We start from the raw sequence: 107,374 nt of genomic DNA, 5'->3' as shown, positions 1-107,374 counted from the left end.
ACCAACTGAGCTACGCCCACCATATCGCGCTACTTGTGCCAATGCTGCCTAATGGCGCACCCGGCAGGACTCGAACCTGCGACCATCCGCTTAGAAGGCGGATGCTCTATCCAGCTGAGCTACGGGCGCCTTGTTAGCTGTAACCTTGGAGGACTACAAACTAAGTGCTTTCCAGTCTTGCAGAATCGTAATTCTGCTCAACCTTCTTAACCAGTGCTAGGCTGTGCCCGACAAGTGCGACGAATAGTATAGAGCCCCCTGAAGGTCGTCAAATCCTTTTTAAAAAAAATTCATTTAATTAAAGGAGTTAGGGGAATTTGCAGACCAAGCGCCTTTGCCCTCACCGCCTGACATGCGAGAATGCGTTCTCTTTTTTTCCCCTCTCGATGGTTAATCACGCGCAATGACTGCACAACTAATCGACGGCAAATCGATCGCCGCCAGCCTGCGCCAGCAGATCGCCCAACGTGTCACCGAGCGTCGCCAGCAAGGCCTGCGCACGCCCGGCCTTGCGGTGATCCTGGTCGGCAGCGATCCTGCCTCTCAGGTTTATGTCTCGCACAAGCGTAAAGACTGTGAAGAGGTCGGCTTTCTATCCCAAGCTTATGACCTGCCTTCCGAAACCACTCAAGAAGCGCTGACCGAACTGATCGATCGCCTGAACGACGATCCTGCAATCGACGGCGTTCTGCTTCAGCTTCCGCTTCCAGAGCACCTGGACGCCTCCAAGCTGCTGGAGCGCATTCGTCCGGACAAAGACGTCGACGGTTTCCATCCTTATAACGTCGGTCGTCTGGCCCAGCGCATTCCACTGCTGCGCCCATGCACTCCCAAAGGCATCATGACCCTGCTGGAAAGCACCGGGGCCGATCTCTACGGGATGAATGCCGTGGTCGTCGGTGCTTCCAACATTGTTGGCCGCCCGATGGCAATGGAATTGCTGCTGGCCGGTTGCACCGTGACAGTCACCCACCGCTTTACCAAAGACCTGGCCGGTCATGTCGGCCGCGCGGACCTGGTCGTCGTCGCCGCCGGCAAGCCAGGCCTGGTCAAGGGCGAATGGATCAAGGAAGGCGCGATCGTGATCGATGTCGGCATCAACCGTCAGGACGACGGCAAGCTGGTCGGTGACGTGATCTACGAAACCGCCCTGCCCCGCGCCGGCTGGATCACTCCGGTACCGGGTGGCGTTGGCCCGATGACCCGTGCATGCCTGCTGGAAAACACCCTGTACGCCGCTGAAACCCTGCACAGCTGAGTTTCACCGCAGTCGCTGACAGCCAGTCAAAGAACCCCGCCCTTGGCGGGGTTTTTTTTGCCTGCGAAACAAGCGCGACCACCCGACGGAAAATGACTTTTTTTTCATGTTTCTCAGGACTTTCACCTGTTACTTGAACAACCATCGACAGTTATTCAGCCATACTCCAGAATGTCGCGCTTTTTACGAAATAGCCCGTTACAAAACGGCTTATCAACACTTTACGAGTCCGCCAGCGTGAAAATCCGTCTTTCCATCCTGAGCCTATTTTTTGCAGTTACAGGGGTTTTCCTCACGCCAATCGCCAGTGCTGACGAGACCACCGCAGCGCCGCGAGAGACGAAGACACTCAAGCTCGCTTCCGGCAGTTCCTTACTGCTGGACATACAGACCAACAAAGTCATCTATGCCAGCAACCCTGACGTGGTGGTGCCGATCGCTTCCGTCAGTAAGTTGATGACTGGCCTGGTCGTGGTTGAATCCCGGCAGAACATGGACGAATACATCGACGTCAACATCAGCGACACACCGGAAATGAAAGGCGTGTTCTCCCGGGTCAAGCTCCGCAGCGAACTGCCGCGCCGGGAAATGCTGCTGATTGCCCTGATGTCTTCGGAAAACCGCGCCGCCGCGACTCTGGCGCACCACTATCCGGGCGGCTATGCCGCGTTCATTGCTGCAATGAACGCCAAGGCCCGGGCACTGGGCATGACCAACACGCATTTCGTCGAGCCGACTGGTCTTTCCCCGCGCAACGTGTCGACCGCTCGCGACCTGAGCAAGCTGTTGATCGCCGCGCACAAATACCCGTTGCTGACAGAGCTGACCACGACCAAGGAAAAAACCGTCTCGTTCCGCAAACCCAACTACAGCCTGGGCTTTCGCAACACAGACCATTTGGTCCGCAAGCCGGACTGGGACATTCAACTGACGAAAACCGGTTTCACCAACGAAGCCGGTCACTGCCTGGTGCTGGTGACCCGGATGAGTAACCGTCCGGTTGCCCTGGTGCTCCTGGACGCTTATGGCAAATACACACACTTTGCCGATGCCGCCCGCATCCGCAATTGGGTCGAAACGGGCAAGAGCGCCAATGTGGCTTCTGCAGCCCTGCAGTACAAATCGGACAAGAACCTCAAACAGCGCCAGAGCGGCGTGATTGAAGCCTCGAAGTAACGGAACAGAAACGCACAAAGCCCCGATCGATCGGTAGCTGTTCACTTAAGGACGAACACTGTATCTGTGGCGAGGGAGCTTGCTCCCGCTGGGCTGCGAAGCGACCCCAAAGGCGGGACTGCTGCGCAGTCAACGGGAGCAAGCTCCCTCGCCACAGCAAGCTCCCTCGCCACAGGTTGCTTATTGTTCGCTCTATCTTTTAAGTGAATAGCATTACGATCGATCGGGGCTTTTTTTTCGCCCGTCATTCAGTCGTTGGACCTAGGGTTTCAGATTACCCAGTGGATCGTAAGGTTTTGCCGGGGCCTTGGGGTTGTCGCCCGGCTTCACGTCCCTCGGCGCCTTGGCCGGTCCGACGGGATCAACCTGAGGATCGGAAAGGTCCGGGGAATCCGGGTCGAACCCCAGTTCATCACCGGAAGAATGTTCAGATGAATGCGGGCCGACGGGCGTGGTGGGATGAGCCATGGGCGCCTCCTGATCTCGACCCGAAAGTTGCGGGCCGTTGTAGATCAGAGGCTGGCGACGGGCGATGGTGCCCGTCGGGTGACCAACGGACTTACTGCGCGGCCAAGGCCTTTTTAGCCTTGGCCGCCGCTTGCTCCTGACCGGCCTGAGCCAGATCGTTGGCGGCCTTCAGCCAACGCTGCTGATCGACCTGGGCCGGGATCTGCGTCGGCTTCTGGATCAGCACGGCCCAACCACCGGCGTCCTTGAACGCCGACTCGAAGGAGCTGAAGCTCATCAGTTCGCGGCGATTCATCCCGGCGCGCAGCAGGACCGTCTGCTTCTGACGGTTGTAGCCGGCAAGAATGGCGTAACGCGGTTCGGCCCACATGGCCGAGCCTTCAGTGAAGCGCACCATCACCGGATAACCGGCGGCGACTTGCGTCAACAAGGCCGGAAGGTTGCTGTCGACGGGGTAAACGACCATCCCGTACTCGCGAGCCAGGTTCTGCATGTTTTGTTGCAACTGGGCTTCGCCCCCCGGCAAATGCAAGGGCTTGTCGAGCAAACCCGGGGTGATCACGATGCCCTGCTGGGACAGCATGCTGGCCAGCACCTGCGGCCCGCTTTGATAGGCATCGCCCCGATAGAATCGGCCGCTGAGTTCGACACGCTCCGGCAAACGCTTGATCTCGGGCGCAACACTCCCGGCACAGCCCGCCAGGCTTGCCGCGCAACCGGCTATCAGCAAGGCCGACAAAATTCGAGAAAATACCCGCACCATCATCTCTCTCTTGTTCAGGTTCAGACGCCAGGCAATCCCATTCCCGGCTTGGTTGTCGATCATAGGTCGCCACGCCGCTACGGTATAGCTCTAAACGGTAGTCGAGTGCATTCGATAGAGCGAACTGGTTGGTGACAGGCGACTTTCGGTCAATAGCCTGAAATGCAGCAACGGCTAGACTGTTCTCTGAAGCGACAGCAGCAAAGCGTGTGCGCCCGCAACGGGGCAAAGAGGAGGCACAGATGAGCCTGGCAATGATCATTGTGATGTTGATTTCCGGTTGGCTGGCGGTAGCCGGCGCCATGCTGTGGGGCGTGCTGCGCATTACCCGCCGCCACCATCACCCTGTTCAGCCAGCACCTGCGCCGAAAACGGACAAGACGCCGAGCCAGCACGCCAACGCTCACTGACAAAGACTTTCAGCCGAAACCAACAAAAACGGCCGCCTGCACTCCTTGGAGTTCAGGCGGCCGTTTGTTTCAGCGTCGGTTAAGCTTCAGCGGCAATCCGCTTCTGCCTGGCCCGGCGGGACATCATGTTCAACGCCTCGATCGAAGCCGAGAATGCCATGGCCGCATAGACGTAGCCTTTCGGTACATGGGCGCCGAAGCCTTCGGCGATCAGCGTCATACCGATCATGATCAGGAAGCCCAGCGCCAACATCACCACCGTCGGGTTGTCGTTGATGAATTTGGCCAGCGGATCAGCCGCAAACAACATCACCAGCACCGATACCACCACCGCGATGATCATGATCGGCAAGTGCTCGGTCATGCCGACAGCGGTGATGATGCTGTCGATGGAAAATACCATGTCCAGCATCAGGATCTGACCGATCGCCGCGGCAAAGCCCAGGGTCACGGTCGAAGTCTTCGAGGTCGGATCTTCCGGGGCCGGGTCCATGCTGTGATGGATCTCGGTGGTCGCCTTCCACAACAGGAACAGGCCACCGGCGATCAGGATCATGTCTTTCCAGGAGAACGCGTGGCCGAGAATCTCGATCACCGGAGCGGTCAACTGGACGATGAACGCGATGGTGCTCAACAGGCCGAGTCGCAGGATCAGCGCCATGCCGATACCAATGCGTCGCGCCTTCTGCCGGTGCTGCTCGGGCAGTTTGTTGGTCAGGATCGAGATGAAGATCAGGTTATCGATGCCGAGCACGATTTCCATCACCACCAGGGTGGCCAGGGCGACCCAGGCGGTGGGGCTGGCGGCAAGTTGTAAAAGGTAGTCCATGGGTCAGTCCTGACTCGTTGTAATACGGTTTAGATTTCCTGGGAGGAAGATTCGGATTTTTCCGCATCTTTTTCCGGTGATTCTTTTTTGCCGCTCAACCCGCCGGTGGCATCGCTGAGCGCTTGCTCGGCGGCCTTGTGGGTATCGTCAATCGCCTGTTTGGCGCTTTCGGCAGCCTTGCCCATCAGCTGTTGCGCGCTTTTCTCAGCCTGGTCGCAACCGGCCAGTACCAGTAAAGACGTGATCAACAGTGCCGTGGTTTTCAGCTTCATGATGTTTTCCTCGATAGAACAAACGGACCTGAACGATGGCCCGTTGATAGCGACGCATTCTAGGGAAGCAAACACTTCAGGAAAATTCGTATTTTTGCGGTATATACTTCGATTTTTACGAATCCAGACTTTTTTTATGTAGGAGCTGCCGAAGGCTGCGATCTTTTGACGTGGCCGTTTAAAAAGATCGCAGCCTCGTTTCACTCGACAGCGCCTACAGGGACCACGTACCTATGTTGAATTACCGACAACTGCATTACTTCTGGGTGGTGGCCAAGACCGGCAGCATCGTGCGGGCCTGCGAGCAACTGAACCTCACGCCGCAAACCATCAGCGGGCAGATTTCATTGCTGGAACAGACTTTTGGCATCGAGTTGTTTCGGCGAGTCGGACGGCAGCTTGAACTCACTGAAGCCGGACGCCAGGCACTGCCCTACGCCGAGCAAATGTTTCAGCTGGGCGGCGAACTGGAGCTGATGCTGCGGGCACAACCCAATGAACAGCAGATTCTGTTTCGCGTCGGGGTGGCCGACGTGGTGCCCAAGTCCATCGTCTATCGCCTGATTGCACCGACCATGGAGCTGAGCGAACCGCTGCGCATCACATGCCGCGAAGACAAGCTAGAACGTTTGTTGGCCGACCTGGCGATCCAGCGCCTGGACCTGGTGATTTCCGACAGCCCGATGCCGTCGCACCTGGACATCAAGGGCTACAGCCAGAAACTCGGTGAGTGCGGGATCAGCTTCTTTGCCACCCCTGAGTTGGCGGCACGTTACGGCCACGACTTCCCGCGCAATCTGCACGGCGCGCCGCTGCTGATTCCCGGTCCGGAAACCGTGGTGCGCAGCCGTTTGCAGCGCTGGTTCGCCGAACAACAGATCCAGCCGCAAATTGTCGGCGAGTTCGACGACAGCGCCCTGATGCAGGCCTTCGGCCAATCCGGAAGCGGGATTTTCATCGGCCCGAGCGTGATTGCCGATGAAGTGCAACGCCAATACGGCGTGGAAGTGATCGGCCAGACCGACGCGGTGAGCGAGTCGTTCTATGCCATCTCAGTGGAACGCAAGGTCAGGCACCCCGGCATTGTTGCCATTACCGAAGGTGCCCGACGCGAGCTGTTTACCGCGTTTTAAAGCCTTCAGGCGCAAATTTCCCGGGGCTGGAAGGTCATCAGCGCAATCGCCAGCAGGATCGAGGCGAGGATAAAAGCCGCCGCGGCGAAGCCAAGGCCTTGCAGGCCGACACTGTCGATCACCCGGCCACCGATCATCGCGCCCAGGCCAATACCAAGGTTGGCCCCGGCGATGTTCAGCGACGCGGCGAACGCCGGCGCCTCGGGTGCGGCTTTCATCAGGCGCACATGGCTGACCAGGAACAACGCGGCCTGGGTCACGCCCCAGATGCCCATCGCCGCCGCCAGACCGACCGGCGAATGGATGTTCGGCACCAGCGCCACCAGGCCGGCAATCATGAACGCGCAGAACATCATCGACGCCATCAGCGGATGACGATCCACCGCCCGGCCGCCCAGGGAGTTGCCGATCAGCCCGACCGCGCCGAAGCCCATCAGGCACCAGCCGACCACGGTGCCGTTGAAGCCGGCCAGACGCTCGAGGATGTCGGCCAAATAGGTATAGGCCGTGAACATGCCGCTGAACACAATCACCGACAGCAACACATGACCGAGCATCAGCGGGCTGCGCAGGATCTTGAACTGCGAAATGAAACTCACCTGATGCTGGTGCAAGTTGGTCCTCGGCAGGTAGATAAACAGCAGCAACGCCTTGGCAAAGGCGATGACCGCCAGAATGGCAAAGGCACTGCGCCAGCCGAACGCGTCGGAAATCAGCGTGCCCACCGGAATGCCGAATACCGTGGCGCAAACAATACCGAAGCCGATCTTGGCGATGGCGCGACCGGCGTAATCCGGCCCGACGATGTCCACCGCCGTCTCGCTGGCCAGCGCCCAGAACACCGGCAGCCCCAGCGCCGGGATCAACCGGGCGAACGCCATCACCCAGATGTTCGGCGCCAGCGCCGCCAGCGTGTTGGCCAGGCCGAACAGGATCAGCACCGAGATGAACAGCTTGCGCCGCTCGAAGCGGGCGAAGTACGCCGTGAGGAACGGGCCGAACGCGGCGACGGTGAAGGCGAACAGAGTCACCAGCAACCCGGCTTGCGGGATGCTGACGTCAAGGTCGCGGGCGATGGCCGGCAACAGGCCGACGATGATGAACTCCGTGGTCAGCACCGTGAAACCGGCGGCAGACAACAGAAGAATGGGCAACAACCGCATGCACAACTCCAAAAAACGACGACACCAGCGATAGCCCGAAGGCCCACTGGCAGACATGAAAATGAGGATGGCGAATCTTATCAGAGTGTTTTCGATCAGGGTTGCACGAACCTGCCGATCTCGTTGATTACCCGAGTGGCGGATCGTCACAGGTCTGAAGGATCGGGACGACGCTGTGATAAAGTCCGCGCCCTGAAAAAAGTACACCCTGTGGTTAATGCCGATCGGTTAGCCGAAACACTGAACCCGTGGCGAGGGAGCTTGCTCCCGCTGGGCAGCGAAGCGGCCCCAAAAAAATGGGCCTGCTGCGCAGTCCAGCGGGAGCAAGCTCCCTCGCCACAGGAATCAGCGCTGGCATTAGCCCCGTGTTTCCTTCTCGGTTTCCTGCCTGCGGCCTGCCCTGTTTGTTGCCGCAAACCTGCGAAACCATGCATTAATAAAAAATCAGAGATGCTGTTTTATGACTGCTTCATCCCCTTCTCTATTGCACCGCCTTAAACGCTTGAGCCTGGTCACGCAGATCGTGATCGGCCTGATCGCCGGTATTGCCCTGGCCCTGTTTGCCCCCGACGTGGCGAAGTCCACGGCGTTCATCGGCAAAGTGTTTGTCTCGGCACTGAAAGCCGTCGCGCCGATTCTGGTGTTTGTGTTGGTGATGGCATCGATTGCCAACCATAAACACGGTCAGGAAACCCACATCCGGCCGATTCTGTTTTTGTATCTGCTGGGCACTTTCGCCGCCGCCGTGGTCGCGGTGGTTGCCAGCATGATGTTCCCGTCGAGCCTGGTGCTGTCGACCCAGGACGTCGCGGTCACGGCGCCAGGCGGGATTGGCGAAGTGCTGCAAAGTCTGTTGCTGAGCGTGGTCGATAATCCGGTCAGCGCCCTGATGAACGCCAATTTCATCGGCATTCTGGCGTGGGCCATCGGCATGGGTATCGCCATTCGTCATGCCGGCGACACCACCCGCGAAGTGCTGGGCGACTTGTCCAACGGCGTGACGGTGATCGTGCGTCTGGTGATCAACTTCGCCCCGTTGGGCATCTTCGGCCTGGTGGCCTCGACGCTCGCCACTTCCGGCTTCGGCGCCTTGATCGGCTACGCGCACCTGCTGGCCGTGTTGCTCGGCAGCATGTTGTTCGTGGCGCTGGTGATGAACCCGCTCATCGTGTTCTGGAAACTGCGCCGCAACCCGTACCCGCTGGTCCTGACCTGCCTGCGCGAGAGCGGCATCACCGCGTTCTTCACCCGCAGCTCGGCGGCGAACATTCCGGTCAACCTGGAATTGAGCAAGCGTCTGGGCCTGCACGAAGACACCTACTCGGTATCGATCCCGCTGGGCGCGACCATCAACATGGCCGGCGCGGCGATCACCATCACGGTGCTGACCCTGGCGGCGGTGCACACCCTCGGCATCGCCGTGGACATTCCGACCGCGATTCTGCTGAGCGTCGTGGCAGCGATCTGCGCCTGCGGTGCCTCGGGCGTGGCGGGTGGTTCGCTGTTGCTGATCCCGCTGGCGTGCAGCCTGTTCGGCATCCCGAGCGAAATCGCCATGCAGGTGGTGGCGGTCGGTTTCATCATCGGCGTGTTGCAGGACTCGGCAGAAACCGCGCTGAACTCGTCCACCGATGTGCTGTTCACCGCGGCGGCTTGCCTGGGTGAAGAGCAGAAAGCAGCACGATTGGCCTGACCCCACCGCCCCATGTGGGAGCGGGCTTGCTCGCGAAAGCGGTGGGTCAGCCAACATTGATGTAGCTGACACTCCGCCTTCGCGAGCAAGCCCGCTCCCACAGGATTTGTGATGTAGCTGAAAAATGCGCACACATGAAAAAGCCCCCGCAACCTGAGGTTGCGGGGGCTTTTTTGTACCTGGGCGGTTTAGAACGCGCCCATGTAGTCGCGCTTGCCCACTTCCACGCCATTGTGGCGCAGCAGTGCGTAAGTAGTGGTGACGTGGAAGAAGAACTGCGGCAGGCCGTAGCTCAGCAGGTAAGCCTGGCCACTGAAGCGCTTCTCTTTAGGCGTGCCCGGACGGGTCACGATCTCGATGCCTTCCTTGCCGTTGATCTGCTCCGGCTTGATCTCGCCGATGTAAGCCAGAACTTTGCTCAGCAGCGCTTGCAGTTCGGCGAAAGTGGTTTCGGTGTCGTCGTACTTCGGCACTTCAATTTCGGCCAGACGCGAAGAAACGCCCTTGGCGAAATCAACGGCGATCTGCACCTGGCGCACCAGCGGGAACATGTCCGGGAACAGGCGGGCTTGCAGGAACGCGTTAGGGTCGATGTTTTTTTCGGTGGCGTGAGCCTCGGCCTTTTTCAGTACATCACTCAGGGCGTTGAGCATTTGCTGGAAAACAGGCACGGAAGCGTCGTACAGGGAAATGGTCATGGCAGGTCTCGTGTGGTGACGGAGGGAAACGTCGGCCACCTGTAGGAGCGAGCTTGCTCGCGATGGACGTGAACGAAAACGCGTCCTGTCTGGATGAACGCGTTGCGTCTGAGTTCTTCGCGAGCAAGCTCGCTCCTACAGGTGATCGGCTTTGGATCGTGGGCCGATTATAGCCATGCCGCCTTCCCGAGACCGGTCTTTTTCAGCTGCCGTACACTTTGGCCGCCGGAACCGCTTGCGTCAGCAGTTGCGCGACGGCATCACCCATCTCGCCCACCGCCCAGCGGCCTTGGCGATCCAGTTGCGGGCCACGGCGCCAGCCATCGGCAATCGACAACTTGCCGCCCTCGACTTCGAACATCTGCCCGGTCACCCCGGCGGACGCCTCGGAACCCAGCCACACCACCAGCGGCGCGACGTTTTCCGGGGCGAAGTAATCGAAGCCCTCTTCAGGCTTTTTCATGGTGTCGGCGAACACCTGCTCGGTCATCCCGGTCCGCGCGGCCGGCGCCAGGGCGTTGGCGGTGATCCCGTAGCGACGCAGCTCAGCCGCCTGCACCAGCGTCAGCGAAGCAATACCGCCCTTGGCCGCCGCGTAGTTGGACTGGCCAATGGAACCCTGCAATCCGGCGCCGGAACTGGTGTTGATGATCCGCGCATCGACCTTGGCACCGCCCTTGGCCTGCTCACGCCAGTACTTCACGGCGTGGCTGGAAATGCAGAAGTGGCCCTTCAGATGCACGGCCACCACGCTGTCCCAGTCGGATTCGCTGAGGCTGGCGAACATGCGGTCGCGGCAGATGCCGGCGTTGTTGACCACCACGTTCAGGTCGCCGAAGGTTTCGATGGCCTGGCGCACGATCAGACCCGCCGAGTCATAGCGGGTGATGTCGTCGCTGTTGGCCACGGCGCTGCCGCCCTGGCCGAGGATTTCGCCGACCACGGCCAGTGCTGCTTCGCGGTTGATGTCGTTGACCACTACTTTCGCGCCTTCGGTGGCGAAGGCCAGTGCGTAAGCGCGGCCCAGTCCACCACCGGCACCGGTGATGATCACGACGCGGTTTTCACAGATATTCATGTTCTACATCCTTCAAATTCTTCACGGGTCGCCAAAACTCCCTGTAGGAGCTGGCTTGCCAGCGAAAGCGGTGGGTCAAACAACATTGAAGTAGCTGACACTCCGCCTTCGCTAGCAAGCCAGCTCCTACAGGGATCGGTGTGTGTTCCGGGTTACAGGCGTTCAATGATCGTCACGTTGGCTTGCCCACCGCCTTCGCACATGGTCTGCATGCCGAAGCGTCCGCCGCTGCGTTCCAATTCATGGAGCAAGGTGCACATCAAGCGGGTGCCGGTGGCGCCCAGTGGATGGCCGAGGGCAATCGCACCACCGTTGACGTTGGTCTGGTCGTGGGGATAGCCCGTCTCTTTGAGCCAGGCCATGGCCACCGAAGCGAACGCTTCGTTAATCTCCACGCGGTCAATGTCTTCGAGCTTCATGCCGGCACGCTTGAGCGCGTAAGCCGTGGCCGGGATTGGCGCGGTGAGCATCCAGATCGGGTCTTCGGCGCGTACGCTCAGGTGATGGATGCGTGCCCGTGGCGTCAGGCCGTAACGCGTGAGCGCCGCTTCCGAGACGATCAGCATCGCGCTGGCCGCGTCGCAGGTCTGGCTCGACACCGCGGCGGTGACCCGGTCGCAGCCGAACAGGAATTCCAGCTCGGCCATTTTTTCCAGGCTGGTCTGGCGCGGCGTTTCGTCATGCAGCACACCGGCCAGGGGCACGATTTCGCGGTTGAAGCGGCCTTGCTCGATGGCCTGCAAGGCACGTCGATGGGATTCAAGCGAATAGGCTTCAAGTTGCGCCCGGGACAGGTCCCACTTTTCCGCGATCATCTGCGCCGAACGGAACTGCGTCGGTGGTTGCGCGCCGTAGCGCCGCACCCAGCCTTCGGAGCCGCTGAACGGATCGGTGAAACCCAACGGCTCGGCGGCGATCATCGCCGAAGAAATCGGGATCTGGGTCATGGTCTGCACGCCACCGGCAATCACCACATCCTGAGTGCCACTCATCACCGCCTGGGCGGCGAAGTGCACCGCTTGCTGGGACGAACCGCACTGGCGATCGATGGTGGTGCCGGGCACCGATTGCGACAGGCCGGCCGCCAGCCAACTGGTGCGGGCAATGTCCCCGGCCAGCGGGCCGATGGTGTCGACACAGCCGAAGATCACATCGTCGTAATCCTCGTCGGGAATGTCATTGCGCTCGACCAGCGCGCGCAACACATGGGCGCCCAGGTCGGCGGCGTGAATCTGGCTCAGACCACCCTTGCGCCGCCCGGTGGGCGTGCGCAGGGCGTCGACAATATAAGCTTCAGGCATGGTCTACCTCGGTATAAAAATTAAAATCAGGCGCCGATAACCTGTGGGAGCGGGCTTGCTCGCGAATGCGTCAGTTCAGTCGACAAAAATGTTGAATGTGCTGCCGCCTTCGCGAACAAGCCCGCTCCCACAGGGACGTCGTCACCCATACTGACTGGTTAGAAAGTACTGCCCGCACCCAGCGCGGGTTGCCCATCGAACAGCGCCGCACGAATCCGCCCTTTGTGATGGCCGCGATCGCCCCAGACCTTGTCCAGCGCCCAGGCGCGTTTCATGAACAGATGCAAGTCGACCTCCCAGGTGTAACCCATGGCACCGTGAGCCTGGATGGTGTTCTTCGCGGCGAGCATGGCCGCTTCCGCGGTTGCCAGTTTGGCGTGGGACACCAGCACGTCCTGCCCCGGTTGCTGTTCGGCCAGCGCATAAGCGGCGCGGTATAGGGGGCCTTTGGCGAACTCGATCTGCACCGCGACGTTGGCCATCAGATGCTTGACCGCCTGGAACGAACCCACCGGTTTGCCGAACTGCTTGCGCTCGAAGGTGTAGTCCACCGCCAGGTCGACCATGCGTTTGGCCAACCCGAGCAATTGCGCGGCACTGGCAAGGGCGCCACGGTTGCAGGCGGCCGCCCACAAACGCCGACCCTGTTCGCCGCTGGCGACGCAGGTGGCGGGCGTTGGTGTCCACTCGACCTGGAACAACTGACGGCTCGGGTCGACCGATTCGTTGCGGGTCAGGCGCACGGCGTCGCGCTCCAGTGCATGCACTTCATCGCCATGGGCCAGCAACAGCAGATCGGCAACATGGGCATCGCTGACCAGCGGGTTACCCGGCTCGGCAACCGCCAGCCGCGCACTGCCCTCCGCAACCCGCGATAACCAGCATTGCTTGAGCGCTGCGTGTTGCTCATCGAGGGCAGCGAGCAACGGCACGCCGACCAGCATGGTGTCCACCAGCGGTTCGGGCAGACCGGCATAACCGCATTCCTGGGCAATCAGCACGAAGTCCAATTCATTCATGCCCATGCCGTCCTGTGCCTCGGGCACGGTCAGCGCGGTCAAGCCCAGCTCCACCAGTTGCGCCCAGAGTCGCTCGCTGCGCCCGCTGTCGCTCTGCCACAGTTCGCGAATGCGTTCCGGGGTGACTTCGTTGATCAGGAAGCTGCGGACGTTGTCCTGAAACAGCAATTGGTCGCGGCTGAAACTAAAGTCCATGGTCTATTCCTCAGGCACGCGGCATGCCGAGCATGCGTTCGGCAATGATGTTGCGCTGGATCTCGTTGGTGCCGGCGTAGATCGGCCCGGCCTGGGCAAACAGGAAACCTTCCAGCCAATGGCCGACGTCACCGGCAGCCGGGGCTTGCGGCAGCAGCTCGCCACGCAGACCAAGAATGCTCATGGCGGTGTCGTGCATGCGCTGGTCGAGTTCGGACCAGAAAATCTTGTTGGTCGACGACTCCGGCCCGATCTTGCCGCCCTGCACCAGTTGCGAGGCCGTCATGTAGGTGCTCAGGGTGTAGGCCTCGGCATCGAGCCAGGCGCGCATCACCGCCTCACCGATGGCCGGGTCGCGGTCGGCCTGCTCACGGTTGGCCAGGTACAGCTGCACCAGACGCTTGGCGGTTTCCTGGAAACGCGCCGGCGAGCGCAGCAACAAACCGCGCTCGAAACCGGCGGTGGACATCGCCACGTGCCAGCCCATGCCTTCACCACCGAGGGCGTTTTCCACCGGCACCTTGACGTCGTCGAAAAAGATCTCGGCAAAACCCGGCAAGCCGTTGAGCTGCGGAATCGGCCGCACGGTGATGCCCGGTGTATTCAGCGGCAGCAGGATGAAGGTCAGGCCGTGATGGCGCTGGGACTGTGGATCGGTACGGAAAATACCGAACACCCAATCGGCCCACACCGCGCGGGTCGACCAGGTTTTCTGGCCATTGATCACGTAGTGGTCACCCACCCGTTCCGCCTTGGAGCGGATCGCCGCCATGTCGGAACCGGCACCCGGCTCGGACCAGGCCTGGGCCCAGATGTCTTCACCGGTGGCCATGCGCGGCAGAAACCGTGCCTTTTGTTCTTCGCTGCCGTACTCCATCAGGGTCGGGCCGAGCAGGAAGATGCCGTTCTGGTTGACCCGTGCCGGTGCCCCGGAACGATAGTATTCCTCTTCGAAAATCAGCCACTCGATCAGGTCGCAGCCGCGCCCGCCGAGTTCAGTCGGCCAAGTGACCATGCCCCAACGACCTTCGTTGAGTCTGGCTTCCCAGGCGCGGTGCTCGGCAAAGCCTGGTTCGGTGTCGAACGATTGCAGCGGTTCACTCGGTACATTGGCGGCCAGCCAGGTCCGCGCTTCAGCGCGAAAGGCTTGTTGGGCCGGGGTATAGGTCAAGTCCATGAGCGTGCCTTCAGCCGTTGAATCGGGCATCGCGTTTCTCGACGAACGAGTCGCGTGCTTCCTGAGAGTCCAGTGAGCGGTAGGCTTCGAGGGTGAAGCCCTGCTCCCAGCGGTATTTGTCTTCCAGATTGCCGTCTTCGATGCCGGTCAGCGCTTCCTTGGCCAGGCTGATCATGCCCGGGCTCTTGGCGGCGATGGTGCGGGCGATCTGCAGCGCGGCTTCGCGCAAGTCTTCGCGCTTGACCACCCGCTCCACGGCACCCAGGCGGTAAGCTTCGGCGGCGTCGATCGGCTCGCCGGTGAAGTACATGTGGCGGACTTTCTGCACCGGGAACAGCCGCTGCAAATGCGCGCCACCACCCATGGCGCCGCGATCCACTTCCGGCACACCGAAGGTGGCGCACTCGGACGCGACAACGATGTCGGCAGCGCCGCAGATGCCGATGCCGCCGCCCAGCACGAAACCGTGCACGGCGACGATCACCGGTTTCGGATTGCGGTGAATCGCCTTGAAGCTGTCGTAGTTGCCCTTGTTCACCGCGACGATCAGGTTGCCGTCGGCGGCCAGTTCCTTGATATCGACCCCGGCGCAAAAGCCGCGACCTTCGGCCCGGATCACGATCACCCGCACAGCGTTGTTGCGGCCCAGGCCCTCGATCTCGCTGGCGATGTCGGCCCAGCCCTGGTTGTTGAAGGCATTGACCGGTGGCCGGTTGAACACCAGTTCGGCAATGCCGTTTTCGATGCTGACGCTAAATGGTTTCATGGTTTCCTTCCTTCACAATACATGGCCCCTTCACGACACACGGCGGCACAGCTCGCCCAGGCGCGCTTCGGCGTCGCGGACGATCTGTTCAATCAATTGGGCGCAGCTGGGCAAGCTGTCGATGGATGCGGCGATCTGCCCGGCGGGCAATACGCCGGCAGCCGGTTGCCCGTCGACCATGGCTTTCTGGATCACCATCGGCGCGTTGGCGGCCATGATGCTTTGCGCGGCGGTCAGCTCACCGCTGCCGCGCATCTTCAGTGCGCTGGTCAGCAGCTGAGTCAGGCTCATACCCGTGTGGCGGCGATACGCCAAACCACTCTGCAACGCCAGCAACAGGCGCTTGAGACCGCCGCTGTTTTCCAGCTGGTTGAGCAATTCGTTGCGGATCATCCGTTGCGGCATGCCGTCGATGGCGCGGCTGATGATGATCGCCGCCGGGTCCTTGACCGCCAGGTAGCGCGCCAGGGTCGCCTGCGGCACCGGGCTATCGGCGCACATTAAAAAGCGCGTGCCCATGGCGATGCCTTCGGCACCGTAGGCCAGGGCCGACACAAGGCCTTTACCGTCCTTGAAACCGCCGGCCGCCACCACGGGCACCGACACGGCGTTGACCACTTGATCAAGCAGCATCAAGGTCGGCACGGAACCGGTGTGCCCACCGCCCTCGCCGCCCTGTACGGTCACCGCATCGGCGCCCATTTCCACGGCTTTCTGCGCATGCTTGAGCGCGCCGACCGTGGGAATGCACACCACGCCGGCATCTTTCAGGCGGCTGATCATTTGCTTGCCCGGCGAACGGCTGTAGCTGACCGCACGGACTTTGTGGCGCAACACCAGCTCGACGATCTCGCCGGCATTCGCCTGGTACATGTGGAAATTCACCCCGAACGGCTGATCGGTCAGACGCCGGGTTTCGATAATCGCCGCTTCCATCTGTTGCGGTTCGATGGTCGCTCCGGCGAGAAAACCGAAGCCACCGGCATTGCCCGTGGCCGCCACCAGTTTCGGGTCGGCGACCCAGCCCATGGCGGTCTGGATGATCGGGTAGCGGCAACCGAGCAGTTCGGTCAAACGGGTATTCAACGAAATCGCCATGCTCACGCCCCGCCCGACTTGCGTTGCGAACTGGCCATGGCCTTGGCGTCGTAGCCGCCGAGGCGGTCACCGGACACCAGTTCATTGTGGGCATGGGCGAAGTGATGCAGGCCGAACACCATGTCCATGGTCGCGCGCTTGCCCATCAGGTCTTCGGCGTTGTTCACTGCTTGCTTGCTCAATTGCAGACCCAGGCGCGGCATCTGCGCGATGCGCCCGGCGATGTCGAGGGTCTGTTGTTCCAGCTCGTCGCGCGGCACCACCCGATTGAGCATGCCCATCTGATAGGCACGCGGTGCCGGCATGCGCTCGCCGAGGAACAGGAATTCCTTGGCAATGCGCGGATTGAGTTCATGCACGTGGGCGAAATACTCGACCCCGGGAATGCCCATGCGCACCACCGGATCGGCGAAGTAAGCATCCTCGCTGGCGACGATCAGGTCGCAGATCCAGGCCAGCATCAGCCCACCGGCGATGCACGCGCCCTGGACCATGGCGATGGTCGGCTTGGGCATTTCGCGCCAGCGCCGGCACATGCCCAGGTAGACTTCCTGCTCGCGAGCATAGAGAAACTCGCCGCCCGGTTTGTTGGTGTGGTCGTACCAAAGGCTCGCCCGATCGAACGTTTTGTCGACGTCGCGCCCCGGCGTGCCGATGTCATGCCCGGCGGAGAAATGCTTGCCGGCACCGCGCAACACGATGACTTTCACTTCATCGTCATCGCAGGCCCGGCGAAACGCCGCGTCCAGCGCATACGTCATCTGCGAGTTCTGTGCGTTGTGGTACTCGGGGCGGTTCATGGTGACGATTGCCACCGCGCCGCGCACTTCGTACAGGACCACTTCGGCCTCGTTCTTGTCGTTTTGTTCAGCCATCACTTGTCTCCGAAAACGCGGGCGCTCAGCGCTGGCCTGGCGGGTTGTCTTTGAGCTGCAGGGCGCGCAGGTTGTGCGGGTCCAGACGTTGGATCAGCTGCAATTGCTCGACCGTCGGTGCCGTGGTGGTCGGGCAATCGTCCGGCACGTGCAGCTCGAACCCGGTGTTGTCCTGGACCTGCGCCGCCGTCACGCCGGGGTGCAGCGAACGGATGCGCATCTGCCGTTGCGGGCCTTGGAAATCCAGCACGCAGAGGTCGGTGATGATCAGGCGGATGTCGATGTCGTCCAGCCTCCAGCCACGCGCCAGGCGGGCCGGGTTGTAGCCGACCGAGGCGACCATATCGACTTCGCCTTCGACGAATACCCGACGGTTGTGGCTCGGCACGCAAAACGAGTTGGCGTGGCTGATCGAGTTGCCGGGAAAACCGCGCACACCGAGCATCTGCGCCTTGGGTTTGGCGTAGTCGCCGATGCAGGAAATGTTCGCCTGGCCAAAGCGGTCGATCTGGGTCGGGCCGACCAATGCATGGCGCTTGCCGCCCCAGACGTTGTCGAAAATCCGCGAGAAACCCATCCAGCTGTCACGCTTGGGCTCGTAGCCCTTGCGTGCGCCCAAAGGCACCGGTTCGGCGACCATGTAGGCTTCGGAGTCGGTCATCAGCAGTTGCGGGTTGCTGGTCAGCATGGCCAGCGAAGCGGCCAGACGCGGGATCACGCCGATGCCGCTGGCCAACACTTCGCCGTCCTCGCGCCAGGCTTCGGAGGCGGCGCAAATCATCAACTCGGCGAGGCTGTAATCAGTAGTGCTCATCGGAAGGCTTCCTTAGAAAATCGGCAACGGCAGTTCACGGATCGCAGCCAGGCCGCCGACCTTGTCCAGATACTGTTCATGGGTGCAGTCGACGTAGTCGCGCACGTACCCTTCCCAGCCATCGGCCGCCTGCACCGAGGCGTTGTAGGCCTTGAAGTGCGCGACGTCGAAACCGTACAGCGGCGCACAGGACGACGGATGCGCCCCGCCCGGCACGTGGGCCACGGCGGTGGTCAGGTTGCGTTCCCAGAACACTTGATGGGCGTGAGCGCTGTTCTGGTGGAAATACTCGCTGTCGACCAGTTCATCGCAGGTCACGTAGCTGTGGGTCGCGGCCCGCACGAACAGGTCGTCCATGTAATGATCCGGGCCGCTGATCTGGCACACGCCGCGTTTGTCGGCACGGTCGACATGCACCAGCGCCGCGTCGAGTTTGAGCGCCGGCATGGCCACCCAGTCCTTGCCATCGGCGTACGGCGAGGCGATCAACTTGATCTGGCGGTTGTGGCGCAGCACATCGGTGCCCAGGCCCACCGCCGTCGGAATGAACGGCACATTCATCGCCGCCGCCCGCAGACCGAGCAACAGCATGCCTTCGTCGATTTCCATCACTTCCAGCGCCGCCTCCTGACGCGCCTTGCGGAAGTACGGCTCCAGCGGAATGAAATCCAGGGAAACGAAGGCGAACACCAGTTTTTTGATCTTGCCGGCGGCGCAAAGCATGCCGACATCGGCGCCACCGTAGGCGACCACAGTCAGGTCCTTGAGGTCCGAGCGCAGGATTTCGCGCACCAGCGCCATCGGCTTGCGGCGCGGGCCCCAGCCACCGATGCCGATGGTCATGCCGTCACGCAGTTGGCCGACTATTTCGGCGGTGGTCATTTGCTTGTCCATCGTCATGTTCCTCATTGGCGACCGACACTGAAGTCGTGGCCCCAGTGGCTGACCACGGTGCTTTCGAACGGCGTGTGGCGGTCCCAGTCGACCACCAGGCCATCGCAGCCGTATTCCAGGTCAAACCCGGACGGGGTCTTGATATAGAAAGAAATCATCTGGTCGTTGGTGTGCTGGCCGAGGGTGGCCGACAGCTTCACGCCGTTGGCGTGGACGCGGTCCAGGGCGCGGCCGACTTCGTCCAGCGCGTTGACCTCGACCATCATGTGCACGCAGCCGTGGGGCATCGGGCACTCGAAAATCGCCAGCGAGTGGTGCCGGCCGTTGTTGCAGTGCAGGAAGTGGATGCGCTTTTGCGGCTCGGCCGGGTCCGGGGTGAAGCGGACTTTCATCAGGTCCGACAGGCCGAAACCCATCACCTGTTCGTAGAAATCGCGGCAGCGTTCGAAGGCTGGTGCCGGCAATACGACGTGGCCCATGCCCAGGTCGTTGGTGACAAAACCTTTGACGCCCACCGGCGAGACGAAACGGGCGAAGTCCTGCAGCGGTCCCCAGAACAGTTCGTGGCGATTGCCATCCGGGTCGCTGAAGTGCACCAGCTCCTGGACCTTGCGCAGTTCGGCCTCGGCGGCGGTGCCACGGGTCACTTGCACATCGGCCTGTTGCAGCTCGAGGACCGCCTGCTCGAGAGCCGCTTTGCCAGCCACTTCCCAGCCGCAGGCACCGAAGCCGTTGTCGGCATTTTTCTGCACCAGGATGCGGTAGTGACGCTCATCCATCTTCAGGTACAGAAACTCATCGTTGCCGCTGACCATCATGCCCAGCACCTGGCTAGCGTAGTGGCGCCATTGCGCCAGGTCGCTGGATAACAGGGTGACGTAACCCAGACCACGGATATCCATGGATGCACTCCTCGTTTTACTCAGGCGGTGCCACCCTTCGGCGGCTGCCGGGGGAGACTTTATGTAGGGCCTATTCAAACGGGTTCGGCGAGGGCCAACATCGTCCAATGGGACTAGCGGATTTGATGGGGTACACGCATCAAAACTGTGGGAGCGGGCTTGCTCGCGAAGGCGGCGTGTCCGTCAACATAGATGTTGAATGTGCCGGCCTCTTCGCGAGCAAGCCCGCTCCCACAGGGGGGCAGTGGTGTGGCGGGTTTATGTAGGCGGATCGATTTGATCGAGTACACGGTTTGCGGTGATTTCGGCCAGCATTACGCTGTTGGAAATACCCAGCAGGGCATTGCGGTCGCCGCCTTCCAGGTGATCCACCAGTTGATGGACCATCACATCCACCGAGGCCAGCGTTTCCACTAGATACACCATCAGGGTTTCGGTCGTGACTTCGGGGTCGACGGTGAACAAGGTGCTTACGGTACGCGGGGTGGCTTTGATGTCCGCCGCCGATGGGAAGTGGAAGTCGAGGGCGCGCTCGGCGGCTTCGTTGAGTTTTTTTGAATCGGGGCTTTCGTAGGGAGATGTCGGATCGGTGTCCGGAGGATTTGGCGTAGGTTTGATCATAGTGTGGATTCCTGATGTGGGCTGGAACCACTTCTCTACTAAAAGAAGGGGTGGCAGCTGTACGCAGGTTAGTAGACCGGGGAATCCAAGAAGCCGGCGCGCCCAAGGGCGCCCTGCGTACAGCCACCATCAAAATGCAGGCATAAAGCCTGATTAGAAGCGTTGCACGTCTTGGATTAAGCCTCGGGCTACTAAACCCGATCACTGGGAATCAGTGACACGAATCAAGTTACCGATGGCCTCCAAACCGCACAAGCCGGCGGATTCTGGCGTACCTGTAGGCAATGCCGCAAGGTCTTGTAGCTTTCATCAAGTAACACTGACAGCCGTTAAACAGGCGCTGTTCAAAGGCCAAATCGGTGGCACGAGCTTGCGCAATAACCTGTAGGAGCGAGCCTGCTCGCGATGGTCGCCAACGATAACGCTGAAAGCCTGACACCCCGCGGCGTTCTCCGGTTTATCGCGAGCAGGCTCGCTCCTACAAGGGGTATACGGTGTTCAATTTTATTCGGCGGGCATAAAAAAACGGGCCTTGGGGACCCGTTGGAAAGTTGGCCTGACGTCCGTGCCAGGCCTGAAAAACCTGTAGCAGCTGCCGAAGGCGGCGTCCGAGTGCGCAGCGCTCGCAACCTGGCAAACCGAGTCCGTCCAGAAACACCGCTTATTGCCCTTTTCCGGGTGCTGCGCACTCGGACGCAGCCTTCGGCAGCTGCTACAGTTTTGCGCTATCTCCAATCAGCTCTTGCGAAAGTGCGGAATCACCTTCTCGCCAATGTTCTTCAGGGTTTCCAGCTGCGCCCACTGCGGCACGGTGCCCATCTGGCAGATGAACAGGATTTCGTCGGCGCCGGCATCGATCAGGCGCTGCACGTAGCCAATGCAATCCTCGACGGTGCCGTAGGCGTGGTTCGGGTTCATCATCGCCATGGTCGGGTCGGAGAAGTCGACGCTGACTTCTTCGGAGGCGAAGCGCGACTTGATCACGCTCTGGCCGTTGCCATCGACGAAGGTGTCGTCTTTCCACTTCTGCGGATCCGGACGCTCGCCACCGCCGTACCAGTAGCCCAGGGATTCCATGAAGTAACGCTGGCCACGGATACCGATGCGGCGCGCTTCTTCGTTGTCGTCCAGCACGATGGCCGGGCACAGCGCGGCGATGTGCCGGTTTGGACGGAAGCCCACTTGCTTCTTCTCATCGCGGTTGTCGTAGGCCGTGTGATACACCTCGACCTTCTTGGCGATTTCTTCCGGGCCACCGAAGCCCAGCACCAGCGCGCCCATGCCGCGTCCGCCAGCGTTTTTCAGCGACTCGGTGTTGGTGCACGCCAGGTACATCGGCGGGTGCGGGTCCTGATACGGCTTTGGATGGATCGGACGCTTGGGGATCTGCACGAAGTCGCCGTTGTGCTCGATCTCGTCCTGCACGAACATTTTCGGGATCAGGTACATCATCTCGTCGATCTGCGGCTGCAAGGTCGCCAGGTCGTAGCCGAAGGTGCCGGCTTCCTGCTGGGTGCCGCCCTTGCCCACACCAAAGTGCACACGGCCCTTGGACAGCAGATCGAGGGTGGCGATGCGCTCGGCGACTTTCACCGGGTGGTTCATCGCCGGAGGCAGGCAGACCACGCCGTGGCCGATGCCGATGCGCTCGGTTTTACCGGCAACGAAAGCCAGCATGGTTTCCGGCGCGGACATGTGCGAGTAGTTGCTCAGCGCCGTGTGTTCCACGCACCAGAAGGTGTCGAAGCCAAGCTTGTCGGCGAGGACGGCTTGCTCAACGGTGTCCTGGAAAATCTTGCGGTCGCCTTCACGGCTGGAGTCCACCGTCTGGGCTTCGTAAATTAGGGAAAATTTCATGGTTGATCCTTGTGCTTATTTGGATGCGCAGTCGGCGCCGTAGACCTTCGCCTTACCGCCAATGCTCGTGCATCGACGGGGCGCTCGAATCACGCAAACGGACTAGCCCGATTTATAGAAAAGAGCCATGGGTAACGGTCAGAGGAAAAAGTCATTGCTGTCCTGGCCCATGCTCACGCCGCCGAGGTTCCAGGCGTACTTCGCCGGGCTGTTGGCGACGTGGGCGCGACCGGTGTGAATGTCGCGGAAGGCACGGTTGATCGCGTGACTGCGGAAGATCGTCGAAGCACCGCTGTTGAACATCAGGTCGCCAACAGCCTTGGCGCACTTGTCGGCCACCAGCGCCGAGTCGTAACGCATCTTCACCCGCTCGGGCATGCTCAACGGCTCGCCCTTCTGCGCTCGCTCCAGCATCAAAGCGAAATTGCGATGCAACACGGTCTTGCACTCGTCAACGCAAACCATGGCATTGGCCAGGGCCGATTGCGCGGCCGGGTCCTGAACCATTTTGCGACCGTCATTGACTCCTACTCGCGCACGGTTGTGCTCGACAAACTGATCCACCGCACCTTGCAGGGCACCGATGGCCGAGGACGAAACGGCACGCACGAAAATCTGCCCGAATGGCAGGCGGAACAACGGCGCGGTGTTCACCGCATTGCCCGGGCTGTGCTGCATGAAACCGTCGAACGCCCGATGAGTGCGGTACTCCGGCACGAAAGCGTTCTCCACCAGAATGTCGTGGGAGCCGGTGGCTTCCAGGCCCATGACATTCCAGTTGTCGAGAATCTGGTAGTCGCTGCGCGGCACCAGGAACGTCCGATAATCCGGCGCCCCACCCGCCTCTGCCGGCGGCACCAGCGCACCGAGGAACACCCAGTCGCAATGCTTGCTGCCGGAAGAAAAGCCCCAGCGGCCGCTCAACTTGAAACCACCGTCGACCCGCTCGACCTTGCCCACCGGCATGTACGAAGAAGAGATCAGCACACTGGAATCATCACCCCAGACATCCTGCGCGGCGCGATCGTCGAACAGCGCCAGTTGCCAGTTGTGGATCGCCACCACCCCCAGCACCCACGCCGAGGACATGCAGCCTTCGGCGAGGGTCATCTGCACGTCGAAGAAATCCTTGGGCTCCAGTTCATAGCCTTCCCAACGGGACGGTTGCAGGATGCGAAAGAACCCGGCGTCCTGGAAGTCCTTCAGGGTTTCTTCAGGCAACTGCCCGGCTTGCGCGGCGTTCAGGGCACGTTCACGCAGGATCGGCACCAGCTCACGGGCACGTTGGCTCAGACGCTGGCGAATCAGGTCTTGGTTGAGCATTTTTATTGTTCTCCTTTGTTCACCCCATCCGCCGGGGCGCGCGTGCAACGGGGCGGGTGTAGCGCCCCTACACTCGCATTCAAGCAATGCGCAACAGAGCGGACATCCCTCAAACGGACCATGTGGGATTGGGGAATGGGTATCAGGGGGCATCTGAGAAGGATGTGTTGGTTGACAGGCCGCCTTCGCGAGCAAGCCCGCTCCCACAGTGGGTCTCCGGTTTTACTCGGGACTTGTGGCCACTGAAGATCCCTGTGGGAGCGGGCTTGCTCGCGAAGGCTGTGTGTCAGGCGATGATTATTTTGTGGGTGTACATATCCGTTGCTGCGGTAACGGCCGCTTATGGTTCCGCTCTTACAGCGGGTCACTTTGGAAAAGCCCCAAAGTAACCAAAGGGCTCTTGCCCCTGACATTCGGTGCCTCGCTAAGGCTCGGCATGCCCGCGCTCCGGTCCTGCTCCGTGGGCCCGCCGCCATCGGCCATCCATGGCCGGGGGCGGCTAACCCGGCATCCATGCCGGGTTGCCCACTGCGCAGAACCTGCGCTCGGCCTCACGAGGGGGCGTACACCGCAAAAGCAAAGCGAGGCGGCCTACCGGCCGGCCTGGCTCTTTCCTGCGCATTTCCCTGTAGGAGCAGTCGAGTGCAACGAGGCTGCGATCTTTTGGACGTGATACATCCACAAAATTCCAGTCGGCTGTCGGGCCGTCTTCGCGAGCAAGCCCGCTCCCACAATTGGACCGAGTACATTCGGTAGAGCCAGGTCGGCTGGCAGGCCGCCTTCGCTGGCAAGCCAGCTCCTACGAGGAGCAGGAGCAGATCGGCGTACACACACGCTCTTCACCACTCATCAGGCCGAGCGTTAGCTCGCCTGCAGCACTTGATCTTGATCCACCCGCCCCCTCGGCAGGCTGAGTGGAGGCGTTCATCCGGGGGGGGGCGCGTAGCGCCGTTCGACGCAGTCGAACACATCGAGAGGAGGTCGAAGCGAAGCCGACCGGAGGCGATGCCCCCGGATGAATGCCGGAGCGAAGGAACCCCGAGCCTCAGCGAGGGGCCGGACGCAAGGGGCGAGACCTTTGGTTCCTTTGGGGCGTTTGCCAAAGGGACTCGCCGTAAGGGCGAAACCGCCAGCCGCCGTTACCGCAGCAACGGATATGTACACGGTCAACAAGAGCCTGGTCGGCCCAGAGGCCGCCAAGGCCTAGTCCCCTCGGACGATGTTCAAGACAGGAGCCAGAGCAAGAATCCACCGCACTCCCTGCACAACCAAAAGGCCCAGTGCGATGAACGACGTCAATCTCAAAGCCGACATGCTCCAGGCCATGCGCCGCCTGGCCAAGTCAGTCACCATTATCAGCACCAGCAACGGCTCCGAACGCTTCGCCATGGCCGCCACCGCGGTCGACTCCCTGAGCACCGAACCACCATCGCTGCTGATCTGCGTCAACAAGACCGCCTCCCCCCACGCCGCACTGGCGACCGGCGCGGACTTCTGCGTGAACATCCTCGGCGTCGAACAACAAGACCTGGCCCACCTGTGCAGCGGCGCGATCAAGGGCGAAGCACGCTTCGACCGTGGCAACTGGCTCACCAGCCCCGGCGGCATTCCGTACCTGGGTGACGCGCAATCGGCGATCCTCTGCCGCCAGGACGGCCACTTCAGCTACGGCACCCACACCGTGTTCATCGGGCGCATTCTGCAGATCCACACCAGCGACGCCATCACCCCGCTGGTCTACCTCGACGGCAGCTACACCACCACCGCCAAACCCGCACCTTCTCTCGCAGCCGCTGGCTGAGGCCCGAACATGGACAGCCTGAACCGGTTGACGGCGTTGCGAGTGAACAGCGCCGACCAGTTGCCATGGGATGACCGTTGCGACTTGCTGGTGGTCGGTTTCGGTGGAGCCGGCGCCTGTGCTGCGATCGAAGCCGCCAGCCGTGGTCTCGCCGTGTTGGCGCTGGATCGCTTCGAAGGCGGCGGCGCCACGGCGCTGAGCGGTGGCGTGGTGTATGCCGGTGGCGGCACGCCATATCAGCGTCAGGCTGGCTATGAAGACACCAGCGACGCGATGTTCAATTACCTGCGCCAGGAAGTCGGCGAGGCCGTCAGCCCCGAGACGCTACGGGATTTCTGCGAAGGCAGCCGCGAGCAACTGGCCTGGCTGGAGCGACAAGGCGCGGCGTTCGAGGCGAGCGTTCCACCGCACAAAACCTCGTACCCGAGTGACCAGTACTACCTCTATTACTCGGGCAACGAAGCCGTGCCGGCCTATGCCGCCAGCGCCAAACCGGCGCCACGCGGTCATCGCACCAAAGGCCCGGGCATGTCCGGCGCCAGCCTGTTCGCCCCGCTCAAGGCCAGCGCCTTGCGCCACGGCGCACGCTTGCGCAGCCAGTGCGAAGTGCGGCGGCTGGTGCTCGACCTCGACGACAAGGTCATCGGTGTCGAAGCCTGGCAGTTGCCTGCCGGCAGTCGCGCCGCCCGGCAACATGCACGCCTGTCGCGCTGGGCCAGCGCCATTCATATGTACGCCCCGGCCCTGGCCGACTGCTTGCGCGCCCGTCAGCGTCGCATCGAACAGAGCAGCGCCATCCGCCAATTGATTCGCGCCGAACAGGCGGTGTTGTTGAGCAGCGGTGGTTTCATCTTCAATCGCGATCTGGTGCGCCAACACGCGCCGCAGTACCTGGCCGGTCTGCCGCTGGGCGCCACCGGGTGCAACGGCAGCGGCATCGCCCTGGGCCAAAGCGCCGGTGGCAGCGTGGCGCGGATGGACAAGGTCAGCGCCTGGCGTTTCATCAATCCGCCACTGGCCTGGGCCCGTGGGCTGATCGTCAATGCCCGTGGACAACGTTACGCCAACGAAGAAATCTACGGCGCAACCCTCGGCCACGCCATGGTCGAAGAACAGGATGGCCGCGCCATTCTGATTCTCAATCGGGCGCTGGTTCGAGAAGCACTCAGTCAGGTCGGCCCCGGCAAAGTGTGGAATTTCCAGCGCCTGCCGGTACTGCTCAACCTGCTGTTCAACGCCAAGCGCAGCTCCAGCCTGGCCGGGTTGGCCAAACGCTGCAATCTGCCGCCGGAACTGCTGCGCCAGAGTGTCGAACGTTATAGCCGCGCAGCGCGAGGCGAAGTGGCCGACGAGTTCGGTAAGTCCTCGGCAATGCTCGCCAACCTCGACCAGGGTCCGTGGTACGCCCTCGATCTTTCATTCGCCAGCAAACTCTTCCCCTGCCCGGTCATCACCCTCGGCGGGTTGAAAGTCTGCGAGGCCAGCGGTCGGGTGCTGGACCCTGCCGGCCAGCCAATAAACGGCCTGTACAGCGCCGGCCGCAATGCCGTCGGGGTCGCTTCCAACCTGTATGTCTCCGGCCTGTCCCTGGCCGATTGCATCTATTCCGGTCGCCGGGCTGCCGCCCATGTGGCCGACCAATTCGCACTTCAAACCGCACGATCAGGAGAACAACAATGCAACGTGTAGAAGGCAAAGTCTGCATCATCACCGGCGCCGCCAGCGGCATCGGTCGCGAAGACGCCCTGCTGCTGGCCCGCGAAGGCGCCAAAGTGGTACTGACCGACCTCAACGAAGAAGCCGGCCGCCAGGTGGCTGCAGAAATCGGCGCCAACGCCCTGTTCATCCGCCACGACATCGCCAGCGAAAGCGATTGGCAACACGTGGTCAAGACCACCGTGGAACACTTCGGCCGCCTCGACGTACTGGTCAACAACGCCGCGATCCTGGCCCTGGGCAGCATCGAAGACACCACCCTGGAGCTGTGGCAGAAGGTGCAGAAGATCAACGGCGACGGCTACTTCCTCGGCTGCAAATACGCCATCCAGGCCATGAAGGAAAGCGGTGGCGGCTCGATCATCAACATGTCGTCGGTGGCCGCGTTGGGCGCGATGCCGATGTTCTGCGCCTATTCGGCGTCCAAAGGCGCGGTGGCGGCGATGACCCGCTCCATCGCCCTGCACTGCAAGCAACAGGGTTACCGCATCCGTTGCAACAGCGTGCACCCGGATGGCGTGAACACGCCGATGACCCAGGCCCTGGCCGGTGGTCAGCCAATCCCGCAGGAAGCGCTGGACCAGGACCCGATGAACCGTATGGCCGCGCCACGGGACATTGCCAACGTGGTGCTGTTCCTCGCCACCGACGAGTCGCGGTTCGTCAACGGTGCCGAGATCCGCGTCGACAACGCCCAATTGATCAGCGGGCTCTGAGGCCGAGGTGAACATGGGCACGCAACAACAGAACCTGACCCCGGCCGAACACACGACGGCAAGCGTCTCATTGCAAGTGTGCGCGGTGATCGACGAGACCGCTGACGCGCGCTCGCTGGTGCTGGATGTACCGCCAAACCTGCGTGAGCGCTTTCGCTACAAACCGGGCCAGTTCCTGAGTTTTCGCGTGCCCTTCGCCGGCAAACTGTTGACCCGCTGCTATTCCATGGCCAGCTCGCCCCTCGCGGATGCACTGCCCAAGGTCACGGTGAAACGGGTCGACGGCGGCCGGGTGTCGAACTGGATGAACGAAGTGCAGGTCGGCGACTGGCTGGAAGTGTTGCCACCGGCCGGACATTTCTACCTGGACCCGCAGGCGGACACCGAAAAGCCTTTGGTATTGTTCGGTGGCGGTTCGGGCATCACCCCGGTGTTTTCCATTCTCAAGTCGGTGCTGCACAGCAGTCGGCGGCCGATCAAGTTGATCTACGCCAACCGCGATGAAGCCTCGGTGATTTTCAAGGACGAGCTGTGCCGGTTGATCAAGGCGCATCCTGATCAACTGCACGTGGTGCACGTTCTCGATTCGGTGCAGGGTTTCCTGACGGACCATCAAGTCCGTCATTTGCTGCGTGGATCGGCCGGCGGCGACTACTTCATCTGCGGGCCGGGACCGTTCATGGACACCGTGGAGCGCACGCTGCTGGCGCTGGGCGAAGCGGCCGAACGCATTCATGTCGAACGTTTCGTCTCGCCACCGGACCCCGATGAACTGCTGGCCGAAGAAGCCCTCGCCCGCGAGGCAGCGATGGGGTCGCAGTGCGAGGCGCTGATCGTCGAACTCGACGGCCAGCAACACGAAATTGTCTGCCAACCCGGCGACACCTTGCTGCAAAGTTGCAAGGCCGCCGGCCTGGACGTGCCATCGTCCTGCGAAGAAGGTTTTTGCGGCGCGTGCATGTGCGTGGTCAAGGAAGGTGAAGTCCAGTTGGCGCGCAACGATGTGCTGACGCCCAAGGAACTGGCCGACGGCTGGACGCTGGCCTGCCAGAGCCGGCCAACGGGTGCCCGGGTACGTCTGAAATTCCCGGATTGAGGGTACGCTCCTACGGGGGGAATGCGGTCAATTGTGGGAGCGGGCTTGCTCGCGAAGACGGTGTGTCAGACAACGATGATGTCGAGGCTGCCGCCCCCTTCGCGAGCAAGCCCGCTCCCACAGTTGAAATGTGCACGACGGGAGATCTATTGCTTAGTCTCATTGGACGATCACTCAGGCCAAGTCTGCCGTTAGACTCGGCCACAGCATTAGCCCACAACAATAAAGAGGTGCAGTTATGGCTCGTTTGCAGAATAAGGTCGCGGTGGTCACCGGCGGCGCTTCGGGGATCGGTCTGGCCTGCGTGCGCCGTTTCGCTGCCGAAGGCGCGCAAGTGGTCGGGCTGGACATCGGCGGCGCACCGGCGGATTTCCCCGGCCTGTTCATGACCCTGGACGTGCGCGACGAAGCGCAGGTACAGCAGGTCATGCAAGACGTCATCAGCCGCTTCGGGCGCATCGACATTCTGGTCAATGCCGCCGGCGTCGCCGACCAGGGCAGCGTGACCCAGACCACCACCGCCAACTGGCAACGGGTGATGGACATCAACCTGACCGGCAGCATGCTCACCAGCAAGTACGCGCTGGCGTCGATGGTTGAGCAGCACGGTGGTTCGATCATCAACGTCGGTTCGATCTTCGGCCTGCAAGGCTGCGACGGCAACGTGGCCTACAACGTGTCCAAGGGCGGCATCAACCAGCTGACCCGCTCGATGGCCATCGACTACGGCTATGCCAACATTCGTGTCAACGGCCTGTGCCCGGGCCTGATCGAAACGCCGATGACCAGCATGGTCCGTGACAATGATGCGTTCCACGCCTTCTTCGCCTCGCAGCACATGCTCAGCCGCTCCGGGCAACCGGAAGAAGTGGCCAACGTCGCGCTGTTCCTGGCCTCGGACGAAGCGTCCTTTGTCAGCGGCCAGATGATCGCCGTGGACGGTGGTTTCTCCGCCGGTCGCCGTTTCGCCCCGCCCGCCCAGTAATTCGCGATCCGGCCGGGCGCCCTGCCCGGCCTACTCCCTTTTTCGTATTTGTCTTCTAACCGGGGAGGCCCCATGCCGCCTGTCGCCACCGCACTGACCATCGCTCAACTGTTCGCCAACGCTGCCCAGGCCTACGGCGACCGCCCGGCCATCGAGGACGCGGGCCACACGATCAGCTATCGCCAACTCGACCAGTTGCGTCGCCAGGCTGCCCGCGCACTGCTGGCCCTCGATGTACAGGTCGGGGACCGCGTGGCGATCTGGGCGCCCAACGTATGGGAATGGATTGTCGCCGCCGGCGCCCTGCAAAGTGTCGGCGCCGCCCTGGTACCGCTCAATACCCGGATGAAGGGCAGCGAGGCTGGCTACATCCTGCGCGAAAGCGGCACCTGCGTGCTGTTTGCCATCGGCGAATTCCTCGGCGCGGACTACCCCGGCATGCTGGCGTCGGAAGACCTGCCTGAGCTGCGCCACATCGTCAGCGTGCGCGGCGCCAATTCGGGCACCCTGGCCTGGGAGCGGTTTATGGATCTGGGGGCCGACGTGCCGCAACTGGCCCTGCGCACCCGCGAGCAAAGCGTTGGCCCGCAGGCCTTGTCCGACGTGCTGTTCACCTCGGGCACCACCGGCAAACCCAAAGGCGTGATGACCAGCCACGGCCAGAACCTGCGCATCGTGCGCGACTGGAGCGATATCGTCGGATTGCGCGAAAGCGATCGCTACCTGATCGTCAATCCGTTCTTCCATTCCTTCGGCTACAAGGCCGGTTGGCTGGCAGCGCTGATGCGTGGCTGCACCCTCCTGCCGCAGCAAGTGTTCGATGTACAGGCGGTGCTCGAATGCGTGCAACGCGAACGCATCACCGTGTTACCCGGGCCACCGACGCTGTATCAGTCGTTGCTGGCCCATCCGCAACGCAGCGAGTTCGACCTGAGCTCATTGCGGGTAGCCGTAACCGGCGCGGCGGCGATTCCCGTGGAGATGATCCACCGCATGCGCGACGAACTCGGATTCGCCACCATCGTCACCGCGTATGGCCTGACGGAAGTCTGCGGTTTCGCCACGATTTGCCGCTCCGGTGACTCGGCGGAGCTGGTCGCCAACACCAGTGGCCGCGCCATGCCCGGTGTCGAAGTCCGCTGTGTCGGCAGCAATGGTCGCAGCCAACCGGCGAACATTCCCGGAGAAGTGCAGATTCGCGGTTACAACCTGATGCAGGGCTATCTCAACAACCCCGAAGCCAGCCAGGAAATACTCGACGCCGACGGTTGGCTGCACACCGGCGACATCGGCATGCTCGATGAACAGGGTTACCTGCGCATCACCGACCGCCTCAAAGACATGTTCATCACCGGGGGGTTCAATGTGTACCCGGCGGAGATCGAGCAGTGTTTGCTGACCTATCCCGGCGTGGCCCAGGCCGCGGTGATCGGCATTCCCGACGAACGCCTCGGCGAGGTGGCGATGGCATTCCTGCTGCCTGCCCCCGGGATGGAAATCGAGCAAGCCCGATTCCTCGCCTGGTGCCGTGAGCAGATGGCCAACTACAAGGTGCCGCGCCGGGTGCAGGTGCTGCAGAGCATGCCGATCAATGCGGCGGGCAAAGTGACCAAGAATGTGTTGCGCGAGTGGGCGCTGCAGCCAGTCAGCTGAACGCAACCTTGTAGGAGCTGGCTTACCAGCGAAAGGGTCGGCACATTCAACAGTGATATTGACTGAGACACCGCCTTCGCTGGCAAGCCAGCTCCTACAGGGATTTTGTGTTTTATCTGATAACGAGTCAGACCACCCGCGCCGGATGCTGCTGTCGCGGGTCGCCGAGCATGGCGCGGTGCGACGGTGGCTGGCGGCCTCCGGCTTCGCTGATGCCGTAGCCGGGCGCGATTTCGGCGGTGATCAGGGTCTGTCCGGAGAACCCCATCAACTGCGGATCATTGAGCAAGGCATGAATCACCCGCCCGTTGAACTGCGGGGTTTCGGCATGGGCGAGAAATGCCTGGTACTGCTCGCCATGCTGCTCACCGGCAATCTTCGTGCGTTCGGTCAGTTGCGGTCCGAGCCACAGCGACAACGCCGCCACGCCCTGCCCCTCGAAATCGATCGCCATGTCCGCCGCCAGCTTGTCGACACCGGCCTTTTGCGCGCCGTACGCCGGGCCATGCATGTAGCACCCGGCGCCGAATGACGAAGTGAAGCAAATCAGCCCTTGGGCACTTTTCAGCAACAGCGGTGCGGCGTAGTAACTGGCGATATAGGCCGAGCGCAGACCGACGTCGAGAATGCACACCAGCTCCAGCGGTTTGGCCCAGAACGGTCCTGGTTCGATCAACTGGTCATGGATGAACGCGGCATTGTTCACCAGCAAGTCCAGATGCCCGCACTCTTCTTCTACGCGGGCAAACAGCGCCCGAACCTGGGCGTCATCGGCGTGATCACAGACCACCGCGATACCCCGTCCACCGGCTGCGGTGATCGCGGCGGCAGTGTCTTCCAGCGAACCGCGCAAGGCATGCCCGTATAAATTCGATCCGCCCTGCGCCGGGGGGCGGCCAGTGACGTACACGGTCATGCCGGCCGCCCCGAGGGCCAGGGCGATGCCCTGGCCCACTCCGCGACTGGCGCCGGTCACGACAGCGATCTGTTGACGTGGCTGATTCATTCAACGCTCCCGAACAAGGGTTTCGCCGAAGCGGTTTCGCTCTGGCGCTTGATGTGATTGGCCGCCAGGTAACCGAAGGTCATGGCCGGGCCGATGGTCGAACCGGCACCTGGATAAGTGCGGCCCATCATCGAGGCGGCGCTGTTGCCGATGGCATACAGGCCGTTGATCGGTTGCCCATCCTCGTGCAGCACGCGGGCGTGCACGTCGGTCAGCAAACCACCCTTGGTGCCGATGTCGCCGGCGTCGATGCGCACGGCGTAGAACGGCCCCTTGAGCAACGGCGCCAGGCACGGATTGGGTTGCACGTTCGGGTCGCCGTAGTAGCGGTCGAACAGTGATTCGCCCTTGTGGAAATCCTCGTCGACACCCTGCACGGCCATGCCGTTGAAACGCTGCACGGTGCGGACCAGTCCGCCAGCATCGACGTCGATTTTCTCCGCCAGCTCCTCAAGGCTCGCTGCCTTGTGGAAGTAGTCGCGCAGATGCTCGGGCAGTTGCCAATCGCGCTGGGCGTAACCCGGCAGCAAGGCGCCGCACGGGTATTTGCGCCGGAACTCGGCGTCGAACACCATCCAGCACGGCACGCTTGCGGCGCCCTCGCGGTTGTTGGCATACATCGCGTAAACGATATCGGTGTAGGGTGCGGCTTCGTTGACGAAACGCTCCCCCGCCGCGTTGACCATCACGCACCCCGGCAAGGTTCGTTCGACGAACAGCGCGCGCTGTTTTTCTTCGCCCTTGACGTAAGTGGTCGGCGCCCACCAGCTGTGTTCCATCAACGCGGTCCGCGCGCCAATGGCCTGGCCGGCACGGATGCCGTCGCCGGTATTGTTCGGCGGCGTGGCACTCCAGTTCGCCTGGGACGGCTGCGGCAGATACTGCTCGCGCATGGTCTGATTACGCTCGAAACCACCGGCGGCAATGATCACCCCGTAGCGCGCCTTGACGTTGAGCAACTGACCGTTGCGATTGACCCGCGCACCGCCGACCCGGTCGCCGACCAGCAGCAGCTCTTCGAGCGCACAGTTGAGCCACAGGGATTTGCCGCGATCCTGCAACGAACAGCGCAAGGCACCGATCAAGGCATTGCCCAGGGTCAGGTAGCGGTCGCGGCGGGACAAACGTCGACCCTCGCGGTCACGCCAGTAACGCCACATCACCCGCAGGGTCAGGCGCAACCAGCCGGGGCCACGGCACAGCAGCACTTGCGCTTCCTTCATGGTCATCGCCATGCGCCCCATCATCAGGGTGCCGGGGGATGGCGCACGCATGCGCAAGAATTCTTCGCCGAGTTCGGCGGCATCGAACGGTTGCGGGTCCATGGAGCGATAGCCCGGTTTGCCGCCCGCGACTTCCGGGTAGTAATCGGCGTAACGCGGTTGCGCCTCGAAACGCACGCGGGTGTGTTTTTCCAGGTACTCGACCATCTCCCGGCCATGCTCGACATAGGCTTCGATGCGCCCGTCGTCGATCTCGCCATGGGTCACGGCGCGGATGTAGGCAATCGCTTCGGCCGCCGAATCGCTGCCGCCGATGGCGTTGATCCGATGGTTATTGGGGATCCAGATCCCGCCGCCGGACACCGCCGAGGTGCCGCCATACTCGCCACTCTTCTCGATCAGCAGCGCATTCAGGCCCAGGTCATGGGCGCGCAGCGCAGCGGTCATGCCCCCGGCTCCCGAGCCAATCACCAACACATCACAGCACTCGTCCCATTTGATCCCGGCAGCGTTCATGCGATCACCCTTGTTCAGCGCCCATCAGGCAGAAACCGCCACCGCCGGATCTTCGCCCGGTGCAGTCGGTCTCGGGATTGTTCGCCGCGCACGCCGGGTGTTCATCGTCCGATGGGACTAAGGCGAAGACCGCAGCTCCCCTGATCTCCTGATCTCCTGATCTCCTGATCCCCTGTATCCCTGAATCCCTGTAGGAGCTGTCGAGTGAAACGAGGCTGCGATCTTTTAAAAGGCCAGATCAAAAGATCGCAGCCTCGTTTCACTCGACAGCTCCTACAGGGGATCAGGGGATCAGGGGATCAGGGATTCAGGGATTCAGGGATTCAGGGATTCAGAGATTCAGAGATTCAGGGATTCAGAGATTCAGGGATCCGGTGTCGCTGTTCCCGTGCAAATCGCTTAGTCCGCTTGGACGATGTTGCGCGCAAGTCGTGACTCCATAGTCGCCCACAGCACCAATCCCCCCCCTGAAATGCAGGTCGGGCAGGTCTGACCTGGGCCATGAGGACGACATGATAAAAACAATAATCGCCCCACCAACACAGCACCCTCGCGTACAGCTGGCATTGCTGTTGCTGGCTGGCGGATTAAGCGCTCACGTTAACGCCATGAGCTTTCAGCCGAGCGAAGACTTGAGCATCGACTGGGACACCACGCTGACGTACAGCCTCGCCTGGCGGACCGAGTCGCGCGATCACAAACTGACCGCCAATGCCAACGCCAACGACGGTGACAACGCATTCGACAAAGGCAGCCTGATCAATAATCGCAGTGGCTTTCTCACCGAAGCCAACATCAAGTGGCAAGACGACTACGGCGTGTTTGTCCGTGCGACCGGTTTCTACGACAACGTCTACGATCAGGACAACGACAACACCACCGGCACTTCCAACTGCTTCGCCGGCGGCCATTGCAGCCGGCCTGATCGCTTCTCCCAGGACACCATCGACCAGCATCGCAATGAACTGCGCATGCTCGATTACTACGCCTATGGCACCTGGGACGTGAGCGGCCACGCCCTCAACGCGCGCCTGGGTAACCAGGTGGTGAGCTGGGGTGAGAGCCTGTTCTATCCGGGTATTTCCGCGGCCCAGAGCCCGGTGGACGCGACCAAGGCGACCACCCCGGGCGTCGAGGTCAAGGAAATCCTGCTGCCGGTCGGCCAACTGTTCACCCAGTTCGCCTTGACCGAAAGCCTGGGTATCCAGGCGTACTACCAATACAAGTGGGAAAAGACCGAGCTGTTCGGCGTGGGTAGCTACTTCTCCACCACCGACTTCATCGATGAGGGCGGCTTCAACGACGCCTCCGGTTTTGTCACCCGTCTCAAGGACGACAAACCGAGCGACAGCGGCCAGTACGGCCTGGCCTTCACCTACGCCGCCGAGTCATTGAACAACACCGAGTTCGGCATCTACTACTCGCGTTACCACGACAAGACCCCGTCGCTGGACTTTGCCTCGACCCTGGGACGCTACCAGGTGCGCTACTTCGACAACATCGACCTGTTCGGCGCGAGCTTCGCCACCGTGCTGGGCGATGTCAGCTGGGCCGGTGAAGTCAGCTACCGCGACGGCACGCCGGTGATGGTCGATAACGGTTTCTCCAGCCCCGTGCGTGGCAAGACCGTGCAAGCGCAAACGTCGTTGATCTACGTGCTCGGCCCGACCGCCTTCGCCGACAACACCACCCTGACCGGTGAGGTGGTCTACAACACCGTGGTCAGCAACGACAAGTCGCAACCGGTCACCCTGGCGCCGGGCTTCGTGCTGCCGGGTACCGACAGCCTGGTCTATGACCGCGATGCCTGGGGCTACACGGTGCAGGCGAACTTTGACTACAACGACGTGTTCAGCGGCTGGGACATGTCGGTGCCTGTCACTTTCAGCGCCGCCGCTCACGGCGACAGTTCGATGGTCGGCTCGATCAACGCCGGCCAGAACGATAACCGCGCCAGCATCGGCAGCTCGTGGCGCTACCTGGGCAATTTCACCGTCGAGGCCCGCTACAACGCCTACCTCGGCAACGCCAACAACAGCCCGTTGGCCGACCGCGACAACGTCGCGCTCAACTTCAAGTACCGGTTCTGATTCCCCAATCGGAGGAGCACAGCATGTCCAGATTCACCCAAACATTATTGAGCACGGCGCTGACCGTCGGCCTGCTCGGCAGTGGCCTGGCTTACGCCAAGGTCAGCCCCGAAGAAGCCGCCCGCCTGGGCCAGGACCTGACGCCGATGGGTGCCGAAAAAGCCGGCAACGCCGACGGCAGCATTCCGGCCTGGACCGGCAAATGGCGCGGCCTGCCGCCCGGCCTCAAATACGCTGGCCCGGGCACGCCGTACCCGGACCCGTACGCCGCGGAAAAACCGCTGTTCGTGATCGATTCGAAGAACATGGACAAGTACGCCGACAACCTGACCGATGGCCAGAAAGCGTTGCTCAAGCGCTACCCTGATACCTTCAAGATCCCGGTGTACCCGAGCCACCGCGACTTCCGCCTCGATCAGCGCCTGGAAGACCAGATCAAGAAAAACGCCGTCACTGCCGAACTCGACAATGACAACAACGACACCAAGAACGCCTGGGGTGCTTCGCCGTTCCCGATTCCGAAGAACGGCAGCGAGTTGATGTTCAACCATACCTTGCAAGGGCGCGCCAACACCGAAGAAGCCAACTACGGCCAGGCGGTGATCTACTCCAACAAGGAAAAGGTGCTCGAAGAGGTCAACTACAAGATCTTCTCGATCTGGTCGAGCCCGGACAAGACCCTGGATACCGCCAACGGCGTGCTCACCAACTTCCTGATCACCACGCTGGAGCCGGTGCGCAAGAAAGGCGAGATCGTGGTCGGCCACGAGTTCATCAACCCGACCGCTTCGCCGCGCCAGGCCTGGCAGTACAGTCCGGGCCAACGCCGGGTACGTCGCGCACCGACCGTGGGTTACGACTCGCCAACCGGTGCCGGTGGTTTTCGCGTATACGACGAAGACCGTTTGTTCAACGGTGCGCCGGACCGCTACAACTGGATCATCGTCGGCAAAAAAGAGATCTACATTCCGTACCACAACTACAAGATCGACGACCCGAGCGTAACGGCCGACCAGATCCTGGACACCACCGGTCACGTCGATCCGCAGTACATGCGCTATGAGAAACACCGCGTCTGGGTGTTGCAGGCCAACCTCAAGGAAGGTGCCCGCCACGTGTACGCCAAGCGTGTGCTGTACCTGGACGAGGACACTTGGTCGGCAACCATGGCCGACAACTACGACAGCCGTGGCCAGTTGTGGCGCACCAACATGCAGACCTCGATCTACGCCTACGAGATGCAGCGCTACCACGCTCGCCTCGGCATCTACCACGACCTGATCGCCGGGTCCTACCTGGTTGACCGGATGCTGGTCGATCAGAAACCGGCCAAGCTCAACGCCACCGCCTTCACCGAAGACGAATTCACCCCTGGCAACCTGCGCAAACTCGGCACCCGCTAAACCCACAACGCCCCGACCGATTCATTCGGTCGGGGCGTTGTGCTTTTCTAAATTTGTAGATTTCACGGAAGACTGCCCATGAACAAACTCTTCACCGGCATCATCGCCATGGCCAGCGTTGGCCTGTCGATGCAAGCCAACGCCCTGAACATCCTGCTGACCAACGACGATGGCTGCCGCGCACCCGGCATCGATGCGATGTACCGCGCCCTGACCGCTGCCGGGCATAAAGTCACCCTGGTCGGCCCGTTGAACGACAGCAGCGGCATCAGTGCCGCCAGCGTGGTCGTACCCGGCCAGGCCCTGGCGGTGACCGAACTGGCACCGGGCCGGTTTTGCGTCGGGCCACCGGAAGGCTACAACCCGCCCGCCGGCAAGACCTCTGCCATCGGCACGCCGGTGGATGCGGTCAACGTCGGCCTCGACGTGATCCTCAAGGATTCACCGCCAGACCTGGTGGTATCAGGTAGCAACTTTGGCGAAAACGTCGGCCCGCTGACGCAGATGTCCGGCACCTTGAACGCCGCTGTTCGTGCGATGTTCAAAGGCGTCCCGGCAGTGGCGGTGTCCACGGCCATCGACATGGACCTGATCATCCGCGACCAGCAGGCAGGCGTCCGCAAGACCCTCGGCGCCATGGACGACACGGCGCGCTTTGCCGTGAAGGTGATAGAACAGGCGAACCTGGCCGGAACAGAAGCCAGACAGGCCTGCGCCAGGAGCAAACATCAGTGTGATTTGAACGTGCTGGGCCTGCCGGGTGTCAGCGGCCTGAACCTCAACTACCCGCCGCTGAAACCCGATGAGGTCAAGGGCGTGAGCTTTGCCCCGATCGGCAACTGGGACCGGGTGAACTTCACCTCCCAGCGCGGCGCCGACGGCGTGGTCCACGTCAACCTGGCCGCCCCGACGTCACCGACCGAAGCCCAGCAAAAGGCCGATGCCTATCAACTGTGGCAAGGCCATGCAGTGATCACCGTGATCGACGGCAACATGACGGCACCGGAGGCGGTGCAGGATCAGGCGAAGAAAATCTTGCGCGGGATCAAGCCATAATCCAGCGCAAAACCTGTGGGAGCGGGCTTGCTCGCGAAGGGGCCGGCACCTCCAACATCGATGCTGCCTGATACGCCGCCTTCGCGAGCAAGCCCGCTCCCACAAGGGATTGCAGCCAGACGCAAATCCCGGGAACGCCCAATAACCTTGTAGGAGCTGGCTTGCCAGCGAAGAAGCCGGCACATTCAACATTGATGTTGGCTGACAGGCCGCCTTCGCTGGCAAGCCAGCTCCTACAAAGGTATATGGATGCTTCAGAGGGTGGGTTGAAACGGCACAAACTCGGTCACTTCCAGATCGAACCCGGACACAGCCTTGTACGGCACCGGCGAGCTCATCAGGCGCATTTTGCGCACGTTTTGATCACGCAGGATTTGTGCGCCGATGCCCAGGGTCCGTTGCGGAAACTGCGGTGTGCGCTGCTTGCCGCCGCTGCGCTGGCGCAACTGTTCAAGCACGCCGTCGGCGGTTTCCTTCTGCGCCAGCAACACCAGCACACCGCAATCGGCGGCGGCGATGCTCGCCAGTGAACGCTCCAGGGTCCACTGCTGTGACCCGCCTTCGCTTTCACAGCCCAGAACGTCGCGCAACGTCTCGATGCTTTGCACCCGCACCAGCACCGGTTGCGTGCTGTCGATCCGGCCCTTGACCAGTGCCAGGTGCAACGCGCCCTGGTAGGTGTCCTGATAGGTCGTCACCTGGAACTCGCCGTGGCGGGTATGCAACGGATACTCGTCGCCGCGCTCGATCGTGCCTTCATGCAGGATGCGGTAGTGAATCAGGTCGGCAATGGTGCCGATCCGCAAGCCATGACGTTGGGCGAATTCATGCAACTCGGTACCGCGGGCCAGTTCGCCGTCCTCGTTGAGAATCCCTACCAGGGTCGCCGCCGGTTGCCGCCCCGCCAGGCGTGTCAGGTCGCAAGCGGCCTCGACATGTCCAGCCCGCTGCATCACGCCACCGGGCAGAGCCTGCACCGGGAAGATATGCCCCGGTTGCACCAGGTCCGCCGGTTCGCTGGCCGGGTCGACCGCTACCTGGATCGACCGCGCCCGGTCTGCCGCCGAGATGCCGGTGGACACCCCGGTGGCGGCTTCGATCGAGCGGGTAAAACCCACGCCATGTTGCGCCCGGGAGTTGGGCACCATCAGGTCCAGTCCCAAGGCGCGGCAACGCTGTTCGGTCAAGGCCAGGCAAATCAGCCCGCGCGCCTGCACCGCCATGAAGGTGACCGCCTCGGCCCCGGCCTGTTCGGCGGCCATCAGCAACGAGCCTTCGCCGTTGTTTTCGTCGTCGGTGATCACCACCATCTGACCGGCGCCGATGGCTTCGATCAGTTGTGGCACCGTGTTGAATGCCGGGCCGCTCATTTGAGTGCCCCGCGCAGGTCGGCCGCCGCATCGGTCAGGGCCTGTGCCGCCCCTTCGACAAACGGCGCCATGCTGATAAAACCGTGGATCATGCCTTCGCAACGTTGCAACCGCACCGGTACGCCGGCCTCGCGCAAACATTCGGCCAATGCCTCGCCCTCGTCACGCAATGGGTCGAACCCGGCAGTGATCAGGGTGGTCGGCGGCAAGCCCGCCAGGCTCTCGGCGCGCAGTGGCGAGGCCAAAGGATCATCAGCCTGCCCGGCGTCTTGCAGATATTGCTGCCAGAACCAGCGCATCATCCCGGCGGAAAGCAGATAGCTCTCGGCAAAGTCTTCGAAGGACTGAGAGTCGCAACCTGCGTCCGTGACCGGGTAAAACAGGCACTGATAACTGATCTTCGGCCCCTTGCGTTGTACCGCCAGCTGACTGACCGCCAATGCCAGATTGCCCCCGGCACTGTCCCCGGCCACGGCCAGTCGGCTGCCATCGACGCGCAGTTCAGCGGCGTGCTCAACCAGCCAGCAGGTGGCCGCATAACAATCGAGCGGTGCAGCCGGGAACTTGCTTTCCGGCGCCAATCGATAGGCGACCGACACCACCACGGCATCAGCCTGACGGGCCAGCGAACGGCAGAGATTGTCGTGGGTATCGAGATTGCCCATGACAAATCCGCCGCCATGGAAAAACACCAGCAACGGCAGGTTTGACTCTTCCGATGGCCGGTACAGCCGCGCATCCAGCTCGCCATCTGCGCCGGCCACCCGCAGGTCACGCACCTCGCTCATCGGATCGCCGGGAATGGCCGGCAGCAGATTGTCGGAAAACTGCCGATACTGAGCGGCATCGACCTGGCTGAAATCGGGCTCAGGAATGTCGCGAAACTGCTGGAGAACCCCAGCGATCTGCTTATCGAGCGGCATGGGCATCGTCCTCTACGTCAGTCATTTGAAATTGCGGATTGGTCTCGCCCAGGATGCTCTGCAGCCGGCGCTCAAGGGCCGGTTTGAAACCCTTGTGGGGCAGGATCCAGAAACGTTTTTCCGCAACAGCAGCGAACACCTGCGCAGCCAGTTCCGCCGGGGTCATGCCCTGGCGAATGGTGCTGTCGAGCAGTTGACTGAAGTCAGAACCGGCGGTATCCACCACCTGGTTCGAGGCCATGATTTCACTGGCCACCGGCCCCGGGCACAGCACCGAAACCGACACTGGCGCTCCGAGCATGGCAAGTTCGTAATGCAGGGTTTCCGAGAGCGCGACCACCGCCTGCTTGGTCACGTTGTACGGCGCCATCAGCGGACTGCTGACCAGCCCGGCAAGGGACGCGGTGTTGATCACATGGGCTGCCCGACCCTGACTGAGCAGCAGCGGCACGAAACTGCGAATGCCGTTGATCACTCCGCTCAGGTTGACGTCGAGCATGCGCTGCCATTGCGCCTGGGTGATTTCCCAACTGAAGCCGGTCTGCATTACGCCAGCGTTGTTAAACAACAGGTCGACCCCGCCAAAGTGCGCGACCGCTTGATCGCGCAAGTGCTCGACCTGCTTCACATCACCCACATCGGTGACGCAGGCAATCGCTTGCGCACCACCGGCCTTCAATTCGTCGCACAGGGCTTGCAGGCCCGCCGCATCCCGATCCGCCAGCACCAGGCGCATGCCCAGTGTCGCCGCGTGTTCGGCCAGGCCTCGGCCAATACCACTGGCGGCCCCGGTAATCACCGCCACCGGCCCTTGTTCATCACTCATCGCCAACTCCTGCCATGGGTCCAATGGCGCCAGTAGAGCGGGCCTGCCCAATGCAGCCATCGTCCATTCAGACGATGCCCGCTTTTACAGGGCCGGCAGAATCCCTTACATGCGCCAACCCCGTGATCCCTTGGGAGAATAATAAGATGAGTACCCTGCACCGCATCGAAGCCAAACTGCTGGAAGACCGCTACGCCCGTGGCTGGCATTGCCTGGGCCTGGCCGCGCAATACCGCGACGGCAAGGCCCACCGCCTGGAGGTGTTCGGCACCCGTCTGGTGGCGTTCCAGGGTGAAGACGGCGAGCTGCATATTCTGGATGGCTACTGCCCGCACATGGGCGCCGACCTCAGCACCGGTTGTGTCGAAGGCAACTCGATCCGCTGCCCGTTCCACGCCTGGCGCTGGGGCGCCGATGGCGTCTGCGATGACATTCCTTACGCCAAACGCATTCCGCCACGGGCCAAAATCAAGAGCTGGCCGATCATGGAAGAGAACCAGCTGCTGTTCGTCTGGAATGACCCCGAAGGCAACCCGCCGCTGCCGGAACAACGCATCCCGCGCATCGACGCCTGCTACAGCGACGAATGGGCTGCGTGGGAAGTCGCCGAATTGCAGATTGGCACCAACTGCCGCGAACTGATCGACAACATCGCCGACATGGCGCACTTTGGCACCGTGCACGGTGCACCGGTCGATGAGTTCATCAACGTCTTCGAAGGCCACCTGGCGACCCAGATCATGCGTGCCCGCAGCGAGCGTCTGTCCGGTGACAGCGTCTTGAGCACCGAAGCCACCTATTTCGGCCCTGCCTATCAGGTCACCGAAATGAACGGCGCCATGAACGGCCAGCCGATCCATTCGATCCTGCTCAACTGCCACGTGCCGATCGACCTCGACAGCTTCACCCTGCGCTACGGCGTGCTGGTGAAAAAAATCCCGGGGCTCAGCGAAGAGCAGAACCAGGCGATGGCCAAGGCCTACGTGGCACAGGCTCAGGCAGCCTTCTACGAAGACGTGGCCATCTGGCACAGCAAGACCCGTGTCGACAACCCGCTGCTGTGTGACGGCGACGGTCCGGTCTATCAGTTGCGCCGTTGGTACGAGCAGTTCTACACCGACGTCGAGGCGCTGTCGGCGGACGTTGCCGAGCACAAGAAGTTTGTCATGCGCGCCAGCGAACGGGTCTGACGCCAGCGGCCTTTCGCCCGCCCCGGGCCTGAGCGGCAGCCGCCGGTCAGGCCCTGTGCCCGAGCGTTGCAAGGAGTCGATACCGGCGCTTATTCTCGGCCACCGCCAACGCTAATAATAAAAACGGTTTTCCCTATGCAGCAGAGCCTCAGCCTCGATACGTTCAGTGATTTGATCGGCAACCTCTATCAGGGTCCGCTGGAAAACATTCCCTGGGCGACGTTCCTCAATCAGCTCAATGTGCATCTGAACAGCAAGTACGTGACCTTCATCCTGCGTCCGCCCAGCGCCCACGTGGACGGTTTGATGGTCAACACCACCGGCACCTCGACCGAGGCGACCGCGTCGTACAACAAACACTTTTTCAGCCTCGACCCGTTCGTCGACCTGCCCAATCGCCAGGTCGTGACCCTCGCCGAGTTCGTCTCCAATGACGATTGGCAGAACTCCGAGTTCTACAAGAACTTCCTCGAACCGGTGGACGTGTTCCACATCCTCGGTGCCGACATCAACACTGTCGACGGCGCCCAGTGCCGCATTCGCATCAGTCGCGGACGTGACGACAAGCCTTTCGGCAACGAAGAAAAGGCCATGCTCACGCATTTCATTCCGCACCTGGAACGCTCGATCAAGATCCACATGCAGCTCAACCGCATCGAAGCCGAACGCAACCTGTACGCCGGCGCGGTGAACCAGATGGCGGTCGGTACGATCATCCTCGACGAGTCCGGCAAAGTGCTGCAGACCAACCAGGTCGCCGACCGGCTGATCCAGGAAAAGGACGGCATCAAACTGGTCAACGATGGCCTGCAGGTCGGCACGGCCCGGGATACCCAGGAATTCCGCCGACTGGTCAAGCAGTCGCTGCTGTCGCAAAAGAGCAGCAACCCGTCGGTGGTCGAAGCCCTGCGCGTGCAGCGGCCGTCCGGGAAAGCGGACCTGGGGATCATCGTGCGCTCGGTGCCATTGACGGACTGGAGCGAAGGCAAGCAGTGCCCGACCGTGGTGATTTTCATCAGCGATCCGGAACAACAGTCCACCGCGCCGCAGGAAATCGTTCGCGCACTGTTCGACTTCACCCCGGCGGAAACCCAGTTGGCGATGCTGCTGGCCAACGGCTTGACCCTCGACGAAGCGTCGGAAGAGCTGGGCATCAGCCGCAACACCTCGCGGGCACACCTGCGCTCGACCTTCTCCAAGACCGGCGTGACCCGCCAGACCATGCTGGTGCGCCTGATCCTGCGCAGCGTGGCGACCCTCGGCTAGCCGCCCTCGTCCGCTCGGACGATGGCGGCCTCCGTTGTACAGCGCACAGTGTCTTTATCCCAAACAGGGGACTGCCCCATGCGCAACTGCCCAACCATCCTCAAGACTGAACTGCTGGCGCAAAGCGGCCACTTTCAGATCGAAGCCCTGCACCTGCAATTCAGCAACGGCCAGCAGCGGGTCTACGAACGCTTGCGCGGCACCGGTTATCGCTCGGTGATGCTGGTGGCGATGCCTGATCCGCAGCATGTGCTGCTGGTGCGCGAATACGCGGTCGGCGTGGAAAAAACCATACTCGGCCTGCCCAAGGGCGGCGCGGAGCCCGATGAAGACTATTTGCAGGCAGCGCAGCGCGAGTTGAGTGAAGAAGTCGGCATGCGCGCCGCACGCCTCACCGAACTGGGCGAACTGACACTGGCACCGGGGCATTTGTGCCATCGCTACCGAGTGGTGCTGGCCGAACAACTGAGCCCCTGCCAACTGCAAGGCGACGAACCCGAACCCCTGGAATGCCTGCGCATACCACTGGCGCAGATCCCCGAACTGGTGGCCCGTGGCGAACTTCATGAAGCCCGGGCAATTGCAGCGTTGTTCATGGCCATGGGCGCCCTCGCCCAACGAACCTGACACCACACAAAACCTGTAGGAGCGAGCCTGCTCGCGATGAGGCCGGCACAGCCAACACCCACATCGCCTGACACGCCGCTTTCGCGAGCAAGCCCGCTCCCACAAGGGATTGCAGCCAGACACAGATCCTGGAAACACCAAATAACCTGTGGGAGCGGGCTTGCTCGCGAAGGGGCCGGCACCTCCAACACCCACGTCGCCTGACACGCCGCTTTCGCGAGCAAGCCCGCTCCCACCATGGATTGCAGCCAGACACCGCTCCTGGAAACACCAAATAACCTTGTGGGAGCGGGCTTGCTCGCGAAGGGGCCGGCACCTCCAACATCCACGTCGCCTGACACGCCGCTTTCGCGAGCAAGCCCGCTCCCACAAGGGGGGGTGGAGTTTTCAAGTCATCGAGTAGTCCATTCGGACGAAGCAGCATTTGACCCATCGCAATAACGTACCTCTACAACAACAAAAATCCGTGTCGAGGCTCGCCATGCGAAAAGCCACCTGCGCCCTGTTCATCATTGTCTGTGCCGGCAGCACCGCCAGCCTGTGTCAATTGTTCAAGAATGAAGCCTACCGACCGACCACCGCGTATTTCAGCTGTTCGAGCGCGGCCATCAACTGCTATCCACCGGTGGTACGCAATCTGCTGCCCTGAGCGCGCTTTGCAATAGTCATAAAAAAAACCACCGAATTCGGTAATGCCGATCAGTCAGGCGAACCCAGACGCTACGCCTTCCTTGTAGCAGCAGGCTACGCCAGCTGCTACAGATTGCGTTGTGGCTTAACTGATCGGCATTAACCGAATTCTGTGGTTTTTTCGTTCCAGCAAGGATCAGGTCGGCAAGACCCCGCGAGCGCGGGACAGGGTCAGCGCCAAGTCTTCGATCATGTCCTCCTGTCCCCCCACGGTGCCGCGGCGGCCCAACTCCACCAGCAGCTCGCGAGCGGCAATACCGTACTTCTGCTCAGCACGCTTGGCGAACAGCAAAAACGAGCTGTAGACCCCGGCGTACCCCAGGGTCAGAGCATCGCGATCCAAGCGGATCGGCTGGTCCATCATCGGCACCACCAGGTCTTCGGCCACGTCCATGATCCGGTACAGATCGACACCACTGTTGACGCCCATCCGTTCCAGCACCGCGACGAACACTTCCAGCGGCGTGTTGCCCGCTCCCGCGCCAAGGCCTGCTACCGAGCCATCGATGCGCGCAGCACCGGCCTCGATGGCGGCCAGGGAGTTGGCAATGGCCATGCCCATGTTGTGGTGGCCGTGGAAACCGACTTCGGTCCCGGCGTTCAGCCCGGCGCGCAAGGCACCGATCTTTTGCGTGACTTCATCGGGCAGCATGTAGCCGGCCGAGTCGGTGCAATAGATGCAATTGGCGCCGTAACTCTCCATCAGCCGCGCCTGCTCCAGCAGTTTCTCCGCGCTGACCATATGCGCCATCATCAGGAAGCCGACGGTGTCCAGGCCCATCTTCGCCGACATGCCGATGTGCTGACCGGAGACGTCCGCCTCGGTGCAATGGGTCGCCACACGAATGGTCGACACACCATGCTCATGGGCCATTTTCAGATGATCAAGCGTACCGATCCCCGGCAATAACAGGGCCGAAACCTTGGCCTGCTTCATCTGCGGGATCACCGCGGCGAAATACTCCTCGTCACTGTGGGCCGGGAAACCGTAGTTCAACGACGCACCGCCCAGACCATCACCGTGGGTGATTTCGATCAGTGGCACACCGGCCGCATCGAGGCCGGTGGCCACCGCGACCATTTGTTCAATGCTGATTTGATGCTGTTTGGCGTGCATGCCGTCGCGCAGGCTCATGTCATGCAGACGGACGCTCTTACCTTGCAAATTCATACTCATCTCCACTCAACGGACAGGCAATTGCAGGGTGCCCTTGTGGGCTTCTTCGGCGAACATCTCGGCCGTGCGCAATCCGGCGGCGGTCATGATGTCGAGGTTGCCGGCGGACTTGGGCAGGAAATCGCCGAGGCCTTCGACCTCGATAAAGATCGACACCTTGCGCCCGTCGAACACCGGCCCGTTGATCAGCTTGTAGCCGGGCACATAGCGCTGAACCTCGCGGACCATCTCCAGCACGGAAATGCGGATTGCATCCTGGTTCGGCTCGTCATCGGTCAGGCAGTGGATGGTGTCGCGCATCATCAGCGGCGGCTCGGCCGGGTTGATGACGATGATGGCTTTACCGCGTCGGGCGCCGCCGATCTTCTCCACTGCACCGGCCGTGGTGCGGGTGAATTCATCGATGTTCTGCCGCGTGCCCGGACCGACCGAACCGGAAGACACGGTGGCAACGATTTCGCCGTAGCTCACCGGTTGCACCCGCGACACCGCCGCCACCATCGGGATAGTCGCCTGGCCACCGCAGGTGACCATGTTGACGTTCATCGCCAAGGTTGCTGCATGTTCCTTGAGATTGACCGGCGGCACGCAGAACGGGCCGATGGCCGCCGGCGTGAGGTCAATCATGATCACACCCAGCTCGTTGAGCTTGCGGCTGTTTTCCGCGTGCACGTAGGCCGAGGTGGCGTCGAAGGCGATGCGAATATCATCGTCGAGCACGTGCGGCAGCAAGCCATCGACACCGCCGGCGGTGGTTTTAATGCCCATTTCCCGGGCACGTTTCAGGCCTTCGGACTCAGGGTCGACGCCAACCATCCATACTGGCTCGATCCATTCCGATCGGCACATTTTCATCAGCAGATCGGTGCCGATATTGCCCGGGCCGATAATGGCCGCTCTGAGTTTTTTGCTCATTGGGTCAAACTCCAAAAGTCAGGCGCAGAAAGACACCCGGGCACTGCCCAGGCCATCGATAGTCAGCGAAAAAAGGTCGCCGGCACGGGCCGGTTCCAGCGGTACCAGGGAGCCGGACAGGATGATTTCCCCGGCCTTGAACGGAATGCCGAACGCGCCCAGGGTGTTGGCCAGCCAGGCCACGGCAGTCAATGGATTGCCCTGAACCGCCGAACCCAGGCCTTCACTTAGCGGCTCTCCGTTCTTGAACACGCGCATGCGCAAGTTGGGCAGGTCCAGCTCACGCGGGTCGACCTGGCTGTCGCCCAATACAAAAACGCCGCACGACGCGTTGTCGGCCACAGTGTCCTGGATGCGAATGCGCCAGTCGTGAATCCGCGAATCGACGATCTCGAAGCACGGCATCACGTATTCGGTAGCGGCCAGCACATCGGCTTCGGTGATGCCGGGGCCGACCAGATCATGCTTGAGCTTGAAGGCGATCTCGCCCTCGGCGCGGGGCTGGATCAGTTTGTTGGCCGACAGGGAAATCCGCGCATCGTCATCGAACGACATCTGCCGCGTGATGAAGCCGAAATCCGGCTGATGCACGTTGAGCATCTGCTGGACCGCCGCCGAGGTCACGCCGATTTTCTTGCCGACGATCCGGTCACCGGCCGCCACCCGACGCTCAATGGCGTACAGGGAAATGTGATAGGCGTCTTCGATACTGATCGACGGCCAACGCTCGGTCAGCGGTGCCAGGGTGGAGCCGCTGAGCAGCGCCTGATAAAGCTCTTCGCCGAACTCACGGCGCAATTGCACGCTCATCCGCGGGCCTCCTGAAGAAACGCCAGGCACTGGCGGTTGAACAGATCACGGTGCTCGACCTGAACCCAATGTCCGCACTCGCTGAGCATCACGAAACGGATGCCGGTGCAGTTTTCAAGCATGGTTTGAGCACCGGAGGACGGGCAGAACTTGTCGTTCATGCCCCAGAAACCGAGGATCGGGCATTGCAACTCGCCCAGGCGCGCGGTCATGTTCGGCACCTGCATGGTCGACAGCACACACACCGGCTGTTGCTGCACCACGGCCACGCGCTCATTGACCGTTTCGTCGCTGATCAGGCTTTCGTCGAACAGCTGCAGGGCCAGCAGGCGACGCATGCCCGCCGCATCGTTCAGTTCACCTTTGGCGAAGGCCGCACCCATTTTCTGGATGCCTTCCATCTGCAGGTAATACTGTTCTTTTTCCATCAGGCCGCCAGGGGCCATCAACACCAGACGGCTGACACGCTGCGGTTGGTCGAGGGCCAGTTTGATTGCGATGGCACCGCCCAGGGAGTTACCGACCAGCACACAACGCTGGATGTCGAGGGCATCGAGCAGACCGCTCAGGGCGGCAACGAAGAAGTCCAGGGTGTAGAGGGTGTCGGGTTTGTCCGAGGCGCCGTAGCCCGGCAGGTCGGGAACAATGACCCGGTAACCGGCTTCGGCAAACACCGGGTAGTTCTGCTTGAAGTTGCTGTGACCGCTGGCGCCCGGCCCGCTGCCATGGATGAAAATCACCGGCTCGCCGTTGCCGCCATCCTTCCCGCTTGTATCCACATAGCGCAGCTGCAATCCATCCGGCAGCGTAACGAAGTGCCCTTGCGCTGAAGCGCCCATAAGGTGTCCTCCCGGCCTGTTGTTGTAGCCGGATTATTCAGACGGGCCGGCTGCGCAACATCGTCCGACAGGACTACGCCCCTGTACCTGTAGGAGCGAGCTTGCTCGCGATGGACGTCGACGAAAACGTGCCCAGCCTGACTGAACGCGTTGTCCAGACGTTTTTCGCGAGCAAGCTCGCTCCTACAGTCTCTAGTCTCATCGGACGTTGGATTACAGGGACCACAGACCTAGCATCGACGGCATTCCCGAGCGCCAAAAAGAGAATTCCCATGCTTGATCCAATGGACTTTCGCGGCAAAGTGATACTGGTCACCGGCGGTGGCAAAGGTGTGGGTCGCGGCATCAGCCAGCGCTTTCTCGACTGCGGCGCCGAGGTGGTGATCTGCGGTCGCGAAGCCCCGCAATCCTTGCCTGTCAGCGGCGGGCGCGAGACGCTGTTCGTGCCCTGCGACCTGCGGGACGTCGAACAATCCGGGCGCTTGATCGCACAAATCGTCGAGCGTTTCGGCCGCCTCGATGTACTGGTCAACAACGCCGGCGGCTCACCGAATGCCGACGCGGCCACGGCTTCTCCCCGTTTCAGTGAAGCGATCATTCGCTTGAACCTGATCGCGCCACTGAACCTGTGCCAGCAGGCCAACCAGGTGATGCAGGCCCAGGCCGACGGCGGTGCGATCATCAATATTTGCAGCGTCAGCGCCACCCGCCCCTCCCCCGGCACCGCCGCTTATGGCGCGGCCAAGGCCGGCCTGCTGAACCTGACCACCTCGCTGGCGGTGGAATGGGCACCGAAGGTGCGGGTCAATGCGGTGACCGCCGGGCTGATTCTCACCGAGCAGGCAGCCATGCATTATGGTGACGACGCGGGCATTGCCCGGGTGGCGGCGACTATTCCGCTGCAACGCCTGGCGACTCCGCAAGACATTGGCGATACCTGTTTGTACCTGGCGTCATCGCTGGCCCGCTATGTCAGCGGCGCGGACATCGCGGTGCATGGCGCAGGTGAACGCCCGGCGTTTCTCGACGCGGCACAGCCCTGAACAGATTGCAGCCTGCGGCAGCTCCTACAGTTGAACCTCAATCTCTGTAGGAGCTGTCGAGTGAAACGAGGCTGCGATCTTTCAAGCATTCGAATAACAAAAGGAGTTCCGACATGCCCGCAATCGCCAGCCACAGTGTTTTTCTCGATTTGCCGCCACAAGCCGCCTGGACCAAACTGCGCGACCTGAGCCTCGCCCCGCACTATGTGTCGGGGTTGACCGGTTGCCAGTTTCATCCCGGTGCACAAGAAGGCCTCGGCGCCAGTCGCCGGGTGTTGCGCAAGGGCGGTCAGTATCTGGATGAAAGCGTGGTGCAGTGGCAGGAAGGCACGGGGTTTGTGCTGCGGTTGCACAAGGGCAGCAATGAGTCGCCCTTCCCGTTTCGCCAGGCCAGCTTCAGCTATGCCTTGCATGCCGAAGGCGACGCAACACGCATCACCCTGCAAATGAGCTACAGCCTGCGCGGTGGCAGGCTGGCTGAGTGGTTGCTGGCCAAGGCCTTCAACAAGGTCGTGCAGCAGATTGCCGAGAACCTCAAGGCCTACTACGAAACCGGCCGCACGCAGAACTCCGATATGGCTGTGAGCACATCCAACATTGATGTCGCCTGACACGCCGCCTTCGCGAGCAAGCCCGCTCCCACAGGGGATTGGGGGTGTTTGCAAATGCCGGAGTCACCATAAAAACGGTGGGAGCTGGCTTGCCTGCGAAGGGGCCGGCACATCCAACATCAATGTCGCCTGACACACCGCCTTCGCGAGCAAGCCCGCTCCCACATTGGTTCTATATCGCACACAAATATTGTGTTCGCTGGAGATCCAATGTGGGAGCGGGCTTGCTCGCGAAGGACACGACTCGCGTCCTAAATTAAAGCTTGGCAGTCGAACGCCCAGGCTTCTTGGTCTGCAGCAAATGCGAGAACACTGCATGCAGATCATCCGAAGCACTTTCCTCGTCGAGGTTGAGTTTGCTGTCGATGTGATCCATGTGGTGCATCATCAAGTTCACTGCCAACTCACCGTTCCGCGCCTCGATGGCATCGATCAGTTGGGTGTGCTCGTCGTAGGAGCAATGGGAACGGTTGCCGCTTTCGTACTGGGCGATGATCAGCGAAGTCTGCGACACCAGGCTGCGCTGGAAGCTGATCAGCGGTGCGTTCTTCGCCGCTTCGGCCAGTTTCAGGTGGAATTCACCCGACAGGCGGATGCCGGCACCGCGATCGCCACGGGAGAAGCTGTCGCGCTCGTCGTTGACCATCTGCCGCAATTCGGCAATTTGCTCGGCAGTGGCGTGCACGACAGCGAGTTCCGTGATGGCTCGTTCCACCAGGCGCCGGGCCAGGAACACTTGACGTGCCTCTTCAACGCTCGGACTGGCAACCACGGCGCCGCGATTCGGACGCAGCAGCACCACGCCTTCATGGGCCAGGCGCGACAAGGCGCGGCGAATGATGGTGCGGCTGACCCCGAAAATTTCCCCCAGCGCTTCTTCGCTCAACTTGGTGCCGGGCGCCAGACGCTGCTCGAGGATGGCCTCGAAGATATGCGCGTAGACAATATCGTCCTGAGTACCGCTACGGCCGGCTTTGCCTGCTCGCGGTTGTTTCTTTAGGGGTTGCAACTGTTCGTTCATGGGCACTCGAGTCGGAAAAACTGCGGCGAATTGACGGTGACTGTAATACGGCACAGTGGGTCGCTGGCAAGTATCGCGTAAAAAACACCGCGATTGTACACAATGGATGGTGGCAACACGACTGTACGGCTGAAAGTCGCCTCGGCTGTATCGCAACGTCTGGCTACTTTTGAGTTTAGGCTTGTTCACAGAATCCGCCTTTTTAACGCGATCCCTGTGGGAGCGGGCTTGCTCGCGAAGACGGCAGCACATCCAACATCGATGTGACTGACAAACCGCTTTCGCGAGCAAGCCCGCTCCCACAGGGCTCTGCGTTGCTGCGGACATCTTCATCCGTATAAGGAACACCACCGTCATGAACGACGCCACGCACGCGCAGCTCCGCCCTTTGGCCGACACCTCGCCCTCGGCTATCGTCGCCGGGTTCATCGCCATGATGACCGGCTACACCAGTTCCCTGGTGCTGATGTTTCAGGCCGGGCAAGCGGCGGGCCTGAGCAGCGGGCAGATTTCGTCGTGGATCTGGGCGATCTCGATCGGCATGGCGGTGTGCTCCATTGGCCTGTCCCTGCGCTATCGCACGCCGATCACCATTGCCTGGTCGACCCCCGGCGCCGCACTGCTGATCACCAGCCTGGGCGGTGTGAGCTACGGCGAAGCCATTGGTGCCTATATTACCTGCGCGGTGCTGGTGACGATTTGCGGGCTGACCGGCAGCTTCGAACGGCTGATGAAAAAGATTCCGGCATCCTTGGCCGCCGCCTTGCTGGCCGGGATCCTGTTCAAGATCGGCAGCGAGATTTTCGTTGCTGCGCAACACCGCACTGCCCTGGTACTGGGGATGTTTGTCACTTACCTGGTGGTCAAGCGCCTGTCGCCGCGCTATGCGGTGTTGGCTGCATTGCTGATCGGCACGGCATTGTCAGGGTTCATGGGGCTGCTGGACTTCAGCGGTTTTCACCTTGAAGTGGCTACGCCGGTCTGGACCACGCCGCACTTCTCCCTGGCGGCGACCATCAGCATCGGTATCCCGCTGTTTGTCGTCGCCATGACATCACAAAACATGCCCGGCATCGCCGTATTGCGCGCTGATGGCTACACGGTGCCGGCCTCACCGCTGATCACCACCACCGGCATCGCCAGTTTGCTGCTGGCACCGTTCGGCTCCCACGGGATCAATCTGGCGGCGATCAGCGCGGCGATCTGCACCGGGCCGCATGCCCACGAGGATCGTAACAAGCGCTACACCGCCGCCGTCTGGTGCGGAATTTTCTACGGGATCGCCGGTGTATTCGGCGCGACGCTCGCGGCATTGTTCGCCGCGCTGCCCAAGGAACTGGTGCTGTCGATTGCTGCGCTGGCGCTGTTCGGCTCAATCATCAACGGCTTGAGCATCGCCATGAGCGAAGTGAAGGAACGTGAAGCAGCACTGATTACCTTCATGGTCACGGCATCGGGGCTGACGCTGTTTTCCATCGGTTCGGCGTTCTGGGGAATTGTGGCGGGGGTTCTAACGATGGTGATTCTGAACTGGCGTAAAAGCTAAAAGCTCGCAGCCTCGTTTCACTCGACAGCTGCTACAGGGCAATGCAATCCATGTAGCAGCTGTCGAGTGAAACGAGGCTGCGATCTTTTGATCTTCGCAAAAAAAACGGCGACCCTTGGGTCGCCGTTTTTTTTCAGAACATCAAGCTACCGGATTGATCGGCTTTTCCGGGTACCAGACGTCCAGCAGCGGGCTGACTTCAACACTGGTCAGCTCGGTGCGGCCTTTGAGCCAGGCTTCAACGGCAGCGCGCTGTTCAGCGCTGACCGAGCCACGCTTCTGCAGGCAAACCAGACCGTAGTCGTCGCCGCCAACATAACCCAGACCGTTGGCTTCCATGGCTTCTTTGAGGAACGCGTCGAGGAAAGCATCAATGGCTTCATCAGCCAAATCTTCTTTGAAATCCAGGTTCAGTTCGAAACCCAGCTCTTGAAATTCATCGACGCACAGTTTTTTGCGCAGACGCTGGGAACGGTTAGTCGCCATTGGAACAATCCTCTTAAGTAATAACGGGCGGCACTTTAGCAGTTTAAGCCGCCGATTGCCTGACTCTCTGGTCCACGACGCCTACCGCCGGTAAAAAAATAGCCGATTAGACGGCCAGCGCACGGCACAAGTCGTGGCACCTTGGGGCATAATGCCGACACTTTCATGACCATTGAGGGAATTTATCTCCATGCCCTCGTCTTTTTTCCCCTCGACTGTAGGGTTTTATTTCAGATGATCAAATCTTTGCGTCCATTGCTGTTGGCCGGTTTTCTTCTCCCCCTGGCCCTCTCCGTTTCCGCTGCTCCGATCAATACTGCGTTGTCGCCCAACGTTGAAAAAGCCCTGAAAGCCAGCAAGTTGCAGGACAATGCCCTGTCGCTGGTGATGATCCCGCTCACCGGCCCCGGCACCCCGACGGTGTTCAACGCAGACGTGTCGGTCAACCCGGCGTCGACCATGAAACTGGTCACCACCTACGCGGCACTGGAAATGCTCGGCCCGAACCACCAGTGGAAAACCGAGTTCTACACCGACGGCACCCTCAGTGGCGGCATTCTCAACGGCAACCTCTACCTCAAGGGTGGCGGCGATCCGAAGCTGAACATGGAAAAACTCTGGCTGTTGATGCGCGACCTGCGTGCCAACGGTGTCACTCAGGTCACTGGCGACCTGGTGCTGGATAAAACCTTCTTCATGCAACCGCAACTGCCGGAGTTCAATGACGACGGCAACGACGAGAACAAACCGTTCCTGGTCAAACCCGACTCGCTGCTGGTCAACCTCAAGGCGCTGCGCTTCGTCGCGCGCAATGACTCGGGCAAGGTGCTGGTCTCGGTGGAGCCACCGATTGCGAGCATCCGCATCGACAATCAGGTCAAAACCCTCAATTCCAAGCAATGCACCGGCGGCGTGCGTTACAACCCGGTGGCGCAAGCCGATGGCAGCGTGACCGTGACGGTCGGCGGTCAATTGGGTGAAGGCTGCAGCTCGCAGACTTACCTGTCGCTGCTCGACCACGCAACCTACACCGCCGGTGCCGTTCGCGCGATCTGGAAAGAACTGGGCGGCAGCATTCAGGGCAAGGATGTACTGGCGCCAACACCGAAAGACGCCAAGGTCCTGGCCCGGGCGTTTTCCCCGGACCTGGCGGAAATCATCCGCGACATCAACAAGTACAGTAACAACACCATGGCCCAGCAGTTGTTCCTGAGCCTCGGTCAACGCTTTCGCACCGATGCCGATGGTGACGACGCCAAGGCTGCCCAGCGTGTCGTGCGCCAGTGGCTGGCGAAAAAGGGCATCACCGCGCCGCATCTGGTGATGGAGAACGGCTCCGGCCTGTCCCGTGCCGAGCGCGTCAGCGCCCGGGAAATGGCCTCGATGCTCGAAGCGGCGTGGCACAGCCCGTATGCCGCCGAGTACATCAGTTCGATGCCGATTGCCGGCACCGACGGCACCATGCGCAAACGCCTGAAGACCACTGCGATGCGCGGCGAAGCCCACGTCAAGACCGGCACCTTGAACACCGTGCGGGCGATTGCCGGTTTCAGTCGCGATATCAACGGCAACACCTGGGCAGTGGTGGCGATCCTCAACGACAAGGCCCCGTTCGGCGCCTCTTCGGTGCTCGATCAGGTGCTGCTGGACCTGTACCGCCAACAGAAACTGCCGCAGACGGCTTCGGTGTTGTAAGCACTGCATTGCCCCTTGTAGGAGCGAGCTTGCTCGCGAAGGATTCCAGAGCGCCGCGTACATCCAGTATGTCCGCGTTATCGTTATCGACCATCGCGAGCAAGCTCGCTCCTACAGGGTCAGCGTACGGCCCGGGTTAATTCATTTCCGCCTCAACCCGATCCCTTCCTGCCTGCTTCGCCGCGTAAACCCCCGAATCCGCGCGCAACAGCAAGGCATCGGCGCCCTCCCCGGCCCGCCAACTGGCAATCCCGAAACTGGCGGTGACCGTACCGACACCTTCTATGGGTGAACTGCGCAAGCCTTGCCACAATTGCAAGGCCAATACATAGGCGTGTTCGCCGCTGATATCCGGGCACAGCACCATGAATTCCTCACCGCCCAAACGGCAGAACACATCGGTGCGGCGCAGCCGGTGGCCAATCCGTTCACACACGGCCTGCAACACCCGATCACCGATGGCGTGGCCGTGCAGGTCATTGATGCGCTTGAAATGGTCAATATCGAGCATGATCACCGACAGATCCCCACCGCCGCGCTCCACCCGGGCCATTTCGGTGGTCAGGCGCTCCTGGAAATAACGCCGGTTGTGGATACCGGTCAGCGCATCGGTGACCGACAACGCGCGCAACTCTTCCTCCACCCGCTTCATATCGGAAATGTCCGAGATGTAGCCGTGCCACAGCACGCCGCCCCCTGGCAGTTCCTCCGGTGTGGCTTCGCCGCGCACCCAACGCAAACCACGTTGTGGCAGTTGCACGCGGTACTCCTCGCGCCAGGGGCTGAGGGTGTCGGCCGAAGCACGGATCGAGGCGCGGACACGGGCAGAGTCCTGAGGGTGAATCCGGGTGAAAATCGCTTCGGCATTGAGCAGCAGCACGTCGGGTTCAAGCTCGTAGATCTCGCGAATCCCGTCGCTGGCGTAGATCACGCTGAAACGCCCGTCGAACTCCATCTTGAACTGGTAGATGCCGCCGGGCACATGGGCGCTGAGTTTCTTCAACAGCAGGTCCCGCGCAGCGAGCGCTTCGTGGACCCGTTTGCGTTCGGTGATGTCGATGCACACTGCCAGGTGCCCGACCCACAGGCCTTGCTCGTCGAGCACTGGCGTGGCGAGCATGTTGACCATCAAATGGCTGCCATCGCCGCGCACCAACGTCCACTCCCGCGCCTCGTGCCCGCCTTCCACGTCGCTTTCGACCAGCATCGCGTGACAGGTCGGCACCGGTTTGCCATAGCGTGCGCTCAACTCCGCCGAGCGAGCGACCAGTTCCCGGGGCAGGTGCAGGTTCTCCAGCGTCATGTGGCCGACCACTTCGGCGCTGGTGTAGCCAAGCATCTGCTCGGCGCCGGCGTTGAAGGTACTGATGACGCCGCGCAGGTCGGTGGCGATGATCGCGACCTGGGTGGCGGCATTCAGCACGCCACGCAACTGACCATGGGTACCGCGCAGTTCCTGTTCCCGATCGCGCAACTCCCGGGTGCGTTGCTCGACCAGTTTCAGCGCGCGCTGACGCTGACTGACCAACACATACAGCAAGGCACTGAGCAACACACTGAGCAATCCACCCAACACCACCAGGCTGGTCACCGAGGAATGGTTGGCCTGCAAGAATGCGTCGCTGGGCTGGATATCGACTTGATAGTCATGGTCGGCCATGCGCAACAGGCGAGTGGCGGACAACTCGCTGATGGCCGGCGGGTTGGGCGACTCGAACAACACTTCGTGCTGGTCGTCGGTAGACAAATCGAGGATGCGCACCGAGAGATAGTCGCGACTCGCTTCCGGCAGTCCGTCCGCCAGCAACTGGCGCATGCTGATCACGGCCATCACATAACCGTAGGGCTTCGTTGCGGTGCGGTTCTGACTGTTGCGCTGCATGACCGGCGCGACCAGCAGCACGCCTCGCGCATAGGCCGGCTCGATGCTCACCAGATGCATCGGTTGCGACACTGCCATGCCGCCATGCTGATCGGCACGATCAAGCGTGGCACGACGCAAGGGCTGGGCCAGCAAGTCGTAACCGAGGGGAGAACCGAGTTTGCTTTGAGTCTGGCTATACAGCACCACGACGTACTCATCTCGCTCGCCGGCCAGTTGCAGTTGGCCGGCGGCGTTGAGCTCTCTCAGGGTGAAGTTGCTCAAGCCTTCGTCACGCACTCGATGCTCGAACGCCGCCCGCTGGTCACGAGTGACCCGTTCGGCATAGGAATAAGCCTGAGTTCGCAGCAGCAAAGGCTGGGTGTAACCATCGAATTCCGCTCGGGAAACCGAATCGGAATTGGCGAAAAACCGGCGCAGGCCATCGAGGCGCTGCTCCTGATCTTCGAAACGCTCTTCGATACGGCTGTAACGTTCACTGGCCAGCAGTTGGAAACGTTGCCGCAATTGATGGTGAAACAGATTCAGCGTCGACCACGCCAGCAACCCGGTGAGCACGCCACCGACAAGCAACACCAGCAGCGCGACCAGCCAGGCCGAGACATCTTCACGAATAAAACCCAGGATCTTTGGGCGCACGGCGTGCAACGACATAAAACGCAAACTCAAAACGCCAGGTGCGGATAAACCCTTTGGCCATGCGTTGAGTTATAGCTATTAGCCACTAATTTGACCAGCACCCTGTAGGAGCGAGCTTGCTCGCGATGGATTCGAAAGCGCCGCGTACATCCAGGATGTCCGCGTTATCGTTATCGACCATCGCGAGCAAGCTCGCTCCTACAGGGGGGGTCAACCATCAACGTGCCATGATTTTCCAGGCGCGATGGATCTTGGCGTTGCGGGCAAAATCCTGATCGATGGTCTGCGCGGTGATGTCCTCGACCGCATAACGCTCGCCGAGATTGGCCTCCAGTTCGAACTTGCGGAAGTTGTTGGAGAAGTACAACACGCCACCGGGTGCCAGACGCGCCATGGCCAGGTCGATCAGTTGCACCTGGTCACGTTGCACGTCGAAGACGCCTTCCATGCGCTTGGAGTTGGAGAACGTCGGCGGGTCGATGAAGATCAGGTCGTACTCGTCACGACTGGCTTCGAGCCACGCCATCACATCGCCCTGCTCCAGGCGGTTCTTGTCGGAAAAACCGTTCAGCGACAGGTTGCGACGCGCCCAGTCCAGATAAGTTTTCGACAGGTCGACACTGGTGGTGCTGCGCGCGCCGCCCTTGGCCGCATGCACGCTGGCCGTTGCGGTGTAGCAGAACAGATTGAGGAAGCGTTTGCCGGCCGCCTCTTTCTGGATACGCATACGCATTGGCCGATGGTCGAGGAACAGACCGGTGTCGAGGTAATCGGTGAGGTTCACCAGCAGCTTCACGCCACCCTCATTGACCTCGACGAACTTGCCCTGCGCCGCCTGTCGCTCGTACTGCCTGGTGCCGCTCTGACGCTCGCGGCGCTTGACCACCACACGGTTCTTGTCGATGTTCAACGCCTGCGGAATCGCCGCCAGGGCATCGAACATGCGGGCCGAAGCTTTTTCCGGATCGATGGATTTCGGCGCGGCGTACTCCTGAACATGGACCCAGTCGTGATACAGGTCGATGGCCATGGAGTATTCCGGCATGTCGGCATCGTACACGCGGTAGCAGTCGATGCCTTCACGCTTGACCCACTTGCCCAGGGCCTTGAGGTTCTTTTGCAGGCGGTTGGCGAACATCTGCCCGCCTTCGCTCAGGCGCGGTTGCTCGACCACCGGAGCCGGTGCCGGCGTCGGTTTGATCGGGTTGCCGTTTTTGTTGAACTTGCGTTCCTGCGGTTCGTTCGGTGCCTGATCGTAGGCGGCTTGCTCACGCTCGACCTGACGCTGTTCCGGAGTACGACGCTCGCCGGTGACGAACTGATCCGGCAGTACCTTGATCAGCAACAGCTTGCAGGGCAAGGCGCCGTTCCAGAACGAATATTGCTTGTGGCTGCGGATGCCCATGCGCTTGCCCAGGTCCGGCGCGCCGGTGAACACCGCCGCTTCCCAGTTCAGGCAGGCCTGACGCAGGCGCTCGCCGAGGTTCTGGTAGAGGTAGAGCAGGCTCGCCTCATCGCCCAGACGCTCGCCGTACGGAGGGTTGCAGATCACCAGGCCTTTCTGGTTTTGGTCCGGGCGCGGTTCGAACGTCGCGACTTCGCCCTGATAGATCTTGATCCACTCGCTCAGGCCGGCACGCTCGACGTTGTTACGGCCCGGCTGAATCAGCCGCGGATCGGCTTCGTAGCCGCGAATCCACAGCGGTGGCTTGGCCATGCCGGCCGCCGCGCGTTCGCTGGCTTCTTCGTGCAGTTTTTTCCACAGCGCCGGGACGTGACCGAGCCAGGCGGTGAAGCCCCACTGCTCGCGACGCAGGTTCGGCGCGATGTCGGCAGCGATCATCGCCGCTTCCACCAGGAAGGTGCCGACACCGCACATCGGGTCGGCCAGAGCGCCGCCTTCGGCCGCGATACGTGGCCAGCCGGAGCGAATCAGGATGGCGGCCGCGAGGTTTTCCTTGAGCGGCGCCGCGCCTTGCTGCAGGCGATAGCCACGCTGGTGCAGGCTGTGGCCCGACAGGTCCAGGGAAAGAATGGCTTCGCCGCGGTCCAGGCGCAGGTGAATGCGCAGGTCCGGGTTGAGCTTGTCGATGGACGGACGGTCGCCTTGCGGGGTGCGCAGTTTGTCGACGATGGCATCCTTGACCTTCAGCGCGCCGAAGTGGGTGTTATCGATACCCGAGCCATGGCCGCTGAATTCGACGGCCAGGGTGCCGTCATTGAGCATGTGGTCTTCCCACTCGATGTCCAGCACGCCGTGGTACAGGTCTTCGGCGTCCTTCATCGGGAAACGCTTGAGCACCAGCAGCACGCGGTTGGCCAGACGCGACCACAGGCACAGGCGATAAGCGGTTTCCATGGTGGCCATGCCGCGCACGGCAGAGGTGTGCTCCCGCGCTTCCTCAAGGCCAAGCCCGACGGCTTCCTCGATGAGCAGGCCTTCAAGGCCTTTTGGGCAAGTGAGGAAGAGTTCGAAACGATCGGACATGGGAATTCCAGAACCTTTAGCTGAGTGACCGGGCAACGCATTGCCGGTCCGGTTTTCAATCAGGCACTTTTCTCGAAGAGCGCCCGCGTGGCACGAAGGTGTGCCGTTCCACCCTTGCTGCCCGGGTTAAATGAGCTTAGATGCAAGGGCAGATAAAAAAGTTGATGCAACAAAATGTCATAAGTCGACCCTTCGTCGAATAGTGCATCCCGGCAACGGGAGCCATTCTCACTAAAGGATTAAGCCCATCATCCAGCGCAGGGCCGATCATACCGGGGTTTGGCCAATAAATACGGGAAAAACACGCTGTTACTTATGGCCTTAGCACATCAATAGTTACGTCCTTATGACAAAACGATCATTCCCTCGATGTGACGCATTGGTTAGAACTCAATACAGGTTGGCGCCGCAATGACGCCAACACCTTGGCTCGTCACGCCGGCAACGAGCCCCAACGGCAGAGATTTTTCTGCCAGGCCTCAATTGAGGTCAACGCGATAAATACAGTCAACAAACGAGGGCAGCACCCTATGAGAAGACTTAAGCGTGATCCGTTGGAAAGAGCATTTTTGCGCGGATATCAATATGGCGTTGGTGGCAAATCCCGTGAGCTTTGCCCTTTTACTCTACCGTCGGTACGTCAAGCCTGGATCAACGGCTGGCGAGAAGGACGCGGCGACAACTGGGACGGTATGACCGGCACTGCGGGAATCCACAGACTCAACGAACTTCACGCCGTCGGCTAATTACAGGGCACAACACTCCGACACGACAATCTGATTTTGTACTGAATTAACCACGCACGTCCCATCCGGACGGCGGGCTCCGGCCCAGGGGCTCCTTTGAAGGAGCCCTTTTTTATGCCTGCTCCAAAGCAAGGAAAACCTGTTTTTGTGGCGAGGGAGCTTGCTCCCGCCCGGTTGCGAAGCAATCGTAAACCCGGTGTTCTCAATCAATTTGGTTCACTGAAGCGGGTGCTTTGGGGCTGCTTCGCAGCCCAGCGGGAGCAAGCTCCCTCGCCACAAAAGCTCCCTTCAGCCTTCAACGCAAGGCGGCGATGGCGTCTACGGATTCACGAATCAGCGCCGGGCCTTTGTAGATGAAGCCCGAGTAGATCTGCACCAGACTTGCACCTGCGGTGATTTTTTCCGCCGCGTGCTTGCCTTCGGTAATGCCGCCGGCAGCGATGATCGGCAGACGACCACCCAGTTCCGATGCCAGCACTTTCACGGTGTGGGTGCTCTTGTCGCGAACCGGGGCGCCAGACAAACCACCGGCTTCGTCGCCATGCTCCATGCCTTCGACGCCTACGCGGCTCAGGGTAGTGTTGGTGGCGATGACGGCATCCATTCCGGTTTCGATCAGCGCTTGCGCAACTTGTGCGGTTTCTTCGTCAGTCATGTCCGGCGCGATCTTGATCGCCAGCGGTACATGTTTGCCATGACGCAATGCCAGTTCCGCGCGGCGCTCGGCCAGATCGGCCAGCAACTGCTTGAGGGAGTCACCGAATTGCAGGCTACGCAGGCCCGGTGTGTTCGGCGAACTGACATTGACCGTCACATAGCTGGCGTGGGCGTAAACCTTGTCCAGGCAGATCAGGTAGTCGTCCACGGCACGCTCGACCGGGGTGTCGAAGTTCTTGCCGATGTTGATGCCCAGCACGCCCTTGTACTTGGCCGCCGCCACACGGGCCAGCAGGTGATCGACGCCGAGGTTGTTGAAGCCCATGCGATTGATGATCGCCTCGGCTTCCGGCAAACGGAACAGGCGAGGCTTGGGGTTGCCCGGCTGCGGACGCGGAGTGATGGTGCCGATTTCGACAAAACCGAAACCCAGTTGGGCAAAACCATCGATGGCCGCGCCGTTCTTGTCCAGACCGGCGGCCAGCCCCACCGGATTCGGGAAGTCCAGGCCCATGACGTTAACCGGCTTTTTCGCCGGGGCCTTGCACAGCAAGCCGTTGAGCCCAAGACGTCCGCCCGCACCGATCAAGTCCAGGGACAGATCGTGGGAGGTTTCCGGGGAGAGTTTGAACAACAGCTGACGGGCCAGGGTGTACATGGGCGGATTTGACTCGATTGGCGGCGAATTGAGGCGGCGATTATAGCCGGGCAACGGGGTGGCAAGCGAGGCGCGTGATCAAATCAACGGTTAATGGCATATGCCTTGCACCATTCCAGGTACCAGCACCCATGCCAGCGACGGAATGGGTGCAAAGACAATGGCGTCGTCTCCGGCCTGCTCATGCACGGACCCGGGACGACGTTTTTTTTGCAAGGTGAACGTGCGATGAACGAACCATCAGCCGGCCCTCTGGCCTGGGTCAATGGCAGCGATGCCCCGGAAAAAACCGAAATCAATCTTGGCTTCATGGCCCTGAGCGACTGCGCCTCGGTGGTAGTCGCCGCCACCCAGGGCTTTGCCCAACCCCACGGCTTGACCCTGAACCTCAAGCGCCAATCGTCCTGGGCCAACCTGCGAGACAAACTGGTCAGCGGCGAACTCGATGCAGCCCACAGCCTCTACGGCCTGATATACGCCGTTCACCTGGGCATCGGCGGCGTGGCGGCGACCGACATGGCCGTGTTGATGGGCCTGAATCAGAACGGCCAGAGCATCAATCTGTCCCGCGGTTTGCAGGCGCTGGGGGTGAGCACTCCTGAAGCACTGGATCGGCACGTGCACCAAACTCGCCCAAAACTCACCTTCGCCCAGACTTTTCCAACCGGCACCCATGCCATGTGGTTGTATTACTGGCTCGCCAGCCAGGGCATTCACCCGCTGCTGGATGTCGACAGCGTAGTGGTGCCGCCACCGCAAATGGTCGCGCACCTGCGAGCCGGGCGTATCGACGGGTTCTGCGTCGGCGAACCCTGGTCCGCCAGCGCGGTGCAACAGGACCTCGGTTTCACCCTGGCCACGACCCAGACCATCTGGCCCGATCATCCGGAAAAAGTCCTCGGCTGCACCCGTGCGTTCGTCGAGCAATACCCCAATACCGCGCGGGTGTTGGTGATGGCGATTCTGGAAGCCAGCCGCTTCATTGAAGAAAGCACCGAGAATCGGCGTAGTACCGCGCATTTGCTCAGTGCCGCACAGTACCTTGACGCGCCACTGGACTGCATTGAACCGCGCTTGCTGGGCGAATACGCCGATGGCCTTGGTCATTGCTGGCAAGACCCGCACGCGCTGCGCTTGCACGGGGATGGCGAGGTCAATCTGCCGTACCTGTCCGACGGCATGTGGTTCATGACCCAGTTCCGCCGCTGGGGTTTGTTGCGCGATGACCCGGACTATCTCGCGGTGGCCCGGCAGGTGCAGCAACTGGACCTCTATCGAGAGGCCGCCAGTGCCGTCGGCGTCGCTTCGTCAGCCGGGGAGATGCGCAGCAGTCAGTTGATCGACGGCAAAATCTGGGACGGTTCGGACCCGGCCGGTTATGCCCGCAGTTTCAAACTGCACGCCATGAGCGACAGCTCGCACCGATCCGCCAGCCGCTGACAGGAGACGACGAACATGCTGCGTATCCTGCTGATCAACGACACCGCAAAAAAAGTCGGACGCCTGAAGGCCGCCCTGACCGAGGCCGGTTTCGAGGTGATCGACGAATCCGGCCTGACCATCGACTTGCCCGAACGCGTCGAAACGGTGCGTCCGGACGTGATTCTGATCGATACCGAGTCACCGGGTCGCGATGTCATGGAACAAGTAGTGCTGGTGACTCGCGACCAGCCACGACCGATTGTGATGTTCACCGACGAACACGACCCCGGTGTGATGCGACAGGCAATCAAGTCCGGGGTCAGTGCCTACATCGTCGAAGGCATACACGCACAACGCCTGCAGCCGATTCTCGATGTGGCCATGGCGCGCTTCGAAAGCGATCAGGCCTTGCGTGCCCAGCTGCATGCCCGCGACCAGCAATTGGCCGAGCGCAAGCGCATCGAACTGGCCAAAGGGCTGCTGATGAAAATGAAGAATTGCAACGAGGAAGAGGCCTACACACTGATGCGCCGCCAGGCAATGAGCCGACAGCAGAAGCTGATTCAAGTGGCGGAACAGATTATTGCCATGAGCGAACTGCTGGGTTGACCCCCTGTGGTGAATGTTCTATCGCCTTCGCGAGCAAGCCCGCTCCCACATTTGATCGCGGTCGAATGTGGGAGCGGCGGTGCGGCGATCCGACTTGCTCGCGAATGGTGGCGACCCGGTTTCGGTTGTTGGCACAGATCTGGCTAAGTAATCACCACAGGTAACCAACGGCGGTTGCCCCACCTACGACAAAGACGTCGCTCATCTCATTTGCCCTTGGCGAATCGGGTGGCGGCGTTTTTTCGTTTTGGCCCCACAGCACGGGGCCGGTGGTGCGGCCGTAACGGCGCCCCACCTGCAAGCTCATGACTCCTTCCGAGACTCTTCACAGCTGAGGTGCGCGATGAATTCAAGCTTCTGGAAATCCGGCCATACACCCACATTGTTCGCAGCCTTCCTCTACTTCGACCTGAGCTTCATGGTCTGGTACCTGCTCGGTCCTTTGGCGGTACAGATCGCCGCCGACCTGCACCTGACAACGCAGCAACGCGGGCTGGTGGTCGCCACGCCGATTCTGGCCGGGGCGGTGTTGCGCTTCGTGATGGGGATGCTGGCCGATCGCCTGTCGCCCAAAACCGCCGGGGTGATAGGCCAGGTCATCGTGATCTGCGCCCTGTTCGGCGCCTGGAAACTCGGTATCCACAGCTACGAACAAGCGTTGCTGCTGGGGCTGTTCCTCGGCATGGCCGGCGCCTCTTTCGCCGTCGCCCTGCCCTTGGCATCGCAGTGGTATCCGCCGCAACATCAAGGCAAAGCCATGGGCATCGCCGGCGCGGGGAACTCAGGCACGGTGTTCGCCGCATTGATCGCCCCGGTGCTGGCGGCGGCATTTGGCTGGAGCAACGTGTTCGGTTTCGCCCTGATCCCGTTGATCCTGACCCTGGTCGTCTTCGCCTGGCTGGCCCGCAACGCCCCCGAGCGGCCAAAAGCCAAATCCATGGCCGACTACTTCAAGGCCCTGGGCGATCGCGACAGCTGGTGGTTCATGTTTTTCTACAGCGTGACATTCGGCGGTTTCATCGGCCTGGCCAGCGCCCTGCCCGGTTACTTCAACGACCAGTACGGCTTGAGCCCGGTGACTGCCGGCTACTACACGGCTGCCTGCGTGTTCGGTGGCAGCTTGATGCGGCCCTTGGGCGGCGCGCTGGCTGACCGGTTCGGCGGCATTCGAACCCTGCTGGCGATGTACACCGTTGCGGCGATCTGCATTGCCGCGGTCGGTTTCAACCTGCCGAGTTCCTACGCCGCACTGGCGCTTTTCGTCTGCACCATGCTCGGTTTGGGCGCAGGCAATGGCGCGGTGTTCCAGTTGGTGCCGCAGCGTTTTCGTCGGGAAATCGGCGTGATGACCGGCCTGATCGGCATGGCCGGCGGCATCGGTGGTTTTGCCCTCGCGGCCGGCATGGGCGCGATCAAGCAAAGTACCGGCAGCTATCAGCTGGCCCTGTGGTTGTTCGCCAGCCTCGGCATACTGGCGTGGTTCGGTCTGCACGGTGTGAAACGGCGCTGGAGAACCACCTGGGGTTCGGCCGCCGTGACGGCTGCGCGGGTCTGAGGTCTCGATGAGCCTGCAATTGAGTTTCGCCGAAGCCAGCGCCATCGGCCCTCGCGAGGAAAATCAGGATGCCCTGCGCCTGGTCACGCCGGCCCCGGCGCTGGCCGCGAGCAAAGGTTATCTGTTCGCCATCGCCGACGGCGTCAGCCAGTGTGTCGATGGCGGTCTCGCGGCCCGTTCGACGCTGCAGGCCCTGGCGCTGGATTACTACGCCACGCCGGAAACCTGGGGCGTCGCACAGGCACTTGATCGTCTGTTGCTGGCGCAGAACCGCTGGTTGCAGGCCAATGGGGGCGGACAACCGCTGCTGACCACCATCAGTGCTCTGGTCCTGCGCGGCCGGCGTTTTACCCTGGCGCATGTCGGCGATTGCCGGGTGTATCGCTGGCATGCCGATCAATTGCAGCGAATCAGCGAGGATCACGTCTGGGACCAGCCGGGCATGCAGCATGTGCTGAAACGGGCGCTGGGCCTCGATCAACACCTGGTGCTGGACTTTCTCGACGGTGAGTTGCGTCTCAATGAAAGTTTCGTACTGCTCAGCGACGGCATCTGGGCCGTCCTGGGCGATACCGCCATTGCCGCGATCCTGCGCGATCAACCGGACCTGCACAGCGCCGCGCACACCCTGGTCAATGCCGCGCATCTGGCCGGCAGCCAGGACAACGCCAGCGCCTTGCTGGTGCGGGTCGATGCCCTCGGTGAAGCGAGCCTTGGCGATGCCTTGATTCATTTGCAACAATGGCCGCTGCCGCCAGCCCTGAAACCGGGCCAGGCGTTCGAGGGCTGGCAGGTCGAAGGGATCGTCGCGCAGAGTCAGCAATCGCTGCTCTATCGCGTTCGCGACAGCCAGCAACAACCCTGGTTGCTGAAAACCCTGCCGGGGCGCCTGCACGACGATCACCAGGCCGGGCAAGCGTTACTGTCGGAAGAGTGGTTTCTCAAACGCGTGGCCGGTCGACATTTTCCCGAAGTCCATGCCGCCAGTCAGCGTCAGCATTTGTATTACGTGATGCGTGAATATACGGGCTCCACCCTGGCTCAGCGACATGAGCAAAGCGGACCGTTGCCACTGGCCCAATGGCAAGACATCGCCGAACGTTTGCTGCGAGCAGTCGGCCTGCTGCATCGACGGCAGATTCTGCATCGCGATATCAAACCGGAAAACCTGTTGCTGGGTGATGACGGTGAGTTGCGCCTGCTGGATTTCGGCCTCGCCTACTGCCCCGGCCTCTCGCAAGATCTGCCCTGGGCTCTGCCGGGCACACCCAGTTACATCGCGCCCGAAGCCTTTCGCGGCGACGTGCCGACACCACAGCAGGACTTGTATGCCGTCGGTGTGACCTTGTATTTCCTGCTCACCGGGCACTATCCCTATGGCGAAATCGAAGCGTTCCAGCGCCCGAGGTTTGGCCTCCCTGTCAACGCCAGCCGCTACCGGCCCGACCTGCCGGACTGGATCGCCCATAACCTGGAGCGCGCCGTGGCGGCGGCTCCCGACCAGCGCTTCGAAACGGCAGAGGAATGGTTACTGCTGATCGAACAGGGCGAACGCCGCAGTTTGAGCGTGCGCCCCAAACCGTTGCTGGAGCGCGAGCCGCTGAAAGTCTGGCGGACATTGGCGCTGGTATCGTTGCTGCTCAATCTGGTGCTGCTGGTGGTTGCGCTCCATTAGCGGGCAACGCGCTTTGAATCGGTGCACGCCCTCGCGGCTCTGCCCTTGCGAACGGGAAGAAAGCCAACAAACACGCGACCTGAGCGACTTGGCACAACCACTGCATTACCCCTTTCAACAGACATAAAGCGCAGGCTTCAACGACGAAGGCTGCACTTCCCGAGAGAACGGGACCAGGACAAAGGCGTCCTCGCTAGGCAACTAGCGGGACGCCTTTTTTTTGTTTGCGCAAAATTTGTCGAGCGAGGCCTGAACCCTGATGAGGCAGGCCTGAGCTCCCCGGAGAACCTGATGAAAAAACTAAAACTGGTGATGATCGGCAACGGCATGGCCGGGGTCCGGACCCTGGAAGAACTGCTCAAACTGAGCACGGAGCTGTACGACATCACGGTCTTCGGCGCCGAACCGCACACCAACTACAACCGCATCCTGTTGTCGCCGGTACTGGCGGGCGAACAGACCTTCGAAGAGATCGTACTCAACGACCTGAGCTGGTACCTGGACAACAACATCAAACTGCTGCTCAACCGCAAAGTGGTGGAGATCGACCGGGTCAAGCGCCGGGTCATTGCCGAAGACGGCAGCGAAGCCGAATACGATCGCCTGCTGATCGCCACCGGCTCGACGCCCTTCATCCTGCCCATTCCCGGCAACACCCTTGGGGGCGTGATCGGCTACCGCGACATCGCCGACACCCAGGCCATGATCGACACCGCAAAAACCTACCGGCACGCCGTGGTGATCGGTGGCGGCCTGCTCGGCCTGGAGGCCGCCAACGGCCTGATGCTGCGGGGCATGCACGTCACCGTGGTGCATATCGGCGAGTGGTTGCTGGAGCGGCAACTGGACAAGACCAGCGGCCAGCTACTGCAAACCGCCCTGGAGTCTCGCGGCCTGCACTTTCGCCTGTGCGAGCAGACCCAGGCCTTGCACGACGCGGGCAACGGTCGGGTCGGGTCGGTGCAATTCAAGAACGGCGACATCATCCCCGCGGACCTGGTGGTGATGGCCGCCGGCATTCGCCCCAACACCGAACTGGCGGAGAAATCCGGCATTCCGTGCAATCGCGGGATTCTGGTCAACGACACACTGCAAACCTACGACCCGCGAATCTACGCCATCGGCGAGTGTGCCAGCCACCGCGGCATCGCCTATGGTTTGGTGGCGCCACTGTTCGAACAGGCCAAAGTCTGCGCCAACCACCTCGCCCAACTGGGCTTTGCCACTTACAAGGGTTCGGTGACCTCGACCAAACTGAAGGTCACCGGCATCGATCTGTTTTCCGCCGGCGACTTCATGGGCGGTGAAGGCACCGAGACCATTACCCTGTCGGACCCGATTGGCGGGGTCTACAAGAAACTGGTGATCAAGGATGACGTGCTGGTCGGCGCCTGTCTGTACGGCGATACGGCGGATGGCGGCTGGTATTTCCGGCAGATCCGTGAGAATCACGACATCCGGCAGATCCGCGATCACCTGATGTTCGGCGGCTCTTCATCTATGGAGCAGGCTTTAGGCGACGTAGGACATCAAGGCCAGGACAAAGCCATGAGCATGGCCGACACGGCCGAAGTCTGCGGCTGCAACGGTGTGTGCAAAGGCACCATCGTCAAGGCCATTCAGGAGCACGGGCTGTTCAGTGTCGACGAAGTCAAGAAACACACCAAGGCTGCCAGCTCCTGCGGTTCGTGCGCGGGTTTGGTCGAGCAGATCCTGATCAACACGGTGGGCGGCGCCGCCGACGTCAAACCGAAAAGCGAAAAAGCCATCTGCGGCTGCAGCGACCTCAACCACGGGCAAATCCGCCAGGCCATACGCGAGCAGCACCTGCTGACCATCGCTGGCACCATGAGCTACCTGAACTGGCGCACACCCAACGGCTGCGCCACCTGCCGGCCGGCGCTCAACTACTACCTGATTTCCACCTGGCCAGGGGAAGCCAAAGATGATCCGCAATCTCGCCTGATCAACGAACGCGCCCACGCCAACATTCAGAAAGACGGCACCTACTCGGTAGTCCCGCGGATGTGGGGCGGTGTGACCAATCCTTCGGAACTGCGGCGCATTGCCGACGTTGCCGACAAGTACAACGTGCCGATGGTCAAGGTCACCGGTGGCCAGCGCATCGACTTGCTGGGGATTAAGAAGCAGGACTTGCCAGGCGTCTGGAAAGACCTCGACATGCCGTCCGGCCACGCCTACGGCAAATCCATCCGCACGGTGAAAACCTGCGTCGGCAGCGAGTTCTGCCGCTTTGGCACGCAGAACTCCACGCAGCTGGGTATTGAACTGGAACATGACCTGTTCAACATGTGGTCGCCGCACAAGGTGAAACTGGCTGTCTCCGGTTGCCCGCGTAACTGTTCGGAAGCGGGCATCAAGGACGTAGGAATCATCGGCGTCGATTCCGGCTGGGAGATGTACATCGGTGGCAACGGCGGGATCAAGACCGAAGTCGCGGAATTCTTCGTCAAACTGAAAACCGCCGAAGAAGTCCGCGAATACAACGGTGCATTCCTGCAGCTCTATCGCGAAGAAGCCTTTTACCTTGAGCGCACCGTGCACTACCTGCAGCGGGTAGGCATGGACCATATCAAGAAAGCCGTGCTTGAGGACCCGGAGCGTCGCAAGGCGCTGAACGATCGCCTGCAATTTTCCCTGTCGTTCGAACAGGACCCGTGGAAGGAACGCCTGGAACAGCCACAGCTGAAAAAAGAATTCGACGTCATCCCCGTGAAAAACCTGGAGGTGCTGGCATGAACTGGCTGGATATCTGCGCACTGGAAGAAATCAATGCCCTGGGCTCGCGGATCGTCTCCGGCCCTAAGGGCGACATCGCGATTTTTCGTACCAGCGACGACGAAGTGTTCGCCCTCGACGACCGTTGCCCGCACAAGGGCGGGCCGCTGTCCCAGGGTCTGATCTACGGCAAACGGGTGGCCTGCCCGTTGCACAACTGGCAAATCGACCTGGAAAGCGGCGAAGCCCAGGCCCCGGACGTCGGCTGCGCCCACCACCACCCGGCGCGGGTCGAAAATGGCCGAGTGATGCTGGCCCTGCGGGACGCAGGCTGATGGACCGCCAGATCACCGCGTCCACCTGCTGTTACTGCGGGGTCGGCTGCGGGGTGCTGATCGAGCACGACGGCGAGCACATCCTCGGCGTCAGCGGCGATCCGGCGCACCCGGCCAATTTCGGCAAACTGTGCAGCAAGGGCTCGACTCTGCACCTGACCGGCGACTTGACGGCGCGGGCGTTGTATCCCGAACTGCGCCTCGGCAAAGGCCTGGCCCGCCACCGCACTGACTGGGATACCGCCCTCGATCACGCCGCCAGCGTATTTGCCGCGACCATTGCCGAACATGGCCCGGACAGCGTGGCGTTCTACATTTCCGGGCAACTGTTGACCGAGGACTACTACGCCTTCAACAAGCTGGCGCGCGCCCTGGTGGGCACCAACAACATCGACAGCAATTCACGCCTGTGCATGTCCTCGGCGGTGGTCGGCTACAAGCGCAGCCTGGGGGCCGACGCGCCGCCCTGCAGCTACGAAGACCTGGAGCTGAGCGATTGCGTGATGATCGTCGGCAGCAACATGGCCTACGCCCACCCGGTGCTGTTTCGTCGGCTGGAAGCCGCCAAATCCCGGCGGCCGCAGATGAAGGTCATCGTCATTGACCCGCGTCGTACAGACACCTGCGATCTGGCTGACCTGCACCTGGCGATTTTGCCGGGCACCGATGTCGCCTTGTTCCATGGGATTTTGCATCTGCTGTTGTGGGAAGACTGGATCGATCGAGACTTCATCAGGGACCACACCGAAGGTCTGGCCGAGCTGAAAAGCCTGGTGCGCGACTACACGCCGCAAATGGTTTCGCAGCTTTGCGGAATCAGCGTCGGGCAATTGCAGGAATGTGCCGAGTGGATCGGCACAGCACCGAGTTTTCTGTCGCTGTGGTGCATGGGGCTTAATCAGTCCACCGCCGGCAGCGCGAAAAACAGTGCCTTGATCAATCTGCACCTGGCCACCGGGCAGATCGGTCGTCCCGGCGCCGGACCTTTCTCCCTCACCGGTCAGCCAAATGCCATGGGCGGGCGGGAAACCGGCAGTTTATCCAACCTGCTGCCCGGCCATCGTGATGCCGGCAATGCGCAGCACCGGGCACAAGTGGCGTCCTATTGGGGCGTTGAGCAACTACCGGAAAACACCGGGCTCACGGCGATCGAGCTGTTCGAGCAAGTACGCAACGGCAAGATCAAGGCGTTGTGGATCGCCTGCACCAACCCCGCGCAATCCCTGCCGGACCAGACGGCCGTGCGCGCAGCCTTGCAAGCCTGCCCGTTCGTGGTGTTGCAGGAAGCCTTTTGCACCACTGAAACGGCGAAGTTTGCCGACCTTCTGTTACCCGCCGCCAGTTGGGGAGAAAAGGAAGGCTGCGTGACCAATTCCGAACGACGCATTTCCCACGTACGCCGGGCAATCGTCGCACCGGGTGAGGCACGGCCAGACTGGGCAATCACCGTAGATTTCGCACAACGCCTGGAAAAACACCTGCGTCCCGGCCAAACCAGCCTGTTTCAATTTGATAACCCCGCTCAGGTTTTTGATGAATACAAGCAACTGACTCGCGGTCGCGATCTGGATCTGTCCGGTATCAGCCATGCGCTGATCGATCGACTCGGCCCGCAGCAGTGGCCCTTCCCTTTGGGTGCCGGTGAAGGCACGGCCCGACTGTACGTCGACGGGATATTTGCCACTGCCAATGGGCGCGCGCAGTTCGTGGCCGATCCGTACCGCGCCGCCAAAGAGCAACGCGATGCTCGCTTCCCGTTGACCCTGATCACCGGCCGCCTGCGCGATCAATGGCACGGCATGAGCCGCACCGGCACCGCTGCGCAGCTGTTCGGCCATGTCAGCGAAGCGGAATTGAGCCTGCACCCGGACGAATTGCGCCGTCATCGCTTGCAGCCGGGGGATCTGGTCAGCCTGAAAAGCAGGCGCGGCGCAGTCATCGTTGCGGTCGCCAGTGATGACAGCGTGCGTCCTGGCCAGGCCTTTTTGCCGATGCATTGGGGCGACCGTTTTCTCAAGGGCGGAGTGAACAGCCTCACGTTGTCCGCCTTCGATCCCTTGTCGAAACAGCCTGAACTCAAACACAGCGGTGTACGCCTGGAACCGGTGGACTTGCCCTGGAAACTGTTCGCACTGATCGAGGGTGATGTCCAACGGCACTTTGAGGCACTACGACCGCTCTGTGAGGCGTTTTCCTACGTCAGCCTCAGCCTGGTTGGTCGCGAGCGCCCTGCTCTACTTGTACGGGCTGCCAATATTTCGGCACCTTCGGCAGAGCTGCTAAGCGAAATCGATAGAAACCTGGAACTCAATGAGGGTCCGGTACTGGCTTACGACGACCCTCGACGGGCCATTGGCAAGCGGGTGCGAATCGAAAACGGCCGGATCACCGCTATTCGACTGGCCGGAGAAGCCCTTGCCCAACACTGGTTGCAAGGTCTGTGGCTCGAAGGTCGCGCGGACGAGCAACTGCGGCGCTGGTTGCTTGCGCCGCTCAGCGCACCACCGGGCAACCTCGACGCGCCCATCAACGCGAACAGAACCCTGTGCAATTGCAAGAACGTCAGCCAGAACGCGATCTGCGGCGGCATCAGCCGTGGCCTGGACTTGCAGGGACTCAAGCAAGAACTCGGTTGCGGCACGCAATGCGGGTCCTGCGTTCCGGAAATCAAACGCCTGCTGGCTGCCAAGATGCAGCCGATCACCGTCTTCTCGTGAGGAAAACACTATGAGTGCAAAAGTCTGGCTGGTAGGTGCGGGGCCGGGTGATCCGGAGTTGCTCACTTTGAAAGCGGTACGTGCCTTGCGGGAAGCAGACGTGGTGCTGATCGATGATCTGGTCAATGTCGCGGTACTCGAACATTGCCCCCGGGCGCGGATCATCCCGGTGGGCAAGCGCGGCGGCTGCCGCTCCACTCCGCAAGCGTTCATCCATCGCCTGATGCTTCGTTATGCCCGGCAGGGTAAATGCGTGGCGCGGCTCAAGGGTGGCGATCCGTGCATTTTCGGCCGTGGTGGCGAAGAGGCACAGTGGTTGCGTGAGCGTGGGGTCGAAACCGAGTTGGTCAACGGCATCACGGCCGGACTGGCGGGGGCAACGCAGTGCGATATCCCGCTGACTTTGCGGGGTGTAGCACGCGGTGTCACCCTGGTCACCGCGCACACCCAGGACGACAGCCAATTGAACTGGCAGGCGCTGGCCCAAGGCGGAACGACGCTGGTGATTTACATGGGAGTGGCCAAGCTCGGTGAAATCCGTGAGCAGCTATTGGCCGGCGGCATGGCGACGGATACGCCCGTGGCCATGATTGAAAACGCGTCCTTGCCCCATCAGCGGGAATGTCGGAGCACGCTGACAGCGATGGATGACGCTGCCTGCGGATTCCAGTTGAAAAGCCCTGCCATTCTAGTGATCGGTGCAGTGGCAGCCTGTTCAACTCAATCCCTGTGGGAGAGGGGCTTGCCTGCGAGGACGGCAGACCAGTCAGCGTAATGGCGCCTGCTTCACCAAATCGCAGACAAAGAAAAGCCCGGCCTAAGCCGGGCTTTCCTCAGAGCTGCGAGCTAATTACTTAGCGTGAGCTTCAACCTGCGCTTCTACGCGACGGTTAACAGCGCGACCAGCTTCAGTTTTGTTGTCAGCAACTGGGCGGGATTCGCCGTAGCCAACGGACTGAACGCGGGACGACTCAACACCGTACTGGTTGGTCAGAACTTGCTTAACGGCGTTTGCACGACGCTCGGACAGTTTCTGGTTGTAAGCGTCAGGACCGACGTTGTCAGTGTGACCTTCAACAGTAGTGGTGGTCGAAGGGTACTGCTTCATGAAGTCAGCCAGGTTCTTGATGTCGCCGTAGCTGTTTGGCTTGACTACCGACTTGTCGAAGTCGAACTTCACGTCCAGCTCTACACGAACGACTTCAGCAACAGCTGGGCAGCCATCAGCGTCAACAGTTACGTTGGCTGGGGTGTCCGGGCACTTGTCAACGTTGTCGCAAACGCCATCGTTGTCGCTGTCGGAGCAGACTTCTGGTGCTGGAACTGGAGCAGCAGCAGGCTTGTTGCCGCCACCGAAGTTAACACCCAGACCTACGGACGGGATGTAGTCCCAACGGCCGTTGTCCAGCTTGTAGTCAGCTTCTACGCCAGCACGAGCGTAGACGTTTTCGAGGAAGTAGTACTTCAGGCCAGCGCCAGCAGTCAGGAAAGTCGACTGGTCACGACCGGTGTGGCCGTCAGCGGCTACGTTGGTCATGCTGCCGTGCTTAACACCACCTTGAACGTAAGGACGCAGAGCGTCGCCAGCGTTGTTGAAGTGGTACTGAGCGTTCAGACCGAACTGGTCGCCCTCGATTTTCTGGTTGCCGGTGTTGTTGTTCGAACGGGTGTGGTCATCGTTGTTGTAGGTCAAGTTCAACGATACGTCGTCGGTCAAGAAGTAACCGATGGAGGCGCCAGGAGTGTAGCCGTCTTCAACATTGTTAATGCTGTCGTTGTACTTCTTCCCGTAGTTGAGCTCGCCTTCAACTGCGCCTTGGCCTTGTGCCAGTGCGCCGAACGAAGTAGCGGCAATAAGAGTACCAATGGCCAAGCCCAAGGTGTTTTTCAGTTTCATCCGTTAAATCCCCATCTGGTGATTGTGAAGCAGTCCCGCAAACCGGGGGACAACTCGGCGGCAAGTCTAACAGAACTTGCCTACACGTAAGAGATATTTGCGCTGAACTAAGTTTCAGCAATGCCTGCAAATTTCTCACGCAATTTATCTAGAGCGCGTTTGTACCGCATTTTTGTTGCACTCAAACCCATATGCATGATGTCTGCGATCTCCTGGAACTCCAGCTCTGCGACAAAACGTAGCACCAGAATTTCCCGGTCAATCGGGTTCACATACACTAACCAGCGATCAAGTCCACCCTTTTCCTCAGGTTTCGGCGCCTTTTCTTCGGACGCCTCCTCAAGGGGGTCAAGACTCAATGCGTCCATCAAGCGACGCTTTCGCCGTTCCTTCCGATACTGTGTGATGCACTCGTTGTACGTGATGCTATAAAGCCATGTCTTGAACTTCGATTTACCTTCGAAGTTCTTCAGGCCATACAGCACCTTCAACATGACCTCCTGACAGACATCGTCTGCGTCGCGATCGTTCCCGAGATATCGTGCACACACATTAAATAATGTTCGCTGGTAACGCCGCATCAGTTCTTCATAGGCGCGCGTTACGTGAAATAGCTCTGTATGCGAACGCGCGACCAACTCCTCATCAGAGAGCTCGCGGGGGTCGTAGCGCATGGATAGCGATTGGGCTTTATTCAAAACAAGTCGGGCCGACAGTCAGGTCAATGTCCGCCGCAGCCAGCATCAGCAGGCATTTTGCGGCGGCATACATTAGCAGGGTTTGCCGGGTTAGCGGCTACTCACATGCTGCTCAAGGAGGATCCGATTGGAAAGAGAGACTAGCTCACCCTCATCGGTCAGCAATGTGGTTTTAACCGTGCCGATCTCTTCGATCTGGCCTTCGACCTCACCAACACGCACTTGTTGCCCAACCTGGTACAGCTCACGCACGTAGATTCCCGCAAGAATCTGGCCGGCAATTTCCCGGCTTCCCAACCCCATGGCCAGCGCTACCGCCAGACCAACGGTTATCAACACAATCACGATCACATGGTTGAGCAGGTCAGTCTTGACCTCCAACTGGCTGATCGCGACCGAAATACTGATGATGATCACCAGGCCCTGGGCAATTCGTCCAAGCCCTGAAGCATAGTCCAGGCCCACGCCCTCTGCCGCTCCGCGCACCAGTCCGTTGGCCAGTTGCGCCAGCAAAACACCTACCAGCAGCACCAGCGCCGCGCCGAATACTTTCGGCAAATACAGCGCAAGCATATCCAGCGTAGCTGAAACTCGCTCAAGACCAAGGGATTCTGCGGCAGAAACCAGAAAAATCAGCAGAATGAACCAATAGACGATCTTGCCGATCAGTGTCGAAATAGGGACTTGCAATCCAGCCCGGGACAGCAACTTGGTCAGGCCGGTGCCACCCATCAGGCGATCAAGGCCCAGTTTGGCGAGCAGCTTGGAGAGCAAGGTGTCCAGCAGTTTGGCCACGACAAAACCCAACAGCAGCACAACCAGTGCGCCGAACAGGTTCGGAATGAAGTTCGCAACCTTGGTCCACAACGCAGTCATTGCAGTGACGAGGCTCTGAGTCCAGAGATCAAGTTCCATATTCAATCAGCCTTATCAGCAGTGCGAGCAGTAGGTTTACGAAGACGGGATACCGGCGCGACATGGGCCGATCCGTTATTCAGGGCGATCATCAGTGCAGGCAACCAGCGCCCCAGCAGGCTGAACAAATCACCGGCGCCGACCTGGCGGTTGGCGGTTTTCAGCACACGCCCCAGGCACGCGTCGTCGTCCCGGGTGGACGGCGAGGCCTTGAGCATGTCGCGTAAAGACTGTTCAAACGGATCGTGCATACGCACCTCTCGTGATGTCTGTGGAAGACGCGGTCAGTTTTGCTCGGGTCACATGGTTTCCCTCAGACCCAGCGCAAACGTCGGAATAACCACCACTGTCCCAGCGCCACCGAGACCATCATCAGGCAGGCGATCAGAAAGCCATAAGGGCTTGCAGAGAATGGAATTCCACCGACGTTGATCCCCAAAAGCCCAGTCAGAAAACTCATTGGCAAAAAGATCCCGGTGATTATCCCGAAGCGGTACATCGTGCGATTCATGCGCACGCTCAACCGACGGTCTTCGGCCTCCAGGACCAGCCCCACCCGCTCCCGGGTCAATTCCAGTTCCTCGAGGTAGCGGGTCAGGCTATTGTTCAATTCGTTCCAGTAATCAGCATCGTCCTCGACGAACCAGGGCAACTTGATCCGCGTCAACTGCCCGAAAATATCCCGCTGCGGAGCAAGAAAACGCTTCAACGCGGCGGCCCTGCGCCGGATCTGCAATACGGCACCGTGCTCCGGTGCATACCGTTCGTCGGCATCCAGCTTTTCTTCTTCCTCATCGACCACTTCCGAGAGGTCGCTGACCAGATCCTGCACCTTGTTGGTGAGGTACTGGGCCATGTACAGGATGAGTTCGGAGGCTGTTTTCGGCCCTTTGCCTTCGGACAGTTGTACCAGCAGCTCTTCAGTGGCACGCAAAGGACGCAATCGCAGGGAAATGACACGCTGGGCAGAGCCGAAGATCCGCACCGACACCATGTCTTCCGGCTCGGCACCGGGGTTCAGGTTGACCCCGCGCAAAAATAGCAGCAGTTCGCTGTCGGAAAGCTGTAAAAGTCGCGGACGGGTGTTTTCTTCGAGTAGCAGGTCACAGCTGAATTCGCTCAGACCGCTGGATTTGCGTAACCAGGTCTGGGTTTGCGGATGACTGCGATCCCAGTGCAACCACAGGCTTTCATGGGCCTGCAGCTGCAAGTCGTCGAGTTCTGTCCGGGCTATCGAACGCGCACCGCCTTTACCGTCCAGCACCAGGGCATGCACCAGCCCCCATTGCGCGTTTTCTTCCTCGAACATCCGCATTCCAGTCTTCAAAAAAGTCGGCTAAAGCTTACTCAGGCATTGCAAGCGGGCTGGGCGAGATGATCACGCCGTTGTTGTCCGCGTAGATGTAATGGCCCGGATGGAAGGTCACGCCGGCGAAAGTCACCACAACGTTGAGATCGCCGAGCCCGCGCCTGTCGGATTTCCTCGGGTGGCTGGCGAGGGCCTGAACGCCCAGATCGGTCTGCGCGATGATATCGACGTCACGGATGCAACCGTAGATCACCAGCCCTTCCCAACCGTTTTTCGCGGCTTTCTCGGCCAGCATGTCACCCAGCAACGCATGACGCAGGGAACCGCCACCGTCTACCACCAGCACTTTGCCATTCCCCTTGAGCTCGACTTGCTCCTTGACCCGCGAGTTGTCTTCGAAGCACTTGATGGTCACGATTTCGCCGCCGAAGGAATCACGGCCGCCGAAATTGCTGAACATCGGTTCCAGCACCTGCACCAGTTCCGGATAGGCGTCGCACAGGTCAGGCGTGAGGTAATGGATCATCGAGAAACTCCTGTAAAGAGGAAGACAGCACGAACATCAGTGATGACTCAGCCACGGAAAGTGACCAGAACAGCTCAATGCGTCATATCTTAGCCGCAAGCCGACCAGAGCGAAATGCCCTTGTTAGAGCGTCAGGCTCAGATTGCTGCGGCCAGATCCTGTTGCTCTCCCAACAACGGTGTCTGCTGGTCCGCCAGCCAGCGGCTCACCAAAGGCCAGACTTCGGCCTGGGCAGGTTTGCTGACAAGCATTTCAACATGACCGAAATTATCGGCAAAACCTTGATCACGACCCAGATTGATAAATTGCTTGTGCTCGGAGCCGAACTGATCGAACAGTTTGCGACAAGCCCACGCAGGATCCTGATGATCACCCGCGGCGCTCACGGCGAGCACCGGCAATTTGACTTCGGCCAAACCCGCCCACCAGTTTTTATCGGCATCGCCAAAGCGCCCGAACAGACCGTACCAACGCATGCTTTCCAGGGCCAGGCCGATTGGCTCGTCTTCCGGACCGCGCTTGAGTCTTGAGCCGGACAACTGGGCAAAACGCTTGAGAATGAAGCGACTGCCCCACTCCACCGGCGGAATCTTCAATGGCCAGTAATTGCGGCTGACCTGGGTACCAAAAAACGCCGCCGAGGCCACGACTGGCTCACCGATGTACTCGCCGCCCAGTGCCGCTGCCAGTGTAATACCGCCCAACGAGTGACCGATCCAGTGCGGTACCTGCCCGCTCTGCTCGCGCACGAACGCGCCAATGGCCGGCAGGTCGTAGCGAGCGTAGTCGGCGACACGGTTCTTGCGGTAGTCGTGGTTGCGCTGGGATAGGCCGTGACCGCGCATTTCCGCAATCCAGACGTCGAATCCCAAGCGAGCCAGATAGGCGCCCAACCCCAGGCCCTTGGGAGAAAACCAGAACCGCCGATTGGAAAAGCTGCCGTGCAGCAGGATCACCGGCACGCCGCGGGTTGCCGGTTCATCGGCCATGCCAAGGCGCGTCACAGCCAGTTCGACAGTGAAGTCGGGGCTGTTGCCGGGTTTCAAACGATACACATCTTCGCTCAGATCGCCGCGCCGTTCGGCGCTGATCAGGGCGACAGGAAATAGGTTGCTGCTGCTTTGCATAATCTCTTGCACAAAAAAGGGCGGCTTCCAGAGGAGCCCGCCCTGCTTGAATCTCTAAAACGTCCGCTCACTGACGTTACGTCGATCCCTGTAGGAGCGAGCTTGCTCGCGAAAAACTTCAGGACACCACGTTTATCCAGGATAAACGCGTTATCGTTGGCGTCCATCGCGAGCAAGCTCGCTCCTACAAAGGCATGTGAGCGGCCCGTTCACACAGGATCAAGCCGAAGCCTGACCCTCAGCCAGGAAGAACCAGGTTTCCAGTACGGAATCGGGGTTCAACGAAACGCTTTCAATGCCCTGCTCCATCAGCCATTTGGCCAGATCCGGATGGTCCGAAGGGCCCTGACCGCAGATGCCGATGTACTTGCCGGCCTTGTTGCACGCGGCAATGGCGTTGGCCAGCAGCTTCTTGACCGCCGGATTACGCTCATCGAACAGATGCGCAATGATCCCGGAGTCACGGTCCAGGCCCAGGGTCAGCTGAGTCAGGTCGTTGGAGCCGATGGAGAACCCGTCGAAGAACTCGAGGAATTCTTCCGCCAGGATGGCGTTGGACGGCAGTTCGCACATCATGATCACGCGCAGGCCATTCTGGCCACGGGCCAGACCGTTTTCCGCCAGCAGATCGACCACCTGGCTCGCTTCACCCAGAGTACGAACGAACGGCACCATGATTTCGACGTTGGTCAGGCCCATCTCGTTGCGCACGCGCTTGAGGGCGCGGCATTCGAGTTCGAAGCAGTCACGGAACGATTCGCTGATGTAACGCGAAGCGCCGCGGAAGCCCAGCATCGGGTTTTCTTCTTCCGGCTCGTAGAGCTTGCCGCCGATCAGGTTGGCGTATTCGTTGGACTTGAAGTCCGACAGACGCACGATGACCTTTTTCGGCCAGAACGCAGCCGCCAGGGTGCTGATGCCTTCAACCAGTTTCTCGACGTAGAAGCCGACCGGATCGTTGTAGCCGGCGATGCGCTTGTCGACGCTGTCCTTGATGTCCTGCGGCAGACCGTCGTAGTTCAGCAGCGCCTTGGGGTGCACGCCGATCATGCGGTTGATGATGAACTCCAGGCGGGCCAGGCCCACACCGGCGTTCGGCAACTGCGCGAAGTCGAAGGCGCGGTCCGGGTTGCCGACGTTCATCATGATCTTGAACGGCAGCTCAGGCATGGCGTCCACGGAGTTCTTCTTGATGTCGAAGCCCAGCTCGCCTTCGAAGATGAAGCCGGTGTCGCCTTCAGCACAGGAAACAGTCACGCCCTGGCCGTCTTTCAACAGTTGGGTGGCGTTGCCGCAACCTACTACCGCTGGAATACCCAGCTCGCGGGCGATGATCGCCGCGTGGCAAGTACGGCCGCCACGGTTGGTGACGATCGCGCTCGCGCGCTTCATGACCGGTTCCCAGTCCGGGTCGGTCATGTCGGACACCAGTACGTCGCCTGGCTGGACCTTGTCCATCTCGGACACGTCCTTGATGATGCGGACCTTGCCCGCGCCGATGCGCTGGCCAATGGCACGACCTTCCACCAGCACGGTGCCGGTTTCTTTCAACAGGTAACGCTCCATGACGTTGGCCTGGGTGCGGCTCTTCACGGTTTCCGGGCGGGCCTGCACGATGTACAGCTTGCCGTCGTCACCGTCCTTGGCCCACTCGATGTCCATCGGGCACTTGTAGTGCTTCTCGATGATCATCGCCTGCTTGGCCAGCTCGCTGACTTCGGCGTCGCTCAGGCAGAAACGTGCGCGCTCGGCCTTGTCCACGTCGACGGTCTTGACCGAACGACCGGCCTTGGCTTCGTCGCCGTAGATCATCTTGATGGCCTTGCTGCCCAGGTTGCGGCGCAGGATCGCCGGGCGACCGGCCGCCAGCGTGCCCTTGTGGACGTAGAACTCATCCGGGTTCACCGCGCCTTGTACGACGGTTTCACCCAGGCCGTAGGCGCCGGTGATGAACACCACGTCACGGAAGCCCGATTCGGTATCGAGGGTGAACATCACACCGGCAGTGCCGGTTTCGGAACGGACCATGCGCTGCACGCCAGCCGACAGGGCAACCAGCTTGTGGTCGAAGCCCTGGTGTACGCGATAGGAAATGGCGCGGTCGTTGAACAGCGAGGCGAACACCTCTTTGGCGGCGCGAATGACGTTTTCGACACCACGGATGTTCAGGAAGGTTTCCTGCTGGCCGGCAAAGGAAGCGTCCGGCAAGTCTTCGGCGGTGGCGGAAGAGCGCACGGCCACGGCCATGTCAGGGTTGCCGGCGGACAGCGTGGCGAACGCGGTACGAATTTCGGCATTCAGTTTTTCAGGGAACTCGGCTTCCATGATCCATTGGCGGATCTGGGCACCGGTCTTGGCCAGGGCATTCACGTCATCGACGTCCAGGGCATCCAGTGCGTCGTGAATCTGCTGATTCAGGCCGCTCAACTCCAGGAAATCACGATAAGCCTGAGCGGTCGTGGCGAAGCCGCCGGGCACCGATACACCGGCACCTGCAAGGTTGCTGATCATCTCGCCCAGGGATGCGTTCTTGCCCCCCACATGCTCAACATCGTGTTTGCCGAGCTTATCGAGGGAAACTACGTACTCTACCAAGGTGATCTCTCCACTAACTGTGTTGGAAAAGCTCAGAAACCGGCTGCTTAAATGAGCATTTGCCGGCTATATGGCCTGGACCTGGAAAATAAGTGAGAATGCGGGCCATTGGCGGCCGGCAAATCGCGCCTATCATATCCAAGATTCGTCACTAGCTTAAGGCCCAAGGTGCAAATGAAACGATCTGCTTTCTTTATCTCCGATGGTACCGGCATTACCGCCGAAACCCTGGGTCAAAGCCTTCTGGCGCAGTTCGAAAACATTACCTTCAGCAAAGTCACGCGGCCGTATATCGACAACGTGGACAAAGCGCGGGCCATGGTACAACAAATCAACAAAGCCGCCGAAACCGACGGCTTCCGTCCGATTATCTTCGACACCATCGTCAACCAGGACATTCGTGAGATTCTCGCAACCTCGAATGGTTTCATGATCGACATTTTCTCGACTTTCCTGGCACCGCTTGAACAGGAACTGACCGAGCATTCTTCCTACACCGTGGGCAAATCCCACTCCATCGGCACCAGCTCCAATTACATGGAGCGTATCGAGGCGGTGAACTTTGCCCTCGACAACGACGACGGCGCCCGCACGCACTATTACGACAAGGCCGACCTGATACTAGTGGGCGTGTCGCGATGTGGTAAGACACCGACGTGCCTGTACATGGCCATGCAATTCGGTATCCGCGCAGCCAACTACCCGCTGACCGAAGACGACATGGAACGCCTGCAACTGCCGTCCGCCCTGCGCGCCCACCAGCACAAGCTGTTCGGCCTGACCATCGACCCGGACCGCCTCACCGCGATCCGCAACGAGCGCAAGCCCAACAGCCGCTATTCGAGCTACGCCCAGTGCGAGTTCGAAGTGCGCGAGGTCGAGAACCTGTTCCGCCGCGAAAACATCCCGAACATCAACTCCACGCATTTTTCCGTGGAAGAGATCTCCGCGAAAATTCTCGTGGAAAAGGGCGTCGAGCGGCGCTTCAAATAATCCTGCGGAGCCTGATCTGCCGCTTTCGCGAGCAAGCCCGCTCCCACACTGGATCTCGGTTGTGCACAAATTTTGTGTTCACGGCAGACCCCATGTGGGAGCGGGCTTGCTCGCGAAGAACGATAACGCGGTCTCCTAGATAACAAACAAATCCACAAACCGGTTCACCGGTGTCGCCTCTAATTTCTGCTGATCCTTGCACAGCGCAAAAATCTCCTCGCTACGCTGCCCTGCGAATCGTGTCAGCAAGTTCGCCCTGAATTTCTCCTCCAGCAACGGAATTCCTTCAGCCCGCCGCCGACGATGCCCGATCGGATACTCCACCACCACGTTCTCGGTGCTGGACCCGTCGTTGAAAAACACCTGCACCGCATTGGCAATGGAGCGCTTGTCGGCCTCCAGATATTCACGGGTGTAACGTGGTTCCTCGACGATAACCATCTTGTCGCGCAGCACATCGATGACCGGATGCGCCCTGTGGAAATCGTCTTCGTAATGCTCGGCCACCAGGTTGCCGAAGGCCAGCGGCACGGCTGTCATGTACTGGATGCAATGGTCGCGGTCGGCGGCGTTGGCCAGCGGACCGACCTTGGAAATAATGCGGATCGCCGATTCATGGGTGGTGATGACGATTTTGTCGATTTCATGCAGACGATTGCGCACTTGCGGATGCAGTGTCACCGCCGCCTCACAGGCGGCTTGCGCGTGGAACTCGGCGGGAAAACTGATCTTGAACAACACGTTTTCCATCACATAACTGCCGTATGGCCGCGAAAAGCTGAATGCACGTTTGCCTTCAGGCTTGAGCGCCAGATCGTTGTTGGTGTGGCTGAACAGTACGTCGTAAAAGCCCCACTGCCTGGCACTCAATACGCCGGGAATGCCCATCTCGCCACGCATCGCGATGTCCGCCAGGCGCACGCCACGACTTGAGGCGTCGCCCGCGGCCCACGACTTGCGCGAGCCGGCATTCGGCGCATGACGGTAGGTGCGCAACGCCTGGCCATCAGCAAAGGCGTGGGACAACGCCGATAGCAGCTGCTCACGATTGGCCCCCATCAGTTTCGCCGTCACGGCAGTCGAGGCAACTTTCACCAGAATCACGTGATCGAGGCCGACTCTGTTGAACGAATTCTCAAGAGCGATCACGCCTTGAATCTCGTGGGCCATGATCATCGCCTCAAGTACCGTGCGCACGGTCAGCGGCGCCTCGCCATTGGCCAGGCGCTTTTGCGACAGGTGATCGGCCACCGCAAGAATGCCGCCGAGGTTATCCGACGGATGCCCCCACTCGGCGGCGAGCCAGGTGTCGTTGTAGTCGAGCCAGCGCACGATGCAGCCGATGTCCCAGGCCGCCTTGACCGGATCCAGCCGAAAAGACGTACCGGGAACCCGAGCACCGAACGGCACCACGGTACCTTCGACCACGGGCCCCAGGTGCTTGGTGCATTCGGGGAAACGCAGGGCCAGCAGGCCGCAACCCAAGGTATCGATCAGGCAGTTGCGGGCGGTGTCCAGCGCCTCTTCGGACTCGATCTTGAAATTGAGGACGTAATCGGCAATGTCCTGCAGGACCTTGTCGTAGTCGGGGCGGTTGTTCAGGTCAACGTTGGCACTCATGTTCGATTCACCTGTAGGAGCTGGCTTGCCAGCGAAAGCGGTGTCACAGAAAACAATGATGTTGAATTTGACGTCCTCTTCGCTGGCAAGCCAGCTCCTACAGGGATTACTGTCGGTTAGAAAGAATCGCCCGGCACCCGCACAAAGCCTTCCATCAATACCCGCGCACTGCGACTCATGATCGCCTTGTTCACGGTCCATTCGCCGTTGACCAGGCTGGCCTCAGCGCCGACGCGCAAGGTGCCGGACGGGTGGCCGAAGCGCACCGCATTGCGTTCGATACCGCCCGCCGCAAGGTTCACCAGAGTGCCGGAAATCGCCGCCGCCGTGCCGATCGCCACCGCCGCCGTGCCCATCATCGCGTGGTGCAACTTGCCCATGGACAGCGCACGCACCAGCAGGTCGACATCACCTGCGGCAATCGCCTTGCCGCTGGACGCCACGTAGTCCGCCGGCTTGGCGACGAAGGCGACTTTCGGCGTGTGTTGGCGTTTCGCCGCTTCGTCGATGTTGGAAATCAGGCCCATGCGCAATGCGCCGTAAGCGCGGATGGTTTCGAACATCTGCAAGGCTTTCGGATCGCCATTGATTGCGCCCTGCAACTCGGTGCCCTTGTAGCCGATGTCTTCAGCATTGATAAAAATTGTCGGGATACCAGCGTTAATCATGGTCGCCTTGAAGGTGCCGACGCCGGGCACTTCCAGGTCATCGACCAGGTTGCCGGTGGGGAACATCGAACCGCCGCCGCCCTCTTCTTCCGCTGCCGGATCGAGGAACTCGATCTGCACTTCGGCCGCCGGGAAGGTCACGCCGTCGAGTTCAAAATCGCCGGTCTCCTGCACTTCACCATTGGTGATCGGCACGTGGGCGATGATGGTCTTGCCGATGTTGGCCTGCCACACGCGAACCACGGCTACGCCGTTATGCGGGATGCGGCTGGCGTCCACCAGGCCGTTGCTGACCGCGAACGAACCGACCGCGGCCGACAGGTTGCCGCAGTTGCCGCTCCAGTCCACGAAGGGCTTGTCGATGGACACCTGACCGAACAGATAATCGACATCGTGATCGGCCTTGGTGCTTTTCGACAGGATCACGGTTTTGCTGGTGCTGGAAGTCGCGCCGCCCATGCCGTCGATTTGTTTGTCGTACGGGTCGGGGCTGCCGATCACGCGCAGCAGCAACGCGTCGCGTGCCGGGCCCGGGACCTGTGCCGCTTCAGGCAGGTCCTTGAGACTGAAGAACACGCCTTTGCTGGTGCCACCGCGCATGTAAGTAGCTGGAATCTTGATTTGAGCTGCGTGAGCCATGGTGCTCGTTACTCCTTCTATAAACAGACACGGGACTCAAAGTCCCGTGTCGGTACAGCCTGTGTTAGACGGCAACCGCCGACTCTTCGAGGAAGTCCTGGGCGAAGCGTTGCAGCACGCCACCGGCCTCGTAGATCGACACTTCTTCGGCGGTGTCGAGGCGGCAGGTCACCGGCACATCGACGCGCTCGCCGTTCTTGCGATGGATCACCAGCGTCAGCTCGGCGCGCGGAGTGCGATCACCGATCACGTCGTAGGTTTCGCTGCCGTCGATGGCCAGGGTGTGACGGTTGGTGCCTGGCTTGAACTCCAGCGGCAACACCCCCATGCCCACCAGGTTGGTGCGGTGAATGCGCTCGAAACCTTCAGCGGCAATCGCTTCCACACCCGCCAGACGCACACCCTTCGCCGCCCAGTCGCGGGACGAACCCTGGCCGTAGTCGGCACCTGCGATGATGATCAGCGGCTGCTTGCGATCCATGTAGGTTTCGATGGCTTCCCACATGCGCATCACTTTGCCTTCCGGCTCGACACGGGCCAGCGAGCCCTGCTTGACCTTGCCGTTTTCCTGAACCATTTCGTTGAACAGTTTCGGGTTGGCAAAGGTCGCGCGCTGCGCCGTCAGGTGGTCACCGCGGTGCGTGGCGTAAGAGTTGAAGTCCTCTTCCGGCAGGCCCATTTTCGCCAGGTATTCGCCGGCGGCGCTGTCGAGCATGATCGCGTTGGACGGCGACAGGTGATCGGTGGTGATGTTGTCCGGCAGTACCGCCAGCGGGCGCATACCCTTGAGCGGACGCGCACCGGCCAACGCGCCTTCCCAGTACGGCGGACGACGGATGTAGGTGCTCATTTCACGCCACTCGTACAGCGGCGCGACTTTCGGGCCGGTGTCTTCGTGGATGGCGAACATCGGGATGTATACCTGACGGAACTGTTCCGGTTTCACCGACGCCTTGACCACTGCGTCGATTTCTTCGTCGCTTGGCCAGATGTCTTTCAGGCGAATTTCCTTGCCATCAACCACGCCCAGCACATCCTTCTCGATGTCGAAACGGATGGTGCCGGCAATCGCATAGGCGACCACCAATGGCGGCGAAGCGAGGAACGCTTGCTTGGCGTATGGGTGAATCCGGCCGTCGAAGTTACGGTTGCCGGACAACACGGCAGTGGCGTACAGGTCGCGGTCGATGATCTCTTGCTGAATCACCGGATCCAGTGCACCGGACATGCCGTTGCAAGTGGTGCAGGCGAAGGCCACGACGCCGAAACCGAGCTGTTCCAGCTCGTCGGTCAAGCCGGCTTCATCGAGGTACAGCGCCACGGTTTTCGAGCCGGGTGCCAGCGACGATTTGACCCACGGCTTGCGGGTCAGGCCGAGCTTGTTGGCGTTGCGCGCCAGCAGGCCGGCGGCGATCACGTTGCGCGGGTTGCTGGTGTTGGTGCAACTGGTGATGGCGGCGATGATCACCGCGCCGTCCGGCATTTGCCCCGGCACATCGTCCCACTGACCGGCGATGCCTTTGGCGGCCAAATCGGAAACCGCCACACGGGCGTGCGGGTTGCTCGGGCCGGCCATGTTGCGCACCACAGAGGACAGATCGAACGTCAGGCCGCGCTCGTATTGCGCGCCTTTGAGGCTGTCAGCCCACAGGCCGATCTGCTTGGCGTAGTTCTCCACCAACTGCACCTGCTCGTCTTCACGGCCAGTGAGTTTGAGGTAGTCGATGGTCTGCTGGTCGATGTAGAACATTGCCGCGGTGGCGCCGTATTCCGGGGCCATGTTGGAAATGGTTGCGCGGTCGCCGAGAGTCAGCGCAGAGGCGCCTTCGCCGAAGAACTCCAGCCATGCGCCAACGACTTTTTGTTTGCGCAGGAACTCGGTCAGCGCCAGCACCATGTCGGTGGCGGTGATGCCCGGTTGCAGCTTGCCGGTCAATTCGACGCCAACGCTTTCCGGCAGACGCATCCACGATGCGCGGCCGAGCATCACGCTTTCGGCTTCGAGGCCACCGACACCGATGGCGATCACGCCCAGCGCATCGACGTGCGGGGTGTGGCTGTCGGTGCCGACGCAGGTGTCGGGGAAGGCCACGCCGTCACGCACCTGGATCACCGGAGACATTTTCTCCAGGTTGATCTGGTGCATGATGCCGTTGCCTGGCGGGATCACGTCGACGTTCTTGAACGCCTTCTTGGTCCAGTTGATGAAGTGGAAACGGTCTTCGTTGCGACGGTCTTCGATGGCGCGGTTTTTTTCGAACGCTTGCGGATCGAAGCCACCGCGCTCGACGGCCAGGGAGTGGTCGACGATCAACTGCGTCGGCACCACCGGGTTGACTTGCGCCGGGTCGCCGCCTTGCAGGGCGATGGCGTCACGCAGGCCGGCGAGGTCCACCAGCGCGGTCTGGCCAAGAATGTCGTGGCACACCACGCGGGCCGGGAACCACGGGAAGTCGAGGTCGCGCTTGCGCTCGATGAATTGCTTCAGGGATTCGGTGAGCGTGGCCGGGTCGCAGCGACGCACAAGGTTTTCCGCCAGCACACGGGAGGTGTACGGCAGGGTGTCGTAGGCGCCAGGCTGGATCGCCTCGACCGCTGCGCGGACATCGAAGTAATCCAGGTGGCTGCCGGGTAGTGGTTTACGGAATTGTGTGTTCATCGTCAGGACTCGGTCACGGTAGTTACAAAAGGTGGGACCTGGCACCGGTACTGAATTGAAACGGACCTCTGTAGGAGCTGGCTTGCCAGCGAATGCGGTGGATCAGTCAACATGAAGGTTGAATGACAAATCGTCTTCGCTGGCAAGCCAGCTCCTACAGGGTCACCGGTTCACTCAGTAACCCGCGTTGGCCTCCACCATTCAGCGCTGTTCGATTGGCACGAACTTGCGCTGTTCAACGCCGGTGTATTCGGCGCTTGGACGGATGATGCGGTTGTTGGCACGTTGTTCGTACACGTGGGCGGCCCAGCCAGTCAGGCGCGAGCAGACGAAAATCGGCGTGAACAACTTGGTCGGGATGCCCATGAAGTGGTACGCCGAGGCATGGTAGAAGTCGGCGTTCGGGAACAGTTTCTTCTGCTCCCACATCGTCTTGTCGATGGCCTCGGATACCGGGAACAACACCTTGTCGCCCACTTCGTCAGCGAGTTTCTTCGACCAGCCCTTGATCACCTCGTTGCGCGGATCGTTGTCCTTATAGATCGCGTGGCCGAAGCCCATGATCTTGTCCTTGCGCTCGAGCATGCCGAGGGTGCCTTTGATCGCCTCTTCCGGCGACGAGAAGCGCTCGATCATTTCCATCGCCGCTTCGTTGGCACCGCCGTGCAGCGGGCCACGCAGCGAGCCGATGGCCGCGGTGATGCACGAATACAGGTCGGACAGGGTCGACGCGCAAACACGTGCGGTGAAGGTCGACGCGTTGAACTCGTGCTCCGCGTAGAGGATCAGCGAAACGTTCATCACCTTGACATGCAGATCGCTTGGTTTCTTGCCGTGCAGCAGGTGCAGGAAGTGGCCGCCGATGGACTGTTCGTCGCTCACGCAGTCGATGCGCTTGCCTTCATGGCTGAAGCGATACCAGTAAGTCATGATCGCCGGGAACGCGGCCAGCAGGCGGTCGGTTTTGTCGTGCTGCTCGGAGAAGTTGTTCTCCGGCTCGAGGTTGCCCAGGAACGAGCAGCCAGTGCGCATCACGTCCATCGGGTGGGCGTCGGCGGGGATGCGCTCCAGCACTTCTTTGAGCGCTTGCGGCAGGTCACGCAGCTTGCTCAGCTTGGCGATGTAGGCGTTCAGTTGCGCCTTGCTCGGCAGTTCGCCGTACAACAGCAGGTAAGCGACTTCTTCAAACTGTGCGTCAGCCGCCAGTTCACGAACGTCGTAACCACGATAAGTCAGACCGGCACCCGACTGGCCCACGGTGGACAGTGCGGTTTGCCCGGCAACCTGGCCACGGAGCCCGGCGCCACTGAGTACTTTTGCTTCGGCCATTGCAGTCTCCAATCTTGAATTTTTTAGGGAATCGGCAAATTTATTAAATTTACATCGCTCTCTGTAGCAGCTGGCGAAGCCGGCGTCCGGCTGCGCAGCAGTCGTAAAACCTGCCCGCACGATTGTCCGGATTTGCGAGTCCTTCGGCCTCGAACGCAGCCTCGCAGGCTCGGCAGCTGCTACAGGGTTTTCATTATTTTTTTGACGCAAACAACGCATCGAGCTTCTGCTCGAAGGTGTGGTAGTCGATGCGATCGTAAAGCTCCATGCGCGTCTGCATGGTGTCGATGACATTCTGCTGCGTGCCATCGCGACGGATTGCGGTGTAGACGTTTTCTGCAGCCTTGTTCATGGCGCGGAACGCCGACAGCGGGTACAGCACCAGCGATACATCGGCAGCGGCCAGTTGTTCGGTGGTGTACAGCGGCGTCGCGCCGAACTCGGTGATGTTGGCCAGGATCGGCGCTTTCACGCGGCTGGCGAACAGCTTGTACATTTCCAGTTCAGTGATGGCTTCCGGGAACACCATGTCGGCGCCGGCCTCGATGCACGCGGCGGCGCGATCCAGGGCAGACTCCAGACCTTCCACTGCCAGGGCGTCGGTACGGGCCATGATCACAAAGCTGTCATCGGTACGCGCATCGACGGCTGCTTTGATACGGTCGACCATTTCCTGCTGGGTCACGATCTCTTTATTAGGACGGTGGCCGCAACGCTTGGCGCCGACCTGGTCTTCGATGTGAATCGCCGCCGCGCCGAACTTGATCATCGACTTGACGGTACGAGCGACGTTGAACGCCGAGGAACCGAAACCGGTGTCCACGTCCACCAGCAATGGCAGATCGCACACGTCGGTGATACGACGCACGTCGGTCAGCACGTCATCCAGGCCGGTGATGCCCAGGTCAGGCACGCCAAGGGAGCCGGCAGCCACCCCGCCACCCGACAGGTAGATCGCCTTGAAACCGGCGCGCTTGGCCAGCAGCGCGTGGTTGGCGTTGATCGCACCGACCACTTGCAGTGGATGTTCGCTGGCGACCGCATCGCGGAAACGCTGGCCTGGTGTGCTCTTGTTCAAACTCATGACTCACCTCGTTTGGCTGTCGGGTTGACGCCGTCCTGGTAGTGACGGGCGATATTGCGTTTGGAGGCGCCGATGTGACGGCGCATCAACAACTCGGCCAGTTCACCGTCACGGTCGGCGATGGCATCGAGAATGCGGTGGTGCTCGGCGAACGCCTGGTGCGGGCGATTGGGCGTGGTGGAAAACTGGATGCGGTACATGCGCACCAGTTGATAGAGCTCGCCGCAGAGCATTTGGGTCAGCGTGCGGTTGCCGCTGCCCTGGATGATTCGGTAATGGAAGTCGAAATCGCCTTCCTGCTGGTAGTAGCCCCGACCTGCCTGGAATGCCTCATCACGCTCATGGGTTTCCAGGACCCGACGCAGCTCGTCGATTTCTTCGAGGCTCATGCGCTCGGCGGCCAGGCGACAGGCCATGCCTTCCAGGGATTCGCGGATTTCATAAAGCTCAAGCAGCTCAGCATGATTGAGCGACACCACCCGCGCGCCGACATGCGGTATGCGAACCAGCAGGCGCTGGCCCTCCAGACGGTGGATGGCCTCGCGCAGCGGGCCACGGCTGATGCCGTAGGTGCGCGCCAGTTCCGGCTCGGAAATTTTGCTTCCCGGCGCGATCTCGCCTTTGACGATAGCCGCCTGAATGCGTCGGAAGACGTTCTCGGACAGGGTTTCCGTATCGTCTTGCGCTAAAACCGGGGGATCGAGTTGATCCAGCATATTGTCGACACCTTGTGAGCCAATGCCGCAAAAACTAACGAATACAGGCGACACAGTCAAAGGTTAAATCGATATTGTCGACAATCTTCTGATAACCGGCTGCACCATAACGAAGCAACCCATCTATTTATAGCCACCGGCCAGCGCTGGCGCCATCAGACCACCGTGCTAGAATGCCGCCCGCATTTGTTTGTCACATCTGCACTGCCTGTCATAAAACCTTGATAGGCATACGAGGGAGCTTGCGCAGCGATGCCAGGGCCTTGAATCAAGTCGGACCGCTGCGCATCAGGATTTATGAGACTCAAGCCCTTCCCCACCTTCCTTTTTTTCCTATGCCTGCCCGGATTCGTAATGGCCGGGGAAAAGACCGTGTATGGCCTTAATGAGTACGCATCGCTCAATGGCATCGATCTGGAAGTGGCCGCCAAGCTCGACACCGGGGCGAAAACCGCTTCCCTGAGTGCGCGGGATATCAAACGCTTCAAACGCAACGGCGAGTCGTGGGTGCGTTTTTACCTGGCCATTGACACCGCCCATTCGCACCCGATCGAACGCCCGCTGGCCCGTGTCAGCAAGATCAAGCGCCGGGCCGGTGACTACGACCCCGAGGAAGGCAAGAAGTACACCGCCCGCCCGGTGATCGAACTGGACATCTGCATGGGCTCGGCCCTGCGCAGCATCGAAGTGAACCTCACCGACCGCAGCGCCTTCCAATACCCGTTACTGATTGGCTCCGAAGCGCTCAAACGCTTCGATGCACTGGTTGACCCCAGCCTTAAATATGCTGCTGGCAAACCCGCCTGCACCACCGACGCTCATACCGCCGAGTAATTCAAATGCGCTCTCTTACCCTTCATCTGAAACTGCTGATCGCCATCCTGGTGGTGCTGGGTATTTCAGTTACGGCCTATCAGATCTTCGTACTGGGCATCCCCGTGACCGAAGACGCCACTGACGACCTGTGGAACATCGACGCCAAAGTCGAGTTCGTCGCCAGTGCCAAGGACCCGGTCAAGATCCAGATGTTCGTGCCGCCGCTGAGCCGCGACTTCGTCAGTCTCAACGAGAGCTTCATCTCCAATAACTACGGCGTGGCCGTGAACCGGGTCGACGGCAATCGCAAGGTCACCTGGTCGGCACGCCGGGCCAAAGGCAATCAGACGCTGTATTACCGCCTCGTGCTGACCAAGCGTTACTCCGGCGAAAAAGCCAAGATCAAAGGCCCGACCTTCCGCGACAGCATGGCCATCGAAGGCCCGGAAAAAATCGCCGCCGAAGCCCTGCTTGCACCGATTCGCCAACACTCGGCCGACGTCGAAACCTTCGTCGGCGAAGCCATCAAGCGGGTCAACAACCTCAATGACGACAACGTGAAACTGCTGCTGGCCGGTGATCCATCCACCGCGCACAAGGCGAAAATCGTCGAGTTGTTGCTGTCCATCGCCCACGTCCCGATCGAAAAAGTCCACACCATCCGCCTGGTGGCCGACCAACCGCAAATGCCGGAACTGTGGCTGCGCAGTTTCAACGGCACCGACTGGCTGTATTTCAACCCGGAAACCGGTGAACAGGGCCTGCCGACCGACCGCCTGCAGTGGTGGACCGGCGACGAAAACCTGATCACCGTCGATGGCGGCAAGAAAGCCAACGTGACCTTCAGCCTGAACAACAGCGAAATGAACGCCATTCGCCTCGCCAAGCTGACCGACGAAAACACTGACGCCAACTTCCTCGAATACTCGCTGTACGGCCTGCCGCTGGAAACCCAGCGGACCTTCATGATCATGGTGATGATCCCGATCGGCGTGCTGGTGATCCTGATCCTGCGCAACCTGATTGGCATCCAGACCCTGGGTACCTTCACCCCGGTGCTGATCGCCCTGGCCTTCCGCGAAACCCAGCTCGGCTTCGGTATCGCGCTGTTCACCATCATCACGGCGCTGGGCCTGTCACTGCGCTCCTACCTCGAACACCTGAAACTGCAAATGCTGCCGAGGCTGTCGGTGGTGCTGACGTTCGTGGTGGTGTTGATTGCGGCGATCAGCCTGTTCAGCCATAAACTCGGCCTGGAGCGCGGCTTGTCGGTGGCGCTGTTCCCGATGGTGATCCTGACCATGACCATCGAACGCCTGTCGATCACCTGGGAAGAACGCGGCGGTGGCCATGCCATGAAAGTGGCGATCGGCACGCTGTTCGCCGCGTCCCTGGCGCACCTGATCATGACCGTGCCGGAACTGGTGTACTTCGTGTTCACCTTCCCGGCGATCCTGCTGATCCTGGTGGCCTTCATGCTGGCCATGGGTCGTTATCGCGGTTATCGCCTGACCGAACTGGTGCGTTTCAAGGCCTTCCTGAAAAAGGCTGACGCCTGATGTTCGGCTTCTGGAAGACCTGGAAGGCCCTGGAAGCCCAGGGCATCATGGGGATCAATCGGCGCAACGCGGACTACGTGCTCAAGTACAACAAGCGCAGCCTGTACCCGATCGTCGATGACAAGATCATCACCAAGGAGCGCGCCATCGCTGCCGGCATCCATGTACCCGAGCTGTATGGCGTGATCTCCACCGAAAAGGAAATCGATAATCTCGAGGAGATCATCGGCGGACGCAGTGACTTCGTGATCAAACCGGCGCAGGGCGCTGGTGGCGACGGCATTCTGGTGATCGCCGACCGCTTCGAGGGTCGTTACCGCACGGTGTCCGGCAAGATCATCAGCCACGAGGAAATCGAACACCAGATTTCCAGCATCCTGACCGGCTTGTACTCCCTCGGCGGCCACCGTGACCGGGCGCTGATCGAGTACCGCGTGACCCCGGACCAGATCTTCAAGAGCATCAGTTACGAAGGCGTGCCGGACATCCGCATCATCGTACTGATGGGATACCCGGTCATGGCCATGTTGCGCTTGCCGACCCGCCAGTCCAACGGCAAGGCCAACCTGCACCAGGGCGCCATCGGCGTCGGTGTCGACCTCGCCACGGGGCTGACGCTGCGTGGCACCTGGCTGAACAACATCATCAACAAACACCCGGACACCACCAACGCCGTGGACGGTGTGCAACTGCCCTACTGGGACGGTTTCATGAAACTCGCCGCTGGCTGTTATGAGTTGTGCGGGCTGGGCTACATCGGTGTCGACATGGTCCTGGACCAGGACAAAGGCCCGCTGATTCTTGAGCTCAATGCCCGGCCAGGGCTGAATATCCAGATTGCCAATGACTGCGGCCTGACGAGGCGTACTCATGCGGTGGAAGCGCGACTGGAAGACCTGAAGGCTCGTGGCGTGACTGAAACCGTCGGGGAACGCGTGGCGTTTGTTCAAGAAATGTTTGGGCATATTCCTGCGGTCGAGGGTTGAGGCCCTTCTCCTGTGGGAGCGAGCTTGCTCGCGATGGATTTCAGGGCGCCGCGATTATCCAGGCAACCCCCGTCTTCGTTCACGTCCATCGCGAGCAAGCTCGCTCCTACAACTACATCCCCCTCTAGGAGCAATTCTCCGAGGGGACTACAATCGCCACCCCGCCTCGATGGCTGATCTCCCCCACCCATGTTGACCTGCTCCGTACACCCGCTGCCCTATCGTGCCAACCCCGCCGAGTACTTCGCGGCGATTCGTCATGCCCCCGGCGCCGTGCTGCTCGACAGCGGTCGCCCCGGCGCGGACCGCGGTCGCTATGACCTGCTCAGCGCCTGGCCGCTGGAACAACTGGCGGTATCGCCCGACGAAAGTGGCGACGATTTCCTGCGACGCCTGCGCGAAAACCTGACACGCCTGGGCGAAGCTGCTCTGCCGGCGCCCTACGAGTTGCCGTTTGCCGGTGGATTGATCGGCTATCTGAGCTACGATTTCGGCCGACATCTGGAGCGCCTGCCGAGCCAGGCTCGGGACGACCTGCAACTGCCTGACGCACGTTTCGGCTTGTACGGCTGGGCATTGATCAGCGATCACCATTCGCTGACCAGTCAATTGGTGTTCCACCCGACTCTGCCGGACAGTGAGCGTCAGCGCCTGACCGACCTGTTCAGCCAGCCTGCAGCGGAAGTGGACGCGCCCTTCAAACTGCTCACCCCGATGACTGCCGACTTGAGCGCTGACGAGTACCGACAGGCAATCGAGCGCATCCAGCAATACATTCAGGCCGGTGACTGCTATCAGGTCAATTTCGCCCAACGGTTTCGCGCGCCCTGCCAGGGTGATTCGTGGGCCGCTTACTGCGCACTGCGCGCAGCGTGCCCCACGCCTTTCTCCGGTTTCCAGAGCTTGCCTGACGGCGCTGCCGTACTCAGCCTGTCGCCGGAACGCTTTGTCAAAGTCAGCCAGGGCCACGTGGAAACCCGCCCGATCAAGGGCACTCGACCTCGGGGCCTGACGCCTGAGCAAGACGCCGCGAACGCCGCCGAATTGCTGGCCAGCCCCAAGGATCGCGCGGAAAACCTGATGATTGTCGATCTGCTGCGCAATGACCTCGGTCGGACCTGCCGTACCGGTTCGGTACGGGTGCCGGAATTGTTCAGCCTGGAAAGCTATCCGAACGTGCATCACCTGGTGAGCAGCGTCACCGGTGAACTGGCGGACGACCGCGATGCCCTGGACCTGATCGCCGGCAGCTTCCCGGGTGGCTCGATTACCGGCGCACCAAAGATTCGCGCCATGCAGATCATTGATGAGCTGGAACCGACCCGACGCGGACTGTATTGCGGTTCATTGGTGTACCTGGACGTGCGCGGCGAAATGGACAGCTCCATCGCCATCCGTAGTTTGCTGGTCAAGGAGGGGCAGGTGTGTTGCTGGGGCGGTGGCGGGATTGTCGCGGATTCCGAGTGGCAGGCCGAATATCAGGAATCGATCACCAAGGTGAAGGTGCTGCTCGATACGCTGCAAAACCTCTGACACCACACCCGCCCCTGTAGGAGCGAGCTTGCTCGCGATGAACCTGAAAACGCCGCGGGGTGTCAGTCTTGCCGCGTTATCGTTGACGACCATCGCGAGCAAGCTCGCTCCTACAGGAAATGTGCTTACAGGCTCAAGGTCCGGTTCGAAGCCTTGATGAACTCCTGCTTCAACGCTTCAAACGTGTGCACCGCCGGGAACTGCGGGAACTCGGCGATCACGTTATCCGGCGCATGGAACAGAATCCCGGCATCGGCTTCGCCCAGCATCGTGGTGTCGTTGTAGGAATCCCCCGCCGCGATCACCCGGTAGTAGAGGCTCTTGAAGGCCAGGACCGACTGACGCTTGGGATCTTTCTGACGCAGTTGGTAGCCAGTGACTCGCCCACTGTCGTCAGTAATCAGACGATGGCAGAGCAAGGTCGGGAAGCCCAGCTGACGCATCAGCGGCTGGGAGAACTCATAAAAGGTGTCCGACAGGATCACTACCTGGAAGCGCTCGCGTAGCCAGTCGACGAACTCGATGGCGCCGTCCAGCGGCTTGAGCGTGGCGATCACTTCTTGAATGTCGGAGAGCTTCAGGCCGTGCTCGTCGAGTATCCGCAGGCGTTGCTTCATCAGCACGTCATAGTCGGGAATGTCCCGGGTGGTGGCCCTGAGGGATTCGATTCCGGTTTTTTCGGCGAAGGCGATCCAGATTTCCGGGACCAGCACACCTTCAAGATCCAGACAGGCAATTTCCACAAGACACTCCCATTTGTATTGATTATTGAGTCGAGCGAGCAAAAAGACTGCCGAACTCTAGCGACTCGGGCCTGCCTGCGCAACGCAGAGGATGCCCCGACCCGTGCAGCTTTTTGTTACCATCGACCCATATAGAGCGCCCAGCGCCACCGACCTGTAGGAAGCCGCCCTGATGAGCCCAACGTTCGACGTCGTGGAACTCGCCACGACCTATGCCAACAAATCCGCCCAGGACATCCTGAAACTCGCGTTTGCCGAGTTCGGCGATGAGCTGTGGATATCTTTCAGCGGTGCCGAGGATGTGGTGCTGGTGGACATGGCCTGGAAGCTGAACAAGAACGTCAAGGTGTTCAGCCTCGACACCGGTCGCTTGCACCCCGAGACCTACCGCTTCATCGATCAGGTGCGCGAGCACTACAAGATCGACATCGAACTGGTGTCGCCGGACTACACCAAACTTGAACCGTTCGTGAAGGAAAAAGGCCTGTTCAGCTTCTACAAGGACGGCCATGGCGAATGCTGCGGCATCCGCAAGATCGAACCGCTGCGCCGCAAGCTGTCAGGCGTGAAAGCCTGGGCCACCGGCCAGCGTCGGGACCAGAGCCCCGGCACCCGCAGCGCCGTCGCGGTGATGGAAATCGACACCGCGTTCTCCACCCCGGAACGCACCCTGTACAAGTTCAACCCGCTGGCGCAGATGACCAGCGAAGAGATCTGGGGTTACATCCGCATGCTGGAACTGCCTTACAACAGCCTGCACGAACGGGGTTTTATCAGCATCGGCTGCGAGCCCTGCACTCGCCCGGTACTGCCGAACCAGCATGAGCGTGAAGGCCGCTGGTGGTGGGAAGAAGCGACGCAGAAAGAATGCGGGTTGCATGCCGGGAATATCATCAGCAAGTCGAAAGCCTGATCCCAAGCCTTGTGAAATACCCCCTGTGGGAGCGGGCTTGCTCGCGAAAGCGTCGTGTCAGTCGATACATTTACTGACTGATACACCGCCTTCGCGAGCAAGCCCGCTCCCACACTGGTTAGCGTCAATCCACAATAAATGTGTACACACGAACGTCACCATAGGTGCCATTCGTGTGTGCACTTTTAGTTTCTGCGCCCCAAAAAGTTACATCTCCTTTCCCACCGCCTCGCCCGAATCCCTCTCAAAAAATAAATACCTGTTCAACCGGTCAATTTAAATTTTCTGTTTTTCAATCAGTTATCTATTTCAGATAACAAAACGAAATGAGCACTGTTTTTTATAGAATCGCGACTGGCATGGATTTGGCTTAAGTGCATACATGTTTTGTATACAATAAATTCAAAACATACACACACTTTAGATCCGCAAGCCTGAAGCGCCCTATCCCGTACAGGCTGCAGATGCCCCGTAACCAATGATATTCGCTACCCGCGACGAAGATTTGTCGAGCCAACGCTCATGCACAGTCATCGCGGCGTCGAGCATCAGGAGCCTGCCGGAATGCGTACTAGTCTCTCCAATAACAATATCGCGCTGGATCTACCCTCCCCCCTTTCCACCCACACGAGCGACAGCCAAGCCCATCACTCCCCCGTCGTACTCAGTCCCCGACTGCACAACAAAGACCTGGCGCCGACCAAGGCCGAAGGTCGGCGCTGGGGCCGCTACAGCATCTTTGCCCTGTGGACCAACGACGTTCACAACATTGCCAACTACTCGTTTGCCATCGGCCTGTATGCCCTTGGCCTGGGCGGCTGGCAGATCCTGTTGTCCCTGGGGATCGGTGCGGCGCTGGTGTATTGCTTCATGAACCTGTCCGGCTACATGGGACAGAAGACCGGGGTGCCGTTTCCGGTCATCAGCCGCATCAGTTTCGGCATCCATGGTGCGCAAATTCCTGCATTGATCCGCGCTGTTATCGCCATCGCCTGGTTCGGTATTCAGACGTACCTGGCCTCGGTGGTGTTTCGCGTATTGTTGACAGCGGTCCATCCCGCGTTCGCCGACTACGACCACAACTCGATCCTCGGCCTGTCGACCCTGGGTTGGGTGTGTTTCGTGGCAATCTGGTTCGTGCAACTGGCGATCCTTGCCTATGGCATGGAAATGGTGCGGCGCTACGAGGCGTTTGCCGGCCCGGTGATTCTGCTGACCGTCGCCGCCCTCGCTGCTTGGATGTACACCCAGGCCGATGCGACTATCGCCTGGTCGATCCGTGAGCCACTGACCGGGTCCGAAATGTGGCGCAACATCTTTGCCGGTGGCGCACTGTGGCTGGCGATCTATGGCACGTTGATCCTCAACTTCTGCGACTTCGCCCGTTCTTCGCCATGCCGTAAAACCATCAAAGTCGGAAATTTCTGGGGCTTGCCGGTAAATATTCTGGTGTTCGCCAGCATCACCGTCCTGCTGTGCGGCGCGCAATTCCAGATCAATGGCCGGATCATCGAAAGCCCGACCGAAATCATCGCCTCGATCCCCAACACGTTCTTCCTGGTGCTCGGTTGCCTGGCGTTCCTGATCGTCACCGTGGCGGTGAACATCATGGCCAACTTCGTTGCCCCGGCGTTCGTACTCAGCAACCTGGCGCCCAAGTACCTGACATTCCGCCGTGCCGGCTTGATCAGCGCGACCATCGCCGTGCTGATCCTGCCGTGGAACCTCTACAACAGTCCGCTGGTGATCGTGTATTTCCTGTCCGGCCTCGGTGCCCTGCTCGGCCCGTTGTACGGCGTGATCATGGTCGACTACTGGCTGGTACGCAAAGGCCAGGTCAACGTGCCGCAGTTGTACAGCGAAGACCCGAACGGCGCGTATTACTACAGCCACGGCGTCAATTTGCGCGCCGTGGCGGCGTTCATTCCCGCTGCCCTGATCGCCATCGTCCTGGCGCTGGTGCCCGGATTCCACAGCGTATCGCCGTTCTCCTGGCTGATTGGTGCGGGCATCGCCGGGATGCTCTACCTGATCATTGCCAAGCGCCAACCGCACTACGCCGATATCAGCGGCGAAGCCATCGCGGTCGACAACGTCAGCCACTGATCCTGTCGCGGCCCGACGTTGTCGGGCCGCAGAACCCTCTGCAATAAGGACTCCCCATGCGCATTCTCGTGGTCAACGTCAACACCACCGAATCCATCACCCAGGCCATCGCCCGCTCGGCGCAGGCCGTGGCTTCACCCAGCACGGAAATCGTCGGCCTCACCCCGCACTTCGGCGCCGACTCCATTGAAGGCAATTTCGAAAGTTACCTGGCGGCCATCGCGGTCATGGATCGGGTGATGTCCTACGACCAACCCTTCGACGCGGTGATCCAGGCCGGCTACGGCGAGCACGGCCGCGAAGGCTTGCAGGAACTGCTCAACGTACCGGTGGTGGATATCACCGATGCTGCCGCCAGCACGGCGATGTTTCTCGGTCACGCCTATTCCGTGGTCACCACCCTCGACCGCACCGTGCCGCTGATCGAAGATCGCCTCAAGCTCTCCGGCCTCTGGGACCGTTGTGCCTCAGTGCGGGCCAGTGGTTTGGCAGTGCTGGAACTGGAACACGAACCGCAGCGCGCACTGGAGGCCATCGTGCATCAGGCCGAGCTGGCGGTGACTCAGGACAAGGCCGAAGTGATTTGCCTGGGCTGCGGCGGCATGGCCGGGCTGGACGAGCAGATTCGCCGGCGTACCGGCGTACCGGTGGTGGACGGTGTGACGGCGGCGGTGACCATTGCCGAGTCCCTGGTAAGGTTGGGGCTGTCGACATCGAAAGTGCGGACGTATGCGACGCCACGGCCGAAAAACATCATTGGCTGGCCGGGGCGGTTTGCCCGCTGAGTTCGCAACTGTTGACCGAGGCGCAGCCTTCGCGAGCAAGCCCGCTCCCACACTGGATCTCCAGTGAACATTTTTTTGCATTCACAACAGATCAAATGTGGGAGCGGGCTTGCTCGCGAAGGGGGCAACTCGGTCTAAAACCTGGCTCAAACCGCACTAAACCTCTGCCCCAAGCCCCGCTCGGCAAACTGTTCAATGATGAAATCGACAAATGCCCGGGTCTTGCCGGGCAGCAGTTTGTGTTCGGCGTAATAGATGGAGGTGTAGCCGTCGTCGATGTACCAGTCCGGCAACACCCGCTGCAACCGGCCCGTCTCCAGATAGCCCACCGCAAACGGCATGCTCACCAGCGCAATGCCCAGGCCCTGCGCTGCCGTGGCGCAGGCCGCCTCGGAATCGCTCATGGTCATCCGCGCCTTGAGCGTCAACGGGCTGTGTTGCTGATTGCGATGGGTCAATTGCCAGGAGCGCACCCGACCGGTTTGCGGCGAGCGGATCAGAATCCCGTCATGGTGCTTGAGATCCTCCGGCCCGGAGATCGACGCATGTGCCTCCAGGTAATCTTTCGAAGCCACCAACACCCGATGCGCCGGGCTCAACCTGCGCGCAACCACGCCTTGGGGCAGCTCGAAGCCGCCGCCGATTGCCGCGTCGAACCCCTGCCCGATCAGATCGACCTGACGGTTATCGAAGTGCCAGTCCGGGTTGATCGCCGGGAATCGTCGCAAAAACTCGCCGAGCATCGGCACAATGTACAAGCAGCCGAATACCGTCCCCATACTGACTTTCAAGGTACCCGCCGGCTGCCCTCCGGCGCTGGCGAGATTGGCCACGGCATTCTGGATCGTGTGCAGGCTGGTGCTGACTTCGCCGAGAAACAACTGACCGGCCTCCGTCAGCGTCAGACTGCGGGTGCTGCGCTGGAACAATCTGACACCCAGGCGCGCCTCAAGCTTGGCAACGCTCTTACCCACCGCCGCCGGCGTCAGGCTCAAGCGCCGCGCCGCTTCAGCAAAGCTGCCGACCTCGGCACTGCGCACAAAGCATTCGATACTGCTGAAGGTTTCCATAGGCGCCACTATAAACTTTTGGTTTACACAGACTATCGCAATTATGGTCTACACAGCATGTAATCCTGAATCGATACTAGGCTCCATCAACCGGGACATCTCGCCTCGGGACTTGGAGATCGACATGACTACTCAGAACCTCAGCGGCAAAGTGGCATTGATTCAAGGTGGTTCCCGCGGCATCGGCGCAGCCATCGTCAAGCGCCTGGCTGCTGAAGGCGCGACCGTTGCCTTCACTTATGTCAGCTCGACGGCCAAGGCTGAAGAACTGCAAGACAGCATCACCGCCAAGGGCGGCAAGGCCCTGGCCATCAAGGCCGACAGCGCCGACGCCGATGCCATTCGCGGTGCCGTGTCCGCTACGGTAGAAGCGTTCGGTCGCCTGGATATCCTGGTCAACAATGCTGGCGTACTGGCCGTCGCACCGCTAGCCGACTTCAAACTCGAAGACTTCGACCAGACCCTGGCCATCAACGTACGCAGCGTGTTCATTGCCACCCAGGCCGCCGCCAAATACATGACCGAAGGCGGTCGCATCATCAACATCGGCAGCACCAACGCCGATCGCATGCCCTTTGCCGGTGGCGGCCCGTACGCCATGAGCAAGTCGGCGCTGGTCGGCCTGACCAAAGGCCTGGCCCGTGATCTCGGCCCGCAAGGCATCACCATCAATAACGTGCAACCGGGTCCGGTCGACACCGACATGAACCCGGCCCACGGTGACTTTGCGCAAAGCCTGATTCCGTTGATGGCCGTGGGCCGTTACGGCAAGGCCGAAGAAATCGCCAGCTTCGTCGCCTACCTCGTCAGCCCTGAAGCCGGCTACATCACAGGGGCCAGCCTGACCATCGACGGTGGTTTCGGCGCCTGATGCGATAAACGCAAAGCAAATGTGGGAGCGGGCTTGCTCGCGAAGACAGTGTGTCAGGCAACATTGATGTCGTCTGATTCACCGTCTTCGCGAGCAAGCCCGCTCCCACACTTTCTTTTGTCAGGCCCACTCAAGCACAGGCAAACCAAAAACGCCCGGCTCGAAAGCCGTCAACGTACGAAGAATGCCATCCGCGTGTGCGTACTTTGCGTCGGCCATTGCCGCATCCGGAATCGCAATTGCCGTCATCCCCGCCGCTTTCGCCGCGGTGACACCAAAGGGGGAATCCTCGAACACCAGGCAATCTTCGGGCGCAACTCCCAGACGCCGCGCCGCCGTCAGGAAAATGTCCGGAGCCGGCTTGGCCGCACCCACTTCGGGGTCATCGGCGGTGACGATGAAGTCGAACAAGGCGAACCAGTCGCGATGCAAGGTGGTTTTCTGACCGAACGACTGGCTCGAAGAACTGGTACCCACGGCAATGGGAATGTTGTTGGCCTTCAGGTGCCGTACCAGCTCCTGTGCGCCAGGCATCGCTTGCGCTGTAGGAAAACGCTCGCGCATCAACGGCTCGCGGATCACCAGAAACTCTTCGGCGGTAATCGGCAGGTCGAGCGCTTCAACCACATAGCGGGCCAGATCCCCTGCGCCCCGGCCAATGATGTTCTGCTTGATGCTCCAGTCGAACGTTCGGCCGTAACGCGCGGCAATGATGGACGTGACTTCGGTGTAGATGCCCTCGGTGTCCAGCAACAAGCCGTCCATATCGAAAATCACGGCCTTGATCGGGCCGAATGCTTTCAGTGGTGCATTCATCGCATCTGATCCGTTTTCTAAGGCATCCCGGGCGCCCCGCGTGCGGCCAATGCCCGGATGGATTAAAGGATTCAGCAGCATAGCGAGCGCCGCTGGCATAGAGCAACGATGAAATCCCGATCCACGCCGAATGGCTCTCCGTGATTTAGCGAATTGCCCTACACCAAACGCCACCTTTCCCGACTTCTTTCCTTGCAGATCCCCCGCAGAGTTTCGCGCTCCACATTCCGCCAAGCGAAAGACTGCAAATGTTCGATCTCCAAAAGGTTTTGGCCCTGAACAACACCATCGGCCTGTTGGTGGTCGCGGCCATGAACCCCGAGCAACCGGATTTCGAAGCGTTGCTCGGGGATTTTCGTCTCTGCCTCAACGATTACGAAGCTTGGGCTGAGAGCTTCTGGACCGGCCGGATGCTGGAGGTCGAGCAGGTGTTCACGGTCGGCAACGAAGTCCGGCTCAGCGCACCGAAACACTCCACCACGCCCGTCAGCTCGACCGTCGCCACATGCCCCGCCAGCGGTCCCTTGACACTGGTGCATATGTTCGAAGCCGCGCGTTTCGTGCCAATCGGCAACACACCGGTGAAGATCGAACCGTTGCTCAATGAAGGTCAAGGTGAACCGCAGTATGGCGCGCCTGTTCACGCAACCATCGGCCCCAGCGGCATCCTTGAAATCCCCGATTGCTGGCGCGGCCAACGCCATCGCATCACCTTCTACCCCAACGTTTCTGCGGCTCACGTCAAAGCGCTTTACGACTCCTATCAGGACGTAGTCGGCGACCTGGAAGGCTGGTTGCGCAACGAATGGGAGACGGAATTCCAACCTTTGTGGGCAGAGTTTACCGGGGCGGATTTCAAAGAGCGCTACCGCACGTTGCAGCGGGCCGACTGGCATGGTTTCGAGAAATCGCTGCATGGATTGTGGGATGACATAAAGCAGGTCTATGCGCTGGTCGCGGACCTGCAAGCCAACAGCGAAAAACTCCTTGAGTACCTGACCGAAGCAGAACTGGCGACGTTGTTGAACGCGTCCTCCGAGGCCATCGCCAATCTGTTGCTGGTGCTCGGCGACGAGCCGCTGATGTTCATCTACCTGGCCGCCTTCACCAGTTGGCTGAAGATGTTGCCGCCGCAGTACATCGCAGAAGTCGTGGCGCAAATACGTACGGAGATCCTGATCGGCTTCCTGCTGGCCTGCCTGACCGGGCCAGCGGGCCTGAAACTTGGCTTGAGCGCCAAAGTGCTGAACAGGATCAAATCCGCACGCGCACGCCGCTGGTTGGCAGCAGCCAGTCTGCGACTGGCCGAACTGACGACTCGTTCCGACCTGAGCACTCACGCTGGCGCGCTCAAGCCGTTGATGGTCAGTGCCCGCAATGCACCGCTGAAACCTGCACCTGCGGTTCCATTGCTGATCAGCGCAACGGACACACCGGTTGTACAGGTACAAAACCCGGTGGCCATCGCTCGAAAAAAGTCCGGCGCCAGTACCCGTCTCGGCAGGCATGAACATCGGGAAGACGTTTCGAGTCAGGCGAAAAACCCCAACGGCGACAGCGCCGACACCGTCGAGCGCACGGCGACGAATAAATGCCCGGTGTCGATGGTCACCGGCGAAGAGCTGCTGACCCTGACCGACGGCACGCTCGACGGCATCCTGCCGTTCGACTTCACTCGCCTGTACCGCACCAGCGCCGTCGAGCTCGACAGTGGCCTGGGTTTCGGCTGGAGCCATTCGCTGTCGCAGCGCCTGGAACTCGACGGCGAGCAGGTGATCTGGGTCGATCACGAAAACCGCCGCACGCCGTTTCCGCGACCGACCGCGGCGCGCCCGGTGATCCACAACAGCCTGTCGCGGGCGGCGATTTACCTGGGGGAGGAACCGGACGAACTGATCCTCGCCCTGGCCGGCGACACCCCACGCTTTTACCACTTCCGAGACGGCCGCCTCACAGCGATCAGCGACGCCTACGGCAACCGGCTGAGCGTGCAGCGCGATCATTTCGACCGCATCCAGCGCCTGGACAACGGCGCCGACCGCGCCCTGTTGCTGCGTTACGAGCACCAGCACCTGGTGGCCATCGACTATCAGGTGTTTCAGCGCCGTGGCCCCGCGGCGCATGCCTGGCGCACCGAGCAGACCCTGGTGACTTACCGCTACGACGCCCGCCAGCGCCTGATCGAAGCCAGCAACGCCGC

91 protein-coding genes and 2 tRNA genes (1 of these 93 cut by a window edge) are annotated in these 107,374 nt (G+C 60.9%); 41 read left to right on the top strand and 52 right to left on the bottom strand.

The window, feature by feature from the left end; genetic code table 11:
* Together AC07XF_RS03120 and AC07XF_RS03115 are read right to left on the bottom strand one after the other, a co-directional pair.
* A tRNA-His gene (locus AC07XF_RS03120) sits at positions 1-20 on the bottom strand; it reaches 156 nt to the left of the window's first position.
* A gap of 32 nt (positions 21-52) precedes the next feature.
* Positions 53-129: transfer RNA gene (locus AC07XF_RS03115), tRNA-Arg, on the bottom strand.
* 274 nt (positions 130-403) lie between these two features.
* Here AC07XF_RS03115 and folD point away from each other — a divergent pair.
* The gene (gene folD / locus AC07XF_RS03110) at positions 404-1,258 is read left to right on the top strand and encodes a bifunctional methylenetetrahydrofolate dehydrogenase/methenyltetrahydrofolate cyclohydrolase FolD (RefSeq protein ID WP_495025359.1); all 855 of its coding nucleotides are present in this window, start codon (positions 404-406) and stop codon (positions 1,256-1,258) included.
* Between the two features lie 237 nt (positions 1,259-1,495).
* The gene (gene pbpG, locus AC07XF_RS03105; protein WP_442099860.1) at positions 1,496-2,434 is read left to right on the top strand and encodes a D-alanyl-D-alanine endopeptidase; all 939 of its coding nucleotides are present in this window, start codon (positions 1,496-1,498) and stop codon (positions 2,432-2,434) included.
* Positions 2,435-2,695: 261 nt separating this feature from the next.
* On the opposite strand, the gene AC07XF_RS03100 is transcribed toward pbpG, so the two are convergent.
* Both AC07XF_RS03100 and AC07XF_RS03095 read right to left on the bottom strand, forming a co-directional pair.
* The gene (locus AC07XF_RS03100) at positions 2,696-2,902 is read right to left on the bottom strand and encodes a DUF6021 family protein (RefSeq protein ID WP_495025358.1); all 207 of its coding nucleotides are present in this window, start codon (positions 2,900-2,902) and stop codon (positions 2,696-2,698) included.
* 91 nt (positions 2,903-2,993) lie between these two features.
* Entirely contained in the window at positions 2,994-3,728 is a 735-nt protein-coding gene (locus AC07XF_RS03095) for a C39 family peptidase (RefSeq protein ID WP_495025357.1), read from the bottom strand.
* A 179-nt stretch (positions 3,729-3,907) separates the two neighbouring features.
* Here AC07XF_RS03095 and AC07XF_RS03090 point away from each other — a divergent pair, with 179 nt between their 5' ends.
* On the top strand, positions 3,908-4,075 hold the full coding sequence (locus tag AC07XF_RS03090) for a hypothetical protein (RefSeq protein ID WP_495025356.1): 168 nt from the start codon (positions 3,908-3,910) through the stop codon (positions 4,073-4,075).
* A 79-nt stretch (positions 4,076-4,154) separates the two neighbouring features.
* Here the strand turns inward: AC07XF_RS03090 and AC07XF_RS03085 are convergent, their stop codons facing one another.
* Together AC07XF_RS03085 and AC07XF_RS03080 are read right to left on the bottom strand one after the other, a co-directional pair.
* Positions 4,155-4,904 carry a TerC family protein gene (locus AC07XF_RS03085; protein ID WP_495025355.1) on the bottom strand — a complete coding sequence of 250 codons (750 nt, stop codon included), beginning with the start codon at positions 4,902-4,904 and terminating at the stop codon, positions 4,155-4,157.
* Between the two features lie 29 nt (positions 4,905-4,933).
* Entirely contained in the window at positions 4,934-5,176 is a 243-nt protein-coding gene (locus tag AC07XF_RS03080; protein WP_204934586.1) for a hypothetical protein, read from the bottom strand.
* Positions 5,177-5,409: 233 nt separating this feature from the next.
* Here AC07XF_RS03080 and nhaR point away from each other — a divergent pair, with 233 nt between their 5' ends.
* The gene (gene nhaR, locus AC07XF_RS03075) at positions 5,410-6,309 is read left to right on the top strand and encodes a transcriptional activator NhaR (protein WP_495025354.1); all 900 of its coding nucleotides are present in this window, start codon (positions 5,410-5,412) and stop codon (positions 6,307-6,309) included.
* A 5-nt stretch (positions 6,310-6,314) separates the two neighbouring features.
* Here the strand turns inward: nhaR and AC07XF_RS03070 are convergent, their stop codons facing one another.
* On the bottom strand, positions 6,315-7,472 hold the full coding sequence (locus AC07XF_RS03070) for an MFS transporter (protein WP_495025353.1): 1,158 nt from the start codon (positions 7,470-7,472) through the stop codon (positions 6,315-6,317).
* Between the two features lie 460 nt (positions 7,473-7,932).
* Here AC07XF_RS03070 and sstT point away from each other — a divergent pair, with 460 nt between their 5' ends.
* On the top strand, positions 7,933-9,165 hold the full coding sequence (sstT, locus tag AC07XF_RS03065) for a serine/threonine transporter SstT (protein WP_495025352.1): 1,233 nt from the start codon (positions 7,933-7,935) through the stop codon (positions 9,163-9,165).
* A gap of 188 nt (positions 9,166-9,353) precedes the next feature.
* Here the strand turns inward: sstT and AC07XF_RS03060 are convergent, their stop codons facing one another.
* The 14 genes from AC07XF_RS03060 to AC07XF_RS02995 all read right to left on the bottom strand — a co-directional run bounded on the left by AC07XF_RS03060 (position 9,354) and on the right by AC07XF_RS02995 (position 23,783).
* Positions 9,354-9,863, bottom strand: coding sequence for a DUF1993 domain-containing protein (locus tag AC07XF_RS03060; protein WP_495025351.1), 510 nt, complete (start codon positions 9,861-9,863; stop codon positions 9,354-9,356).
* Between the two features lie 202 nt (positions 9,864-10,065).
* Positions 10,066-10,941 (bottom strand): SDR family oxidoreductase, encoded by an 876-nt coding sequence (locus AC07XF_RS03055; RefSeq protein WP_495025350.1) that lies wholly within the window; start codon positions 10,939-10,941, stop codon positions 10,066-10,068.
* A 152-nt stretch (positions 10,942-11,093) separates the two neighbouring features.
* Positions 11,094-12,242 carry an acetyl-CoA C-acetyltransferase gene (locus AC07XF_RS03050; protein WP_495025349.1) on the bottom strand — a complete coding sequence of 383 codons (1,149 nt, stop codon included), beginning with the start codon at positions 12,240-12,242 and terminating at the stop codon, positions 11,094-11,096.
* A gap of 158 nt (positions 12,243-12,400) precedes the next feature.
* Positions 12,401-13,456, bottom strand: a complete 1,056-nt coding sequence (locus tag AC07XF_RS03045) for an acyl-CoA dehydrogenase family protein (RefSeq protein WP_495025348.1) — start codon at positions 13,454-13,456, stop codon at positions 12,401-12,403.
* 10 nt (positions 13,457-13,466) lie between these two features.
* Positions 13,467-14,633 (bottom strand): acyl-CoA dehydrogenase family protein, encoded by a 1,167-nt coding sequence (locus AC07XF_RS03040; protein ID WP_495025451.1) that lies wholly within the window; start codon positions 14,631-14,633, stop codon positions 13,467-13,469.
* Positions 14,634-14,643: 10 nt separating this feature from the next.
* Positions 14,644-15,399 carry an enoyl-CoA hydratase family protein gene (locus AC07XF_RS03035; protein ID WP_495025347.1) on the bottom strand — a complete coding sequence of 252 codons (756 nt, stop codon included), beginning with the start codon at positions 15,397-15,399 and terminating at the stop codon, positions 14,644-14,646.
* A 30-nt stretch (positions 15,400-15,429) separates the two neighbouring features.
* Positions 15,430-16,497, bottom strand: a complete 1,068-nt coding sequence (locus AC07XF_RS03030; RefSeq protein WP_495025346.1) for an NAD(P)H-dependent flavin oxidoreductase — start codon at positions 16,495-16,497, stop codon at positions 15,430-15,432.
* A 2-nt stretch (positions 16,498-16,499) separates the two neighbouring features.
* Positions 16,500-17,372, bottom strand: a complete 873-nt coding sequence (locus AC07XF_RS03025; RefSeq protein ID WP_495025345.1) for an enoyl-CoA hydratase — start codon at positions 17,370-17,372, stop codon at positions 16,500-16,502.
* A 25-nt stretch (positions 17,373-17,397) separates the two neighbouring features.
* Entirely contained in the window at positions 17,398-18,186 is a 789-nt protein-coding gene (locus AC07XF_RS03020; RefSeq protein ID WP_495025344.1) for a CoA-transferase subunit beta, read from the bottom strand.
* Between the two features lie 12 nt (positions 18,187-18,198).
* Positions 18,199-19,080 carry a CoA transferase subunit A gene (locus AC07XF_RS03015; protein ID WP_495025343.1) on the bottom strand — a complete coding sequence of 294 codons (882 nt, stop codon included), beginning with the start codon at positions 19,078-19,080 and terminating at the stop codon, positions 18,199-18,201.
* A gap of 11 nt (positions 19,081-19,091) precedes the next feature.
* A complete protein-coding gene (locus AC07XF_RS03010; RefSeq protein WP_495025342.1) occupies positions 19,092-19,982 on the bottom strand; it encodes a VOC family protein in 891 nt (296 codons plus the stop codon).
* A 258-nt stretch (positions 19,983-20,240) separates the two neighbouring features.
* Positions 20,241-20,603: a DUF6124 family protein gene (locus AC07XF_RS03005; RefSeq protein ID WP_495025341.1), complete on the bottom strand. Its 363-nt coding sequence runs from the start codon at positions 20,601-20,603 to the stop codon at positions 20,241-20,243.
* A 735-nt stretch (positions 20,604-21,338) separates the two neighbouring features.
* Positions 21,339-22,460 carry an LLM class flavin-dependent oxidoreductase gene (locus AC07XF_RS03000; RefSeq protein ID WP_429487235.1) on the bottom strand — a complete coding sequence of 374 codons (1,122 nt, stop codon included), beginning with the start codon at positions 22,458-22,460 and terminating at the stop codon, positions 21,339-21,341.
* Positions 22,461-22,598: 138 nt separating this feature from the next.
* On the bottom strand, positions 22,599-23,783 hold the full coding sequence (locus tag AC07XF_RS02995) for an acyl-CoA dehydrogenase family protein (protein WP_495025340.1): 1,185 nt from the start codon (positions 23,781-23,783) through the stop codon (positions 22,599-22,601).
* A gap of 1,285 nt (positions 23,784-25,068) precedes the next feature.
* Here AC07XF_RS02995 and AC07XF_RS02990 point away from each other — a divergent pair.
* From AC07XF_RS02990 to AC07XF_RS02965, 6 genes are all read left to right on the top strand, one after another.
* Positions 25,069-25,584 carry a flavin reductase family protein gene (locus AC07XF_RS02990; RefSeq protein ID WP_495025339.1) on the top strand — a complete coding sequence of 172 codons (516 nt, stop codon included), beginning with the start codon at positions 25,069-25,071 and terminating at the stop codon, positions 25,582-25,584.
* Between the two features lie 9 nt (positions 25,585-25,593).
* A complete protein-coding gene (locus AC07XF_RS02985; protein WP_495025338.1) occupies positions 25,594-27,273 on the top strand; it encodes an FAD-binding protein in 1,680 nt (559 codons plus the stop codon).
* Positions 27,261-28,016 carry a glucose 1-dehydrogenase gene (locus tag AC07XF_RS02980; RefSeq protein WP_495025337.1) on the top strand — a complete coding sequence of 252 codons (756 nt, stop codon included), beginning with the start codon at positions 27,261-27,263 and terminating at the stop codon, positions 28,014-28,016. The genes AC07XF_RS02985 and AC07XF_RS02980 overlap by 13 nt, the downstream gene beginning before the upstream one ends.
* Before the next feature lie 13 nt (positions 28,017-28,029).
* A complete protein-coding gene (locus AC07XF_RS02975; RefSeq protein ID WP_495025336.1) occupies positions 28,030-29,112 on the top strand; it encodes a 2Fe-2S iron-sulfur cluster-binding protein in 1,083 nt (360 codons plus the stop codon).
* 238 nt (positions 29,113-29,350) lie between these two features.
* Positions 29,351-30,097, top strand: a complete 747-nt coding sequence (locus AC07XF_RS02970) for an SDR family NAD(P)-dependent oxidoreductase (protein WP_495025335.1) — start codon at positions 29,351-29,353, stop codon at positions 30,095-30,097.
* Between the two features lie 72 nt (positions 30,098-30,169).
* Positions 30,170-31,750: a FadD3 family acyl-CoA ligase gene (locus tag AC07XF_RS02965; RefSeq protein ID WP_495025334.1), complete on the top strand. Its 1,581-nt coding sequence runs from the start codon at positions 30,170-30,172 to the stop codon at positions 31,748-31,750.
* 127 nt (positions 31,751-31,877) lie between these two features.
* Here the strand turns inward: AC07XF_RS02965 and AC07XF_RS02960 are convergent, their stop codons facing one another.
* Complete coding sequence (locus AC07XF_RS02960; RefSeq protein ID WP_495025333.1) at positions 31,878-32,756, bottom strand: SDR family NAD(P)-dependent oxidoreductase; 879 nt, start codon at positions 32,754-32,756, stop codon at positions 31,878-31,880.
* A complete protein-coding gene (locus AC07XF_RS02955) occupies positions 32,753-34,495 on the bottom strand; it encodes an FAD-binding protein (RefSeq protein ID WP_495025332.1) in 1,743 nt (580 codons plus the stop codon). The genes AC07XF_RS02960 and AC07XF_RS02955 overlap by 4 nt, the downstream gene beginning before the upstream one ends.
* A 512-nt stretch (positions 34,496-35,007) precedes the next feature.
* Between AC07XF_RS02955 and AC07XF_RS02950 the strand changes: the two genes are divergently transcribed.
* From AC07XF_RS02950 to surE, 3 genes are all read left to right on the top strand, one after another.
* Positions 35,008-36,585 carry a DUF1302 domain-containing protein gene (locus AC07XF_RS02950; protein WP_495025331.1) on the top strand — a complete coding sequence of 526 codons (1,578 nt, stop codon included), beginning with the start codon at positions 35,008-35,010 and terminating at the stop codon, positions 36,583-36,585.
* Positions 36,586-36,608: 23 nt separating this feature from the next.
* A complete protein-coding gene (locus AC07XF_RS02945; RefSeq protein ID WP_495025330.1) occupies positions 36,609-37,988 on the top strand; it encodes a DUF1329 domain-containing protein in 1,380 nt (459 codons plus the stop codon).
* Positions 37,989-38,066: 78 nt separating this feature from the next.
* Positions 38,067-39,044, top strand: coding sequence for a 5'/3'-nucleotidase SurE (surE, locus tag AC07XF_RS02940; protein ID WP_495025329.1), 978 nt, complete (start codon positions 38,067-38,069; stop codon positions 39,042-39,044).
* Positions 39,045-39,298: 254 nt separating this feature from the next.
* On the opposite strand, the gene AC07XF_RS02935 is transcribed toward surE, so the two are convergent.
* From AC07XF_RS02935 to AC07XF_RS02925, 3 genes are read right to left on the bottom strand one after another with little or no spacing between them, the layout of a single operon-like run.
* Positions 39,299-40,414 carry a 3,4-dihydroxy-2-butanone-4-phosphate synthase gene (locus AC07XF_RS02935; RefSeq protein WP_495025328.1) on the bottom strand — a complete coding sequence of 372 codons (1,116 nt, stop codon included), beginning with the start codon at positions 40,412-40,414 and terminating at the stop codon, positions 39,299-39,301.
* A complete protein-coding gene (gene lipP1, locus AC07XF_RS02930) occupies positions 40,411-41,337 on the bottom strand; it encodes a LipP1 family hormone-sensitive lipase (RefSeq protein ID WP_495025327.1) in 927 nt (308 codons plus the stop codon). Before lipP1 ends, AC07XF_RS02935 begins: the two co-directional genes overlap by 4 nt.
* Complete coding sequence (locus tag AC07XF_RS02925; protein ID WP_495025326.1) at positions 41,324-42,163, bottom strand: SDR family NAD(P)-dependent oxidoreductase; 840 nt, start codon at positions 42,161-42,163, stop codon at positions 41,324-41,326. The genes lipP1 and AC07XF_RS02925 overlap by 14 nt, the downstream gene beginning before the upstream one ends.
* Before the next feature lie 146 nt (positions 42,164-42,309).
* Here AC07XF_RS02925 and AC07XF_RS02920 point away from each other — a divergent pair, with 146 nt between their 5' ends.
* The 4 genes from AC07XF_RS02920 (at position 42,310) to AC07XF_RS02905 (ending at position 45,895) form a co-directional block, all read left to right on the top strand.
* On the top strand, positions 42,310-43,353 hold the full coding sequence (locus tag AC07XF_RS02920) for a 3-ketosteroid-9-alpha-monooxygenase, oxygenase component (protein WP_495025325.1): 1,044 nt from the start codon (positions 42,310-42,312) through the stop codon (positions 43,351-43,353).
* Positions 43,354-43,488: 135 nt separating this feature from the next.
* On the top strand, positions 43,489-44,619 hold the full coding sequence (locus AC07XF_RS02915; RefSeq protein ID WP_007986294.1) for a helix-turn-helix transcriptional regulator: 1,131 nt from the start codon (positions 43,489-43,491) through the stop codon (positions 44,617-44,619).
* Positions 44,620-44,697: 78 nt separating this feature from the next.
* On the top strand, positions 44,698-45,246 hold the full coding sequence (nudE, locus tag AC07XF_RS02910; protein ID WP_495025324.1) for an ADP compounds hydrolase NudE: 549 nt from the start codon (positions 44,698-44,700) through the stop codon (positions 45,244-45,246).
* Between the two features lie 481 nt (positions 45,247-45,727).
* Positions 45,728-45,895, top strand: a complete 168-nt coding sequence (locus tag AC07XF_RS02905; RefSeq protein ID WP_007997177.1) for a hypothetical protein — start codon at positions 45,728-45,730, stop codon at positions 45,893-45,895.
* A 177-nt stretch (positions 45,896-46,072) separates the two neighbouring features.
* On the opposite strand, the gene dmpG is transcribed toward AC07XF_RS02905, so the two are convergent.
* From dmpG to AC07XF_RS02885, 4 genes are read right to left on the bottom strand one after another with little or no spacing between them, the layout of a single operon-like run.
* A complete protein-coding gene (gene dmpG, locus AC07XF_RS02900; protein WP_495025323.1) occupies positions 46,073-47,107 on the bottom strand; it encodes a 4-hydroxy-2-oxovalerate aldolase in 1,035 nt (344 codons plus the stop codon).
* Between the two features lie 12 nt (positions 47,108-47,119).
* Positions 47,120-48,028 carry an acetaldehyde dehydrogenase (acetylating) gene (locus AC07XF_RS02895; RefSeq protein ID WP_495025322.1) on the bottom strand — a complete coding sequence of 303 codons (909 nt, stop codon included), beginning with the start codon at positions 48,026-48,028 and terminating at the stop codon, positions 47,120-47,122.
* 18 nt (positions 48,029-48,046) lie between these two features.
* Positions 48,047-48,838, bottom strand: coding sequence for a fumarylacetoacetate hydrolase family protein (locus tag AC07XF_RS02890; protein WP_495025321.1), 792 nt, complete (start codon positions 48,836-48,838; stop codon positions 48,047-48,049).
* Positions 48,835-49,677, bottom strand: a complete 843-nt coding sequence (locus AC07XF_RS02885) for an alpha/beta fold hydrolase (protein ID WP_495025320.1) — start codon at positions 49,675-49,677, stop codon at positions 48,835-48,837. Before AC07XF_RS02885 ends, AC07XF_RS02890 begins: the two co-directional genes overlap by 4 nt.
* 272 nt (positions 49,678-49,949) lie before the next feature.
* On the opposite strand from AC07XF_RS02885, the gene AC07XF_RS02880 reads away from it, so the two are divergent.
* Positions 49,950-50,720, top strand: coding sequence for an SDR family oxidoreductase (locus AC07XF_RS02880; RefSeq protein WP_495025319.1), 771 nt, complete (start codon positions 49,950-49,952; stop codon positions 50,718-50,720).
* A gap of 113 nt (positions 50,721-50,833) precedes the next feature.
* Positions 50,834-51,331, top strand: coding sequence for an SRPBCC family protein (locus AC07XF_RS02875; RefSeq protein ID WP_495025318.1), 498 nt, complete (start codon positions 50,834-50,836; stop codon positions 51,329-51,331).
* 256 nt (positions 51,332-51,587) lie between these two features.
* On the opposite strand, the gene AC07XF_RS02870 is transcribed toward AC07XF_RS02875, so the two are convergent.
* On the bottom strand, positions 51,588-52,352 hold the full coding sequence (locus AC07XF_RS02870) for a GntR family transcriptional regulator (RefSeq protein WP_495025317.1): 765 nt from the start codon (positions 52,350-52,352) through the stop codon (positions 51,588-51,590).
* Between the two features lie 355 nt (positions 52,353-52,707).
* Between AC07XF_RS02870 and AC07XF_RS02865 the strand changes: the two genes are divergently transcribed.
* On the top strand, positions 52,708-53,898 hold the full coding sequence (locus AC07XF_RS02865; RefSeq protein ID WP_495025316.1) for a benzoate/H(+) symporter BenE family transporter: 1,191 nt from the start codon (positions 52,708-52,710) through the stop codon (positions 53,896-53,898).
* Between the two features lie 141 nt (positions 53,899-54,039).
* On the opposite strand, the gene AC07XF_RS02860 is transcribed toward AC07XF_RS02865, so the two are convergent.
* The gene (locus tag AC07XF_RS02860; protein WP_007971486.1) at positions 54,040-54,384 is read right to left on the bottom strand and encodes a YggL family protein; all 345 of its coding nucleotides are present in this window, start codon (positions 54,382-54,384) and stop codon (positions 54,040-54,042) included.
* A 234-nt stretch (positions 54,385-54,618) separates the two neighbouring features.
* Here AC07XF_RS02860 and dacB point away from each other — a divergent pair, with 234 nt between their 5' ends.
* Positions 54,619-56,079, top strand: coding sequence for a D-alanyl-D-alanine carboxypeptidase/D-alanyl-D-alanine endopeptidase (dacB, locus tag AC07XF_RS02855; RefSeq protein ID WP_495025315.1), 1,461 nt, complete (start codon positions 54,619-54,621; stop codon positions 56,077-56,079).
* Positions 56,080-56,215: 136 nt separating this feature from the next.
* Here dacB and AC07XF_RS02850 read toward each other — a convergent pair whose 3' ends face one another.
* Both AC07XF_RS02850 and rlmKL read right to left on the bottom strand, forming a co-directional pair.
* Positions 56,216-58,615 (bottom strand): sensor domain-containing diguanylate cyclase, encoded by a 2,400-nt coding sequence (locus AC07XF_RS02850; RefSeq protein WP_495025314.1) that lies wholly within the window; start codon positions 58,613-58,615, stop codon positions 56,216-56,218.
* Positions 58,616-58,817: 202 nt separating this feature from the next.
* On the bottom strand, positions 58,818-61,088 hold the full coding sequence (gene rlmKL, locus AC07XF_RS02845; protein WP_495025313.1) for a bifunctional 23S rRNA (guanine(2069)-N(7))-methyltransferase RlmK/23S rRNA (guanine(2445)-N(2))-methyltransferase RlmL: 2,271 nt from the start codon (positions 61,086-61,088) through the stop codon (positions 58,818-58,820).
* Positions 61,089-61,618: 530 nt separating this feature from the next.
* On the opposite strand from rlmKL, the gene rmf reads away from it, so the two are divergent.
* Positions 61,619-61,834, top strand: coding sequence for a ribosome modulation factor (gene rmf, locus AC07XF_RS02840; protein WP_003223300.1), 216 nt, complete (start codon positions 61,619-61,621; stop codon positions 61,832-61,834).
* 295 nt (positions 61,835-62,129) lie between these two features.
* Here the strand turns inward: rmf and AC07XF_RS02835 are convergent, their stop codons facing one another.
* Positions 62,130-63,149 (bottom strand): quinone-dependent dihydroorotate dehydrogenase, encoded by a 1,020-nt coding sequence (locus AC07XF_RS02835; protein WP_495025312.1) that lies wholly within the window; start codon positions 63,147-63,149, stop codon positions 62,130-62,132.
* Between the two features lie 228 nt (positions 63,150-63,377).
* On the opposite strand from AC07XF_RS02835, the gene AC07XF_RS02830 reads away from it, so the two are divergent.
* The 8 genes from AC07XF_RS02830 (at position 63,378) to cobA (ending at position 74,976) form a co-directional block, all read left to right on the top strand.
* On the top strand, positions 63,378-64,589 hold the full coding sequence (locus AC07XF_RS02830; protein ID WP_495025311.1) for a CmpA/NrtA family ABC transporter substrate-binding protein: 1,212 nt from the start codon (positions 63,378-63,380) through the stop codon (positions 64,587-64,589).
* A 15-nt stretch (positions 64,590-64,604) separates the two neighbouring features.
* Positions 64,605-65,180 carry an ANTAR domain-containing response regulator gene (locus tag AC07XF_RS02825; protein ID WP_429369221.1) on the top strand — a complete coding sequence of 192 codons (576 nt, stop codon included), beginning with the start codon at positions 64,605-64,607 and terminating at the stop codon, positions 65,178-65,180.
* A 343-nt stretch (positions 65,181-65,523) separates the two neighbouring features.
* Positions 65,524-66,735, top strand: a complete 1,212-nt coding sequence (locus tag AC07XF_RS02820) for a nitrate/nitrite transporter (protein ID WP_495025310.1) — start codon at positions 65,524-65,526, stop codon at positions 66,733-66,735.
* A gap of 7 nt (positions 66,736-66,742) precedes the next feature.
* On the top strand, positions 66,743-68,410 hold the full coding sequence (locus AC07XF_RS02815; RefSeq protein WP_495025309.1) for a bifunctional protein-serine/threonine kinase/phosphatase: 1,668 nt from the start codon (positions 66,743-66,745) through the stop codon (positions 68,408-68,410).
* A 291-nt stretch (positions 68,411-68,701) separates the two neighbouring features.
* The gene (nirB, locus tag AC07XF_RS02810; RefSeq protein WP_495025308.1) at positions 68,702-71,170 is read left to right on the top strand and encodes a nitrite reductase large subunit NirB; all 2,469 of its coding nucleotides are present in this window, start codon (positions 68,702-68,704) and stop codon (positions 71,168-71,170) included.
* Positions 71,167-71,484 (top strand): nitrite reductase small subunit NirD, encoded by a 318-nt coding sequence (gene nirD / locus AC07XF_RS02805; RefSeq protein ID WP_495025307.1) that lies wholly within the window; start codon positions 71,167-71,169, stop codon positions 71,482-71,484. The genes nirB and nirD overlap by 4 nt, the downstream gene beginning before the upstream one ends.
* A complete protein-coding gene (locus AC07XF_RS02800; protein ID WP_495025306.1) occupies positions 71,484-74,201 on the top strand; it encodes a nitrate reductase in 2,718 nt (905 codons plus the stop codon). The genes nirD and AC07XF_RS02800 overlap by 1 nt, the downstream gene beginning before the upstream one ends.
* A gap of 10 nt (positions 74,202-74,211) precedes the next feature.
* Positions 74,212-74,976 carry a uroporphyrinogen-III C-methyltransferase gene (cobA, locus tag AC07XF_RS02795; protein WP_495025305.1) on the top strand — a complete coding sequence of 255 codons (765 nt, stop codon included), beginning with the start codon at positions 74,212-74,214 and terminating at the stop codon, positions 74,974-74,976.
* Positions 74,977-75,051: 75 nt separating this feature from the next.
* Here the strand turns inward: cobA and AC07XF_RS02790 are convergent, their stop codons facing one another.
* The 8 genes from AC07XF_RS02790 to ppsA all read right to left on the bottom strand — a co-directional run bounded on the left by AC07XF_RS02790 (position 75,052) and on the right by ppsA (position 83,268).
* Positions 75,052-76,098 (bottom strand): OmpA family protein, encoded by a 1,047-nt coding sequence (locus AC07XF_RS02790; RefSeq protein WP_495025304.1) that lies wholly within the window; start codon positions 76,096-76,098, stop codon positions 75,052-75,054.
* Positions 76,099-76,205: 107 nt separating this feature from the next.
* Complete coding sequence (sigX, locus tag AC07XF_RS02785) at positions 76,206-76,796, bottom strand: RNA polymerase sigma factor SigX (protein WP_075949123.1); 591 nt, start codon at positions 76,794-76,796, stop codon at positions 76,206-76,208.
* A gap of 90 nt (positions 76,797-76,886) precedes the next feature.
* A complete protein-coding gene (locus AC07XF_RS02780) occupies positions 76,887-77,711 on the bottom strand; it encodes a mechanosensitive ion channel family protein (RefSeq protein WP_007996721.1) in 825 nt (274 codons plus the stop codon).
* A 2-nt stretch (positions 77,712-77,713) separates the two neighbouring features.
* On the bottom strand, positions 77,714-77,962 hold the full coding sequence (locus tag AC07XF_RS02775) for a hypothetical protein (protein ID WP_020801096.1): 249 nt from the start codon (positions 77,960-77,962) through the stop codon (positions 77,714-77,716).
* Between the two features lie 62 nt (positions 77,963-78,024).
* On the bottom strand, positions 78,025-79,020 hold the full coding sequence (locus tag AC07XF_RS02770; protein WP_495025303.1) for a zinc transporter ZntB: 996 nt from the start codon (positions 79,018-79,020) through the stop codon (positions 78,025-78,027).
* 34 nt (positions 79,021-79,054) lie between these two features.
* Entirely contained in the window at positions 79,055-79,543 is a 489-nt protein-coding gene (gene rraA / locus AC07XF_RS02765) for a ribonuclease E activity regulator RraA (RefSeq protein WP_495025450.1), read from the bottom strand.
* A gap of 140 nt (positions 79,544-79,683) precedes the next feature.
* Positions 79,684-80,673 (bottom strand): alpha/beta fold hydrolase, encoded by a 990-nt coding sequence (locus AC07XF_RS02760; RefSeq protein ID WP_495025302.1) that lies wholly within the window; start codon positions 80,671-80,673, stop codon positions 79,684-79,686.
* A 219-nt stretch (positions 80,674-80,892) separates the two neighbouring features.
* Positions 80,893-83,268, bottom strand: a complete 2,376-nt coding sequence (gene ppsA / locus AC07XF_RS02755) for a phosphoenolpyruvate synthase (protein WP_495025301.1) — start codon at positions 83,266-83,268, stop codon at positions 80,893-80,895.
* 174 nt (positions 83,269-83,442) lie between these two features.
* Between ppsA and ppsR the strand changes: the two genes are divergently transcribed.
* Complete coding sequence (gene ppsR / locus AC07XF_RS02750) at positions 83,443-84,261, top strand: posphoenolpyruvate synthetase regulatory kinase/phosphorylase PpsR (protein WP_495025300.1); 819 nt, start codon at positions 83,443-83,445, stop codon at positions 84,259-84,261.
* A 135-nt stretch (positions 84,262-84,396) separates the two neighbouring features.
* Here ppsR and prpD read toward each other — a convergent pair whose 3' ends face one another.
* The 6 genes from prpD to AC07XF_RS02720 form a co-directional block, all read right to left on the bottom strand.
* Positions 84,397-85,881, bottom strand: coding sequence for a 2-methylcitrate dehydratase (prpD, locus tag AC07XF_RS02745; protein WP_495025299.1), 1,485 nt, complete (start codon positions 85,879-85,881; stop codon positions 84,397-84,399).
* A gap of 116 nt (positions 85,882-85,997) precedes the next feature.
* Positions 85,998-87,188: a 2-methylaconitate cis-trans isomerase PrpF gene (gene prpF, locus AC07XF_RS02740; protein ID WP_495025298.1), complete on the bottom strand. Its 1,191-nt coding sequence runs from the start codon at positions 87,186-87,188 to the stop codon at positions 85,998-86,000.
* Between the two features lie 64 nt (positions 87,189-87,252).
* A complete protein-coding gene (gene acnD / locus AC07XF_RS02735; RefSeq protein ID WP_495025297.1) occupies positions 87,253-89,847 on the bottom strand; it encodes a Fe/S-dependent 2-methylisocitrate dehydratase AcnD in 2,595 nt (864 codons plus the stop codon).
* A 201-nt stretch (positions 89,848-90,048) separates the two neighbouring features.
* Positions 90,049-91,176, bottom strand: coding sequence for a bifunctional 2-methylcitrate synthase/citrate synthase (gene prpC / locus AC07XF_RS02730; protein WP_495025296.1), 1,128 nt, complete (start codon positions 91,174-91,176; stop codon positions 90,049-90,051).
* Between the two features lie 193 nt (positions 91,177-91,369).
* Positions 91,370-92,260 (bottom strand): methylisocitrate lyase, encoded by an 891-nt coding sequence (prpB, locus tag AC07XF_RS02725; protein ID WP_007988902.1) that lies wholly within the window; start codon positions 92,258-92,260, stop codon positions 91,370-91,372.
* A complete protein-coding gene (locus AC07XF_RS02720; protein ID WP_495025295.1) occupies positions 92,257-92,976 on the bottom strand; it encodes a GntR family transcriptional regulator in 720 nt (239 codons plus the stop codon). The genes prpB and AC07XF_RS02720 overlap by 4 nt, the downstream gene beginning before the upstream one ends.
* A gap of 297 nt (positions 92,977-93,273) precedes the next feature.
* Between AC07XF_RS02720 and rloA the strand changes: the two genes are divergently transcribed.
* From rloA to pabB, 4 genes are all read left to right on the top strand, one after another.
* The gene (rloA, locus tag AC07XF_RS02715; protein WP_495025294.1) at positions 93,274-93,810 is read left to right on the top strand and encodes a retropepsin-like aspartic peptidase RloA; all 537 of its coding nucleotides are present in this window, start codon (positions 93,274-93,276) and stop codon (positions 93,808-93,810) included.
* 5 nt (positions 93,811-93,815) lie between these two features.
* Complete coding sequence (gene rloB / locus AC07XF_RS02710) at positions 93,816-95,351, top strand: osmotic stress tolerance membrane protein RloB (protein ID WP_495025293.1); 1,536 nt, start codon at positions 93,816-93,818, stop codon at positions 95,349-95,351.
* Positions 95,351-96,337: an alpha-L-glutamate ligase-like protein gene (locus AC07XF_RS02705; RefSeq protein ID WP_495025292.1), complete on the top strand. Its 987-nt coding sequence runs from the start codon at positions 95,351-95,353 to the stop codon at positions 96,335-96,337. The genes rloB and AC07XF_RS02705 overlap by 1 nt, the downstream gene beginning before the upstream one ends.
* Positions 96,338-96,526: 189 nt before the next feature.
* Complete coding sequence (pabB, locus tag AC07XF_RS02700; RefSeq protein WP_495025291.1) at positions 96,527-97,870, top strand: aminodeoxychorismate synthase component I; 1,344 nt, start codon at positions 96,527-96,529, stop codon at positions 97,868-97,870.
* 125 nt (positions 97,871-97,995) lie between these two features.
* On the opposite strand, the gene thrH is transcribed toward pabB, so the two are convergent.
* Positions 97,996-98,613 carry a bifunctional phosphoserine phosphatase/homoserine phosphotransferase ThrH gene (thrH, locus tag AC07XF_RS02695; RefSeq protein ID WP_253561814.1) on the bottom strand — a complete coding sequence of 206 codons (618 nt, stop codon included), beginning with the start codon at positions 98,611-98,613 and terminating at the stop codon, positions 97,996-97,998.
* Positions 98,614-98,785: 172 nt separating this feature from the next.
* Between thrH and AC07XF_RS02690 the strand changes: the two genes are divergently transcribed.
* The 3 genes from AC07XF_RS02690 to AC07XF_RS02680 all read left to right on the top strand — a co-directional run bounded on the left by AC07XF_RS02690 (position 98,786) and on the right by AC07XF_RS02680 (position 102,417).
* Complete coding sequence (locus AC07XF_RS02690; RefSeq protein ID WP_457456675.1) at positions 98,786-99,526, top strand: phosphoadenylyl-sulfate reductase; 741 nt, start codon at positions 98,786-98,788, stop codon at positions 99,524-99,526.
* A 564-nt stretch (positions 99,527-100,090) separates the two neighbouring features.
* The gene (locus AC07XF_RS02685; protein ID WP_495025290.1) at positions 100,091-101,632 is read left to right on the top strand and encodes an NCS1 family nucleobase:cation symporter-1; all 1,542 of its coding nucleotides are present in this window, start codon (positions 100,091-100,093) and stop codon (positions 101,630-101,632) included.
* 56 nt (positions 101,633-101,688) lie between these two features.
* Entirely contained in the window at positions 101,689-102,417 is a 729-nt protein-coding gene (locus AC07XF_RS02680; RefSeq protein ID WP_495025289.1) for an aspartate/glutamate racemase family protein, read from the top strand.
* A 146-nt stretch (positions 102,418-102,563) separates the two neighbouring features.
* Here the strand turns inward: AC07XF_RS02680 and AC07XF_RS02675 are convergent, their stop codons facing one another.
* Positions 102,564-103,487: a LysR family transcriptional regulator gene (locus tag AC07XF_RS02675; protein ID WP_495025288.1), complete on the bottom strand. Its 924-nt coding sequence runs from the start codon at positions 103,485-103,487 to the stop codon at positions 102,564-102,566.
* Positions 103,488-103,611: 124 nt separating this feature from the next.
* Here AC07XF_RS02675 and AC07XF_RS02670 point away from each other — a divergent pair, with 124 nt between their 5' ends.
* Complete coding sequence (locus AC07XF_RS02670; RefSeq protein ID WP_495025287.1) at positions 103,612-104,358, top strand: 3-oxoacyl-ACP reductase family protein; 747 nt, start codon at positions 103,612-103,614, stop codon at positions 104,356-104,358.
* A 120-nt stretch (positions 104,359-104,478) separates the two neighbouring features.
* Here the strand turns inward: AC07XF_RS02670 and AC07XF_RS02665 are convergent, their stop codons facing one another.
* Positions 104,479-105,174 (bottom strand): HAD-IA family hydrolase, encoded by a 696-nt coding sequence (locus AC07XF_RS02665; RefSeq protein ID WP_495025286.1) that lies wholly within the window; start codon positions 105,172-105,174, stop codon positions 104,479-104,481.
* Between the two features lie 248 nt (positions 105,175-105,422).
* Here AC07XF_RS02665 and AC07XF_RS02660 point away from each other — a divergent pair.
* Positions 105,423-107,374 (top strand): DUF6531 domain-containing protein (locus AC07XF_RS02660; protein ID WP_495025285.1); only part of this gene is annotated, 1,952 nt, incomplete at its 3' end.

This window comes from Pseudomonas sp. GW821-FHT01C01 (genome assembly GCF_059422645.1).
Note: the sequence above shows the minus strand (reverse complement) of the source record. Positions and strands in the feature narration are given on the sequence as shown.

Excerpts from the sequence above, each read along its gene's own strand:
- folD (WP_495025359.1), top strand. The coding sequence starts at position 404 with ATGACTGCACAACTAATCGACGGCAAATCGATCGCCGCCAGCCTGCGC.
- AC07XF_RS03100 (WP_495025358.1), bottom strand. The coding sequence starts at position 2,902 with ATGGCTCATCCCACCACGCCCGTCGGCCCGCATTCATCTGAACATTCT.
- AC07XF_RS03095 (WP_495025357.1), bottom strand. The coding sequence starts at position 3,728 with ATGATCGACAACCAAGCCGGGAATGGGATTGCCTGGCGTCTGAACCTG.
- AC07XF_RS03090 (WP_495025356.1), top strand. The coding sequence starts at position 3,908 with ATGAGCCTGGCAATGATCATTGTGATGTTGATTTCCGGTTGGCTGGCG.
- AC07XF_RS03085 (WP_495025355.1), bottom strand. The coding sequence starts at position 4,904 with ATGGACTACCTTTTACAACTTGCCGCCAGCCCCACCGCCTGGGTCGCC.
- AC07XF_RS03080 (WP_204934586.1), bottom strand. The coding sequence starts at position 5,176 with ATGAAGCTGAAAACCACGGCACTGTTGATCACGTCTTTACTGGTACTG.
- nhaR (WP_495025354.1), top strand. The coding sequence starts at position 5,410 with ATGTTGAATTACCGACAACTGCATTACTTCTGGGTGGTGGCCAAGACC.
- AC07XF_RS03070 (WP_495025353.1), bottom strand. The coding sequence starts at position 7,472 with ATGCGGTTGTTGCCCATTCTTCTGTTGTCTGCCGCCGGTTTCACGGTG.
- sstT (WP_495025352.1), top strand. The coding sequence starts at position 7,933 with ATGACTGCTTCATCCCCTTCTCTATTGCACCGCCTTAAACGCTTGAGC.
- AC07XF_RS03060 (WP_495025351.1), bottom strand. The coding sequence starts at position 9,863 with ATGACCATTTCCCTGTACGACGCTTCCGTGCCTGTTTTCCAGCAAATG.
- AC07XF_RS03055 (WP_495025350.1), bottom strand. The coding sequence starts at position 10,941 with ATGAATATCTGTGAAAACCGCGTCGTGATCATCACCGGTGCCGGTGGT.
- AC07XF_RS03050 (WP_495025349.1), bottom strand. The coding sequence starts at position 12,242 with ATGCCTGAAGCTTATATTGTCGACGCCCTGCGCACGCCCACCGGGCGG.
- AC07XF_RS03045 (WP_495025348.1), bottom strand. The coding sequence starts at position 13,456 with ATGGACTTTAGTTTCAGCCGCGACCAATTGCTGTTTCAGGACAACGTC.
- AC07XF_RS03040 (WP_495025451.1), bottom strand. The coding sequence starts at position 14,633 with ATGGACTTGACCTATACCCCGGCCCAACAAGCCTTTCGCGCTGAAGCG.
- AC07XF_RS03035 (WP_495025347.1), bottom strand. The coding sequence starts at position 15,399 with ATGAAACCATTTAGCGTCAGCATCGAAAACGGCATTGCCGAACTGGTG.
- AC07XF_RS03030 (WP_495025346.1), bottom strand. The coding sequence starts at position 16,497 with ATGGCGATTTCGTTGAATACCCGTTTGACCGAACTGCTCGGTTGCCGC.
- AC07XF_RS03025 (WP_495025345.1), bottom strand. The coding sequence starts at position 17,372 with ATGGCTGAACAAAACGACAAGAACGAGGCCGAAGTGGTCCTGTACGAA.
- AC07XF_RS03020 (WP_495025344.1), bottom strand. The coding sequence starts at position 18,186 with ATGAGCACTACTGATTACAGCCTCGCCGAGTTGATGATTTGCGCCGCC.
- AC07XF_RS03015 (WP_495025343.1), bottom strand. The coding sequence starts at position 19,080 with ATGGACAAGCAAATGACCACCGCCGAAATAGTCGGCCAACTGCGTGAC.
- AC07XF_RS03010 (WP_495025342.1), bottom strand. The coding sequence starts at position 19,982 with ATGGATATCCGTGGTCTGGGTTACGTCACCCTGTTATCCAGCGACCTG.
- AC07XF_RS03005 (WP_495025341.1), bottom strand. The coding sequence starts at position 20,603 with ATGATCAAACCTACGCCAAATCCTCCGGACACCGATCCGACATCTCCC.
- AC07XF_RS03000 (WP_429487235.1), bottom strand. The coding sequence starts at position 22,460 with ATGAAATTTTCCCTAATTTACGAAGCCCAGACGGTGGACTCCAGCCGT.
- AC07XF_RS02995 (WP_495025340.1), bottom strand. The coding sequence starts at position 23,783 with ATGCTCAACCAAGACCTGATTCGCCAGCGTCTGAGCCAACGTGCCCGT.
- AC07XF_RS02990 (WP_495025339.1), top strand. The coding sequence starts at position 25,069 with ATGAACGACGTCAATCTCAAAGCCGACATGCTCCAGGCCATGCGCCGC.
- AC07XF_RS02985 (WP_495025338.1), top strand. The coding sequence starts at position 25,594 with ATGGACAGCCTGAACCGGTTGACGGCGTTGCGAGTGAACAGCGCCGAC.
- AC07XF_RS02980 (WP_495025337.1), top strand. The coding sequence starts at position 27,261 with ATGCAACGTGTAGAAGGCAAAGTCTGCATCATCACCGGCGCCGCCAGC.
- AC07XF_RS02975 (WP_495025336.1), top strand. The coding sequence starts at position 28,030 with ATGGGCACGCAACAACAGAACCTGACCCCGGCCGAACACACGACGGCA.
- AC07XF_RS02970 (WP_495025335.1), top strand. The coding sequence starts at position 29,351 with ATGGCTCGTTTGCAGAATAAGGTCGCGGTGGTCACCGGCGGCGCTTCG.
- AC07XF_RS02965 (WP_495025334.1), top strand. The coding sequence starts at position 30,170 with ATGCCGCCTGTCGCCACCGCACTGACCATCGCTCAACTGTTCGCCAAC.
- AC07XF_RS02960 (WP_495025333.1), bottom strand. The coding sequence starts at position 32,756 with ATGAATCAGCCACGTCAACAGATCGCTGTCGTGACCGGCGCCAGTCGC.
- AC07XF_RS02955 (WP_495025332.1), bottom strand. The coding sequence starts at position 34,495 with ATGAACGCTGCCGGGATCAAATGGGACGAGTGCTGTGATGTGTTGGTG.
- AC07XF_RS02950 (WP_495025331.1), top strand. The coding sequence starts at position 35,008 with ATGATAAAAACAATAATCGCCCCACCAACACAGCACCCTCGCGTACAG.
- AC07XF_RS02945 (WP_495025330.1), top strand. The coding sequence starts at position 36,609 with ATGTCCAGATTCACCCAAACATTATTGAGCACGGCGCTGACCGTCGGC.
- surE (WP_495025329.1), top strand. The coding sequence starts at position 38,067 with ATGAACAAACTCTTCACCGGCATCATCGCCATGGCCAGCGTTGGCCTG.
- AC07XF_RS02935 (WP_495025328.1), bottom strand. The coding sequence starts at position 40,414 with ATGAGCGGCCCGGCATTCAACACGGTGCCACAACTGATCGAAGCCATC.
- lipP1 (WP_495025327.1), bottom strand. The coding sequence starts at position 41,337 with ATGCCGCTCGATAAGCAGATCGCTGGGGTTCTCCAGCAGTTTCGCGAC.
- AC07XF_RS02925 (WP_495025326.1), bottom strand. The coding sequence starts at position 42,163 with ATGAGTGATGAACAAGGGCCGGTGGCGGTGATTACCGGGGCCGCCAGT.
- AC07XF_RS02920 (WP_495025325.1), top strand. The coding sequence starts at position 42,310 with ATGAGTACCCTGCACCGCATCGAAGCCAAACTGCTGGAAGACCGCTAC.
- AC07XF_RS02915 (WP_007986294.1), top strand. The coding sequence starts at position 43,489 with ATGCAGCAGAGCCTCAGCCTCGATACGTTCAGTGATTTGATCGGCAAC.
- nudE (WP_495025324.1), top strand. The coding sequence starts at position 44,698 with ATGCGCAACTGCCCAACCATCCTCAAGACTGAACTGCTGGCGCAAAGC.
- AC07XF_RS02905 (WP_007997177.1), top strand. The coding sequence starts at position 45,728 with ATGCGAAAAGCCACCTGCGCCCTGTTCATCATTGTCTGTGCCGGCAGC.
- dmpG (WP_495025323.1), bottom strand. The coding sequence starts at position 47,107 with ATGAATTTGCAAGGTAAGAGCGTCCGTCTGCATGACATGAGCCTGCGC.
- AC07XF_RS02895 (WP_495025322.1), bottom strand. The coding sequence starts at position 48,028 with ATGAGCAAAAAACTCAGAGCGGCCATTATCGGCCCGGGCAATATCGGC.
- AC07XF_RS02890 (WP_495025321.1), bottom strand. The coding sequence starts at position 48,838 with ATGAGCGTGCAATTGCGCCGTGAGTTCGGCGAAGAGCTTTATCAGGCG.
- AC07XF_RS02885 (WP_495025320.1), bottom strand. The coding sequence starts at position 49,677 with ATGGGCGCTTCAGCGCAAGGGCACTTCGTTACGCTGCCGGATGGATTG.
- AC07XF_RS02880 (WP_495025319.1), top strand. The coding sequence starts at position 49,950 with ATGCTTGATCCAATGGACTTTCGCGGCAAAGTGATACTGGTCACCGGC.
- AC07XF_RS02875 (WP_495025318.1), top strand. The coding sequence starts at position 50,834 with ATGCCCGCAATCGCCAGCCACAGTGTTTTTCTCGATTTGCCGCCACAA.
- AC07XF_RS02870 (WP_495025317.1), bottom strand. The coding sequence starts at position 52,352 with ATGAACGAACAGTTGCAACCCCTAAAGAAACAACCGCGAGCAGGCAAA.
- AC07XF_RS02865 (WP_495025316.1), top strand. The coding sequence starts at position 52,708 with ATGAACGACGCCACGCACGCGCAGCTCCGCCCTTTGGCCGACACCTCG.
- AC07XF_RS02860 (WP_007971486.1), bottom strand. The coding sequence starts at position 54,384 with ATGGCGACTAACCGTTCCCAGCGTCTGCGCAAAAAACTGTGCGTCGAT.
- dacB (WP_495025315.1), top strand. The coding sequence starts at position 54,619 with ATGATCAAATCTTTGCGTCCATTGCTGTTGGCCGGTTTTCTTCTCCCC.
- AC07XF_RS02850 (WP_495025314.1), bottom strand. The coding sequence starts at position 58,615 with ATGTCGTTGCACGCCGTGCGCCCAAAGATCCTGGGTTTTATTCGTGAA.
- rlmKL (WP_495025313.1), bottom strand. The coding sequence starts at position 61,088 with ATGTCCGATCGTTTCGAACTCTTCCTCACTTGCCCAAAAGGCCTTGAA.
- rmf (WP_003223300.1), top strand. The coding sequence starts at position 61,619 with ATGAGAAGACTTAAGCGTGATCCGTTGGAAAGAGCATTTTTGCGCGGA.
- AC07XF_RS02835 (WP_495025312.1), bottom strand. The coding sequence starts at position 63,149 with ATGTACACCCTGGCCCGTCAGCTGTTGTTCAAACTCTCCCCGGAAACC.
- AC07XF_RS02830 (WP_495025311.1), top strand. The coding sequence starts at position 63,378 with ATGAACGAACCATCAGCCGGCCCTCTGGCCTGGGTCAATGGCAGCGAT.
- AC07XF_RS02825 (WP_429369221.1), top strand. The coding sequence starts at position 64,605 with ATGCTGCGTATCCTGCTGATCAACGACACCGCAAAAAAAGTCGGACGC.
- AC07XF_RS02820 (WP_495025310.1), top strand. The coding sequence starts at position 65,524 with ATGAATTCAAGCTTCTGGAAATCCGGCCATACACCCACATTGTTCGCA.
- AC07XF_RS02815 (WP_495025309.1), top strand. The coding sequence starts at position 66,743 with ATGAGCCTGCAATTGAGTTTCGCCGAAGCCAGCGCCATCGGCCCTCGC.
- nirB (WP_495025308.1), top strand. The coding sequence starts at position 68,702 with ATGAAAAAACTAAAACTGGTGATGATCGGCAACGGCATGGCCGGGGTC.
- nirD (WP_495025307.1), top strand. The coding sequence starts at position 71,167 with ATGAACTGGCTGGATATCTGCGCACTGGAAGAAATCAATGCCCTGGGC.
- AC07XF_RS02800 (WP_495025306.1), top strand. The coding sequence starts at position 71,484 with ATGGACCGCCAGATCACCGCGTCCACCTGCTGTTACTGCGGGGTCGGC.
- cobA (WP_495025305.1), top strand. The coding sequence starts at position 74,212 with ATGAGTGCAAAAGTCTGGCTGGTAGGTGCGGGGCCGGGTGATCCGGAG.
- AC07XF_RS02790 (WP_495025304.1), bottom strand. The coding sequence starts at position 76,098 with ATGAAACTGAAAAACACCTTGGGCTTGGCCATTGGTACTCTTATTGCC.
- AC07XF_RS02780 (WP_007996721.1), bottom strand. The coding sequence starts at position 77,711 with ATGGAACTTGATCTCTGGACTCAGAGCCTCGTCACTGCAATGACTGCG.
- AC07XF_RS02775 (WP_020801096.1), bottom strand. The coding sequence starts at position 77,962 with ATGCACGATCCGTTTGAACAGTCTTTACGCGACATGCTCAAGGCCTCG.
- AC07XF_RS02770 (WP_495025303.1), bottom strand. The coding sequence starts at position 79,020 with ATGTTCGAGGAAGAAAACGCGCAATGGGGGCTGGTGCATGCCCTGGTG.
- AC07XF_RS02760 (WP_495025302.1), bottom strand. The coding sequence starts at position 80,673 with ATGCAAAGCAGCAGCAACCTATTTCCTGTCGCCCTGATCAGCGCCGAA.
- ppsR (WP_495025300.1), top strand. The coding sequence starts at position 83,443 with ATGAAACGATCTGCTTTCTTTATCTCCGATGGTACCGGCATTACCGCC.
- prpD (WP_495025299.1), bottom strand. The coding sequence starts at position 85,881 with ATGAGTGCCAACGTTGACCTGAACAACCGCCCCGACTACGACAAGGTC.
- prpF (WP_495025298.1), bottom strand. The coding sequence starts at position 87,188 with ATGGCTCACGCAGCTCAAATCAAGATTCCAGCTACTTACATGCGCGGT.
- acnD (WP_495025297.1), bottom strand. The coding sequence starts at position 89,847 with ATGAACACACAATTCCGTAAACCACTACCCGGCAGCCACCTGGATTAC.
- prpC (WP_495025296.1), bottom strand. The coding sequence starts at position 91,176 with ATGGCCGAAGCAAAAGTACTCAGTGGCGCCGGGCTCCGTGGCCAGGTT.
- prpB (WP_007988902.1), bottom strand. The coding sequence starts at position 92,260 with ATGAGTTTGAACAAGAGCACACCAGGCCAGCGTTTCCGCGATGCGGTC.
- AC07XF_RS02720 (WP_495025295.1), bottom strand. The coding sequence starts at position 92,976 with ATGCTGGATCAACTCGATCCCCCGGTTTTAGCGCAAGACGATACGGAA.
- rloA (WP_495025294.1), top strand. The coding sequence starts at position 93,274 with ATGAGACTCAAGCCCTTCCCCACCTTCCTTTTTTTCCTATGCCTGCCC.
- rloB (WP_495025293.1), top strand. The coding sequence starts at position 93,816 with ATGCGCTCTCTTACCCTTCATCTGAAACTGCTGATCGCCATCCTGGTG.
- AC07XF_RS02705 (WP_495025292.1), top strand. The coding sequence starts at position 95,351 with ATGTTCGGCTTCTGGAAGACCTGGAAGGCCCTGGAAGCCCAGGGCATC.
- pabB (WP_495025291.1), top strand. The coding sequence starts at position 96,527 with ATGTTGACCTGCTCCGTACACCCGCTGCCCTATCGTGCCAACCCCGCC.
- AC07XF_RS02690 (WP_457456675.1), top strand. The coding sequence starts at position 98,786 with ATGAGCCCAACGTTCGACGTCGTGGAACTCGCCACGACCTATGCCAAC.
- AC07XF_RS02685 (WP_495025290.1), top strand. The coding sequence starts at position 100,091 with ATGCGTACTAGTCTCTCCAATAACAATATCGCGCTGGATCTACCCTCC.
- AC07XF_RS02680 (WP_495025289.1), top strand. The coding sequence starts at position 101,689 with ATGCGCATTCTCGTGGTCAACGTCAACACCACCGAATCCATCACCCAG.
- AC07XF_RS02675 (WP_495025288.1), bottom strand. The coding sequence starts at position 103,487 with ATGGAAACCTTCAGCAGTATCGAATGCTTTGTGCGCAGTGCCGAGGTC.
- AC07XF_RS02670 (WP_495025287.1), top strand. The coding sequence starts at position 103,612 with ATGACTACTCAGAACCTCAGCGGCAAAGTGGCATTGATTCAAGGTGGT.
- AC07XF_RS02665 (WP_495025286.1), bottom strand. The coding sequence starts at position 105,174 with ATGAATGCACCACTGAAAGCATTCGGCCCGATCAAGGCCGTGATTTTC.